Annotated in this window: 113 protein-coding genes and 2 pseudogenes (2 of these 115 running past the window's edge); 64 read left to right on the forward strand and 51 right to left on the reverse strand. The window is 71.0% G+C overall.

What is annotated here, in order from left to right:
* Positions 1-1,068 carry the 5' portion of an ATP-binding SpoIIE family protein phosphatase gene (locus BLV39_RS23075; RefSeq protein WP_090796572.1) on the reverse strand. The gene continues 963 nt to the left of window position 1, outside the view, so the window shows 1,068 of its 2,031 coding nt (coding positions 1-1,068); it begins with the start codon at positions 1,066-1,068; the stop codon falls past the left edge of the window.
* Between the two features lie 82 nt (positions 1,069-1,150).
* Here BLV39_RS23075 and BLV39_RS44310 point away from each other — a divergent pair.
* Positions 1,151-2,005 (forward strand): annotated as a pseudogene (locus tag BLV39_RS44310) (mechanosensitive ion channel family protein); the annotation flags it as partial.
* A 306-nt stretch (positions 2,006-2,311) separates the two neighbouring features.
* Here the strand turns inward: BLV39_RS44310 and BLV39_RS23085 are convergent.
* The gene (locus tag BLV39_RS23085) at positions 2,312-2,524 is read right to left on the reverse strand and encodes a hypothetical protein (RefSeq protein WP_090796576.1); all 213 of its coding nucleotides are present in this window, start codon (positions 2,522-2,524) and stop codon (positions 2,312-2,314) included.
* Between the two features lie 132 nt (positions 2,525-2,656).
* Between BLV39_RS23085 and BLV39_RS23090 the strand changes: the two genes are divergently transcribed.
* On the forward strand, positions 2,657-3,391 hold the full coding sequence (locus tag BLV39_RS23090) for a hypothetical protein (RefSeq protein WP_143049846.1): 735 nt from the start codon (positions 2,657-2,659) through the stop codon (positions 3,389-3,391).
* A gap of 38 nt (positions 3,392-3,429) precedes the next feature.
* On the forward strand, positions 3,430-4,671 hold the full coding sequence (locus tag BLV39_RS23095) for an MFS transporter (RefSeq protein ID WP_090796583.1): 1,242 nt from the start codon (positions 3,430-3,432) through the stop codon (positions 4,669-4,671).
* Positions 4,672-4,678: 7 nt separating this feature from the next.
* Here BLV39_RS23095 and BLV39_RS23100 read toward each other — a convergent pair whose 3' ends face one another.
* The gene (locus BLV39_RS23100) at positions 4,679-6,433 is read right to left on the reverse strand and encodes a serine hydrolase domain-containing protein (RefSeq protein WP_090796587.1); all 1,755 of its coding nucleotides are present in this window, start codon (positions 6,431-6,433) and stop codon (positions 4,679-4,681) included.
* A gap of 141 nt (positions 6,434-6,574) precedes the next feature.
* Here BLV39_RS23100 and BLV39_RS23105 point away from each other — a divergent pair, with 141 nt between their 5' ends.
* A complete protein-coding gene (locus tag BLV39_RS23105; protein WP_090796592.1) occupies positions 6,575-7,006 on the forward strand; it encodes a Rid family hydrolase in 432 nt (143 codons plus the stop codon).
* Here the strand turns inward: BLV39_RS23105 and BLV39_RS23110 are convergent.
* On the reverse strand, positions 6,984-7,694 hold the full coding sequence (locus BLV39_RS23110; protein WP_090796596.1) for a class I SAM-dependent DNA methyltransferase: 711 nt from the start codon (positions 7,692-7,694) through the stop codon (positions 6,984-6,986). The genes BLV39_RS23105 and BLV39_RS23110 overlap by 23 nt on opposite strands.
* A 30-nt stretch (positions 7,695-7,724) precedes the next feature.
* Between BLV39_RS23110 and BLV39_RS23115 the strand changes: the two genes are divergently transcribed.
* From BLV39_RS23115 to BLV39_RS23125, 3 genes are read left to right on the forward strand one after another with little or no spacing between them, the layout of a single operon-like run.
* A complete protein-coding gene (locus BLV39_RS23115) occupies positions 7,725-8,354 on the forward strand; it encodes a SigE family RNA polymerase sigma factor (protein ID WP_239084134.1) in 630 nt (209 codons plus the stop codon).
* The gene (locus BLV39_RS23120; protein ID WP_090796603.1) at positions 8,351-8,959 is read left to right on the forward strand and encodes a hypothetical protein; all 609 of its coding nucleotides are present in this window, start codon (positions 8,351-8,353) and stop codon (positions 8,957-8,959) included. Before BLV39_RS23115 ends, BLV39_RS23120 begins: the two co-directional genes overlap by 4 nt.
* A complete protein-coding gene (locus BLV39_RS23125) occupies positions 8,956-9,849 on the forward strand; it encodes a serine hydrolase (RefSeq protein ID WP_090796606.1) in 894 nt (297 codons plus the stop codon). The genes BLV39_RS23120 and BLV39_RS23125 overlap by 4 nt, the downstream gene beginning before the upstream one ends.
* Here BLV39_RS23125 and BLV39_RS23130 read toward each other — a convergent pair.
* Positions 9,846-10,523 (reverse strand): alpha/beta hydrolase, encoded by a 678-nt coding sequence (locus tag BLV39_RS23130; protein ID WP_176985021.1) that lies wholly within the window; start codon positions 10,521-10,523, stop codon positions 9,846-9,848. The genes BLV39_RS23125 and BLV39_RS23130 overlap by 4 nt on opposite strands.
* Before the next feature lie 99 nt (positions 10,524-10,622).
* Between BLV39_RS23130 and BLV39_RS23135 the strand changes: the two genes are divergently transcribed.
* The 7 genes from BLV39_RS23135 (at position 10,623) to BLV39_RS23165 (ending at position 17,605) form a co-directional block, all read left to right on the forward strand.
* Positions 10,623-11,222 (forward strand): TetR/AcrR family transcriptional regulator, encoded by a 600-nt coding sequence (locus BLV39_RS23135; protein ID WP_176985022.1) that lies wholly within the window; start codon positions 10,623-10,625, stop codon positions 11,220-11,222.
* Positions 11,223-11,437: 215 nt separating this feature from the next.
* Positions 11,438-12,358: an ABC transporter permease gene (locus BLV39_RS23140; protein ID WP_239084133.1), complete on the forward strand. Its 921-nt coding sequence runs from the start codon at positions 11,438-11,440 to the stop codon at positions 12,356-12,358.
* A complete protein-coding gene (locus tag BLV39_RS23145; RefSeq protein WP_090796625.1) occupies positions 12,355-13,230 on the forward strand; it encodes a carbohydrate ABC transporter permease in 876 nt (291 codons plus the stop codon). Before BLV39_RS23140 ends, BLV39_RS23145 begins: the two co-directional genes overlap by 4 nt.
* Before the next feature lie 13 nt (positions 13,231-13,243).
* Positions 13,244-14,917 (forward strand): type 2 periplasmic-binding domain-containing protein, encoded by a 1,674-nt coding sequence (locus BLV39_RS23150; protein WP_090796629.1) that lies wholly within the window; start codon positions 13,244-13,246, stop codon positions 14,915-14,917.
* Complete coding sequence (locus BLV39_RS23155) at positions 14,914-16,017, forward strand: Gfo/Idh/MocA family protein (RefSeq protein ID WP_090796632.1); 1,104 nt, start codon at positions 14,914-14,916, stop codon at positions 16,015-16,017. Before BLV39_RS23150 ends, BLV39_RS23155 begins: the two co-directional genes overlap by 4 nt.
* Positions 16,014-16,913, forward strand: coding sequence for a DUF6807 domain-containing protein (locus BLV39_RS23160; RefSeq protein ID WP_204083054.1), 900 nt, complete (start codon positions 16,014-16,016; stop codon positions 16,911-16,913). The genes BLV39_RS23155 and BLV39_RS23160 overlap by 4 nt, the downstream gene beginning before the upstream one ends.
* Positions 16,910-17,605, forward strand: coding sequence for a cupin domain-containing protein (locus BLV39_RS23165; protein ID WP_090796642.1), 696 nt, complete (start codon positions 16,910-16,912; stop codon positions 17,603-17,605). The genes BLV39_RS23160 and BLV39_RS23165 overlap by 4 nt, the downstream gene beginning before the upstream one ends.
* Positions 17,606-18,215: 610 nt before the next feature.
* Here the strand turns inward: BLV39_RS23165 and BLV39_RS23170 are convergent.
* Entirely contained in the window at positions 18,216-19,208 is a 993-nt protein-coding gene (locus BLV39_RS23170) for an AraC-like ligand-binding domain-containing protein (RefSeq protein ID WP_176985023.1), read from the reverse strand.
* A 427-nt stretch (positions 19,209-19,635) separates the two neighbouring features.
* Here BLV39_RS23170 and BLV39_RS23175 point away from each other — a divergent pair, with 427 nt between their 5' ends.
* Positions 19,636-22,200: a right-handed parallel beta-helix repeat-containing protein gene (locus BLV39_RS23175; protein ID WP_090796649.1), complete on the forward strand. Its 2,565-nt coding sequence runs from the start codon at positions 19,636-19,638 to the stop codon at positions 22,198-22,200.
* Between the two features lie 64 nt (positions 22,201-22,264).
* Here the strand turns inward: BLV39_RS23175 and BLV39_RS23180 are convergent, their stop codons facing one another.
* Positions 22,265-23,146 carry an LLM class flavin-dependent oxidoreductase gene (locus tag BLV39_RS23180; RefSeq protein ID WP_090796653.1) on the reverse strand — a complete coding sequence of 294 codons (882 nt, stop codon included), beginning with the start codon at positions 23,144-23,146 and terminating at the stop codon, positions 22,265-22,267.
* Positions 23,147-23,200: 54 nt separating this feature from the next.
* Here BLV39_RS23180 and BLV39_RS23185 point away from each other — a divergent pair, with 54 nt between their 5' ends.
* Together BLV39_RS23185 and BLV39_RS23190 are read left to right on the forward strand one after the other, a co-directional pair.
* Positions 23,201-23,797 (forward strand): RNA polymerase sigma factor, encoded by a 597-nt coding sequence (locus BLV39_RS23185; RefSeq protein ID WP_090796658.1) that lies wholly within the window; start codon positions 23,201-23,203, stop codon positions 23,795-23,797.
* Positions 23,794-24,693 (forward strand): CU044_5270 family protein, encoded by a 900-nt coding sequence (locus BLV39_RS23190; protein WP_090796661.1) that lies wholly within the window; start codon positions 23,794-23,796, stop codon positions 24,691-24,693. The genes BLV39_RS23185 and BLV39_RS23190 overlap by 4 nt, the downstream gene beginning before the upstream one ends.
* On the opposite strand, the gene BLV39_RS23195 is transcribed toward BLV39_RS23190, so the two are convergent.
* The gene (locus BLV39_RS23195; protein ID WP_090796666.1) at positions 24,690-25,886 is read right to left on the reverse strand and encodes a glycosyltransferase; all 1,197 of its coding nucleotides are present in this window, start codon (positions 25,884-25,886) and stop codon (positions 24,690-24,692) included. The two genes, BLV39_RS23190 and BLV39_RS23195, sit on opposite strands and share 4 nt — an antisense overlap.
* A 211-nt stretch (positions 25,887-26,097) precedes the next feature.
* Here BLV39_RS23195 and BLV39_RS23200 point away from each other — a divergent pair, with 211 nt between their 5' ends.
* The 3 genes from BLV39_RS23200 (at position 26,098) to BLV39_RS23210 (ending at position 28,051) form a co-directional block, all read left to right on the forward strand.
* Positions 26,098-27,066: a YihY/virulence factor BrkB family protein gene (locus tag BLV39_RS23200; protein ID WP_239084132.1), complete on the forward strand. Its 969-nt coding sequence runs from the start codon at positions 26,098-26,100 to the stop codon at positions 27,064-27,066.
* A 64-nt stretch (positions 27,067-27,130) separates the two neighbouring features.
* Positions 27,131-27,541, forward strand: coding sequence for a DUF2795 domain-containing protein (locus BLV39_RS23205; RefSeq protein WP_090796674.1), 411 nt, complete (start codon positions 27,131-27,133; stop codon positions 27,539-27,541).
* A 48-nt stretch (positions 27,542-27,589) separates the two neighbouring features.
* The gene (locus BLV39_RS23210; RefSeq protein WP_090796678.1) at positions 27,590-28,051 is read left to right on the forward strand and encodes an SRPBCC family protein; all 462 of its coding nucleotides are present in this window, start codon (positions 27,590-27,592) and stop codon (positions 28,049-28,051) included.
* A gap of 48 nt (positions 28,052-28,099) precedes the next feature.
* Here the strand turns inward: BLV39_RS23210 and BLV39_RS23215 are convergent, their stop codons facing one another.
* The 5 genes and pseudogenes from BLV39_RS23215 to BLV39_RS23235 form a co-directional block, all read right to left on the reverse strand.
* Positions 28,100-28,879, reverse strand: coding sequence for an energy-coupling factor ABC transporter ATP-binding protein (locus tag BLV39_RS23215; RefSeq protein WP_090796682.1), 780 nt, complete (start codon positions 28,877-28,879; stop codon positions 28,100-28,102).
* Entirely contained in the window at positions 28,876-29,637 is a 762-nt protein-coding gene (gene cbiQ / locus BLV39_RS23220; RefSeq protein WP_090796685.1) for a cobalt ECF transporter T component CbiQ, read from the reverse strand. The genes BLV39_RS23215 and cbiQ overlap by 4 nt, the downstream gene beginning before the upstream one ends.
* Positions 29,637-30,011 carry a PDGLE domain-containing protein gene (locus BLV39_RS23225; RefSeq protein ID WP_090796688.1) on the reverse strand — a complete coding sequence of 125 codons (375 nt, stop codon included), beginning with the start codon at positions 30,009-30,011 and terminating at the stop codon, positions 29,637-29,639. Before BLV39_RS23225 ends, cbiQ begins: the two co-directional genes overlap by 1 nt.
* Positions 30,008-30,727 carry an energy-coupling factor ABC transporter permease gene (locus tag BLV39_RS23230; protein WP_090796692.1) on the reverse strand — a complete coding sequence of 240 codons (720 nt, stop codon included), beginning with the start codon at positions 30,725-30,727 and terminating at the stop codon, positions 30,008-30,010. The genes BLV39_RS23225 and BLV39_RS23230 overlap by 4 nt, the downstream gene beginning before the upstream one ends.
* Positions 30,728-30,968: 241 nt before the next feature.
* Positions 30,969-31,268: pseudogene (locus BLV39_RS23235) on the reverse strand (TspO/MBR family protein); the annotation flags it as partial.
* A 120-nt stretch (positions 31,269-31,388) separates the two neighbouring features.
* Here BLV39_RS23235 and BLV39_RS23240 point away from each other — a divergent pair.
* Positions 31,389-32,618 (forward strand): glycoside hydrolase domain-containing protein, encoded by a 1,230-nt coding sequence (locus BLV39_RS23240; RefSeq protein WP_090797725.1) that lies wholly within the window; start codon positions 31,389-31,391, stop codon positions 32,616-32,618.
* On the opposite strand, the gene pcaD is transcribed toward BLV39_RS23240, so the two are convergent.
* From pcaD to BLV39_RS23255, 3 genes are read right to left on the reverse strand one after another with little or no spacing between them, the layout of a single operon-like run.
* Positions 32,605-33,354, reverse strand: coding sequence for a 3-oxoadipate enol-lactonase (pcaD, locus tag BLV39_RS23245; protein WP_090796699.1), 750 nt, complete (start codon positions 33,352-33,354; stop codon positions 32,605-32,607). The two genes, BLV39_RS23240 and pcaD, sit on opposite strands and share 14 nt — an antisense overlap.
* Before the next feature lies 1 nt (position 33,355).
* Positions 33,356-33,859, reverse strand: a complete 504-nt coding sequence (locus tag BLV39_RS23250) for a hypothetical protein (protein WP_090796703.1) — start codon at positions 33,857-33,859, stop codon at positions 33,356-33,358.
* A 37-nt stretch (positions 33,860-33,896) separates the two neighbouring features.
* Positions 33,897-35,537: a RecQ family ATP-dependent DNA helicase gene (locus tag BLV39_RS23255; RefSeq protein ID WP_090796707.1), complete on the reverse strand. Its 1,641-nt coding sequence runs from the start codon at positions 35,535-35,537 to the stop codon at positions 33,897-33,899.
* Between the two features lie 258 nt (positions 35,538-35,795).
* On the opposite strand from BLV39_RS23255, the gene BLV39_RS23260 reads away from it, so the two are divergent.
* Together BLV39_RS23260 and BLV39_RS23265 are read left to right on the forward strand one after the other, a co-directional pair.
* On the forward strand, positions 35,796-37,295 hold the full coding sequence (locus tag BLV39_RS23260; RefSeq protein ID WP_090796710.1) for a glycoside hydrolase family 3 protein: 1,500 nt from the start codon (positions 35,796-35,798) through the stop codon (positions 37,293-37,295).
* A gap of 124 nt (positions 37,296-37,419) precedes the next feature.
* Positions 37,420-38,019, forward strand: coding sequence for a TetR/AcrR family transcriptional regulator (locus BLV39_RS23265; protein WP_090796714.1), 600 nt, complete (start codon positions 37,420-37,422; stop codon positions 38,017-38,019).
* Here the strand turns inward: BLV39_RS23265 and BLV39_RS23270 are convergent.
* Positions 38,016-39,176 carry an amidohydrolase family protein gene (locus tag BLV39_RS23270; protein WP_090797728.1) on the reverse strand — a complete coding sequence of 387 codons (1,161 nt, stop codon included), beginning with the start codon at positions 39,174-39,176 and terminating at the stop codon, positions 38,016-38,018. The two genes, BLV39_RS23265 and BLV39_RS23270, sit on opposite strands and share 4 nt — an antisense overlap.
* Positions 39,177-39,178: 2 nt before the next feature.
* Positions 39,179-39,463, reverse strand: a complete 285-nt coding sequence (locus tag BLV39_RS23275) for a GNAT family N-acetyltransferase (protein ID WP_090796718.1) — start codon at positions 39,461-39,463, stop codon at positions 39,179-39,181.
* 17 nt (positions 39,464-39,480) lie between these two features.
* Here BLV39_RS23275 and BLV39_RS23280 point away from each other — a divergent pair, with 17 nt between their 5' ends.
* The 9 genes from BLV39_RS23280 (at position 39,481) to BLV39_RS23320 (ending at position 45,525) form a co-directional block, all read left to right on the forward strand.
* Positions 39,481-40,395 carry a phosphotransferase enzyme family protein gene (locus tag BLV39_RS23280; RefSeq protein ID WP_090796723.1) on the forward strand — a complete coding sequence of 305 codons (915 nt, stop codon included), beginning with the start codon at positions 39,481-39,483 and terminating at the stop codon, positions 40,393-40,395.
* 34 nt (positions 40,396-40,429) lie between these two features.
* On the forward strand, positions 40,430-40,765 hold the full coding sequence (locus BLV39_RS23285; RefSeq protein WP_090796727.1) for a hypothetical protein: 336 nt from the start codon (positions 40,430-40,432) through the stop codon (positions 40,763-40,765).
* Between the two features lie 40 nt (positions 40,766-40,805).
* The gene (locus BLV39_RS23290) at positions 40,806-41,627 is read left to right on the forward strand and encodes a DUF1206 domain-containing protein (protein ID WP_090797731.1); all 822 of its coding nucleotides are present in this window, start codon (positions 40,806-40,808) and stop codon (positions 41,625-41,627) included.
* Positions 41,628-41,751: 124 nt separating this feature from the next.
* The gene (locus BLV39_RS23295) at positions 41,752-42,228 is read left to right on the forward strand and encodes a phage holin family protein (protein ID WP_090796731.1); all 477 of its coding nucleotides are present in this window, start codon (positions 41,752-41,754) and stop codon (positions 42,226-42,228) included.
* Positions 42,225-42,563, forward strand: coding sequence for a DUF3618 domain-containing protein (locus tag BLV39_RS23300; RefSeq protein ID WP_090796735.1), 339 nt, complete (start codon positions 42,225-42,227; stop codon positions 42,561-42,563). The genes BLV39_RS23295 and BLV39_RS23300 overlap by 4 nt, the downstream gene beginning before the upstream one ends.
* A gap of 37 nt (positions 42,564-42,600) precedes the next feature.
* Positions 42,601-42,879, forward strand: a complete 279-nt coding sequence (locus tag BLV39_RS23305) for a DUF4235 domain-containing protein (RefSeq protein WP_239084131.1) — start codon at positions 42,601-42,603, stop codon at positions 42,877-42,879.
* A gap of 36 nt (positions 42,880-42,915) precedes the next feature.
* The gene (locus BLV39_RS23310; RefSeq protein WP_090796741.1) at positions 42,916-43,611 is read left to right on the forward strand and encodes an LppX_LprAFG lipoprotein; all 696 of its coding nucleotides are present in this window, start codon (positions 42,916-42,918) and stop codon (positions 43,609-43,611) included.
* Positions 43,589-45,154 carry an MFS transporter gene (locus tag BLV39_RS23315; protein ID WP_090796744.1) on the forward strand — a complete coding sequence of 522 codons (1,566 nt, stop codon included), beginning with the start codon at positions 43,589-43,591 and terminating at the stop codon, positions 45,152-45,154. The genes BLV39_RS23310 and BLV39_RS23315 overlap by 23 nt, the downstream gene beginning before the upstream one ends.
* Positions 45,155-45,321: 167 nt before the next feature.
* The gene (locus BLV39_RS23320) at positions 45,322-45,525 is read left to right on the forward strand and encodes a cold-shock protein (protein ID WP_007075740.1); all 204 of its coding nucleotides are present in this window, start codon (positions 45,322-45,324) and stop codon (positions 45,523-45,525) included.
* A gap of 127 nt (positions 45,526-45,652) precedes the next feature.
* Here the strand turns inward: BLV39_RS23320 and BLV39_RS23325 are convergent, their stop codons facing one another.
* Both BLV39_RS23325 and BLV39_RS23330 read right to left on the reverse strand, forming a co-directional pair.
* A complete protein-coding gene (locus BLV39_RS23325; protein ID WP_090796748.1) occupies positions 45,653-45,859 on the reverse strand; it encodes a hypothetical protein in 207 nt (68 codons plus the stop codon).
* Between the two features lie 4 nt (positions 45,860-45,863).
* On the reverse strand, positions 45,864-46,844 hold the full coding sequence (locus tag BLV39_RS23330) for an aldo/keto reductase (RefSeq protein WP_090796751.1): 981 nt from the start codon (positions 46,842-46,844) through the stop codon (positions 45,864-45,866).
* A 99-nt stretch (positions 46,845-46,943) separates the two neighbouring features.
* Between BLV39_RS23330 and BLV39_RS23335 the strand changes: the two genes are divergently transcribed.
* Together BLV39_RS23335 and BLV39_RS23340 are read left to right on the forward strand one after the other, a co-directional pair.
* On the forward strand, positions 46,944-47,729 hold the full coding sequence (locus BLV39_RS23335; protein WP_090796755.1) for a trans-aconitate 2-methyltransferase: 786 nt from the start codon (positions 46,944-46,946) through the stop codon (positions 47,727-47,729).
* On the forward strand, positions 47,726-48,748 hold the full coding sequence (locus tag BLV39_RS23340) for an adenosine deaminase (protein WP_090796758.1): 1,023 nt from the start codon (positions 47,726-47,728) through the stop codon (positions 48,746-48,748). Before BLV39_RS23335 ends, BLV39_RS23340 begins: the two co-directional genes overlap by 4 nt.
* Positions 48,749-49,894: 1,146 nt before the next feature.
* Here the strand turns inward: BLV39_RS23340 and BLV39_RS23345 are convergent.
* The 5 genes from BLV39_RS23345 to BLV39_RS23365 form a co-directional block, all read right to left on the reverse strand.
* Positions 49,895-50,491 carry a hypothetical protein gene (locus BLV39_RS23345; protein ID WP_090796762.1) on the reverse strand — a complete coding sequence of 199 codons (597 nt, stop codon included), beginning with the start codon at positions 50,489-50,491 and terminating at the stop codon, positions 49,895-49,897.
* A 289-nt stretch (positions 50,492-50,780) separates the two neighbouring features.
* A complete protein-coding gene (locus BLV39_RS23350) occupies positions 50,781-52,154 on the reverse strand; it encodes a HAMP domain-containing sensor histidine kinase (protein WP_090796766.1) in 1,374 nt (457 codons plus the stop codon).
* Between the two features lie 29 nt (positions 52,155-52,183).
* Positions 52,184-52,873 carry a response regulator transcription factor gene (locus BLV39_RS23355; protein WP_089255257.1) on the reverse strand — a complete coding sequence of 230 codons (690 nt, stop codon included), beginning with the start codon at positions 52,871-52,873 and terminating at the stop codon, positions 52,184-52,186.
* A 91-nt stretch (positions 52,874-52,964) separates the two neighbouring features.
* The gene (locus BLV39_RS23360; protein WP_090796775.1) at positions 52,965-53,363 is read right to left on the reverse strand and encodes a YybH family protein; all 399 of its coding nucleotides are present in this window, start codon (positions 53,361-53,363) and stop codon (positions 52,965-52,967) included.
* Between the two features lie 105 nt (positions 53,364-53,468).
* Positions 53,469-54,923 carry an MFS transporter gene (locus BLV39_RS23365; protein WP_204083052.1) on the reverse strand — a complete coding sequence of 485 codons (1,455 nt, stop codon included), beginning with the start codon at positions 54,921-54,923 and terminating at the stop codon, positions 53,469-53,471.
* Positions 54,924-55,098: 175 nt separating this feature from the next.
* Between BLV39_RS23365 and BLV39_RS23370 the strand changes: the two genes are divergently transcribed.
* Positions 55,099-55,659, forward strand: coding sequence for a TetR/AcrR family transcriptional regulator (locus BLV39_RS23370; protein WP_204083051.1), 561 nt, complete (start codon positions 55,099-55,101; stop codon positions 55,657-55,659).
* 25 nt (positions 55,660-55,684) lie between these two features.
* On the opposite strand, the gene BLV39_RS23375 is transcribed toward BLV39_RS23370, so the two are convergent.
* Positions 55,685-56,842, reverse strand: coding sequence for a class I SAM-dependent methyltransferase (locus tag BLV39_RS23375; RefSeq protein ID WP_239084129.1), 1,158 nt, complete (start codon positions 56,840-56,842; stop codon positions 55,685-55,687).
* Positions 56,843-56,937: 95 nt separating this feature from the next.
* Between BLV39_RS23375 and thrS the strand changes: the two genes are divergently transcribed.
* The 4 genes from thrS to BLV39_RS23395 all read left to right on the forward strand — a co-directional run bounded on the left by thrS (position 56,938) and on the right by BLV39_RS23395 (position 61,131).
* A complete protein-coding gene (gene thrS / locus BLV39_RS23380; protein WP_090796783.1) occupies positions 56,938-58,944 on the forward strand; it encodes a threonine--tRNA ligase in 2,007 nt (668 codons plus the stop codon).
* A complete protein-coding gene (locus BLV39_RS23385) occupies positions 58,944-59,465 on the forward strand; it encodes an HIT family protein (RefSeq protein ID WP_090796786.1) in 522 nt (173 codons plus the stop codon). The genes thrS and BLV39_RS23385 overlap by 1 nt, the downstream gene beginning before the upstream one ends.
* A gap of 62 nt (positions 59,466-59,527) precedes the next feature.
* Positions 59,528-60,583: a CapA family protein gene (locus BLV39_RS23390; RefSeq protein ID WP_090796790.1), complete on the forward strand. Its 1,056-nt coding sequence runs from the start codon at positions 59,528-59,530 to the stop codon at positions 60,581-60,583.
* 110 nt (positions 60,584-60,693) lie between these two features.
* Complete coding sequence (locus BLV39_RS23395) at positions 60,694-61,131, forward strand: hypothetical protein (protein ID WP_090796795.1); 438 nt, start codon at positions 60,694-60,696, stop codon at positions 61,129-61,131.
* Here the strand turns inward: BLV39_RS23395 and BLV39_RS23400 are convergent.
* Positions 61,115-61,966 carry an NAD(P)H-binding protein gene (locus BLV39_RS23400; RefSeq protein WP_090796798.1) on the reverse strand — a complete coding sequence of 284 codons (852 nt, stop codon included), beginning with the start codon at positions 61,964-61,966 and terminating at the stop codon, positions 61,115-61,117. The genes BLV39_RS23395 and BLV39_RS23400 overlap by 17 nt on opposite strands.
* Before the next feature lie 51 nt (positions 61,967-62,017).
* Between BLV39_RS23400 and soxR the strand changes: the two genes are divergently transcribed.
* Positions 62,018-62,461 carry a redox-sensitive transcriptional activator SoxR gene (gene soxR / locus BLV39_RS23405; RefSeq protein WP_090796802.1) on the forward strand — a complete coding sequence of 148 codons (444 nt, stop codon included), beginning with the start codon at positions 62,018-62,020 and terminating at the stop codon, positions 62,459-62,461.
* A gap of 1 nt (position 62,462) precedes the next feature.
* Here the strand turns inward: soxR and BLV39_RS23410 are convergent, their stop codons facing one another.
* From BLV39_RS23410 to BLV39_RS23420, 3 genes are all read right to left on the reverse strand, one after another.
* Positions 62,463-63,035 (reverse strand): GIY-YIG nuclease family protein, encoded by a 573-nt coding sequence (locus BLV39_RS23410; protein WP_090796805.1) that lies wholly within the window; start codon positions 63,033-63,035, stop codon positions 62,463-62,465.
* Positions 63,036-63,270: 235 nt separating this feature from the next.
* Complete coding sequence (locus BLV39_RS23415) at positions 63,271-64,356, reverse strand: winged helix DNA-binding domain-containing protein (RefSeq protein ID WP_090796809.1); 1,086 nt, start codon at positions 64,354-64,356, stop codon at positions 63,271-63,273.
* Positions 64,357-64,440: 84 nt separating this feature from the next.
* On the reverse strand, positions 64,441-66,597 hold the full coding sequence (locus tag BLV39_RS23420; RefSeq protein WP_090796813.1) for an elongation factor G-like protein EF-G2: 2,157 nt from the start codon (positions 66,595-66,597) through the stop codon (positions 64,441-64,443).
* 164 nt (positions 66,598-66,761) lie between these two features.
* On the opposite strand from BLV39_RS23420, the gene pgsA reads away from it, so the two are divergent.
* Genes pgsA through BLV39_RS23435 form a run of 3 tightly spaced genes read left to right on the forward strand, consistent with a single transcriptional unit; the run spans position 66,762 to position 69,455 of the window.
* Entirely contained in the window at positions 66,762-67,403 is a 642-nt protein-coding gene (gene pgsA / locus BLV39_RS23425; RefSeq protein ID WP_090796816.1) for a phosphatidylinositol phosphate synthase, read from the forward strand.
* On the forward strand, positions 67,400-68,296 hold the full coding sequence (locus tag BLV39_RS23430) for a phosphatidylinositol mannoside acyltransferase (protein WP_090796819.1): 897 nt from the start codon (positions 67,400-67,402) through the stop codon (positions 68,294-68,296). Before pgsA ends, BLV39_RS23430 begins: the two co-directional genes overlap by 4 nt.
* A gap of 13 nt (positions 68,297-68,309) precedes the next feature.
* On the forward strand, positions 68,310-69,455 hold the full coding sequence (locus tag BLV39_RS23435) for a glycosyltransferase family 4 protein (protein ID WP_090796823.1): 1,146 nt from the start codon (positions 68,310-68,312) through the stop codon (positions 69,453-69,455).
* Between the two features lie 7 nt (positions 69,456-69,462).
* Here BLV39_RS23435 and BLV39_RS23440 read toward each other — a convergent pair whose 3' ends face one another.
* A complete protein-coding gene (locus tag BLV39_RS23440) occupies positions 69,463-70,113 on the reverse strand; it encodes a GOLPH3/VPS74 family protein (RefSeq protein WP_090796828.1) in 651 nt (216 codons plus the stop codon).
* Positions 70,114-70,278: 165 nt separating this feature from the next.
* Between BLV39_RS23440 and BLV39_RS23445 the strand changes: the two genes are divergently transcribed.
* From BLV39_RS23445 to BLV39_RS23475, 7 genes are all read left to right on the forward strand, one after another.
* The gene (locus BLV39_RS23445) at positions 70,279-70,821 is read left to right on the forward strand and encodes a hypothetical protein (protein ID WP_239084128.1); all 543 of its coding nucleotides are present in this window, start codon (positions 70,279-70,281) and stop codon (positions 70,819-70,821) included.
* 462 nt (positions 70,822-71,283) lie between these two features.
* Positions 71,284-72,189: a pyridoxal 5'-phosphate synthase lyase subunit PdxS gene (pdxS, locus tag BLV39_RS23450; RefSeq protein WP_090796832.1), complete on the forward strand. Its 906-nt coding sequence runs from the start codon at positions 71,284-71,286 to the stop codon at positions 72,187-72,189.
* Entirely contained in the window at positions 72,186-72,803 is a 618-nt protein-coding gene (gene pdxT, locus BLV39_RS23455) for a pyridoxal 5'-phosphate synthase glutaminase subunit PdxT (protein WP_090796836.1), read from the forward strand. The genes pdxS and pdxT overlap by 4 nt, the downstream gene beginning before the upstream one ends.
* Before the next feature lie 1,017 nt (positions 72,804-73,820).
* Positions 73,821-74,573 (forward strand): YebC/PmpR family DNA-binding transcriptional regulator, encoded by a 753-nt coding sequence (locus tag BLV39_RS23460; protein ID WP_090796840.1) that lies wholly within the window; start codon positions 73,821-73,823, stop codon positions 74,571-74,573.
* A 53-nt stretch (positions 74,574-74,626) separates the two neighbouring features.
* Positions 74,627-74,857, forward strand: coding sequence for a hypothetical protein (locus tag BLV39_RS23465; RefSeq protein ID WP_143049847.1), 231 nt, complete (start codon positions 74,627-74,629; stop codon positions 74,855-74,857).
* A 193-nt stretch (positions 74,858-75,050) separates the two neighbouring features.
* Positions 75,051-76,637: an alpha-amylase family glycosyl hydrolase gene (locus tag BLV39_RS23470; RefSeq protein ID WP_090796847.1), complete on the forward strand. Its 1,587-nt coding sequence runs from the start codon at positions 75,051-75,053 to the stop codon at positions 76,635-76,637.
* Between the two features lie 96 nt (positions 76,638-76,733).
* On the forward strand, positions 76,734-77,762 hold the full coding sequence (locus tag BLV39_RS23475) for an aminotransferase class V-fold PLP-dependent enzyme (protein WP_090796851.1): 1,029 nt from the start codon (positions 76,734-76,736) through the stop codon (positions 77,760-77,762).
* Positions 77,763-77,800: 38 nt separating this feature from the next.
* Here the strand turns inward: BLV39_RS23475 and BLV39_RS23480 are convergent, their stop codons facing one another.
* Together BLV39_RS23480 and BLV39_RS23485 are read right to left on the reverse strand one after the other, a co-directional pair.
* The gene (locus tag BLV39_RS23480; RefSeq protein WP_090797743.1) at positions 77,801-78,406 is read right to left on the reverse strand and encodes a TetR/AcrR family transcriptional regulator; all 606 of its coding nucleotides are present in this window, start codon (positions 78,404-78,406) and stop codon (positions 77,801-77,803) included.
* Between the two features lie 20 nt (positions 78,407-78,426).
* On the reverse strand, positions 78,427-79,998 hold the full coding sequence (locus BLV39_RS23485; RefSeq protein WP_090796856.1) for an MFS transporter: 1,572 nt from the start codon (positions 79,996-79,998) through the stop codon (positions 78,427-78,429).
* 170 nt (positions 79,999-80,168) lie between these two features.
* On the opposite strand from BLV39_RS23485, the gene BLV39_RS23490 reads away from it, so the two are divergent.
* Positions 80,169-80,975 carry a hypothetical protein gene (locus tag BLV39_RS23490; protein WP_090796860.1) on the forward strand — a complete coding sequence of 269 codons (807 nt, stop codon included), beginning with the start codon at positions 80,169-80,171 and terminating at the stop codon, positions 80,973-80,975.
* Positions 80,976-81,045: 70 nt separating this feature from the next.
* On the opposite strand, the gene BLV39_RS23495 is transcribed toward BLV39_RS23490, so the two are convergent.
* From BLV39_RS23495 to BLV39_RS23510, 4 genes are all read right to left on the reverse strand, one after another.
* On the reverse strand, positions 81,046-82,200 hold the full coding sequence (locus BLV39_RS23495; RefSeq protein WP_204083050.1) for an epoxide hydrolase family protein: 1,155 nt from the start codon (positions 82,198-82,200) through the stop codon (positions 81,046-81,048).
* A 26-nt stretch (positions 82,201-82,226) separates the two neighbouring features.
* A complete protein-coding gene (locus BLV39_RS23500; protein ID WP_239084125.1) occupies positions 82,227-84,119 on the reverse strand; it encodes a helix-turn-helix domain-containing protein in 1,893 nt (630 codons plus the stop codon).
* A gap of 5 nt (positions 84,120-84,124) precedes the next feature.
* Positions 84,125-84,907, reverse strand: a complete 783-nt coding sequence (locus BLV39_RS23505) for a 3-hydroxybutyrate dehydrogenase (protein WP_090796864.1) — start codon at positions 84,905-84,907, stop codon at positions 84,125-84,127.
* Between the two features lie 67 nt (positions 84,908-84,974).
* Positions 84,975-86,513, reverse strand: coding sequence for a methionine--tRNA ligase (locus BLV39_RS23510; protein WP_090796868.1), 1,539 nt, complete (start codon positions 86,511-86,513; stop codon positions 84,975-84,977).
* A 111-nt stretch (positions 86,514-86,624) separates the two neighbouring features.
* Between BLV39_RS23510 and ruvC the strand changes: the two genes are divergently transcribed.
* The 8 genes from ruvC to BLV39_RS23550 all read left to right on the forward strand — a co-directional run bounded on the left by ruvC (position 86,625) and on the right by BLV39_RS23550 (position 96,288).
* Entirely contained in the window at positions 86,625-87,152 is a 528-nt protein-coding gene (gene ruvC, locus BLV39_RS23515; protein ID WP_090796872.1) for a crossover junction endodeoxyribonuclease RuvC, read from the forward strand.
* Positions 87,149-87,748, forward strand: a complete 600-nt coding sequence (gene ruvA, locus BLV39_RS23520) for a Holliday junction branch migration protein RuvA (RefSeq protein ID WP_090796876.1) — start codon at positions 87,149-87,151, stop codon at positions 87,746-87,748. Before ruvC ends, ruvA begins: the two co-directional genes overlap by 4 nt.
* Complete coding sequence (gene ruvB / locus BLV39_RS23525) at positions 87,745-88,797, forward strand: Holliday junction branch migration DNA helicase RuvB (RefSeq protein WP_090796879.1); 1,053 nt, start codon at positions 87,745-87,747, stop codon at positions 88,795-88,797. Before ruvA ends, ruvB begins: the two co-directional genes overlap by 4 nt.
* A gap of 132 nt (positions 88,798-88,929) precedes the next feature.
* Positions 88,930-89,292 (forward strand): preprotein translocase subunit YajC, encoded by a 363-nt coding sequence (gene yajC / locus BLV39_RS23530; RefSeq protein WP_373315456.1) that lies wholly within the window; start codon positions 88,930-88,932, stop codon positions 89,290-89,292.
* A 240-nt stretch (positions 89,293-89,532) separates the two neighbouring features.
* Positions 89,533-91,407 carry a protein translocase subunit SecD gene (gene secD, locus BLV39_RS23535; protein WP_090796886.1) on the forward strand — a complete coding sequence of 625 codons (1,875 nt, stop codon included), beginning with the start codon at positions 89,533-89,535 and terminating at the stop codon, positions 91,405-91,407.
* 1 nt (position 91,408) lies between these two features.
* A complete protein-coding gene (gene secF, locus BLV39_RS23540) occupies positions 91,409-92,614 on the forward strand; it encodes a protein translocase subunit SecF (protein WP_090796889.1) in 1,206 nt (401 codons plus the stop codon).
* Positions 92,615-92,619: 5 nt separating this feature from the next.
* The gene (locus tag BLV39_RS23545) at positions 92,620-93,153 is read left to right on the forward strand and encodes an adenine phosphoribosyltransferase (protein ID WP_090796893.1); all 534 of its coding nucleotides are present in this window, start codon (positions 92,620-92,622) and stop codon (positions 93,151-93,153) included.
* Positions 93,154-93,300: 147 nt separating this feature from the next.
* Positions 93,301-96,288 (forward strand): RelA/SpoT family protein, encoded by a 2,988-nt coding sequence (locus BLV39_RS23550; RefSeq protein ID WP_308442734.1) that lies wholly within the window; start codon positions 93,301-93,303, stop codon positions 96,286-96,288.
* Positions 96,289-96,347: 59 nt separating this feature from the next.
* Here the strand turns inward: BLV39_RS23550 and BLV39_RS23555 are convergent, their stop codons facing one another.
* Both BLV39_RS23555 and BLV39_RS23560 read right to left on the reverse strand, forming a co-directional pair.
* Positions 96,348-97,178 carry a peptidylprolyl isomerase gene (locus tag BLV39_RS23555; protein ID WP_090796896.1) on the reverse strand — a complete coding sequence of 277 codons (831 nt, stop codon included), beginning with the start codon at positions 97,176-97,178 and terminating at the stop codon, positions 96,348-96,350.
* Between the two features lie 46 nt (positions 97,179-97,224).
* A complete protein-coding gene (locus BLV39_RS23560; RefSeq protein WP_090796899.1) occupies positions 97,225-98,169 on the reverse strand; it encodes a peptidylprolyl isomerase in 945 nt (314 codons plus the stop codon).
* A 189-nt stretch (positions 98,170-98,358) separates the two neighbouring features.
* On the opposite strand from BLV39_RS23560, the gene BLV39_RS23565 reads away from it, so the two are divergent.
* Positions 98,359-99,063, forward strand: a complete 705-nt coding sequence (locus tag BLV39_RS23565; RefSeq protein WP_090796903.1) for an MBL fold metallo-hydrolase — start codon at positions 98,359-98,361, stop codon at positions 99,061-99,063.
* A 5-nt stretch (positions 99,064-99,068) separates the two neighbouring features.
* On the forward strand, positions 99,069-100,388 hold the full coding sequence (gene hisS / locus BLV39_RS23570) for a histidine--tRNA ligase (protein WP_090796907.1): 1,320 nt from the start codon (positions 99,069-99,071) through the stop codon (positions 100,386-100,388).
* Positions 100,389-100,609: 221 nt separating this feature from the next.
* On the opposite strand, the gene BLV39_RS23575 is transcribed toward hisS, so the two are convergent.
* A complete protein-coding gene (locus BLV39_RS23575; RefSeq protein WP_090796910.1) occupies positions 100,610-101,119 on the reverse strand; it encodes a PaaI family thioesterase in 510 nt (169 codons plus the stop codon).
* 56 nt (positions 101,120-101,175) lie between these two features.
* On the opposite strand from BLV39_RS23575, the gene BLV39_RS23580 reads away from it, so the two are divergent.
* Together BLV39_RS23580 and BLV39_RS23585 are read left to right on the forward strand one after the other, a co-directional pair.
* Positions 101,176-101,655, forward strand: coding sequence for a winged helix-turn-helix transcriptional regulator (locus BLV39_RS23580; protein WP_090796914.1), 480 nt, complete (start codon positions 101,176-101,178; stop codon positions 101,653-101,655).
* Between the two features lie 376 nt (positions 101,656-102,031).
* A complete protein-coding gene (locus BLV39_RS23585; protein ID WP_090797753.1) occupies positions 102,032-103,606 on the forward strand; it encodes an MFS transporter in 1,575 nt (524 codons plus the stop codon).
* A gap of 126 nt (positions 103,607-103,732) precedes the next feature.
* Here the strand turns inward: BLV39_RS23585 and BLV39_RS23590 are convergent, their stop codons facing one another.
* From BLV39_RS23590 to BLV39_RS23620, 7 genes are all read right to left on the reverse strand, one after another.
* The gene (locus tag BLV39_RS23590) at positions 103,733-104,011 is read right to left on the reverse strand and encodes an antitoxin (protein ID WP_090796918.1); all 279 of its coding nucleotides are present in this window, start codon (positions 104,009-104,011) and stop codon (positions 103,733-103,735) included.
* 68 nt (positions 104,012-104,079) lie between these two features.
* Positions 104,080-104,841 (reverse strand): urease accessory protein UreD, encoded by a 762-nt coding sequence (locus BLV39_RS23595; RefSeq protein WP_090796922.1) that lies wholly within the window; start codon positions 104,839-104,841, stop codon positions 104,080-104,082.
* Between the two features lie 52 nt (positions 104,842-104,893).
* Positions 104,894-105,583: an urease accessory protein UreG gene (ureG, locus tag BLV39_RS23600; RefSeq protein ID WP_090796926.1), complete on the reverse strand. Its 690-nt coding sequence runs from the start codon at positions 105,581-105,583 to the stop codon at positions 104,894-104,896.
* Positions 105,549-106,361, reverse strand: a complete 813-nt coding sequence (locus tag BLV39_RS23605; RefSeq protein WP_090796930.1) for an urease accessory protein UreF — start codon at positions 106,359-106,361, stop codon at positions 105,549-105,551. Before BLV39_RS23605 ends, ureG begins: the two co-directional genes overlap by 35 nt.
* Positions 106,361-108,064 carry an urease subunit alpha gene (locus BLV39_RS23610; RefSeq protein WP_090796934.1) on the reverse strand — a complete coding sequence of 568 codons (1,704 nt, stop codon included), beginning with the start codon at positions 108,062-108,064 and terminating at the stop codon, positions 106,361-106,363. The genes BLV39_RS23605 and BLV39_RS23610 overlap by 1 nt, the downstream gene beginning before the upstream one ends.
* Positions 108,061-108,384, reverse strand: a complete 324-nt coding sequence (locus BLV39_RS23615; protein ID WP_090796938.1) for an urease subunit beta — start codon at positions 108,382-108,384, stop codon at positions 108,061-108,063. The genes BLV39_RS23610 and BLV39_RS23615 overlap by 4 nt, the downstream gene beginning before the upstream one ends.
* A 10-nt stretch (positions 108,385-108,394) precedes the next feature.
* Positions 108,395-108,697 carry an urease subunit gamma gene (locus tag BLV39_RS23620; protein WP_090796942.1) on the reverse strand — a complete coding sequence of 101 codons (303 nt, stop codon included), beginning with the start codon at positions 108,695-108,697 and terminating at the stop codon, positions 108,395-108,397.
* Between the two features lie 142 nt (positions 108,698-108,839).
* Here BLV39_RS23620 and BLV39_RS23625 point away from each other — a divergent pair, with 142 nt between their 5' ends.
* Positions 108,840-109,667, forward strand: a complete 828-nt coding sequence (locus BLV39_RS23625; protein WP_090796946.1) for an MBL fold metallo-hydrolase — start codon at positions 108,840-108,842, stop codon at positions 109,665-109,667.
* On the opposite strand, the gene BLV39_RS23630 is transcribed toward BLV39_RS23625, so the two are convergent.
* The 4 genes in view from BLV39_RS23630 to BLV39_RS23645 are tightly spaced (at most 7 nt apart) and all read right to left on the reverse strand, a layout consistent with a single transcriptional unit that may run on beyond the window.
* A complete protein-coding gene (locus BLV39_RS23630) occupies positions 109,664-109,909 on the reverse strand; it encodes a hypothetical protein (protein ID WP_143049848.1) in 246 nt (81 codons plus the stop codon). The genes BLV39_RS23625 and BLV39_RS23630 overlap by 4 nt on opposite strands.
* Positions 109,893-110,990, reverse strand: a complete 1,098-nt coding sequence (locus tag BLV39_RS23635) for a hypothetical protein (protein WP_090796955.1) — start codon at positions 110,988-110,990, stop codon at positions 109,893-109,895. The genes BLV39_RS23630 and BLV39_RS23635 overlap by 17 nt, the downstream gene beginning before the upstream one ends.
* Before the next feature lie 5 nt (positions 110,991-110,995).
* Positions 110,996-111,310: a hypothetical protein gene (locus tag BLV39_RS23640; protein WP_090796959.1), complete on the reverse strand. Its 315-nt coding sequence runs from the start codon at positions 111,308-111,310 to the stop codon at positions 110,996-110,998.
* 7 nt (positions 111,311-111,317) lie between these two features.
* Positions 111,318-111,911 carry the 3' portion of a YbaB/EbfC family nucleoid-associated protein gene (locus BLV39_RS23645; RefSeq protein ID WP_176985025.1) on the reverse strand. The gene runs 189 nt beyond the window's last position, so 594 of the gene's 783 nt are visible here — the last part of the coding sequence; its start codon lies off the right edge, out of view; its stop codon occupies positions 111,318-111,320.

Genomic DNA, 111,911 nt, shown 5'->3' on the forward strand with positions numbered 1-111,911 from the left:
GGGCAGGGCGAACGCGTCGTAGAAGTCACCGCCGGCCGCGTTGCCGTCGACGCCCGGGTCGTAGCGGGCGGCGAGCCGGAACCGGGGGTCGTCGGGCAGGTTCTCCGGCAGCATGCTGCGCTGGAGCAACTGCGCGGTGCCGTGCTGGTTCTCGAACCGGCGGGCCCGTTCGGCGGCCTGCGCGACGAGCTTGGCGGCCGCGGTCAGCAGCGCCCGCTCGGCGGGCGACCACGGGTACTGGTCGTGCCGGCCGACGGTCAGCGCCCCGCGCAGCGAGGGCGTGCGCAGCGGGAGGGCGCCGAGCGCGCGGACCTTCTGGTCGTGCCGGTCCAGCGCGGACTCGCGCAGCGGGTGGCCATCGGCGGTGAACCGGGCGAGCCCGGCTCCGGCCGCGACGGCCAGCGGTGACACCGAGTCGGCCGCGATCCGGCGCCACACCGGGGGCAGCCGCTCGTCGGCGTCGTCGAGGACCTCGCCGCGGACCCGGCGGACCACCCGCCAGTCGTCGCCGTCGTCGACCCCGAACGCCACCTGGTGCACGTCGGGGAAGGACAGGCCGTAGCCCAGGGCCACCCGGGCGACCTCGTCGAGCGTGAGCGTGCCGGCCAGCGACTCGGCCAGCTCACTGAGCCCCTGGAGCCGGTGCGCGACCGGGACCGGCTCGACGGCGACGACCAGCACGCCGGCGATCCGGCCGGTGCCGTCGCGCACCGCGGACAGCCCGCGGCTCGGCAGGGCCGGGTCGGGCTCACCCTCGTCGGTCGACGGCCACTCCGGGTCACGGGGCGCGAACCCGGTGTGGTGGGCCTCGCGGACCGCCGCGCCGGCCGGGCCGTCCCAGACGGCACCGAACACCTCGGCCGCGGGTGCGCCGTAGGCGTCCGGGTGGCGGTCGCCGAGGAGCTGCCCGTACGCGTCGTTGTAGATCAGGCGCAGCCGGTCACCGTGCAGGAACGCCATCGCCACCGGTGAGCCGAACACCAGGTCGACGACCGCGAGCAGCCCCGGATCCCAGCCGTCGGTCGCCACGCCCGCAGGCGGCGGCGACGACGGTCCGGAGCCTGACATGCCAGCAGCGTAACCGCCGTTCGCCGCGGAGGCTCGCCGACGGTTGACGGCTGTGGGGATTGCCGGAGGCCGCGTACGGGTAATGCCGTGCGCTGACATCCACCCCGACGGAAGGTCTGACATGGACATCGGTGACGCGCTCACCGACATGTGGCGATCTGTGCTCCTCTTCGTGCCGAAGGCGCTGGCGTTCCTGGCGATCCTGCTGGTCGGCTACCTGATCGCCCGTGTGGTGCGCAAGCTGGTCGACGCCCTGCTGACCCGGGTCGGTTTCGACCGGGCGGTGCGGCGTTCCGGGATCGGAGAGCGGCTGGACAGATCCCGCTACGACGCCAGCGACATCCTCGCCCGCCTGGCCTACTACGCGATCCTGCTGTTCGCGCTCCAGTTGGCCTTCGGGATCTGGGGACCCAACCCGATCAGCGACCTGATCTCCGCGGTGGTCGGCTGGCTGCCGAAGGCGTTCATCGCGATCGTCATCCTGGTCGTCGCCACGGCGATCGCCAGTGCCGTCCGCGACCTGATCGGCGGTGCGCTCGGCGGCCTCTCGTACGGCCGGCTGATCGCGACCGTGGTCTGGGTCTTCATCGTCGGCCTCGGCGTGATCGCCGCGCTCAACCAGGTCGGCATCGCCACCACCGTGACCCAGCCGGTGCTGGTCGCCGTGCTCGCCACGGTCGCCGGCATCCTGATCGTCGGGGTCGGCGGCGGGCTGATCCGGCCGATGCAGGGGCGCTGGGAGCGCTGGCTCGACCGGGTGGCAACGGAGTCCGCGGTGATCCGCGAGCGGGCGCAGGCGTACCAGGCCGAGAAGGCGGCCGCCGAGCAGCGGCGGGTCGACGAGGCGGCGGAGGCCGAGCGGTCCCGCACCGAGGCGGCCCGGGTCGAGGCGGCCCGCGCTGAGGCGCAGCGGCGCGAGGCGGCCGCGCGGGCCGACATCGACCGGGCCGAGACCACGGTGATCAGCACCGAGGCCGAGCAGACCCAGGTGATCCCGCGGCCTGAAGAGGCGCACATCGTGCCCGGTATGCGCGAACCGACACCGGCGCAGGGCCTGCCGGTCGCCGGTGCGCAGCCTCCGGCCGCCGACGAGCCGGCGGCGACGGCCACTGCGGAGCGGGGTCGCGGCAAGCCGAGCGTGGCTGACCCGGCCTCGCCGGCCGAGCGGGAAGCGGAGCAGACGCAGGTGATCCGGCCGCAGGACAGCAAGGAGGCCTAGGCGTCCGGAGGCGCCGGCCGGTCGCTATTCCGCGTTGTCGGGGACCGGCTGGCGCCGCTGCGCGTCATCGACCAGGATCAAGGTCCCGATCATCATCCCGACCAGGATGCTGAGCAGCCAGGAGTCGTCGTGCAGCAGGTGGGCGGAGATCGGTGCCTGAACGGCGATCGCCAGGAAGGCGAGCCAGGCGAAAAGGCGCTGGCTGCCCGTGAGAATGCTGGGGGTCGTCTCGCGCATTCCCGCAAGTCTGCCCGGCGGTCCGGCATGTACCAGTCGGCCGTTCGGGCGACTTTGACTGACCTGTCCGGGTTGGACCACAACGCCGATCAAGCGGTGCGTCCGCCGGGCACGCCGAGTATGCAGACAGCTATGACTCGAATGGCGCGGGCCGTCGTACCGCTGCTGGCGCTCTTCCTCGCGGCCTGTGCGGCGCCCGGCCCGGCGCGCCCGCGACCGCACTGGGCCTACGAACCGGTCCGGGCGGGGCAGCCGGCGGGCCACACCGTGACCGACTCGCGCGACGGCCTCGACGCGGCCGTCTTCGCGCTCGACAGCGGCGTCACCACGGTGACCATGCGGGTCGCGGACCTGGGCGACGACCTCTACCGGGTACGCACGGCGGACGACGCCGGGATCGCGCCGTGGGTGCAGCGTGACGGCGCCGACCTGCGCCTGCTCACCCAGGGCACCGGGCTGCCCGGCCCGGCCGCCGTCGACGTCACGCTGCATCGCGGGGTGCGCTGGCACCTGCGGCTCGGCGGTGGCGCCGAGGACGAGCGGATCGACCTGCGCGGCGGCGACGTGTCGGCGGTCGAGTTCGTCGCCGGAGTCGGGCGGGTCGAGCTCGCCCTGCCCGCGCCGCGCGGGACGGTCCCGGTGCGGATGACCGGTGGCGCCGGCGAGTTCCAGATGCGGCTGGTCGACGATGCTCCGGTCCGGGTACGGGTCGGCGGCGGCGCCGGCAGCGTGGTGGTCGACGGCACGACGCGCACCGGGATACCGGGCAATACGGTCATCGAGGGCGCGGGTTGGTCGTCGGCGACCGACCGCTACGACGTCGACCTGGCCGCCGGGGTGTCGCGGTTCGTGCTCGACCACGGCTGACCGCGCACGGAGAGCGCTCTCATCCTTATCATCGCTCGGTGACATCCCCCTCCGTGCGACCGATCCGCCTCTCGCTCCTGATCTTGTCGTACTTCGCGTTCATCAGCCTCGGCCTCCCCGACGGTCTGCTCGGTGTTGCCTGGCCGTCGATCGCGGGCGACTTCGGGGTCGCCACCGAGGCGGTCGGCCTGCTGCTGATCGCGGCCACCACCGGCTACTTCATCTCCAGCGTGGCCGCCGGCTTCACCATCGCCCGGGTCGGCGTCGGCTGGCTGCTGGCGTTCAGCACCGCGGCCGCCAGCGCCGCGCTGGCCGGGTACGCGTTCTCCCCGGCGTACGCGGTGATGGTGCCGTTCGCCCTGCTCGCCGGTTTCGGTGGCGGCGCGATCGACTCGGGACTCAACGCGTACGCGGCGGCGGCGTTCGGTGCCAAGCACATGAACTGGCTGCACGCGTTCTTCGGCCTCGGCGTCGCGATCGGCCCACTGATCATGACCGCGGTGATCAGCGGCGGGCTGGGCTGGCGTTGGGGGTACGGCATCGTCGCGTCCGCGCAGGCCTGCCTGGCGCTGGCGTTCTTCCTGACGGTCCGCCGGTGGGTCCGGCACGGTGAGGTCTCCCGGCCCGCACCCGATCCCGAGGTGGCGGTCCCCGTCGGCGACGCGGTCGCCACCGCGGTGGCGGTCAAGCCCGCGACGAAGGTACGCACCCGCGAGACGCTGGCCCTCCCCGCCGTCTGGCTCGGCGTGCTGGCCTTCGCGGTCTACGTAGCGGTCGAGGCCGGCGCGGGACTCTGGGCGTTCCTGCTGCTCACCGAGTCGCGCGGGGTCAGCGCCACGGTCGCCGGCCTGTGCGTGTCGCTGTACTGGGGCATGCTCTTCGTCGGCCGGGTCGTGCAGGGCGTGGCCTCGGAGCGGTTCGACCCCAAGAAGATCCTGGTCGGCAGCCTGTTCGGAATGGCGGCCGGCTCGTTGTTGGTGGCGCTACCGCTGCACGCCGCCGTGACGGTCTTCGGCCTCGCCGTGATCGGCTTCGCCGCCGCACCGGTCTTCCCGCTGCTCACCCTGACGACGGCCGACCGGGTCGGCCAGGCACACGCGGACCGCGCGATCGGCATGCAGATCGGCGGCGCGGGCCTCGGCGGCTCACTCATCCCGGCCGGCATCGGCATCCTGCTGAGCGAGTTCGGCGCGGGCGCCCTGGGCACCTGCCTGGTCATCCTGTCGATCCTGCTGATCGCCTTCTACGCCGCCGCCACGAAAGCCAAGGTCCCCGCCTAAAAGGGGTTCAGTCGCGGCTCGGTGTCCAGCCGGTGGCGCGGAAGCGGGCCGCGTCGCCGGGGCGGCGGTCGTCGAAGAGGGTGCCGGACGGTGCGACCACGCGCACCGCGTCGACGTAGATCCCGCGGCCGTGCGGCGCCGCCGCCGTGGTCGAACGCCAGCGCAGGTGGGTCGTCCCGGCCGGCAGCGGCGCGGCGGCGGTCAACCACCGGCGTCCCTGGAACCCGGCGAACGTCCCGTCGGTCGACCACCGGTAGCCCGGCGCCCGCAGCAGCGACGGCACGAGACGCCACGTCCGCCCGCCGTCCGCGGAGGCCTCGAGCGCACCCGTGTCGGGCGACGCCGTGTCGTACCAGAGGTCGAACGAGGCCCGGGCACCGTCGCGCGGCACCCGCACCGGGATCGTCAGCGTGGCCGTCGCGTTGTCGGCCGTGCCGGCGAACCAGGCGGTGGGACCCTGGGTCGGCCGCACGGGCAGCGCCATCGCCAGGTCGGTGCCGACCGCGGCGCGGGACGGGTTGTTGTTGCCCCACTCCCGGGTCGGGTGCACCCGGTTGGTCAGCAGGATGGCGAACGAGTGCGCCAGCGGGTCGATCACGATCGAGGTGCCGGTGAACCCGGTGTGCCCGGCGGTCACCGGCGAGCTCAGGGCGCCCATGTAGCGTCGCTGGTCGAGCTCGAAGCCCAGGCCGTGGGCGTGGGTGGGGAACGCGCCGTTGTAGTCGGTGAACAACGAGCGGGTCGAACGCTCCGACAGGATCCGCGCGTCGCCGTAGCGGCCGCCGTTGAGCAGGGCCTGGGCGAGCAGGGCGAGGTCGCGTGCGGTGGCGAAGACGCCGGCGTGGCCGGAGACACCGCCGAGGCAGTACGCGTTCTCGTCGTGCACGCTGCCCCACACGATGCCGCGGCCGGACTGGTACTCCTCGGCGGCGATCCGCGGCTTGAGGCTGGCCGGCGGGTTGAACATGGTCTCCCGCATCCGCAGCGGCCCGGTGATCCGGTCCGCGACGACCCGGTCGAGGCGCTGCCGGGTGACCGTCTCGATCACCTTGCCGAGCACCATCATGTTGGTGTCCGCGTACAGGAAGACGGTGTTCGGCGGGTTGGCCGGTCTGATGCCCAGGACGGCGGCCCAGCGCTCCGCGTCGGTGTCGTACTCGCACAGCGACGGCTCCGGGTCGGCGGGCAGACCCGAGGTGTGCGTCAGCAGGTTGCGGATGGTGATGTCGGACTTGCCGTGGGCGGCGAACGCCGGGAGGTAGCGCACCACCTTCGCGTCGAGCGACAGCCGGCCCGACTCGACGAGCTGCACGGCCGCGATCGCGGTGAACAGCTTGGTCATCGAGGCGACGTCGAAGATGGTGTCCCGGCGCATCGGGATCCACCGGTCGCGGGGGAGCTCGGTGGGTTTCGCGTCGGAGTAGCGCAGCGCGAAGCCGACCGCGTCGTGCGCGACGATCACGCCACCGCGCCCGGCCAGGGCGACCGCGCCGGGATACATCGGATGCGCGGGTGGCGTGGCCGAAAGGAACGAGGTGATGGTGTCCTGGATCCGGTCCACGTAGCGGGGTGTCAGGCCGGCTTCCCGCGCGCTGCCGTAGCGCAGCGCCAGCGGTGGTCGGGAGAACCGGATGTCGGCGCTGGTGACGGTCGGCGGCCCGGCTGCGTCGGGTGGGGCCAGCACCGCGGAGGCCGGAGTCGCGACGAGTGCGGCAAGAGCGGCCAGGGCCACGGTCGCGCGCAGGGTACGTCCGAAGCGCATGCAGGCTCCCCCGAGGCTGGTCGCTGGATCGCCGTCAGCGTAGTCGCTCCGATTCGGACTTATGCCGCATGCCGCGCCGCTGGTTTGGATCCCTCGACGGCGTCAATACGACCCGGTAGACCAGCAGAGCGGGGGAGTGCCATGTCACCGAACGACCGCGTCGAGAATTTTGGAACGCCGTGGGAGGAGTCCTACGGATACGTGCAGGCGATCAAGCGCGGTGACTCGATCTACCTGTCGGGCCAGCTCGCCAACGACGGCGCCGACCTGGTCGCGATGGCGCCGGTCGACGCCGAGGGCGCGATCACCGATGTCGGCAACATGGGTCAGCAGATGCAACAGACGTACCACAACGCCGATGTCCTGCTGAAGCGGTTCGGCGCGTCCCTGGACGACGTGGTGGAGGAAGTCGTCTACACGCTCGACATCGACGCGGCCTTCGCGGCCGCCGGTCCGGTGCGCAAGGCCGCCTACGGGCGCGACGACCCACAGGTGGCGAGCACCCTGGTCGGCGTGACGCGGCTGGCCATCCCGGGCCAACTGGTCGAGATCAAGATGATCGCGCGGGTGTGACCGGCTTGCGGGCCAGCACCAACTGGTAGCTGATGCCGCCGTCCGGCAACGCGACGGTGCTCGCGCTGAACCCGGCCGTGGTCAGGTCGCTGAGGACCGCGGGCCGCTGGTTGGTGCGGTAGTACATGACGAACGGCGGTCGCCACACGGCGTTGCGGACCCGCATGGCCACATCGAACCCGAGCGTGCCCCAGTACGCGACCGAGGTCGGCGGCGGCAGCGTGCCGACCGGGAAGGCGAACAACCCCCCGGGTCGCAGCGCGCGGTAGACGCCCTCGAACAGTGCCGGCCGTTCGGCGGGCAGGAAATGTCCCATCGCGCCGAAGGTCACCGCGAGGTCGAAGCCGCCCGCGAACGGCAGGGCTCGGGCGTCGGCCCGCACCCAGGTGGCCTCCCGATGCGCGTCGCGCGCCCGATCGAGCATGCCGGCGCTGAAGTCGACGCCCGTGGACCTCTGGCACAGCGACCGGAGCACGACCATGCCCGCGCCGGTCCCGCAGCACACGTCCAGCCCCCGCTCGAAGGGCCCTAGCTCGGCCAGTGCGTCGGTGGTCGCCCGCAGGATGCTGTCGGGCGTGCGGAAGGGCGTGTGGTCGAACTTCGGCGCCAGCAGGTCGTAGCCGTGCTCGACCGATGACAGCGCCTGGACACACAGCTCACGCAGAGTGGGGCCTTGCCGCGGGGACACCGGCCGAGGGTACCGGCCGCCGCATTCGCCGTGCGTGATCTGAACAACATCTTCTCGGCGTCCCGCCTGGTCAGCGGCCATCCTGGTCGCTGCGAACGGCCGGCCGCGAAGATTTCTCCGGTCCGCGGTAAATGGAACGGGGCTCGGGTGCGTAAAGCGGGTGTGGATCGGGACCGGGAGGAGTTCGCGGACTTCTACCAGCGTTCCAGGGACAACTGCCTACGCGCTGTGCTGGCCAGCACGGGCAATCGCGCGCTGGCCGAGGACCTGGTAGCTGAGGCGTTCGCACGGGCCTGGGCCTCGTGGCACAAGGTGAACCGGCATCCGGCACCGGCGGCGTGGGTGGTGCGCACCGCCCTCAACGTCCGCGTGTCCTGGTGGCGGCGGCACCGGCGCGAGGTGGCCCTCGACGGTCACGACCAGGCGGAGGTCGCCGACGACTCGGCCGAGCTGCACGACGGGCTGTTGGCCGCGGTGCGCCGGCTGCCGCAGCGGCAGCGGGAGGTGGTCGTGCTGCGCATCTGGCTCGACCTGGACACCAACACCGTGGCCGACGTGTTGGGCATCTCCGCCAAGACCGTGGCGGTCCACCTGTCCCGTGCGACCGCGACCCTGCGGGCGCAGTTCGTTCCCGTCGCCAGTCAGGGGGTTCCGTCATGAACGACGACGAGGTGTTGGACGCGGTCAAGCAGACCCTGTCCGGCGTACGGATGGATCGCCCGATCGACACGATCGAGCGGCGTGGTCGCGTGCGGCGGCGTAGGCGCAAGCTGCTCGGCCTGGCCGCCGGTGGTGGCCTCGCGGTCCTGGCCGCGCTCGCCCTGGCCCTGCCGACGGCCACGAACCGGCCCGGCACCTTTCCGGGCGGTGGCCCGAGCCTCTCACCCGCGGCGTTCTCACTGGTCAGACAGCAGGACCAGACGGTCAAGCTGACCCTGAACTACGAACAGATCCTGGATCCCGTCGCCCTGGAAGACGCGCTGGCGGACGCCGGCATCCCCGCCGTCGTCAAGACGCAGGCCCTCTGCTTCCCGGCGAAGAAGGAGCTGCCCAGTGCCAGAAGGGTCTTTCGGACCGAGCAGGTGAGCTGGCCGGACGGGTCGGCCAAGGAGACCGCGTTGGTGATCGACCCAGCGATGATGCCGAAGCACAGCCTCATCTACTTCAGCATTCTCAAGCTGCCGCCCGACGACAAGTTCGGCAAGGTCGCCCGGGTCCTCGTCGCGGACGACGACCCGATGGTCTGCCGGGAGTTCCGCCGATGAGCGGCCGGGCGTCCCGTCGCGCGGTCCTGGCTCTCGGGGTGCTGGCCGTCACGGGAGGCGGCGCGGCCGGGGCCGGCGCAGTCTGGCGCCTGCAGTCCAACGATGCCGGCCCGACGAACCCCACGAGACAGTCCCCCTCGCCCACGCCCAGCCCGACGCCCGACTACGTGGCGCTGGCCAGGACCAAGGTCGCGGCGTACCTGGCGGAGAACGGGAACGGCCACATCACGGTGGCGGTGCGGGACCGCATGTCCGACGTCGCGCTGACCCTCGGGAAGACCCGCTTCCAGACCGCCAGCATCGTCAAGGTCGACATCCTGGCGGCCCTGCTGCTGCGCGCGAAGCAGCAGGGCAACAAGCTCACCGATGGCGACCGGTACCAGGCCGAGAAGATGATCACCGCGAGCGACAACAACTCCGCGACGTCGTTGTTCGGCAAGATCGGCGGGAAGTCGGGGCTGACCGCGGCCAACCGGACCTTCGGCATGAAGGAGACCACCCCCAGCGTGCACTGGGGGATGGCCATGACCACCGCGGCCGACCAGGTCCGCCTGCTCACCGCGCTGACCGACGAGGCCGGTCCCCTGGGCGCCGCCGACCGCGCGTATCTCTTCAGCCTGATGAGCCAGGTCGAAGAGACCCAGGACTGGGGCGTACCGGCCGCCGCCGGACCCGATGCGACGGCCGTGTACGTCAAGAACGGCTGGGACAACATCTCCGCGGACGGCGGCCTCTGGCAGGTCAACACCATCGGGCGGGTCGTCGAGCCCGGCCGCGACTGGCTCGTGGCCGTGCTCTCCGGTCACCACGAGACCCAGCAGGCCGGCATCAAGCTGGTCGAGGCCGTGGCCAAGTACACCCTCCGCGAACTGCGGAAGATCCCGAGCTAGGCGATCCGGGTCAGCAACGCCGCGAACTCCTTCGGGTTGGAGTAAAAGGGCGCGTGGTGGCCCGGTACGCGGTGCACCGCGCCGGTGCGCGCGGCCATCCGCTCGGCGACCGTAGCGGTGATCGAGATGTCGTTCTCCGGGATCACGTAGCTGCTGGGGATGGTGTGCCAGGCGGCCCGCGTCACGGTCTCGAAGTCGCCGCGAACCGTCTGCGGCACCAGCCGGGCGATGGCCGCGGCGGTGTCGGGGTTGTTCAGGTCGCCGTCGTAGAAGGCGCCAGGCAGGTTGAGGTCGGGGTTCTCGGCCGGGCGCAGTCCGGCCAGCGTCGGCGGGGTCGGGATGCCGTGGGCGCCGAACATGCTCTCGCCGATGTCGGGCACGTAGGCGGCGACGTAGACCAGGTGCGTGACGTTGGCGGCGCCGGCGGTCGCCTCGGTGACGGGGACGCCCGCGTACGAGTGCGCGACCACCACGACCGGGCCGTGGATGGCGTCGATCGCGTCGCGGATCACCAGGGCGTCGTCGTGCACTCCGGGCAGCGGCTCGGGTGCCGAGGTGTCCCGCACCGCGCTGGGCAGGTCGACCGTCGCGCTCGCCCAGCCCTGCTCGGCGAGCTCCTTCTGAAGCTTTTCCCAGACCCAGGCGCCGTGGTGGCCGCCGTGGACGAGAAGCATTGTCGCGCTCATTAGGTTCCTCCCGTTTAACACTTAATGAGGCATTCGGACGCAGCGTCCGATGGCAACCCTACCCACGGCCCGACTTACCATGACCAGATGCAGGATCGCCGCAGGACGGTCGAGGCCGCGGTCGTCGCCGCCGTCGACCGTCTGCTGCGGCAGGGCAACAGCTTCACCGACCTGACGACGCAGCAGATCGCGAACGAGGCCAACGTCGCCCGATCCACGCTCTACCTCTATTTCCGGGAGAAGAACGCGCTGCTGATCGGGATGGCGACCACCCTCGGCCAGGGCGCGTTCGAGATCGTGGACCGCTGGCAGCCGGATGACCCGCGCGGCCTCGACGGGCTCACCGACACGTTCGTCGAGGTGATCGGGTACTACCGGGAACGGGCGCACCTGCTCGGTGCGATCACCGAGGTGTCCGGGTACGACCGGGCGGTGCGCGAGCACTGGACCGCGCAGTTGGACAAGTTCGTCGACCTGGCGCAGGCGTGGCTGCTCACCGAGCAGCGGGCCGGCCGTGCGGCGTCCGATCTGGACCGTCCCACCGCCGGCCAGATCATCGTCCACGGTGGAAACCAGGCCATCGCCAGCCACGTGGCCGCCGGGGATCCGGCGCGCGACCGGGTCGTGGCCCAGGAGATCGCCGCGGCGCAGTGGTTCGGCGGCCTGCGCCGCGCCCACTCCCGCTGACCGAGCCGGTTCCGGAAGTCTTGCGGCCATAACATCGAATAACGCCACTGGATTCCATTGACCTACGACGTTGTAACTCGTTAGCGTGTTGGAAATCTTCCGGAAGAGTTTCGAGATTTATCGGAACTCTTCTCGAACCTCGCCGGCCGTCCGCCGGGGTCGCCAGCAGTGCGGCCCGGGTCGATGCCGCGTGTCCGAAGAGAAGGGGGGCGACGGTGGCGCGACCGCTGGACAGGCCCCGCCGCGACCGTTTCCTGTTGCTCGCGATCCTGCCGGGCCTCGGGCTGCTGCTGACCTTCCACTACCTGCCCCTGCTGGGCAACGTCATCGCGTTCAAGGACTTCCAGCCGTACCTCGGACTGGCCGACAGCCCATGGGTCGGGTTGAGCAACTTCCGGGTCCTGGTCGAGGGCGACCCGCTGTTCCTGACCGCGCTCGGCAACACCATGGTGATCATGCTGTTGCAGATCGGCATCGTGTTCACCCTGCCGATCGGCCTTGCCCTGCTGCTCGACAGCCTGCTCTCCGAGCGGCTCAAGCGGACCGTGCAGACGATCCTCTACCTGCCGCACTTCCTGTCCTGGGTGATCGTCATCTCGATCTTCAACGAGTTGCTCGGCGGCAGCGGGCCGATCAACACTTTCCTCCGCCAGCACGACCTCGGGACCATCGACATCGTCGGCAACGCCGCCGTCTTCAAAGAGCTCGTCACCGGGCAGGTGCTCTGGAAAGAGGCCGGCTGGGCGATGATCCTGTTCCTGGCGGCACTGTCCCGGATCGACCCGGAGCTCTACGAGGCGTCGGCGGTCGACGGTGCCGGCCGCCTGCGGCAGATGTGGCACGTCACGCTGCCCGGCCTGCGCAGCGTCATCGTCCTGCTGCTGATCCTGCGCCTCGGCGACGCGCTCACGGTCGGCTTCGAGCAGATCATCCTGCAACAACAGGCGGTCGGCATCCGGGCCAGCGAGGTGCTCGACACGTACGTCTACAACAACGGCATCGTGCGCAGCGACTGGGGCGTCAGCGCCGCCGTCGGGCTGGTCAAGGGGCTGGTCGGGGTCGCGCTGGTGCTGGGCGCCAACAAGCTCGCGCACGTCTTCGGCGAGGCCGGCCTCTATCGCCGGGAGGCCCGATGAGCGCCCGCGGCTCGGCGACCACCGTCCCCGTGCGGGCGGCCAAGGGCGTGCTGCTGACCGTCTGTTGTGCACTGATCATCGTGCCGTTCGTCGGCATCGTCTCCACGAGCCTGTCCACCCGCGAGCAGATCGTCCGCTCCGGCGGCTTCGTCGTCATCCCCGACGAGGTCACGTTCGCGGCCTACCGTGCGCTGTTCACCGGCGGCGTCGTGCCCCGCGCCGTGGCGGTCAGCGTGTTCATCACCCTGGTCGGCACCGCGCTGAGCCTGGCCAGCACGACCCTGTTGGCGTACGGGCTGAGCCGACCCGGATCCTTCGCGCACCGGCCCGTGCTGATGGTGGTCGTCGGCGCGCTGCTGTTCACCCCGGGCATCATCCCCGGCTACCTGACCATCGACCTGCTCGGCCTGATCGACTCGTACTGGGCGGTCATCCTTCCGGCTGTGGTCAGCGCGTTCAACGTGGTGATCCTGCGGGCGTTCTTCATGGAGATCCCGTCCGAGCTCGTGGAGAGTGCCCGGATCGACGGCGCCTCCGACGGCCAGATCTTCGCCCGCATCGTGCTTCCGCTCTCCAGGGCCGTGCTCAGCGTGATCGGCCTGTTCTACGCGGTCGGCTACTGGAACGCGTTCTTCAGCGCCCTGCTGTATCTCAACGACGCCGCCAAGTGGCCGGTCCAGCTCGTGCTCCGCACGTACGTGGTCAACCAGCAGCAACTCGGTGTCGACCAGGTCGGCACCGCGGACCTGCCACCGCAGGAGGCGCTCCAGATGGCGATCCTCGTCATCTCGATCGTGCCGATCCTGCTCGTCTATCCCTTTATCCAGCGCCATTTCACCAAGGGCGTGCTGGTCGGCGCCGTCAAAGGATGACAAGGAGATCCCGATGAGCTACCTGCACCGACGCGTCAACCGCCGCACCCTGCTCTCCGGTGCCACCGCGCTGGCCGCGGGCTCGCTGCTCGCCGGGTGTGGCGACGGCGGCGCTGGCGGCAACGACAACAGCGCCCAGGCCAACCAGGACGTCAAGCTGCCCGCGTACGTGCCGTCGACGGTTGTCACGCCCGACCTGCCCGGCAACGCCAACGGGCTGCTCAACGCGTTCCGGGCGTACCCGAGCCCACCGGTCGCCCAGTTCAGCGCGCCGCCGATGAAGGGCGGCACGGTGTCGGCGTTCGTGCTGACCGGTTCGCCGGTGCCGCCGCCGAAGGGCAACAACCCCTTCTGGCAGGAGCTCGATCGCCGGCTCGGCGTCGACCTGCGACTGACCATCACGCCCAGCGCGGAGATGGCCACCAAGTTCTCCGCCCTGATCACGGGCGACGACCTGCCCGACCTGATCGTGCCGGCGCTCTTCCTGCCCAACGGCGTGCCGGCCGGGATCGGCAACCTGCCACAGTGGATGGGCGCCAAGTGCACCGACCTCACCCCGCACCTCGGTGGTGACGCGGTGAAGGAATACCCGAACCTGGCGAACATCCCGACCGCGGCCTGGAAGCAGTGCGTCTACAACGGTGGCATCTACGGCGTGCCGGTGCCGCGCGGCGTCGCCGGGACGCTGATGTTCCGCCGCGACGACGTCATCGCGAAGCTCGGCGTCGACCCCGACCCGAAGAGCTTCGCCGAGTTCCGGGACTTCTGCGTCAAGGTGACCGACGCGAAGGCCAACCGGTGGGCGATCGTCAACGCCGGCGGGCTGATGCACCTGATCCAGCAGATGGTCGGTGCGCCCAACGGCTGGCGGTGGGACGGCGGCAAGCTGACCCACGTGGTGGAGACCGAGGAGTTCCGGAAAGCACTGTCCGATGTGGTCGACCTGTACAAGGCCGGCGTGGTGCATCCGGACAGCTTCGCCAACAACGCCCCCGTGAAGCGCTGGTTCAACGCCGGCGAGGCGATGCTGACCGCTGACCGCTACACCGCCTGGCCGCAGTTCTACGCGGAGAACATCGCCGGCCCTTCGTTCAAGATCAGTGGCATGCGGCCACCGAAGTACGACGGCGGTGGCTGGGCGCCGACCTGGCAGTCCAACGCCGGCTCCATCAACAACTTCACCGTCTTCAAGAAGGCCGACGAAGGGCGGGTCAAGGACCTGCTCAAGCTCTGCGACTACCTGGCCGCGCCGTTCGGCACGGCGGAGTGGCTGTTCCGGCGGTACGGGCAGGACGGGCCGCACTACACGATGCAGAACGGCGGCCCCGTCTACACCCAGGCCGGGGTCAGCCAGACCGCGCTCGGCATCCGCTACATCGTCGACGCGCCGGACACCATCTTCATCCCCGGCCGCCCGGAGGCCACCCAGACGTCGTACGACTACCAGAAGACCATCATCGACACGTCCGTGCCCGATCCCGTGGTGGCCAACAACCTGTTCTCCGACGAGTGGTCGCGCAAGCAGCCGGTGCTCGGCCAGATCGTGCTCAACGGCCAGAACGACATCATCGCCGGCCGGCAGCCGCTCAGCCAGCTCGACCAGGTGATCAGCGACTGGCGCTCCCAGGGCGGTGACAAGGTCCGGGCGGAGTTCACCGAGCAGCTCCAGAAGTCCGGCATCCGATGAGCGTGCGGGTCGCGCTGGTCGGCACCGGCACCATCGCCGGCATCCACGCCGAGGCCCTGCGGGGTCTCGGCGACCGGGTCGACCTGGTGGCCGGCGTCGACGTCGACGGGGCGCTGGCCCGCTCGTTCTGTCGGGAGCACGGGATACCGCACGCCGGCACCGACCTGGCCCGGGTGCTCCAGGCGACCCGGCCGGACCTGGTGCACGTCTGCACGCCGCCGGGCGCCCACCTCGACGCGGCCCGCACCGCGCTGGCGTACGGCGCACACGTCCTGGTCGAGAAGCCACCGACGCTGACGCTGCGCCAGTTCGCGGAGCTGTCGGCGGCGGCACAGCACAGTGGACGGCACGTGGCGACGGTGTTCCAGCACCGCTTCGGCTCCGGCGCGCGCCGGCTGCGGTCGCTCTACCAGTCCGGCGTGCTCGGCCGGGCGCTGCTGGCCCTCTGCCAGACCACCTGGTACCGGCCGCAGGAGTACTTCGACGTGCCGTGGCGCGGCCGCTGGGACACCGAGGGCGGCGGGCCGACGATGGGACACGGCATCCACCAGATGGACCTGCTGCTGGCCGTCCTGGGTGACTGGACGCGGGTCAGCGCCCTGGCCCGCCGGCAGGCCCGCGACGTCGACACCGAGGACCTGTCGCTGGCCCACGTGAGCTTCGCCGACGGCGCCGTGGCCAGCGTGGTCAACAGCGTGCTCTCCCCGCGGGAGCAGAGCTACCTGCGGTTCGACTTCACGCACGCCACCGTCGAGCTCACCCACCTCTACGGGTACGGCGAGGACGCCTGGCGGGTGACCGCGGCGCCGGGTTACGAGGAGGCGGTGCTCGGCGCCTGGCACGGCGGTGAGCGCGGCGTGCCGAGCGGGCACCGGGCCCAGTTCGCGGCCGTGCTCGACGCGCTCGAGGCGGGGGAGCGGCCTCCGGTGACGCTGTCCGAGGCCCGGCGCACGATGGAGTTGGTGGCCGCGATCTACGCGTCCTCGTTCACCGGCCACCCGGTCGACCCGGACGACGTCGCGCCGGGATCGCCGTTCTACGAGCAGATGCAGGGAGGCGGACCGCCGTGGCGGATCGTCGCGCGTCAGGAGGTCGCGTGACCCCCACCGAGCCCGGCCGCACCGGGTTGGCGTTGACCCACGAGCACGACCGCGCGCTGCGGGTGAGCTGGTGTGACCGGGAGCTGTTCCGTTACGTCTATCGGCCCTGGGACGACCAGCTCGAGTCGCCCCGGCCGTACGTGCATCCGATGTGGACGCTCGACGGCCGATCGGTCAGCCTCTACCGGCCGCACGACCACGTCTGGCACAAGGGGCTCTCGCTGGCGCTGGCCAACGTGGGCGCCGACAACTTCTGGGGCGGGCCGACCTACCTGCGTGGATATGGCGGCTACGCCCAGCTTCCCAACAACGGCACGCAGCGGCACGACCGGTTCACGCGCCTGTCTTCCCGGGACTCCGCGGTGGGTGTCACCGAGCACCTGACCTGGGTGGCCCAGGACGGCCGGGCGGTGTTCGCCGAGGAGCGCACGCTCGACGTCACCGTGCTGCCCGAGGACGGTGCCTGGCAGCTCGACCTGGTCACCGCCCTGCGCAACATCGGTGTTTCGGACGTCGCGATCGGCAGTCCGTCGACCGAGGGTCGCGAAGGCGCGGCGTACAGCGGGCTGTTCTGGCGCGGGCCGCGCAGCTTCAGCGGTGGCACCGTGCGGATCCCCGACGCGGAGGGCACCGACGAGCTCAACGGCGCCCGGGCGCCGTGGATGGCGTTCACGGGCCGGCACGACGGCGACGGCGAGCACGCGACGCTGCTGATGGCCGACCTGACCGCGCCGACACGGTGGTTCGTGCGCAGCGAGGTCTACGCGGTGCTGTGCCCGGCGGCGTTCGCCGAGGTGCGCTCCGTAGCGCCGGACGTGACGCTGCGCCTGCGCTACCGGGTCGTCGTCGCCGACGGCGACCTCGACCACAAGACCTGCGCGAGGCTGTCGGCATGACGGTGTTCCCCGGTGGCACGGGCGTGACCCACCTGTCCGTCTACGACTGGCCCGGCCCGGACGGCCTGCCCGGCGGGTCGGCGCACGTGCACCTCGTCTGCACCGAGGGCTACGTGGTGCTCGAAGGTCGCGGCCGGTTGCAGACACTCGGTGCCGACGGCTTCGCCGAGACGCCACTGACGCCGTTGACCGTCGCCTGGTTCGCACCGGGCATCGTGCACCGGCTGGTCAACGACGGCGGGCTGCGAATCCTGGTGGTGATGCAGAACGCGGGCCTACCCGAGGCCGGCGACGCGGTGCTGACCTTCCCGCCGTCGCACCTGGCCGACGCGGCCAGCTATCGCGCGGCGGCCACCCTGCCTTCCGACGACCCGGCCGGGGGCGCCCGGCGGCGCAAGGACCTGGCGGTCGAGGGCTTCCTGGGGCTGCGGGCCGGGGGGCCGCAGGCCCTCGCGGAGTTCTACGCCCGGGCGGCGGCCCTGGTGCACGACGACCTGCCGGCCTGGCACGGGCGCTGGCGGGACGGCCCGCTGGCCGCCGCGACCGCCACGGGCAACCAACTCGACCACCTGACCGCCGGCGGCTTCCACCACCTGCACGACGGCCGACTGACCGTGCTGAGCGCCCCACCGACGCGCGGCTACGGCATGTGCGGGCGACTGGCCACGTACCCGCAAAACAATGAGCGCTGACCGACAAGACGATCGCGGCGCCGCCTTTGCACGACAGGGCGCCCCGCCAGCCTCTCGGCGGGCACGGCGCCCGTTCGATGCCCTATCTGCCCAGGACGCCGAGGGTCGTCCTCGCGGCGTCAGTCACCAAGGTAAGTGGAGTAATACATGCAGCTCCAGACGCTGCCTGGCACGATCTGGGAACACACTCGGTATGCTCCATTCTTGCTAACCCGACGTCCCGCGGTAACGGGAGGGCTTGGATAGTTGTAGGCGGCTTGGACCAGGGTCCAAACAGCGATGCCATATTGGCCAGGCTGACACGAACCCACCGTGCATTCCTGAAGCCCTACCGAAGCTTTCGAGGGAAACGCGGCGACCCGCGCTCGTACGTAGCCGTTGGGGTACCCTCCCGTCCACTCCAGACAGAAGAGGTTCCAATCGCCGCCAAATACGTGGCAGCCGTCCGAATACGGATATGGGGTTTCGGCTTGCGCGGGGCTCGGCGTGACCGCGACGACGCCGAATGCCAACAGCGCGGCTATGACACTGGCCAGCCCGTATCGAAGCCGGGTACCGATAGCGCGAGAACTGTCCTTGAATATCACGGCATCCTCTCAAGTCCGGAACGTTACTGGGATGAGCGCAGGTCCTGGGTCGGGTCCTTGCCAGGACGATGATGAACGAGCTTGTGCGGCAACGGGTTGGCGATCCGCGCAGAACCATTGACCGTCCGCGCACACTTACGCTGCCGATACTCGCCCGGCGGGGTGCCGAACGCCTGCTTGAATGCGCGGCTGAACGCCGTCGCGTCCCCGAACCCCCAGCGAGCGCCGATCGCCGCGACCGAACGGCGCCGGAATGTGTCCTCACGCAGCTCGCGTCGACAACGCTCCAGCCGGCGTTGCCTGATCAGGCCGGCGATCGTCGAGCCCTGCTCACGGAAGAGCATCTGCAGGTACCGCAGCGAGACGGACTGCGCCGCTGCGACGCCCTCCGGCGTCAGGCCCGGGTCTGCCAGGTGTTTCTCGATGAAATCCAGAGCTTTCAGGTGGAGCAGGCGATGCTGTGCGTCTGAGGCGGCACCGACTCCGGCGTCGAACTGCGCCAGAACCGAGACCAGCAGATCGACGAGGACCTGCGCCAGGGCCCTGGCGTCGTGGGGCGAGTACTGATCCGCCGATTCCATGATCTGCGCCGCCGTCCCGACCAGCAAGGCCCCCAACCCGCCACCAAGCGGAAAAGCCCGGGCCAGCCCCGGACGCATCTGGGCGTGACGCAGCGGCAAGTCGGAACGCAGGACATGGATGATGAGCTGCTGAACGGGCCTGCGGTTCGCCACGACACCAGGCAACGACGTATCGACCATCGCGAACTGCCCCGGCCCGACAGTGCACTGGCGGTCGGCGTGGTTGATCGCCAATGGTCCCCCTGTGGGGACCGTCAGGTAGAACCAGCCGGGATCTGACCGACGGATATGCCTGGATGACCGCTCGGCCCGCAACGGCGGGTAGCTGATCTTCGACAGCTGCACTCTACCGAGATCGAGCAGCTCGACCACGGCCGCGAAATCGTCGATGTCGTCCGCGACGACCGTTGTGCTGATCAGAGCGGTCGCGGTCATCTCGTGCCACGTGGCGAACCGAACGTCTTTTGGCACATCAGCGGTACTGAACCGGACTAAAGGAAGGGGCCGCACGACTTGAAGGTCATCGCATTCGGGTACCGCGTGGTCGACCATGGTCGTGGGGCCGTCGGCGGGCGCCCAACGCATCCGTCTCACGTGTCCTCCGCGAAACATCTATGTGCGGCGCGTCCACCGGACGGCTCGCACGCAACGGCTCCGCCAGGTCGGCGTTGCCGCTCATCGTCTTGGAGGTCGCTTTGTGGCGGCTTTTCGGACGCCAGAGCAAGCCTGCCAGTTAGGCGCCCCGCGGTGCCGGCGGTGCCGGCCCGGACGCCCGTGGGGAGGTCTCTGGTCGATCGGCTCTGGCCCATGATCGACTGACTCGCTACTCTTCAGATGATCATGCTCTGACGGGGGTTGTGCGATGCGGGTTGGCCGCGGCCTGGCGCTGGTGTGTGTCGGTGTGTTGGTGACGGCCGGTCTGTCGGCCGCCGGCGGGAGCGCTGCCGCAGCAGCCGATCCGCTTCCGCCGATCCGAGTCTCGTTGCCGTGCGACGGAACGCCTGACGGCGTCAACGGAACCTACTGCTCGATCACGAACGCGGTGCGGGCGGCGCAGCCGGGCCAGACCGTCGAGGTGCGGCAGGCCGCCTACGACGAGTCGGTGGTGGTGGACAACTCCGGTCTGCCGGGTAAGCCGATCACGATCAAGGCGCTGCGCGGGCCGGGCCCGCGCACCAGCGTGCGGGGCGCCCAGACCGGCCCGGCGTTCCTCGTCTCCGGCGCGCACGACGTCGTCATCGAGGGATTCAGCATCGGCATGACCGTGCCCAAGTCCGCCGTGCTCGTCGAGAACTCCAGCGATGTCACGGTGACCGACGGCTGGATCCTCGCCTCGGGCAGCTCGGCCGTCGAGATCAACGGTGACTCGCACCGCGTCACCGTGAGCGGGATGCTCGCCCGCAGCAGCAACGTGTCGGTGTTCGCCGTGCATGACGGAGCCACCGACACCATGCTCACCGGCAACAGCCTCTTCGCACAGACGCATCCGAGCGCTTCGCCCGTGGCCATCACCGTCGACGACGCGCCCCGGACCACCATCACCAACAACACGATCGTGACCGACTGCCTGGCCGGCATCGCCGTACGCGGCGCCTCGGCGGGATTCGGCCTCTACAACTCGATCGTGCGGACCAATTGGCCCGGCCTGTCCGGACGCTGCACGGGCTCGTCGGGCCAGACGTCGGCGACCGCGACGCCGGTGTCGGTCGACGGCGCGGCCGCGACCGACAGCCACGTCGACTACAACGTCATCGACCCGGGACACGGTGGGCCGCTCTACGCGTGGGGCGGCACGGCCTATGCGAACCCGGCCGATCTGCGCGCTGCGACCGGGCAGGCCGCACACGACATCGCGGCCGACCCGTTGTTCGTCGCCACCTACCAGGAACCGGCCGGATGGGCCGTGCGGGCCAACTCTCCCGCTATCGACTCCGCCCTGGCGAACGCACCGGGCCTGATGAGCCGGGACCTACGCGGCAACCCGCACGCCGACAACCCGGACGTCCCCAACGTCGGCGGGGGCTACGTCGACCGTGGCGCGACGGAACTGCTTCCCGCGCCTCAGGTCACTTCCGCGATCACTCGAGCGCCCGACGGCGGCAGTCTCGACGCGGTGGCGACCGTGACGGCCACCTACCCTTGGCAGACGGACGGGCCGGCAGGCACCTTCAGCTTCACTCAGGCGGGCCGGGACCCGGTCGTCAACCACACGGGCAGCGCGCGCTTCACCTTCGAGAAGCTCGGGACTGCCTGTGTCGAGGTCCAACTCAGCACCGTGGGGTTCCGTTCTTCCTACCCGTATAAAGAGGCTTACAAGGCGTCGCCGTGCACCGTGCTCGGCGCCTCGTTCATCCCGGTGAAGCCGCAGCGGCTGCTCGACACCCGAGCCCTCAACGGCGCGCCGCTAACGGGGGGTAGTGAGGTGCGCCTCGAACTGCCGGCGCCGATGTCGACGGCGGCCGCCGTCGTCCTCAACGTCACCGTGACCCAGCCCACCGGGAACGGCTACCTGACCGTCTACCCGGGCGACGGAGACCGGCCGCTGGCATCCAACATCAACTTCCTGCCCAACCAGACGATCGCCAACCTGGTGACGGTCCCGGTGGGCGCCGGCCGCGTCCATCTGTTCAACGCCAGCGGGGGCTGGGTTCATGTGGTCGCCGACATCGCCGGCTACTACGCCAGCACCGGCTCCGGACTGACGGCGGCGAGCCCGGTGCGGGTCCTCGACACCCGGGGTGCGATCGGTGTGCCCGGCACGACGCCGATCGGTCCTAACGGGAAGGTGACCGTCGACCTGTCGGCACGGGTGCCGGCGGGCACTACCGCGGCCGTGCTCAACCTGACCGCCACGAAGCCGACCACCAGCGGCCACATCACCGTGTTCCCGCCCGGTGCGACGCTGCCGACCACGTCGAACGTCAACTTCGTCACCGGCCAGACGGTGAACAACATGGTGATCGCACCGGTGGTGAACGGCAAGGTCGCGTTCGGCTTCGGCGGCTCGGGCACCGTACACCTGCTCGCCGATCTGACCGGCTGGTTCGGGCCTGGTGGAACCGACGCCTACCTGCCGACCGCTCCGACCCGGATCCTCGACACCCGCACGACCGCTACCCCGGTCGGCCCGGGACAGGCGGTGCGGGTCACGGTGGACGCCACCGCGTGCGGCGCGACCCCGTGCCCGCGCACGGCGATCGTGGCGAACCTGACCGTGACAAACGTCAAGGCCGCCGGCTATCTGTCCGTCTACCCGTTCGGCCAGCCTCGCCCGGTCGTGTCGGCGCTCAACTTCACCGCCGGGCAGACCGTGGCCAACCTGATCACCGTCGGCCTCGGTCAGGACTCATTCCTCGTCTACAACAGCGCGAGTAGCACCGTCGACGTGGCTGTGGACCAGGCCGGGTTCTACCTGTCGCCGGCCTGACCCCGACAGCCCAGAACGCCAGTCCAGGTGTCGAACCGAGGTCGTCTCTGACGACGGCGGAAGGTCAGCCGGCGCGTTCGCTGGTGACCTGAGCGCGGACGGCCGGGACCACCTCTTCGGCGAAGCGGGGTAGCTGCTCCGGCCCCTCGCCCCAGTAGAGGAACGTGTCGAACCCGTACCCGAGGGCCAGGTCGGTGAGCTCGTCGACCCACTGGTCGACCGGGCCGCGCAGCAGTCCTTCCCGCGCGCCGTCGGTGATCCGGCCGTTGACGTTCAGTACGCGGCGGATGTCGGCGGGGTTCCGGCCGGCTTCGGCCGCCGCCTCGTCGAGTCGGGCCGCCGCGGTCGCGATCGGGGTGATCTCCTCGCGCAGCGAGGGCACCCAGCCGTCGGCGAGCCGGCCGGCCAGGGCCAGCGCGCGCGGTCCGTACACGCCGAGCCAGATCCCGATGTCGTGTGCCGGCAGCGGTCCGGAGTGCGCGCCGGCCAATCGGTAGTGCCGGCCGTCGAAGCGGAGGTTGCGCTGCCCGCTCCAGACCAACCGGATGACTGCGATCGCCTCCTCGAGCGCGTCGAGCGACTCGCCCGGTGCCCGGCGCGGGCCGCCGTACGCCTCGATCGCGTCCCAGAACGCGCCGGCGCCCAGCCCGAGCTCGAACCGGCCGCCGCTGAGCAGGTCGATGCTGGCCGCCGCCTTCGCCATCATGGCCGGCGGGCGCAGCGGCAGGTTGGCGACGTCGGGAAACACGCCGACCCGCGTCGTGGCCGCGGCTATCGCGCTGAGCAGGGTGAACGTGTCGACGTACCGGCGCTGGTAGGGATGGTCCTGCACGCCGATCCAGTCCAGCCCACGCTCTTCGATCTCGCGCGCGGTGGCGAGCAGCGGGTGGCTGGCGTCGGGGACGAGGAACGATCCGAAGCTGAGGTCACGGCCGAAGTCGGGCACCTCTCCACCGTACGGAACCCGGGCGGCCGTTCCGGACAGTCAGAGAATGTGGAGATGAGCACACGGGCCCGGGTCCGTGCCGGTGACCCGGACGCGTTCCGGGAGCTGTTCGACGAGCACGCCCGGTCGGTCTACAACCATGGCTTCCGGCTGACGGGGGACTGGTCGGTGGCCGACGACGTGGTGTCGCTGACCTTCCTGGAGGCCTGGCGGCTGCGTGGCCGGGTCGACGACTCGACGGACGGCCCGTTGCGCCCGTGGCTGCTGGGGATAGCGACCAACGTGGCGCGGAACGTACGCCGTGCGGCCCGCAGGTACGACGTCGCGCTCGCCCGCCTGCCGGCACCGCGCGCCGTGCCGGACTTCGCCGAGGAGGTTGCCGACCGCCAGGCCGACCGGGAGCGGATCGCTGCCGTGCGCGCGGCGATGAGCGCGCTGCGTGGGCCCGAGCGGGAGGTGCTGGCGCTGTGCGTGTTCGCCGGGCTCGACTACGCGGAGGCCGCGCAGGCCCTCGGCGTGCCGGTGGGCACCGTGCGCTCCCGGCTGTCCCGGGCACGCAAGAGGCTGACGCGGGAACCGCTCGCCGGTCCCGGACAGGTAGTTGCTGACCGCACGATCGCGGTCCGGCTCGCTCAGGAGGACGCGCGATGAACGACGTACGCGAGGAGCTGGCTCGCCTGCTTCCCCGGCCGACGGAGCGGGACCTGCCGAGCGACCGCCACCGGCAACTCCAGGAGCTCCTGATGAACCACATGTCCACATCGGATCGACCCCGACGCTTTACCAGGCGCCGACTCGTCTTCCTCGCAACGGGGCTGGCCATGGCGGTCGCGGTCGCGGCGGTCGCGGCCACCCGCCCCGAAGGCGCTTCATCCGGTGAGCGGATCCTGCTGGCGGCGGCCACCACCGCGGAGCGGACGCCCGAGGGCACGGGCGCGTACTGGCACCTCAAGGTCGTGTCGTCCGGCGACGGCACGACGTGGGTGAGCGACCTGTGGACGGCGCGGGACGGCCGCACCTGGAACCGTTACCGGACCTCGGAGACGGCGTCGGCCACCCCGGGCACGGAGCCCGGCCAGGTGATCGAGCTGACGCCCGCGAACCCGTACTCGCTGGGCGGGGCGAAGGTGACCCTCGAGCAGCTCCGGGCGCTGCCGACCGAGCCGGCCGCGCTGCGGACGCGGATCGACGAGCTGATCGCGGCGGCCGACGTCCGCACCAGCGCCGGAATCCTGACCGAGGACCAGCGGAAGCGGGCGGTCTTCGAGAGCCTGGTCTCGCTCGTCTCCCAGCTTCCCGCGCCGCCGGCCGTCCGCGCGGCCGCGTTCCGCGCGTTCGCCACGTACCCGAACGTCGAGAGCACGGGCCAGGGCCTGCTGATCTCCTTCTTCCCCGGTGAACCGCCGGCCCGGCTGGTGATCGACCCGACCACCGCCCGGGTCGTTCGCACCAACGTCATCGTCCTGCCGGACGGCGGACTGATGAGCGCCGCGGAAGGCGCCGCGTTCGACCTGACCGCCGAGTGGACCGACCAGCCGCCGCGTTAGGCGACGGCGCCGCTGGGGCGGGTGTGCAGGCCGGACAGAGTGGTGTAGACCGCCGCGAGCTGCCCTGCCACCCGCTTCCAGGAGTAGACCTGGCGGGCGCGGTCGATGGCGGCGGTCGCGTACGCCAGGTGGCGGACCGGGTCGCCGAGCAGGTGCCGGATGGCCGTGCCCAGGGCGCGTGGGTCACGCACCGGGACCAGGTCGCCGGTCAGGCCCTCCACGACCGTCTCGGCGATGCCGCCGACCGCTGTGCCGATCACCGGGACGCCGCAGGCCATGGCCTCCAGCGGGCTCAGTCCGAACGGCTCGTACCAGGGTGCGGCGACCAGCAGGTCCGCGGAGCGGTACCAGAGCGGCATCTCCAGGCGCGGCACCCGGCCGACCAGCCGGACCCGGTCGCCCACGTCGTAGCGGTCGGCCAGCTCGCGAAGCTCGCGTGCGGCGGGGTCGGTGTCCAGCGACTCCGCGGGCGGTCCGCCGACCACGACACATTCGGCGTCCGGGACCAGACGGAGCGCGGAGATCACGTCCTCGTGGCCCTTGCGGGCGGTCAGCGCGCCCACGGACAGCACCCGTCGGCGGGGACCGCGGTCGCGGGCCGGGCCCTCTGGCTGGAACAGCTCGTCGTCGACGCCGCCCGGGATCAGCACCAGGTGGGACCTCGGCACGCCCATCCGGACCAGCTCGCGCAGCTCGTCCTGGCTCTGTGCGACGACCCGGTCGACCGCGCGGCCGAGCACCCGCTCGTAGCCGATCCGTTGCGGTGGTCCGCTGAACGCGTCGCCGCGTCGGGCCGCGGAGGCCAGCTCGTGATAGGACTCCACGACCGGGACGCCGGTCTGCTTGCCGGCGGTGATCGCGGCCAGGCCGCTGGTCCAGAAGTGCGCGTGCGCCACCGCCGGGGTCCAGCCGTCGCCACGCCAGCGGTCTACGAGGAAACGGGAGAAGTCCTTCGTGTACGGAAGCAGCTCGCCGTCGTCCAGCGGCCGCGCGGGGCCGGCCGGCACGCGGATCACCGAGACACCGCCCACGGTCGCGTCTGCCTCGTTGGCGGCCACCTTGCGGGTGTAGACGCGGACCTCGTGCCCGGCATCCGCGAGCGCGGCGGACAGGTCGCCGACGAAGGCACCGCGTCCGCCGCTCGCCGCCCCGTCTGACGGGTCCGCGTGCTCGGAGATCATCGCGATGCGCATGCGTTCATCCTCCCGCGCCGGACCCGCGTACCCCCGCAAGTCCGGCGTTCCCGACGATTTGCCTCGTGATTCCTACCTCACCAGGCCTCAGAGCTTCCCGATCGGCACAGCGCTAAACATCACCAGTCACGTATGCCCCACGCGTCGAACCGTTTGTGGAACAGTCACGCTGGGTATGGACGCCCGTGCTCCCGGTTTGAAAGGCGGACATATGGCGACGACGGCCGGCCTCGAAGTGGATCCTGCCGCGCTGCCCCGCCGGCTCCGGCAACTCAACTGGCGCACGTGGCGCGGCGTGCTGGCGCGTGCGGGCAAGGGGTTCGTGAACAACAACTGCTCGGACTGGGCCGCGAGCCTGACCTATTACACCGTGCTGGCGCTGTTCCCCTCGGCGATCGTGGTGGTCGCGCTGGTCAACCTGGTCTCACAGGGGGACCGCACCGTCGACACCGTGGTCGGCCTGCTGCGCGACATGGGTGCCGCGTCCGTCGTGGACAACGAGGGCGTGGTGTCCGCGATCCGCGAGGTGGTCGGTGTGAAGAGCTCGGCCGGCGTGCTGCTCAGCTTCGGTCTGCTGACCGCGATCTGGTCGGCGTCCGGCTACGTCGGCGGCTTCACCCGGGCGTCCAACGCGATCTACGGGGTCGAGGAGGGCCGGCCGGTCTGGAAGCTGCGCCCGCTGCAGATCCTGCTCACTGTGGCGGCGCTGGTGTTGCTGGCGTTGGTCGCACTCATGCTGATCGTCAGCGGGCCGGTGACGACCGTGATCGGCGAACGGCTGGGCCTGGGCGAGGCACCCAGGCTGGCCTGGACGGTGGCGAAGTGGCCGGTGCTCGTGCTGATCGCGATGCTGCTGCTCGCGCTGCTGTTCTGGATCGCGCCGAACGTGCGCCAGCCGCGGTTCCGCTGGCTGACGGTGGGCGGCTTCGTCACACTGCTGGCGACCGGCCTGACGTCGTTCGGATTCGGCCTCTACGTGGCCAACTTCGACTCGTACAACAAGACGTACGGCAGCCTGGGCGCGGTGATCGCCTTCCTGGTCTGGATCTACCTGGTCAACTGCGCGGTGCTGTTCGGCGTCGAGGTCAATGCCGAGGTCCAGCGCGGGCGGTCGCTCCAGGCCGGCGCGGAGAAGGTCGACGACCCGGTCCTGCCGCCGCGCACGCCGGCCGAGGACTGAGGTCGCTGAGGCGGTTGGGTCGGCTGCGGCGGTTTAGCCGCCGGACCCCGGGGAACCCCAACGCATGGAACGGGGCAACGCAAAACACAGTCCACGTGTCGACGACGAACTGGCACACGAGGTCGACGGCATCGTCAAAGGCACCACCGGCGGCCGGGCCGAGGAGTTCCGTGAGGCCGAGCCGCCCGGTGACGGCCAGCCGGAAGCGAGCATGGTCCCGGAAGGCGACGACGGCTCCGGTGCGCCGCAGGGCATGACGGCCGAAGAGGTCGAGCTGCGCAGCCGGTTCGGGCGGTACATCAACCGCTCGGCGCTGCCGGGTGACCGCGACGGCCTGCGCCGCGACGCCGAGGGAAACGAGGCGCCCGACGACGTGCTCGCCGAGATCGACCGGCTCCCGACCGGGGTCCGGTTCCAGACGGTGTCCGAGGCTTGGGCCGCGCTCGGCCACCGTAACGAAACGCAACGCTGGTAACCGCCCGCCCGAGCGCGCGAGCCGGCTTACAGAGAGGTAACCAGCCACATGAGTGGCATAACCAAGTCAGTCGATGTCGCGGTACCCGTGCGCACCGCGTACAACCAATGGACCCAGTTCGAGGAGTTCCCCCGCTTCATGGAGGGGGTCCAGGAGATTCGTCAGATCGACGACCGCACCATGCACTGGAAGACCGAGATCGCCGGTGTGAAGCGGGAGTTCGACGCCCAGATCACCGAGCAGCTTCCCGACGAGCGGGTCGCGTGGACCTCGGTCAGTGGCACCAAGCAGGCCGGTGTCGTGACCTTCCACCGGCTGGACGCCGAGCACACGCGCGTCACGGCCCAGATGGACTTCGAGCCGGACGGCATGCTCGAGAAGGCCGGCGAGAAGCTGCACGTGGTCGACCGCCGGGTCGAAGGTGACCTCAAGCGGTTCAAGGAGTACATCGAAGGCCGCGCCACCGAGACCGGTGCCTGGCGCGGCGCGGTGGATCGGCCGATGCCGTAACCGCCCCCAAAATCGGATGGAGAGCCTGCGCGCGCGGGCTCTCCATTCTCATGTGGACGGTAGCTGGGCGGCCGCGAAGGCCGGGTCGAAGCCGAACGGGAGCTCCAGGCGGTGGCCGCGCATCAGGTCGGCGTCGCCGAGCAGGTCGGCGGTCTTGCCGTCGGCCGCGATGCGGCCACCGTCGAGGATCACCGAACGGGGGCAGAGCTCCAGCGCGTACGGCAGGTCGTGGGTGACCATCAGCACGGTGACCGGCAGGTCCCGCAGGATGTCGGCGAGCTCGCGCCGGCTGGCCGGGTCCAGATTGGACGACGGCTCGTCGAGGACCAGGATCTCCGGGCGCATCGCTAGGACGGTGGCGACCGCGACCCGGCGGCGCTGGCCGAACGACAGGTGGTGCGGCACCTGGTCACGGTGTTCTGTCATGCCGACCGCGGCCAGTGCCTCGTCGACCCGTTGCCGCAGTTCCTCGCCCTTGAGCCCGAGGTTGGCCGGGCCGAAGCCGACGTCTTCCGCCACGGTCGGCATGAAGAGCTGGTCGTCCGGGTCCTGGAAGACGATGCCGACCCGGCGCCGGATCTCCGCGATGCCGGCCCGGTCGGCCGGGTTCACGGTCAGGCCGGCCACGTCGACCGTGCCCGCGCCGGAGCCGGACCCGGCGTGCAGGATGCCGTTGAGGTGCAGCACGAGCGTGGTCTTGCCGGCGCCGTTGGGCCCGAGCAGCGCGACCCGCTCACCACCACCGACAGTCAGGTCGACGCCGTGCAGCACCTCCCGCCCGTCGGGGTAGGCGAAATGCAGCCCGTTGATGGTCAACGAGGCAGTCATGCCAACACCGCCACGAGGGCGATTGCGCCGGCGGCGATCGGGAGGGTCGCGGAGCGTACCCAGTCGGCGGTGGTGGCTCCTGCTCCTTCGGGGCGGGGAAGCCGCCCGGAGTAGCCGCGGGCGACCATGGCCAGGTAGACCCGCTCGCCGCGCTCGTAGGACCGGATGAACAACGCGCCGACGCCGACCGCGAAGGCCTTGACCTGCCACAGGAAGCGCGGGTCATAGCCGCGGGAGAGGCGCGCGACGCGCATCCGGCGGGCATCGTCGGCGAGGATGTCGAGGTATCTGAGCATGAAAGTCGCGATCTGGGTGAAGACCTGCGGGCAGCGTAGCCGGTCCAGGCCGAGCAGCAGGTCGCGGGCGGTGGTGGTGGCGGCCAGCAGCAGCGAGGCCAGCACGCCCAGGGTGCCCTTGGCGAAGATGTTCCAGGCGCCGTGCAGGCCGTCGATCGACAACGACATGCCGAGCCAGTCGACCCGCTCGCCGTGCCCGGCGAACGGCAGGGCGATGGCGAGTAGCACGAACGGCAGCTCGATCGTGGCCCGCTTGGCCAGCCAGAGAGGCGGGACCTTGGCAAGGACCACCACCCCCACGAGAAGCAGGGCATAGCCGGCAAAGGCAATGAACTTCTCGCGGGGGGTGATCACCACGACGATCGTGAACAGCAGGGTTGCCACGATCTTCACCTCGGCCGGCAACCGGTGGAGCCGGCTGTCGTGGTCGAGGTGGAGAGGGTGAGCGTGGCCGGCGCCCATCAGGCGCTCGTCGCTCCCTCGGTGTGCTCGTTGCTGCTGCCGCCGCGCCGGCGGACCAGCCAGAAGACGCCGCCACCGATGGCGAAGGTGACCGCGACGCCCAGCACGCCGGACAGGCCGGTCGACAGGAACTCGTTGTCGATGCCCTTGATGCCGTAGTCCGCCAGCGGGCTGTCCTTCATCTGGTGGTCCTGCTCCTGCTGGACCATGCAGGTGCCGCCGGTGATGTTGTCGTCGGCGTCGAACGTGCAGCCCTTGCGGGCGGCCGCGTCCAGGCCGTCCGGGCTCGACGAGGCGAAGCTGGAGACCACGCCGGCCAGCAGGGCGGCGACCAGCAGGCCACCCGCGATGAACCAACCGAGACGCTTCTTCACGCCACACCTCCGACGGCGGGGGCGGGCACGGCCGGAACCGGGCTCGCGGTCTTGCGGAACCGGCGCAGGGCGTACACCAGGTCGGGCCGGACCCGCGCCACGGTGGCGACGGTGACCGCCGCGATCAGGCCCTCACCGATGCCGATCAGGACGTGCGCACCGGCCATCGTGCCGGCGATCGTGGTCAGGTTGAGCTCGGTCGTGCCGCCGAGCGCGTACTCGATCACGAACATCTGCGAAGCGATCACCACGCTGACCACCGACGCGACGAACGCGGTGATCGCGACGCCGCGCGGCGTCTTCGGCAGGATTCGGAGCAGGCCCGCGACGAGCAGGTAGCCGGCCGCCGTGCCGACCAGCGCCATGTTGGTGATGTTGAGACCGAGCGCCGTCAGCCCGCCGTCGGCGAACAACAGGCACTGGATGATCAGCACGGTCGAGACGCAGAGGGCGCCGACCCAGGGGCCGACGAGCACCACGGCGAGCGTGCCGCCGAGCAGATGGCCGGAGACGCCCGGGAGCACCTGGAAGTTGAGCATCTGCACCGCGAAGATGAACGCCGCGACCAGGCCGGCCATCGGCGCCAACCGGTCGTCGAGATCAGCGCGTCCGCGCCACACACAGATCGCCAGCGCCGCCGCCGCGACAGCGGCGAAGATCGCCGACACCTGCGCGTTGACGATGCCGTTGGCGATGTGCATCGCCACACCGTTCATGGGACCCCCCTCCCCGAGGCGATCAAGCCGCCGGACTGCCGTGGTCACGGGTCGTGGCGGCGAGGTCGCCGGTAGCATATTGCGCCGGACCGGTTATTGCATAGTCTTGGCAACAAGGACCGGCCGACGTAGTCCACCACGCACCCGTGATCATGGTCAACACGACCGACAGACGGTTGGATCACACGAAATCCGCTGTTCACACAACAGATGCGAGAACGACGGACTCAAGCCCGGCCGGTCAGGCGTTGAGCCGCCAGATCGCCAGGTTGGGGGCGGCGGCGTAGGTCACCCAGGCCGCGTAGGGCACGAGCAACCAGGCGGCCCAGCGGTGCACGCGGTGGAAGAGCACGACGGTGGCACCGACCGCGAGCCAGAGCAGGCAGATGTCGACGAACGCGAGGCCGTACCGCCCGGCGCCGAAGAACAGCGGGGTCCAGGCGGCGTTGAGCAGCAACTGCGCGGCAAAGACTCGCAGGGCGAGGCCGAAGCCGGTCCGCTGCCAGACCAGCCATCCGGCGACAGCGATGGTGGCGTAGACCCCGCCGGAGACCGCCTAACCGCCGAACCGCGCCGACCATATCGCTGTTCATGAATCTGTGGTAGAAACTTTCAAATCGCGAGGTGAGTGCGCAAGAAATCTTCGAAGAGGAGCGTGCTGATGCGTGGGACTGTCGCACGGGTGCTCGGGTTGGTACTGGTCGCCGCTGCGTGGCTGGTGGTGCCGGCCTCCGGAGTGGCGGTGGCGGCCACGCCGCCGCAGCCTGGGACGTTTGTCGGGCGCGGGTTCGACACCTGCGCCGCGCCGTCTCAGGCGGCGATGAACGCGTGGCGGGCCAGTTCGCCCTATCGGGCCGTGGGGATCTACATCAGTGGCGGCAGCCGGTCGTGTGCGCAGCCGAACCTGACCGCGACCTGGGTCGCCAACCAGGTCGCCAACGGGTGGCGGTTGATTCCGATCGAGCTTGGCTACCAGGCGCCATGCGGCACGCGTACGCCGAAGATGTCCGCCAACCCCGCCACCGCGCGCACTCAGGGTGGCAGCGCCGCCGACAGTGCGGTCAGTGCCGCCCAGGCGTTGGGGATCGGGGCCGGGAGCACGATCTACAACGACATCGAGCACTACCCGTCGACCGCGTCGTGCAAGGCCGCGGTGCTCTCGTTCCTGTCCGGCTGGACCGAGCGGCTGCACATCCGTGGCTACCTGTCCGGCATGTACTCCAGCGGCTCCTCCGGCATCCGCGACGTCTGCGACGCCTACAACGACAGCGCGTACACCCGGCTCGACCAGCTCTGGATCGCCTGGTGGAACGGGGTCGCCGACACCGACGCGGGCGGCTACTGCCCCGACGACCACTACGCGAACCACCAACGGTTGCACCAGTACGCGGGTGAGGTGACCGAGACCTGGGGCGGCGTGACGATCCGGATCGACCGCAACTACCTCGACGTGAGCCCGACGCAGGACCCGCCGCCGGGGGAGGAGTGGACCGCGACCGTCGACAACACCGGGCCGGGCTTCACCGCCGGCGCCAACTGGGGCACGTCGGCGTTCTCGGCGCAGCGGTTCGGTGCGGACTACCGGTTCGCGAGCCCGGTGTCGTCGAGCGACGTCGCCTGGTACGCGGCGACCACCCCGGCCACCGACTCGTACGCGATCGACGTCTGGTATCCGGCCGACGCGGGCTACAACAACCTGGCGCCGTACATCGTCGCGACGACGTCCGGCAACCAGTCCGTGACGGTCAACCAGCGTGCGGGCGGCGGTCAGTGGGTGCCGCTCGGCGTCTTCACCCTCCCGGCCGGCGCCGGCAACAAGGTCGGTGTGAGCCGGTGGACCAGCGGCACGGGTTACGTCATCGCGGACGCGGTGCGGTTCACCCGGCTGTGAAATGCCGCCGGAGCAGGTCGGTCACCCGGTCGGCCTGCTCCACATTGGCCAGATGCGCCGCGTCGGGCAGCACATGCGAGGCGCTGCCGGGAATGCCGTCCACAATGGCCTGAAGGAGAACCGGCGGCGTGGCCGGGTCGGCCTCGCCGGCGACCACCAGCGTCGGTGCGGTGATCCGGGGCAGCACCGGGCGCAGGTCCATGGCCGCGATCGCCTCGCAGCAACCGGCGTAACCCTCCGGGTCGATCGCGACCAGCGCCTTGGTGAAGGCGGCCACGTCGGACGGCCGTGCCCCGGGCGTGAACCAGCGCGCCACGACCGCGTCGGCGACAGCGCTCATCCCGGCCGCCCGTACGGTCGCCGCCCGCTCGTGCCAGCCGGTGGCCGGTGGCAGATGGGCGGCGGTGCACAGCAACGCCAAGCGGTCGACCCGCTCCGGTGCGTGCGCGGCCAGCCACATCCCGACCATCCCGCCGAGCGACAGCCCGGCGTAGTGCACCCGGGCGAGGCCCAGGTGGTCGAGCAGCGCGAGCACGTCCTGGCCCAGGTCGGCCAGCGTGTACGGCCCTGGCGGCACTGGCGAGCCGCCGTGTCCACGATGGTCGAACGTGACGACCCGGAACTGGTCACGAAGCGCGGACATCTGCGGCGCCCACATCGCGCCGGTCGTGCCGAGGGAGCTGCCCAGCAACACGACCGGCGCGTCAAGAGGCCCGTGGGCCTCGTAGGCCAGCACGTCAGTCGTTGAGGACCGTGGCGAGCTTGTCGCGGAACGCGCGCTCCGTGTCGGTGACCACGTCGCCGCCGATGCCGAGGATGCCGCCGCTGGGTGCCGCGGTGACCACCTGCTCGGCGATCGTCACCAGCCAGTGCTTGTAGGCGCCGGTGTCGCCCTCGCTGGCCTTCGCGGTCAGCAGCTCGGCGGCGGCGCGGGCGCGGGCCAACACGTCGGTGGCGTACGCGGCCGGGTCCGGCGGCTCGATGGCCGGCAGCTCCTCGCCGCTCTCCGGGTCGCCGACGCGGATGACGAGCTCCGCCGCGACGGCGGAGACCAGCTTGCTCGGCGACTCGCGGCCCTCGGAGATCGCCTCCAGGCCGGCCGCGTTCTCCGCCAGGGTGCGGCGGGTGCCGTCGTGCTCGGCCGCGCTCGCGGCGGTCAGCACCGACTGCGGCAGGCCGACGAGCAGCCCCCACTCGGAGTCGGTGAAGCCGAACTCGGTGAAAACCGGAAGGTCAGTCACGTCGCGTACCCTTTCGTCAAGAACAGGAACAGCGTAGTCAACTCGGGTCGGCCACCAGCAGCCCCTGTTCGGAGACGACGGGCACCGACAGGGTCTTGTACCCGACTTCGTCGAAGAGCACCGTCATCCGGTCCGCCTCGTAGCCCATCACCATCCCGCCGCCCCACTCGGCGTGCCGGACCGTGCTGTGCACCGGGAACGGGCCGACGGCGCCGTTGTCCGGGAGGCCCCGGCCGGCCACGCAGTTGTCGCAGTGGCCGCAGATGTGGTTCATCTTCTCGCCGAAGTACGCGAGCAGCGTCTGGCTGCGGCAGCCGCGCGCCTGCGCGTACCCGCGCATCATGTCTGTCCGGGATTTTGAGAGGTTCTGCTGCCGTTCGGCCTCGGCGAGAGCGAGCGCGGCGGCCTCGGCGGGCTGCGGCGCGTACCGCGGACTGCCGATCTTGCCGCCCGATCGGGTGACGGCACCGCCGACGTGCTCCAGCAGGGCGACGAGCTGGCCGAGCTTGCGCGCGCCGAACCCGGTGCGCTCCCGTAGGGCCGCCTTGGTGAGCGGCCCGTCGGCGTGCAGCACCGCGGCGAGGTCCCGCAGGTCGTCCAGCGCGGGCAGCGCGCCGGTGAAGAACCGCTGCAACCCCTCGTCCTCGGCCCGCCAGAGCAGCAGGGTGCGGGCGGGCAACCCGTCCCGGCCCGCACGCCCGATTTCCTGCAGGTAGCTGTCCGGCGAGTCCGGCAGGGCGACGTGCGCCACCCAGCGGATGTTCGGCTTGTCGATGCCCATCCCGAACGCCGACGTGGCGACCATGATCGGCACCTTGTCGGCCAGGAACTCCTCGTGCAGCGTCTCGCGCGCCCCGGTCGCCATGCCGCCGTGGTAGTGCGCCGCCTCGTGGCCGGCAGCACGCAGCCGGGTCGCCAGCTCTTCGGCGCCGCGCCGGGTCGGCACGTAGACGATCCCCGGGGTCTCGCCCTCGGCCAGCAGCGCCTTGAGCCAGCGCCAGCGGTAGTCCTCCGTCGGGCAGTGCGTGGCCTCCAGGAAGAGGTTGGGTCGGTCGAGGCCGGTGACCATCACCTTCGGCCGTTGCAGGCCGAGCCGGGCGACGATGTCGTCGCGCACCGGGGGCGAGGCCGTGGCGGTCAGCGCCACCACTGGCGGCCGGCCGAGCTGCCGGATGACGTGGCCGAGCGCCAGGTAGTCGGGGCGGAAGTCGTGCCCCCACGCCGAGATGCAGTGCGCCTCGTCGACCGCGACCAGCGACGGCTTGCAGGCCTTGACCTCGGCGAGCCGGTCGGGGTCGGCGAGCTGTTCCGGAGTGATGAACAGGAACTCGGCGCTGCCGTCGCGCAGTGCGGCCAGTGCGGCCTGTTGCTGTCGGGGTGTCTCGGCCGACGAGACGCGCACCGCCTTTAACGGGGCCGCGCCGCGCCGCTCCAGCCCGCCGATCTGGTCCTGCTGCAAGGCGAGCAGCGGGGAGATGACCACGGTCGGGCCGGGAAGCTGGGTAGCCGGGACCTGGTAGAGCGCCGACTTGCCGGCGCCGGTGGGCATGACGGCGAGCACGTCATGGCCGCGCAGGATCGCGCGCATCGCGTCGAGTTGGCCGGGACGCAGGGTCTTCCAGCCGAAGAGGGTACGGGCGGCCCGGCGCAGACGCAGGGCGGTGAAGGTCGGTTTCATCGCGGAGCGGCGATACCCGGCGCACGGCGGCGCGAAACGCTATTTGAAGATGCGTCGGATCGCATAGATGACAATCAGTATGCCGAAGATCGCACCGAAGATCTGGACACCCGGTATGTCGTACCAACTCACGTTGTCCGCCGCCCACCGCATGCCGGCACTCTAGCGTCGCCAACAACTGGAAGGTTTGTTGACTATTTCCGAGGGCGGTGTGACCATGGCACGGACGGACGTGGCCTAAACGGGGGGTATGTACAGATGACCGAGCCTGGCGGCGAACTGCTGCGGCTGGCCGCGACCGTTCTGCAACCAGGGTTCGTGGGCACCACGCCGCCCGACTGGGTGCGCCGGTGGCTGGGGGAGGGACTCGGCGGCGTGGCGCTGTTCGCCCGCAACGTCCGCGACCCCGAGCAGATCGCGGCGTTGACCGCGGCGTTGCGCGCGGAGCGGGCCGACGTCCTGATCGCCCTCGACGAGGAAGCCGGCGACGTCACCCGGTTCGAGTCGCGGACCGGCAGCTCGCGCCCGGGCAACCTGGCCCTCGGCGCGGTCGACGACCTGGCGCTCACCGAGGAGGTCGCCCGCGACCTCGGCCGGGAGCTGGCCGCGGTGGGCATCAACCTCGACTACGCACCGGACGCCGACGTCAACAACAACCCTGACAACCCGGTGATCGGTGTACGCAGCTTCGGCTCCGACCCGGCCCTCGTCGCCCGGCACACGGGTGCGTGGGTGACCGGCCTGCAGGCCGCCGGCGTGGCCGCGTGCGCCAAGCACTTCCCCGGGCACGGCGACACCGCCGTCGACTCGCACCACGACCTGCCGCGCATCCCGCGCGACCGGGCCGGCCTCGACGCGGTCGAGCTGCTCCCGTTCCGCGCCGCGATCGCCGCCGGCGTCCAGGCGGTGATGACCGGCCACCTGTTGGTGCCGGCCGTGGACCCGCACCTGCCGGCCACGCTGAGCCGCACTGTCCTCACCGGACTCCTGCGCGACGAGCTCGGCTTCCAGGGCGCTGTCATTACCGATGCCATGGAGATGCGCGCGGTGGTCGACGGGTTCGGCTTCGAGGGCGGCGTGATCGCCGCACTGGCGGCCGGCGCCGACGCGATCTGCGTGGGCGGCGAGCTCGCCGACGAGCACACCGCCGAGCGACTGCGCCAGGCGATCGCCGGCGCGGTGGTGGCGGGGCGGTTGGCCGAGGACCGGCTGATCGAGGCCGCGAAGCGCGTCGAGCACCTGGCGGCCTGGGCCGCGACGGCGCGCGCGGGTGCTGCTCCGGGGCCGTGGTACGGCACGGCCGGTTCGCCGGTCGGGCTGGCCGCCGCACGCCGCGCGGTGAAGGTCGGTGGGACCGCGCCGGTGCTGCCGCTGGCGGGGGCGCCGCACGTGGTCGAGCTGTCGCCGCCCGCGAACATGGCGGCCGGCACGGACACCCCGTGGGGCGTCGCGGCGCCGCTGGCGGCGTTGCTGCCCGGCACCACCGGGGTGCGACTGACCGAGGCCGATGGCGCCGAGGCGTCCACCGTGGTCGGCTCGGCTGCTGGTCGGCCGCTCGTGCTGGTGGTGCGCGACCTGCACCGGCACGCCTGGATGGGTGCCCTGGTGGGCTCGGCGCTGGCCCTGCGTTCGGATGCCGTGGTGGTGGAGCTTGGCGTTCCCGCCGCAATGGTCGGCGCCACCCACGTGGCCACGCACGGCGCGACGCGGTCGAGCGGGCTCGCCGTCGCCGAACTGCTCGCGGGTCGGGGCGAGTAAGCGCGCGCTCGTGGCGAGCAAGCGCTCGCTCCCGGCTAGATGAGTGGGCGCTTACTCCTGGGGGGGTGAGCAAGCGCCCACTTCTCGCTGGCGGAGTGAGTGCTCACTCCGTTAAGGTTCGGTCATGACCGAAACCGAAGGCCGCCGCCGTGCGCCGGGGATGAGTCCGGAGCAGCGTCGCGAGACCGTTGTCCGGGCCGCGCTGCCGTTGGTCTCCGAGCACGGTGCCGCGGTGACCACCGCCCAGATCGCCCGCGCGGCCGGCATCGGCGAGGCGACCATCTTCCGGGTCTTCGACGACAAGCAGGCGGTGCTCGAGGCGGTCGTCGCGGCCGCGCTCGATCCGACCGTCGTGCTCCAGGAGCTCCGGTCGATCGCGCTCGACCAGCCGCTCGCCGTGCGCCTGGTCGACGCGGCCGACGCGCTCGACGCGCACTTCGCCCGGGTCGGCTCGGTGCTCGGCGCGCTGCACGCCACCGGGCGCACCGGGCCACGCCGCGAGCCGGTCCCCGGCGGCCGGGAGCGCTCCGTCAGCACCACGTTCGCCGCGATCGCGGAGATCATCGAGCCCGACCGGGAGCGGCTTCGGCTCCCGGTCGAGACCCTGGTCCACGCGTTCCTCGGCCTGCTCTTCCCGGCCCGGGTCGGCGCACCTGCCGGCCCGCGGACGGTCGCGGTCGAAGACCTCGTCGACGTCTTCCTCTACGGCGCGGTCAAGCCCTAACGGACCCGCACGCCGGCCCGGAACACGGCGCGCACCTCGCGCAGGGCGGTGATGTCGCTGGCGGGGTTGCCCGCCACGGCGAGTAGGTCCGCGTCGTAGCCCGCCGCCACCCGCCCCTTGGTCGCACCCAGCCCGCACGCCGCGGCCGCGTCCGAGGTCACCGCGCGCAGGGCCGCCGGAGCGGGGTCGCCGAAGAGCAGGAACATCTCGGCGGCGTACGGGAGCACGTCGTGCGGTTTCGACGGCCCGATGCCGGCATCGCTGGTGACGATCATCCGGACCCCGGCGTCGCGCTGTGCGGTGAAGATCGAGGTCAGGGCCGCGGAGATCGCCGCCGTCGACGCGGGCACCGGCTCACCGGGCAGGTAGCCCAGCGTGGCCGAGACGATCGTCTCGCTCGCCGCCAGCTTCCCGATCACGTCGTAGTCCGGCGAAGCGCCGTCGGCGGTGAGGAACGAGCCGTGCTCGACCGTGTCGAAACCCGCGTCGATAGCGGCCGCGATGGCCTCCGCGCTATGCGCGTGCGCGGCCGCCGGCAACCCGTGCCGGTGCGCCTCGTCCGCCGCCGCGGCCAGCTCTGGCGGCGAGAACTGGAGCAGGTACGGCTTCGTGCCCCGGGTGATCTCGCCGCCCGTGGCCAGCACCTTGATCACGTCGACGCCGTGCTCGGCGCGGGAGGCGACCGCCGCCCGGATGCCGTCGACGCCGGAGGTCTCGCCGCCCAGCCACCAGCAGTGGCCGCGCGGGCTGGTGATCGGTGGGCCGGCCGACAGCACGTGCGGGCCGGTGTGCGGCGCGCGGTCGAGCTCGGCCCGCAGCCGCCGGGTCACGTAGCCGCGGTCGCCCAGGTCGCGGACCGTGGTGATGCCGGCGTGCAGGGCCCGGGTGGCGGCCACCCGGGCGCCGCGCAACAGCTCGTCGTCGTCCACGGAGAGCAGTCGCCCGACCGGGTCCGGTCCGGCGTCGAACACCAGGTGGGTGTGCGCGTCGACCAGGCCGGGCAGCAACGTCACCGGGCCGAGGTCGAGCACCTCGGCATCGGAGGGTGGCGTTCCGCCGGCGCTGACGCCGACCACGATGCCGTCCTTGACGTACACGATGGGGTCCGCGGTGGTGCCGGTCCCGTCGAACAGCCGGGCGGCGCGGATGGCCAGCATCGTCATTCGGTGGCCAGCAGGTCCTGGTACTCCGGGTGCTTGTCGATGTAGCCGGCGATGAACGGGCACTGCGCGTAGACCCGCAGCCCCCGCTCGCGGGACTCGTCCAGCACCGCGCGGGCCAGCTTGCTGCCCAGGCCCTTGCCCTCGAAGCGCGGGTCGATCTCGGTGTGCGTGAAGGTGATCGCGCCCTCGCGCAGCCGGTAGGCGGAGAAGCCGGCCAGCTCGCCGTCCGCGTTGAGCTCGAAGCGGTGTTTGTCGGGGTTGTCGTTGACCTCGGTTTCCACGTCTACAGTTCTACCCCGTGACCCGCCCGTTGCGATCTCTGCTCGCTCCAGACGCCGTCGCGGCGCTGGTGACCGACGCCTACGACCTGCCGGTCAGCAGGGTGTTGCTGCTGCGCACGCTGGTCAACGACGTCTACCGGGTGGACACCGCGCGGGGGCCGTTGGTGCTCAAGCTCTATCGGCACGGCCGGGACGCCGCCGGGGTCGCCTGGGAGGCGCTGCTCGCCGACCACGTCGCCGGGCGCGGTGTGCCGATCGTCAGGGCAGTGCCACTACCTGACGGAAACCGCGCGGGTACGCACGACGCGCCCGAGGGCGAACGGTCCTACGTGCTCTGGGAGTGGGCGCCCGGCGCACTGCCCGGCCTGTCGATCAGCGAAGCGACGGCCGGCGACTTCGGGCGGACCGTCGCCGCGTTCCACGCCGCCGCCGAGATGGACACGTGCCCACGCCACCGCGACCTTGAAGCGCTCGGCCCGATCGTGGACCAGCTCCGGGACGCGCTCGAGCCGGCCGACCGCGCGCTGATCGACCTGCTCGCCGCCGCGCTGCCGGACCGGCTCGGCCGGGCAGACCTCGATCGGGGGATCTGCCACGGTGACGTGTCGCTCGACAACGTCCACGTCGACGGCGGCCGGCTGGTCCTCTACGACCTCGACCTGGCCGCCATGGACTGGCGGGCGGCCGACCTGGCCGGTGTCGCCACGACGCCGTGGTGGCCGGCGTTCCTCGCGGGCTACCGCACGGTGCGCCCGTTCGGCGAGGCCGACCTCGCCGCGCTGCCCTGGCTCACGGTGCGCGGGCTCCTCACCAACCTGCACTTCCACCTGGTCGACAAGCCCACCTTCCGCGGCACCGACTCGATCGGGGAGGGCTGGGCCGAACGCGAGCTCGTCGCTCTCCGCGCGGCGGCCGGCCGGCTCCTGGGTTGATCCCGGGTGGACACCGGTCCGTACCCTTGGGCGGGTGAATACGCGACGAACGACCGTGAGCCTTCTCGCGGCGCTCGCCCTTGGCGGCGCCCTTCTCGCCGGCTGCAGCTCCGAAGGAGCATCCACCAACTGCGGCCTCGACCAGTGCACCGTCACCTTCGACCGGGGTGTCCAGGGCAACGCCAGCATCCTCGGTGTGAACGCCAAGTTCGTGCAGGCCGACGCCAACACCGTCACCCTCGAGGTGGCCGGCGAGCAGATCTCGCTGAGCACCGGTGGCCAGGCGGTCGACGTGGGCGGTCTGCTGGTCTCGCTGTCGTCCATCACCGACAACGAGGTCTCTGTCCAGATCGCGCGCAACCCCGGCTGACGAGTTTGAGAGGCTGGCATGGCGGGGCACATTGACCGCCATGTCAGCAGTCAGCCGTGCCGAGTCGTCCGCGTCCCGAGCCGCTAACAGTTCCGCCCTGGAGGCCCTCACTCGAGCGGGCTTCATCGGGTACGGGATCGTCCACCTGCTGTTCGCCTGGTTGGCGCTGCAGATCGCGTTCGGGAAGCCGGCCGCCGAGGGTGACCAGTCCGGCGCGATGATGAAGCTCGCGGAGCAGCCGCTGGGCAAGTTCGTCGTCGCCGCGATCGGAGTCGGCCTGGTCGCGATGGCGATCTGGCAGCTCTTCGAGGCGGTCATCGGGCACACCGACGAGCAGGGCAAGCGGCGGGTGTTCGAACGGATCGCCTCGGCGTTCCGCACGATCGTGTACGGGTACTTCGCGTACACCGCCTGGAAGGTCTTCCAGGGCAAGCCCGCCTCGTCGGCCGACAGCCAGCAGAAGACGACGGAAGGCCTGCTGTCCAGCGGCGGCGGCCGGGCCGTGGTGGTCATCGCCGGTCTGGCCCTGGCCGGGCTCGGCATCGGGCTCGTGGTCTACGGGGTGAAGAAGGCGTTCGCCCGGCACCTCAAGACCGGGGAGATGTCGCCGCACACCCGCAAGCTCGCGATGCGTCTCGGCATGGCCGGCTACACCGCCAAGGGTGTGGCGTACGGGATCGCCGGCGTGCTCTTCGTGGTCGCCGCGGCCAACTACGACCCGGAGAAGGCGCGCGGGCTGGACGCCGCGCTGGAAGCCCTCCGTGGCCAGGCGTACGGCGCTATCCTGCTGACGCTGATGGCCATCGGAATTGCCGCTTTTGCGCTGTTCTGCTTCTTGCAGTCGAAGTACCGCAAGGTCTGAGACACTGATCATGGCGATATGTCCGTTCCGGGAGGTATCCGCCATGCACTCGTGACACGCTCCGGACACGAGGATTGACCGGAGCGTGCACAGGGCATACGTAAGAAGCGTGAGAGGAGGCCCGATGGTCGACGCCCGCAACGCCGCCGCACCGCCCCGTGCCGACGCCGATCCGTCGACGTCCGAGCTGGTGCAGCGTGCCACCGAACAGGTTTCCCGGTTGGTCCGCGACGAGCTCGCCCTGGCCAAAGCCGAGCTGACCCAGAAGGGCAAGCATGCCGGCATCGGCATCGGGCTCTTCGGCGGCGCCGGCGGTCTGGCCTTCTTCGGCATCTCGGTGCTGATCGCCACCGCGGTGATCGCCATCGACATCGCGCTGCCGCTCTGGCTGTCCGCGTTGATCGTCGGGGCCTTCCTGCTGATCCTCGCGGGCCTCTTCGCGCTGGTCGGCAAGGGCCAGGTGAAGCGGGCGGTGCCACCGGTGCCGACCGACGTCACCGAGGGACTCAAGGCCGACGTGCAGACCGTCAAGGACGGCTTCCGCGGCAACGGGCACCACAAGAACGGCCAGAGCCGCATCTCAGGGGGTTCGGGGCGATGACAGCATCAGGCAACGGCAGCAACGGGAGCACGTCGTCCGACCCTGCCGTGCTGCGCGCGGAGATCCGCCGCACCCGGGCCGAGCTCGGCGAGACGGTCCAGTTGCTGGCGGCCAAGGCCGACGTCAAGGCGCGGATGAAGAGCTCGGCGAGCCAGGCCCGTGACCGCTTCCGGGCCAAGGCGAGCACGGCGGCGACCCGGATGAGCAGCAACGGCGGCCGGCCGGGGGGCCAGGCCGCGCTGCGACCGAATCCGGTGCCGGTAGCCACGCTGATCGGCGTCGCGGCCAGTGCTGTCGCTGTCATCCTGTTGGTGATGCGTCGGCGCCGCCGCTGAGAGTGCGGCGCCAAGGTGGGGCTACGGGGGGACCACTGTGGGCAGCAAGCGAATCAGCAAGGCCAACTACAAGCCGGTCGGCATCGTGCTCGGGCTCGCGGCCGGCACGCTGTCCGGGATGGTGTTCCAGCGGGTCTGGTCGATGACGATGCACGGACGCACCGCGCCGCATCCGATCGACGAGGATCGCGGCTGGGGCGAGATCCTGCTCGCGGCCGCGTTGCAGGGCGCGATCGTGGCGATGATCCGAGCCTCGATCGACCGGGCGGGTGCCACCGGCGTCCGGAAGTTCACCGGCTACTGGCCGCACGACTAGCGGGGATGGTCGCACCGGGATGAGTAGCATCCCGGTATGCGCCCTCCCCGTACATTCATCATCGCCGTCCTCTTGACGGCGCTGGCCTCGTTGGCCGCGTGCGGCGGCGACGGTGACGCCGCCTCCGGCGACCCGAGCCTGCCGCTGGCCTCGACGCTGCTCGCGAACGCGGCCACGCAGATGCGCACGGTCACCTCGGCCGCGTTCGACATCACGACCGAGGGGGACACCGGCGCGCTGCCGATCCGGTCCGCCAAGGGCGCGATCGACGACACCGGCACCGCACAGGGCACCGCGACGATCGAGCAGGTCGGCATGCCGATCGAGCTGAACTTCATTGCCAAGGACGATTTCCTGTACGTCAAGGGGCTGACCGCGGGCTGGCAGAAGCTGCCGCTGGCGCAGGCGGCGATGGTCTACGACCCGACCGCCATCCTCAACCCGGAGAAGGGGATCGGCGCGGTGCTCGCCACCGCCGAGGGCAACACGAAGGGCCGCGAGACGATCGACGGCGCCCCGCACTACAAGGTCGAGGCGACCTTCAAGGGCTCCGCGATGGCCGGCCTCGTGCCGGGCGTCAGCGGCGACGTGACCGGCACGGTCTGGATCGGCGTCGACAAGCCGCTGGTCAACCAGCTTCAGTTCGCCGTGCCCGGTGAGGGCAAGGGCACCGTGCTGATCAAGTTCGCTGACTTCGGCAAACCGGTCAATGTCGACGTTCCCGCGGTCTAGGAGTCGCCTCGCCCTGTCCGCGGGCGGGGTGGCGGTGCTGCTCGCGGCGCTCGACGCGTACGTCGTCGTGACGATCCTGATCGAGATCATGAAGGATCTCGACGTGCCGGTGAACCGGCTGGAGCGGATCACCCCGGTGGTCACGTGCTACCTGCTGGGCTACGTCGCCGGCATGCCGCTGCTCGGCCGCCTGTCCGACCGCTACGGCCGGCGCCTGGTGATCCAGGTCTGCCTGGCCGGCTTCGCGGTCGGGTCGTTGGTCGCCGCGCTCGCGCCGGGTCTGACCGTGCTGGCGATCGGGCGCGCGGTGCAGGGGCTGGCCGGCGGTGCGCTGCTGCCGGTGACCATGGCGCTGGCCGCCGACCTGGTGGTCCGTCAGCGACCGCTGGCCCTCGGCCTGGTCGGCGCCGCACAGGAACTGGGCAGCGTCCTGGGCCCGCTGTACGGCGCCGTCATCGCGGCTGTCGCCGGTTGGCGTGGGGTGTTCTGGATCAACCTGCCGTTGGCCGCCCTGGTCGCGCTGGCGGTGCACTATGGCCTGCCGGCGCGGTCCGCCGAGCGGCGGGAGCGCCAACCGGTCGACGTGGTCGGTGGTCTGCTGCTCGCGGTCGCGCTCGGGCTGCTGGTGGTGGCGCTCTACAACCCCGAACCGGATCGCGGCGTACTGCCGACCTGGGGGTGGCCGACGCTCGGCGCGTCGGCCGCGGTGGTCCTCGCGTTCATCGCGTGGGAGTCCCGGGCGCGCACCCGGCTGCTCGACCCGGACGGTGCCAAGCTGCGCCCGTTCACCGCCGCGCTCGTGGCCAACCTGCTGGCCGGTGCCGCGCTGATGGTCACGCTGGTCGACGTCCAACTGCTGGCGCAGACGGCGCTCGGCCGCGACGGTCTCGACGGCGCGTTGGTGCTCACCCGGTTCCTGATCGCGCTGCCGGTCGGTGCGGTGCTGGGCGGGCTGCTCACGCGGCGGCTCGGCGAACGGCTCGTGACCTTCAGCGGGCTCGCGCTCGCGGCGGTGGCGTACCTGTTGATCGCGAACTGGCCCGCGGACCTCGCGGCCGCCAGGTTCGGCCCGCTGCCCCGGATGGACACCGACCTCGTACTCGCCGGCTTGGGTCTGGGATTGGTCATCGCGCCGTTGTCCGCGTCGGTTCTTCGCGCAGTGCCCAGTGCGCAACATGGAATCGCCTCGGCCGCCGCGGTTGTCGCCCGTACCGTCGGCATGCTCGTCGGGATCGCCGCCTTGACCGGGTGGGGCCTGCACCGTTTCCAGGAGTTGACCAGCGATCTCGTACCGCCGCTCGGGTTCGGTGTGGACCCCGCGACCCAGGCCGAGCGGATGGCGGCCTACCAAAAAGCGGTCGGAGAGGCGCTACGTCAGGAGTATCGGGAGATTTTCCTGGCCACAGCCGTGTTGTGTGGAATCGGGGCACTCGTCGCCCTAGCGCTCACAGGGCGAGACGTCGATGCCCGTAGCCCGGATGTGGCCATTCCGGTATCGAACTCCGACGCCGCAGATCACATGTCGGAGAAATTCGTCGGGTAGGCTATGCGGAGTTTTTCGGTACGTGGTTTGCTGTTCCCCGCTGTTGATGAGACATCGGGGTTGAGAGACCTCCTTCGTTGAGATGGAGGCCGACTCAGGCGCCGCTGCTCGAAAACGGCCAACCGGCCGCACGGCGTTCGGCCGCCAGTTTCGACAAGGAGATTCACATGGCGCAGGGAACCGTGAAGTGGTTCAACGCAGACAAGGGCTTCGGCTTCATCACCGTTGACGGCGGGGGTGCTGACGTGTTCGTCCACTTCTCGGCCATCCAGACCAGCGGCTACCGCACGCTGGAAGAGAACCAGCGGGTGGAGTTCGAGATCGCCCAGGGCCAGAAGGGTCCGCAGGCCGAGCAGGTCCGCCCCATCTGACGTTTCCCAATACAGACGTAGCGCCGGCCACGCGCCGGCCGAGTGAGCGGCCCGTTCTCACGGGTCGGTGGCGAGCCCCGCATCCTGCCCTGTATGCGGGGCTCAACGCTGTCTACCGGACGCCGGTCTACCGGCGCTTCGCCCGGGTGCGGGCCCGCAGGCCGACCACCAGGACCGCGAGGCCGATGGCGGTGACGATCGGGCCGATGATCGCCCAGATGTCGTCGCCCGACATCACGCTGCCCCGCAGGGTGCCGAGGCCCTGGAGCGTCCACACCAAACCGACGACGATGGCCAACAGACCCAGCGTCAGCCGCAGCCATCCAGCGGTCATGCCCTCACCACCGGTCGTGGACAGCCGGCCGGATGAGCTCGTCATAGGTTTCTCGTACGCCGGCCAGCGCCTCTGCCGTCAGCGGCGGGAGGGCGGCGGTGGCCAGGTTGCCGCGGGCCTGATCAGGGCCGCGGGCACCGGGGATCACGACGGTCATGCCCGGCTGGTCGATCACCCAGCGGAGCGCGAACTGGGCCATCGTCATGCCGGCCGGGACAAGCTGCTTGAGCCGCTCGACGGCGCGCAGGCCGGTCTCGTAGTCGACGCCTGAGAAGGTCTCGCCCACGTCGAACGACTCGCCGTGGCGGTTGTAGTTGCGGTGGTCGTCGGCGGCGAACGTGGTTGCCGCGGTGTAGCGACCTGACAGCAGGCCGCTGGCCAGCGGGACCCGGGCGATGATGCCGACGCCGGCCGCCTTCGCAGCCGGGAGCACCTGGTCGAGCGGCTTGAGGCGGAACGCGTTCAGGATGATCTGCACGCTGGCCACGTGGGGCCGGGCGATCGCGGTGAGGGCCTGGTCGACCGTCTCCACGCTGACGCCGTACGCGGCGATCGCGCCGTTCTCGACCAGCGCGTCGAGCGCGTCGAAGATCTCGTCGTCCTCGAAGACCGGTGTGGGCGGGCAGTGGAGCTGCACCAGGTCGAGCCGGTCGACGCCGAGGTTGGCCCGCGACCGGTCGGTCCAGGCCTTGAAGTTGGCGGCGGTGTAGTTGGCCCGCTCCTGGGGCACGCGCCGGCCCATCTTGGTGGCCACCATGATCGGTTCCGGTCGCCGGCGCAGGAACTGCCCGATGAGCTGCTCACTGCGGCCGTCGCCGTACACGTCGGCGGTGTCGATGAAGGTGGTGCCCGCGTCGACGGCGGCGTCGAGGGTCGCGTACGCGTCGTCGGCGCTCACCTCGCCCCAGTCGGCGCCGAGCTGCCAGGCGCCAAGACCCACAACGGACACGTCGCGGCCGATCCGGCCGAACTCGCGGTACTCCACGCAGGCACCTTATCTGGAACGTTTAAAGGGCCTTGCCGGCGGTCCCGCTGGTGTGCTTGGCTTAACAAGACGTACGTACGGTTTGGAAGGTGGCAGCACATGTGGGACCCCGCCGTTTACGGCCGCTTCGGAGACGAACGTTCGCGTCCGTTCCACGAGCTGGTCGCCAGAATCCCCGCCGAGGCACCGCGTCAGGTCGTCGACCTGGGCTGCGGTCCCGGCACCCTGACCGCCACGCTGGCCGCCCGCTGGCCGTCCGCGCTGGTGCGGGGGATCGACTCGTCGGCCGAGATGATCGCGTCGGCCCGGGCCCTCGACGCGCCGGTCGACTTCACCGTGGGTGACCTGCGGGAATTCACGCCCTCGCCGGGCGTCGACGTGCTCGTCTCCAACGCCGCGCTGCAGTGGGTGCCCGACCACGAGGCGCTGCTGCACCGCTGGGTCGCCGCGTTGCCCGCCGGCGCGTGGCTGGCGTTCCAGGTGCCCGGCAACTTCTCGTCGCCGGCCCACGACGCGGTCTACGCGCTGGCCGAGTCGCCGCGCTGGAAGTCGGTGCTGGGCGGGGTCGCCCGGCGGATGGCTGTGCCGACCGCCACTGACTACGCGGCCTCCCTGGCCTCGGCTTGCGCGGTCGACGCCTGGGAAACTACCTACGTGCACCTGCTCCCCGGCAACTCCGCCGACCACCCGGTGCTCGCCTGGCTGGAGGGCACCGCGCTGCGCCCGATCCGGGCGGCGTTCGGCGCCGACGAGGCCGGCTGGGCTGCCTACCGGGCGGAGCTGGGTGAGCGGCTGGCGGCGGCGTACCCGATCCGCCACGACCGCGCCTTCTTCCCCTTCCGCCGCGTTTTCGTGGTGGCGCACGTTCAAGGAGCACTCTCTTGACCGACCTAGCCGAGTTCATCGCCGGTCTGCCCAAGGTCGAGCTGCACGTTCACCACGTGGGCTCGGCCTCGCCGCGGATCGTGTCCGAGCTGGCCACACGGCACGCCGGCAGCACCCCGGTGCCGACCGACATCGACGCGCTGGCCGCGTACTTCGAGTTCCGGGACTTCCGGCACTTCATCGAGGTCTACCTCTCTGTGGTCGACCTGATCCGTGAGCCGGAGGACGTCCGGATCCTGACCTACGAGGTGGCCCGCGAGCTGGCCCGCCAGCAGGTCCGCTACGCCGAGCTCACGGTCACGCCGTACTCGTCGGTTCGCCGAGGCATGCCGGCACCCGAGTTCTGCGGTGCCATCGAGGACGCCCGCCTGGCCGCCGAGAAGGAGCTCGGGATCGTGCTGCGCTGGTGCTTCGACATCCCCGGCGAGGCCGGGCTGGAGGCCGCGGAGGAGACCCTGCGGATCGCCCTCGACGAGCGCCCGGACGGCCTGGTCTCGTTCGGCCTGGGCGGCCCCGAGGTGGGCGTGCCGCGCCCCCAGTTCAAGCCGTACTTCGAGAAGGCCCGAGCGGCGGGCCTGCACCTGGTGCCGCACGCGGGCGAGACCACGGGCCCGGAGACGATCTGGGACGCGATCCGCGACCTGGGCGCCGAGCGCATCGGCCACGGCATCTCGGCCGCTCAGGACCCCTCGCTGATGGCCTACCTGGCCGCGGAGGGCATCCCGCTGGAGATCAGCCCGACGTCGAACGTCCGCACGCGCGCGGTGGCCAACCTCGACGAGCACCCGCTGCCGACCCTGGTCGCGGCCGGCGTGCCGGTCAACATCAACTCTGACGACCCGCCGATGTTCGGCACGACCCTCAATGACGAGTACGCGGTCGCGGCCCGCCTTCTCGACCTGGACGCGGCGGGCGTGGCTCGGCTCGCTGTCGCCGCGGTGGAGGCGTCTTTCCTGCCCGCCGGGGAGAAGACCCGAATTACCGACGAAATCACCGCGTACGCCCGTTCAGCGGTTTAGGGGCGGTCAGCGGGCAGGTCAATGTCCCGACCTGCCCGCACCGGATGCGGAAGAGGAATTCCCGTTCCGCGACAACCCGACATGAAAATTGTTTTCGCGTCTTAGCCTTTGGCATTCAACATCAACTCGCTGGACGCGAATTGCGACACCGAAGATCAACTCGTGCGGACGCTTTGCTCTGCACCCATATACGCACCACTCCGCGACGGGCGTGGTGCGTATATGGGTGCAGAGCAAAGCCCCACGAAATGGGGAGTCAGCGGCGCCTGCGGGGCGGGCTGCTCCCGTTCGCTTGCTTGCTTGCTTGCGTTGCGGCAAGGGGATGACCGCCGGCGGCTGCGCCCCGCGCGGTGGGCTACTTCCGCGAGGTCGCTTTCTGCTTGCGCTGCGGCGCGGGGTGGCGGCGTGGTCGGACCGGCGGCGGCGGCTGCGCCGCGCGCGTCGGGCTTCTTCCGTGCGGTTGCCTTCTGCTTGCGCTGCGGCGCGGGGGTGACGGGGCGGTCGGACCGGCGGCTGCGCCGCGCGTGGTGGGCTTCTTCCGCGAGGTCGTTTTCTGCTTGCGCTGCGGCGTGGGGGTGGCGGGGCGGTCGGACCGGCGGCGGCTGCGCCGCGCGTGGTGGGCTTCTTCCGTGCGTTTGCTGCTTGCGCTGCGGCGTGGGGGTGGCGGGGCGGTCGGACCGGCGGCGGCTGCGCCGCGCGTGGTGGGCTTCTTCCGTGCGTTTGCTGCTTGCGCTGCGGCGTGGGGGTGGCGGGGCGGTCGGACCGGCGGCGGCTGCGTCGCGCGCGGTGGCTACTTCCGCGAGGTTGGTTTCTGCTTGCGCTGCGGCGTGGGGGTGGCGGGGTGGTCGGAGCGGCGGCGGCTGCGCCATGCCCGGCGGCCTACTTCCGCGAGGTCGCTTTCTGCTTGCGCTGCGGCGTGGGGGTGGCGGGGTGGTCGGAGCGGCGGCGGCTGCGCCATGCCCGGCGGCCTACTTCCGCGAGGTCGCTTTCTGCTTGCGCTGCGGCGTGGGGGTGGCGGGGTGGTCGGAGCGGCGGCGGCTGCGCCATGCCCGGCGGCCTACTTCCGCGAGGTCGCTTTCTGCTTGCGCTGAGGCGCCGGGGTGACGGGGTGGTCGGAGCGGCGGCGGCTGCGCCATGCCCGGCGGCCTACTTCCGCGAGGTCGCTTTCTGCTTGCGCTGAGGCGCCGGGGTGACGGGGCGGTCGGACCGGCGGCGGCTGCGGATCTGGAGGGCGAGCACAGCGCAGATCAGCCCACCGACGGCCGCGATCGCGATCAGCAGCCAGGCGGTGCCGTTGCCGCCCTCGCCGCCGGTGGCGGCTGGTGCCGAGGCCGCGAGCGGGGTCGGCGCGTCGCAGTTGGTCTGCTGGGTGTTGTTGGCCGTGCCGACCTGGAACGCCGCGTTGCAGGTGCGGGCGATCGGTGCGCCGAACTCGACCGTGACGGCCCACTCGCCGGCCGGGAGCGTGCTCATGTAGACCAACGTCCCGGGCGCCGAGGACTGGACCATCTTGGCCGGGGCCACGGTCGTGCCGTCGGCTTCCTTCGCGGTCAGCGTCGCGTCGACGAGGCCCTCGGCCGGGTGGCCGTCCTGGTAGGTCACGTTGACCCAGACCGACCCTCGGCCGTCGTGGTTGACCGTGATCTTCGCGCCGCCGTGTGCCGCGGCCGGGAACGGCCAGACCAGCAGGGCGATGACGGCGGCGATCAGAAGGCCGGCGGCGCGGCGGAAGGTCGGCTTCACCGCGCCAGTATCGCCGTCGGTCGATCGTTTCCGGAAGAGCCGGAGGCGGACCGTCCGATGAATCATGGCCGCACGCCCTGCGTCCTGCCGCATAACTGAGGCCAGGCCGGGCCGGGCCGGGTCGCGCGGCCGACAGGCGCCGACCTCGCGCCGTCCCCGGTCGTCTTCCGGGCGCCGGCCCCGCGCCGGGCTGGTCGTCTTCCGGGCGCCGGCCCCGCGCCGGGCTGGTCGTCATGCGGGCGGCGGGCTCCCGCCGCGCTGGTCGTCCGGGCGTTGGCCTGGCGCCGCGCTAGTCGTCTTCCGGGCGGCGGCGCTGGCGGCGGCGGGCGACAGGTTCGCGGGCCAGGCGGCCGACCAGGCCGAACCGGCTGACCTGCTTCACCGGGGCGTCCGGGTCGCGCAGCAGCATGACGACGCTGGCGCCGCCTAGCTGTGCCTGGTCGATGCTGACCGAGCCGTGTGCGGTCAGCGTGACCCGCTTGGCGATGTCTAGGCCCAGGCCGGTGGAGCCGCGGTCGCTGGCGCCCCGGCGCAGTGCGCGCTCCGGGTTGGCGATGCCGGGGCCGGCGTCGTCGACCCGGACCGCCACGTAGCCGTCCCGGCGGGAGATCGCCACCTCGAACGCGGTGGCCTGTGGCGTGTAGCGGAACACGTTGCCGATCACGGCGTCGAGGGCCGCGGCGAGCTCTGCTCGCGGCACCGGGACCTGGATGCGGGTGTGCGCGCCGACTACCCGGTGCGGGCGGTTCTGGTCGTCGGCGAGTTGGGACCAGAAGACCATCCGTTCGCGTACGACCTCGCTCGCGTCACAACTGCCGGGGCCGGCGTCCTGCGAGATGGTCTTGCGGGTGGTCTTGATCAGGACGTCGATCTCGCCCTCGAGCGTGACGATCGCCTGGCGGATCCGGCGGATCGTGCGCCGCCGGTCCAGCTCGGCCTCGCTGAACGAGCCGATGCTGGTGTCGTCGGAGTCCAGGGCGTCGGCGTCGAGGCGCAACACCGTCAGCGGCGTACGCAGGCGGTGCGAAAGATCAGCGACCAGCTCGAACTCGTCGGTGCGGGTGACGCTGAGCCGTTCGGCCATCCGGTTGAACGCGAAGCCGGCCTCGACCAGCTCCCGCGGGCCGCTCGGCTTGACCCTGGTGGTCAGCTCGCCGTCGCCGAGCCCGACCGCGGCCGCGGCGAGCTCGCGTGCGGCGCTGACGGCCCGGCCGGCCAGCCGGTCGACCACGATCACGGTGGTCACGACGAGGGCCAGCGCGATGCCGAACAGCAGCAGCCAGGTCTGGCCGGAACCGCCCGAAAGCACCGGGTCGGCCACGAAGACCTCGATCACCGCGATCCGGTTGCCGACCCGGACCGGTTCGAGTCGCAGCGCGCCGCCGTCGACGTCGACCACGACCGGCGCGATGCCGGCCGAGGCGCGCTCGATGTCGACGCCCGCGGCGCGTGACTTCACGCCGGCCTCGATGCCGTGCACGTGGATGTCGCCGCCGGCGACCTCGATCGCGACGCCGAGCTGTGCCGGGTCGGTGGTTACCGCGAGCGCGCCCGCCACGATGCCGCTGCGGCGGGCAGCGTCGGACAGCGCGTCCTCCCGGTTGTCCTTCTGGACGGCGATGCCCAGGGGGATGAGGAACGCGAGCGCGACGATCGTCGTCATGCCGGCCGCCAGCGCGGCCAGCGTCGGCCTCAGTCTGGGGCTACCAGGCGGAAGCCGACCCCCCGCACGGTGCGCAGGTAGCGGGGCTTCGCCGCGGACTCGCCCAGCTTGCGGCGTAACCAGTACAGGTGAACGTCGATCGTCTGATCCTCGCCGACGGACGGCTGGCGCCATACCTCCTCCAACAACTCCCGGCGGGAGACTACCCGGCCCGGGCGTGCCGCGAGGTAGGCCAACAGGTCGAACTCTTTGCGGGTCAGCGCGAGCGCCTCGCCGTCGAGCATGGCGCTGCGCTCGCCGACGTCGACGCGCAGGCCGCCGACCTCGTGGACCGCGGGGGCCACTGTGCGGCTGGCCCGGCCGACCCGGCGCAGCACCGTGGTGATCCGCGCGTCGAGATGGGCGCCGGTGAACGGTTTGACCATGTAGTCGTCTGCACCGGCGCGCAACAGCCGGACGATGCCCTGCTCGTCGTCGCGCGCGGTGGCAATGATGATCGGGACGTCGGTGATGCCGCGAAGCATGCGCAGCGCGTCAGCGCCGTCGAGGTCGGGCAGACCGAGGTCGAGCACGACCAGGTCGGGCGTCTCTGCCGCGACCCGGCGCAGGGCATCGAGGGCGGTGCCAACGGCGTGGACCGCATGCCCGCGATCGGCAAGGGACCGCAGCATGGCGCCGCGTACGACGTGGTCGTCTTCGACCAGGAGGACCGTGGCCACGTGAAGAACCTACTGCCCTTGGCAAGTCGGTGAGCGGGCACACTGTCCGTCATCCGGCGCACTCCGCCCGAAACGCCCGACTTAGACCGTCTTAATCGGACATAGTCGTCTGGTCCTTTGGGGAGAACGGCCATTCCTCGTAATCCCGACATTTGCCATCGGGTTCGAAGCGCATGACCCACAGGTCGCGGTACTCGTGCGGGTGTGGCTCGGCGTAGCGCACCTCGACGCGGACCACCGCGGTGCTGCCGTCGACCGCGACGATCTCGCTCGTCATCCGGAACGGCTCGTCCGCGCCCTCGCGAGCCTGCTCCCACATCCGCCCGATCGCCGTCAGACCGACGACCGGCTCCTCGTACGGGCCCTGCGAGTAACGGGCGTCCTCGGTGAATACCTCGGCCAGCGCGTCGGTGCCGGGCGTGCGCCAGACCCGCTCGTACGCCTCGAGCCAGTCCAACACCCGGTCCCGGTCGGTCCCTGCTGCGTCCATGGCCACCTATTGCCCAAGGAAGGGTCCCTTGTTAACGCTTTCCGCATAGGAAGGGTCCCTTGCTAACGCGTAACCGTTAACAAGGGACCCTTCCTTCGTCGGTGCCTAGACCGGTTCGACCACGACCTCCGGCTGCGGCGCGGCTGCCGGGCGGCGGACCGAGCGGAAGCTCAGCGCCACCACGACCAGCCCGGCCGCGATCACCACGGAGACCACGTTCGCGGCGTTCATGCCGTGCACGAAGCTCTCCGCGTCCGTCGTACCCGCGGCGCCCTGTGGCCCCACCGCGGCGCCGAACACCGCGATCAGCACCGCGAGCCCCAGCGTCGCGCCGACCTGCTGCATGGTCTGGAGCACTCCGCCCGCGGCGCCCGCGTCGCGGGGCTGGACCGAACCCATGATCACCGGGGTCAGCGGTACGAAGGTCAGGCCGCCGCCGAGGCCGAGCAGGATCATGGGGCCGAGCAGCGAACCGGCGTACCCGCTGGTGGTGGTGAGTTGGGTCAGCCAGGCCAGGCCCGCGATCATGAGCGGCGCACCGGTCAGGGCGAGCGGCCGGGGCCCGATGCGGTGCAGCAGCCGCGGCACGATCCGGGTCATGGCGAACATCGAGCCCGCCATCGGCAGGAAGGCGAGGCCGGTCTGCAACGGGCCGAAGCCGAGCACGATCTGGATGAACTGGGTCAGGAAGTAGAACGCCGACATCATCGCCGCCGGGCCGAGCAGGAACCCGACGAAGCCGACGGCCCGGTTGCGGTCCTTGAACAGCGACATCGGCACCAGCGGTTGCGCGGACCGCACCTGGACGGCCAGGAACGTGATCAGCAGGACGATGCCCAGTGCGAGCGAGAGCAGCGTCTCGCCGGCGGTCCAGCCGTGGGTGGAGGCGTGGATGAAGCCGTAGACCAGGGCGCCGATGCCGAGCGTGGCGGTGGCCGCGGCGGGCCATTCGAGGCGGCCGGGGTGCCGCTGCGGCTCCCGGACGTGCCGGGGTGCGAGGAACACGGCGGCGATGCCGAACGGCACGTTGATGAAGAGCACCCAGCGCCAGGACAGGACGTCGGTGAGGACGCCGCCGAGGATCAGCCCGATCGCGAAGCCGGCACTGGCCATGGCGGAGAGCAGGGCGAGCGCCCGGATCCGCCGCTGGGGCTCGGTGAAGGTGGTGGAGATCAGCGCGATCGTGTTGGGTCCGGCCATGGCGGCGCCGACGCCCTGCGCGACGCGGGCGGCCAGCAGCCAGGCGGCCGAGGTGGCGAACCCGCCGACCAGCGACGCGACGGTGAACAGGGCGATGCCGATGACGAACATCCGGCGGCGACCGAGGATGTCACCGGCCCGGCCGCCGAGGAGCAACAGACCGCCGAAGGTCAGGGTGTACGCGTTGATCACCCACGACAGGCCGGCGGTGGAGAATCCCAGGCCCTCCTGGATGTGCGGCAGCGCGACGTTCATGACGGTGCCGTCGACGATCAGCATCAGTTGGGCGCTCACGATGATGAGCAGCGCCAGTCGGCCCGGGGCGCGGGCCTCGGTGCCCGCGCTCGTGACAGCGGGCACAGCAGTTTGCGTGGACAAGGTGTGGTTCCCCCGAGAGTGGGTTGCGACAACCGGAGATACTCTCCGCTTAGCTCTGAGCTAGCATATGGAGGACGTCTCCGATTTCGCAACACTATCCGGAGGGTGTCTCCGGAAATAGTGTGTTGTCCCACAGTGAGCAGGGGGTGCGGTGGCCGTGAACGATGCTCGACCGCTGCGTGCCGACGCGCGACGCAACCGCGAGAAGGTCATGGTCGCCGCCCGTGCGGCGTTCACCGAGCACGGTGAGAAGGCCACGCTCGACGACATCGCCCGCCGGGCCGGCGTCGGCCCGGGCACGCTCTACCGCCACTTCGCCGACCGGGAGACGCTGCTCGCGGAGGTCTACCGCCACGACATCGAGGGACTGGCCGAGCGCGGCCGGGCCCTCTCCGAGCAGTACCCGCCCGGCGAGGCGTTCGCCGAGTTCCTGCGGATGGAGTTCGACTACATCAAGGCCAAGCGGGGCCTCGGCACCGCGGTCAAGCAGATGCTCGGCACGGGCTCTTCGACTCTGATCGAGTGCAAGGGCGTGATGCGGGACGCGATCGGCGACCTGCTCGGGCGCGCCCAGGAGGCCGGCGCGATCCGCAAGGAGGTCGAGCCCGACGACGTGCTGCGCCTGGTGCACGGCGTCGTGATGGCCACCGAGTCGGCGCCGGACATGGCGGACCGCCTGCTCGGCTTCGTGCTCGACGGCCTCCGCCCGCCGGCCTGAGCACGGCGGGCGGTCGGCGGCAGGCTCAGGCCGGCGCGCCCGGCATCTTGAGCACCCAGCGGTACGCCTGGACCAGCCCGGTGTCGAAGCCGGCGGCCGAGCCCCACAGGAACAGCCGGAACCGCCGGTAGAGCGGCTCGCCCCAGCGGGCCACGATCTCGTCGCGGCGCTCGTCCAGGCGCTTGGCCCACTCCCGGCAGGTCAGGTAGTAGTTGTGCCGGTCGTCGTCGAGGCTGACCAGCTCGAACGGCGAGCGGGCCACGTGCCGCAGGTATTGGTGGAGCAGCAGCGGCGCCGAGTTGCCCGGGTAGACGTACCGCTTCATGAAGGTCGAGATGCCGTGCTTGCGGCGCATCGCCAGCGCGTCGAGGTAGACCCGGCCGCCCGGCTTGAGCAGCTCGGCGTACTTCGCCAGCGTGGTCTTGTAGTCGGGCAGGTGCTCGGTGACGCCCATGTTGACGATCGCGTCGTACTTCTGGTCGCTCCGGTAGCCGAAGATGTGCTGCCGCACCACGTTCACCGGCAGTTGCTCACGCGCGAACAGGTCCTTGAGGTAGCGCTCGGACTCGGCCGCCAGCGTGGTGGTCGTGACGTCGATGCCGCGCCGGGCGGCGTGCTCCGAGAACGCGCCCCAGCCGCCGCCGACCTCCAGCACCCGGTCGCCGGGCTTGACCTCGATCGCCTCCAGCGCGAGGTCCATCTTGCGGGTCATCGCGTCTTCGAGCGGCTCGTCGTCGCTGGCGAACACGCCCTCGGTGTAGCAGCGGTGCCGCTCGTCGAGGAAGGTCAGGAAGAACTCGCTGTCCTCGTCGTAGTGCTGCGAGATGGCTCGGCGGTCGTCCTCCTTCCGCCCGTGCAGCATGGCGCCCGGGGTGAACCGGGACAGGAAGGCGATCGGATGGAAGTCGTTGAAGAACTTGCGCATCCGCAGCGCGGCGGCCAGGTCACCGTCGACGTCGAGCCAACCCTGGAGGTAGGCGACGGCGACGCCGAACTGGTCGAGGCCGGCGAGGGCCTTGGCGCCTCGGTTGTCCTTGACGGTGATGGTGAACACCGGGTCTCCGGTGCCGAACACATGCGCCTGCGCCCCGGCTGGGGCGACCGCGAACGGTACGGCGGGCTCGGTCGCGAAAAACGTCTGGTAGCGGCGCTGCAGCGCGGCGATCATGTCCGACGGGCTCACGAGCTGAATGTAACTCCCAGGTCCGGCTGGGCGCAGCGTTGCCAGGCGTGATGACTAGCATTTACCCAAACGTCCTACCGACCGAGGAGATCCGCGTGTCCGCATCCCGTACCCAGGCAGTGGCCGACCCCGTCGTCGTCGCCGCGGGGACGACGGCGGCGGACGCGGTGGCCGCGGCCGGCCTGCCGATGAACGGCCCGAAGGCGATCGTGGTCGTGCGCGACGCCGAGGGGCGGCTGCGCGATCTTGACTGGGCGCCGGACGCCGACGCCACGGTGACCCCGGTGGCCATGGACACCCCTGACGGCCTCAACGTGCTGCGGCACTCCACCGCCCACGTCCTGGCGCAGGCCGTGCAGGACGTGTTTCCCGAGGCCAAGCTCGGCATCGGCCCGCCGATCGACAACGGCTTCTACTACGACTTCGACGTGGCCAAGCCGTTCCAGCCGGACGACCTGGCCAAGCTCGAGAAGCGCATGCAGGAGATCATCAAGGCCGGGCAGCGGTTCAAGCGCCGCCGGTTCGCCTCGGTCGAGGAGGCCCGGGCGGAGCTCGCCGACGAGCCCTACAAGCTGGAGCTCGTCGATATCAAGGGCACCGGCGAGCTCGACTCCGAGGAGACCGTCGAGGTCGGCGGCGGCGAGCTGACGATCTACGACAACGTCGACGCCGAGAGCGGCAAGACCTGCTGGTCCGACCTGTGCCGTGGCCCACACCTGCCGACCACCCGGCTGATCGGCGCGTTCAAGCTGATGCGCTCGGCCGCCGCCTACTGGCGCGGTTCGGAGAAGAACCCCCAGCTCCAGCGGGTGTACGGGACGGCGTGGCCGACCCGGGACGCGCTGAAGGCGTACCTGAAGCTGCTCGAAGAGGCCGCCCGTCGCGACCACCGCAAGCTCGGCGCCGACCTGGACCTCTTCTCGTTCCCTGACGAGATCGGCTCGGGGCTCGCGCTGTTCCACCCCAAGGGCGGGATCATCCGGCGCGAGCTGGAGAACTACTCGCGGCAGCAGCACGAGATCGCCGGCTACGAGTTCGTCAACTCGCCGCACATCACCAAGGGTCACCTGTTCGAGACCTCGGGGCACCTGCCGTACTACAAGGACACGATGTTCCCGCCCATGCAGCTCGAGGGCGCGGAATACTTCCTCAAGCCGATGAACTGTCCGATGCACAACCTGGTCTTCAAGGCCCGTGGGCGGTCCTACCGGGAGCTGCCGCTGCGGCTGTTCGAGTTCGGCACGGTCTACCGCTACGAGAAGTCGGGCGTCGTGCACGGGCTGACCCGGGTGCGCGGTCTGACCATGGACGACTCGCACATCTACTGCACCAAGGAGCAGGCGCCGGGCGAGCTGCGCTCCCTGCTCAAGTTCGTGCTCGACCTGCTGCGCGACTACGGCATCGAGGACTTCTACCTGGAGCTGTCGACCAAGGACGACTCGCCGAAGTTCATCGGTGACGACGCCGACTGGGCCGAGGCGACCGCCGAGCTCGAGTCCGCGGCCCGCGAGTCCGGGCTGGAGCTCGTGTCCGACCCGGGCGGTGCGGCCTTCTACGGCCCGAAGATCTCGGTGCAGGCGCGCGACGCGATCGGCCGCACCTGGCAGATGTCGACGATCCAGGTCGACTTCAACCAGCCCAAGCGGTTCGGCCTGGAGTACCAGGCGGCCGACGGCACCCGGCAGCAGCCGGTGATGATCCACCGGGCGCTGTTCGGCTCGATCGAGCGGTTCTTCGGCATCCTGACCGAGCACTACGCGGGCGCGTTCCCGGCCTGGCTGGCGCCGGTGCAGGTGGTCGGCATCCCGATCCGCGACGACCACGCTGAATATCTGGACTCGTTCGTCGCCGCGCTGCGGGCCGAGGGGATCCGGGCCGAGGTCGACTCCTCCGACGACCGGATGCAGAAGAAGATCCGCACCGCGCAGCAGCAGAAGATCCCGTTCATGGCGATCGCCGGTGACGACGACGTGTCCGGTTCGACGGTCTCGTTCCGCTACCGGGACGGCTCGCAGCGCAACGGCGTGCCGCTCGCCGAGGCCGTCGCGCACGTGGTCGAGGTGGTCCGCTCCCGCACCAACGTGTCGCCGTCGGCGGCCTGATGCTGGGCAATCCTGGCGAGCCCAACGGGCTCGAGCGGCTGTGGACCCCGCACCGGATGGCCTACATCAAGGGCGGCGGGGACTCGTCTCCGGACCAGGGGTGCCCGTTCGACCGGGCACCCCACCTGCCGGCTGACGAGAGCCTGGTCGTGGCCCGCGGCGAAGTCGTCTACGCGGTGCTCAACCTGTACCCGTACAACCCGGGGCACCTGCTGGTCTGCCCCTACCGGCACGTCGCCGACTACACCGACCTCACCGACGCGGAGGTCGCCGAGGTCGCGTCGTTCACCCAGGAGGCCATGCGCACGATCCGGCGGGTCAGCGGCGCGCACGGCTTCAACATCGGCCTCAACCAGGGCTCGGTCGCCGGGGCCGGCATCGCCGCGCACCTGCACCAGCACGTGGTGCCCCGGTTCGGCGGCGACGCGAACTTCATGCCGATCGTCGGACAGACCAAGGTGCTGCCGGAGCTCCTCACCGACACCCGTGACCTCCTCTCGGAGGCCTGGTCGACCTCGTAGGCCGGCCGTGGGTGGGCCGTTCGGGGGCGGGAAAGTGAGCGCCGTTCTCGTACCCTCCCTGCATGAGACGGACTCGCGCGGCGTTGGTGCTGGTCGCGGCCGGTGCGCTGGTCGCCGGGTGTGCAACTGAGGCGGCGGAGGCGCGCTGGCGGGGTGGGTCGCCGGTCCCTTCCGCAGCGCCTACGTCCGCCGCACCTGTCGACCTGACCCTCGCGTTCGCCGGGGACGTGCACTTCACCGGCCGGACGCTGGGGCTGCTCGACAAGCCCGCGACCGCGTTCGGGAAGATCAGCGGGACGTTGGCCGACGCCGACCTGACGATCGTCAACCTGGAGACCGCGGTGACCGGGCGGGGCACGCCCGAGCCGAAGCGGTTCCACTTCCGGGCACCCGAGAGCGCGTTCGCGGCGCTGCGGGCTGCCGGGATCGACGCGGCGTCGGTGGCCAACAACCACACCCTCGACTACGGCCAGGTCGGGCTGCTGGACACGCTCTCCTCGGCTTCCGACGCGGACTATCCGATCTTCGGGGCCGGTCGCAACGTCGACGAGGCGTACGCGCCGTGGGTCACCGAGGTCAAGGGTGTGCGGATCGCGGTGCTCGGCATGTCGCAGGTCGCCGAGCTGTCCGGGTCGTGGAAGCCGACGGCGAGCCGGCCGGGCGTCGCGATGGCGTTCGACGCGGCACGGGCGTCGGCGGCCGTGAAGGCGGCACGTGCCCAGGCCGACCTGGTCATCGTCTTCATGCACTGGGGCGTGGAGGGCAGCTCGTGCCCGAGCGGCCAGATGAAGACGTTCGCGAAGCGCATGGCCCGCGACGGCGCCGACATCGTGCTCGGCACCCACGCGCACACGCTGCTCACCGACGGCTGGCTCGGCTCGACCTACGTCCATTACGGACTGGGCAACTTCCTGTGGTACGGCAACTCGCACAGCACGGACTCGGGCGTGCTGAAGCTGAAGGTGCGCGACGGCGCCGTGGTCGACAACACGTTCCTCCCGGCGACGGTCTCCGGCACGGGCCAGCCGGTGCTGGTCTCCGGCGCCGCGAAGAAGCGGATCGAGGACAAGCTCCGGGTGGCGTCGCGCTGCACGGGGCTGGCCGCCGCGCCGTCCTGACCCCCTGTTCGGGGGCGTGGCGTAACCCGGGGGCCGGGTCGTCGTTGCGCCGAACAGGGCGGCCGGATGGTGGGGACCGGGCTCGGTCGTCACCATCCGAGGAGGCCGTCATGTATCTGCAGACCGAAGCACCCGAGTCGTCGCCGCGCCGGGCGAGGCGCGCCGCCCTGATCATCGGCGGTGCCGCGATCGTCGCGCTCGCCCTGATCGGCCTCGTCGCGGTCGTCGTCTCGTCCGGCGAGGAACCCGCGAACGTGAACACCCTCGAGTCGGCGCAGACGGTGTGCGACGCCGGCCGCAACGGCACCAAGCTGGACGGCTCGACCCTGCTCGTCGACATGCGCGGCAGCAAGGACAAGGCCGGGGTCGACCTGGTCACGCTCGAGTGCATCCTGGAGCAGTTGAACGTGCCGGAGGCGGTCAAGCAGGACATGTTCTCGACCCGGCCGAGCGACGGGCGCCAGGAGGGCACCTGGTTCGGCACGAGCGCGTCCTGGACGTACGACCCGGCCAAGGGCCTCGACCTGACCGTCACACGGGCGCCGTGAAGTCGTCGGCGTGGTCGACCGCCCACTGCCGGAAGGAGTGGGCGGGCCGGCCGAGGAGCTCGTCGACCGTGCGGGTGACGGGCTCGGGCCGGTCGACCAGCGACGCCCAGTAGGCCACCGCCTGCTCGGCCCACGCCGGGTCCGCCCATTCCGCCATCGCGGCGCGGGCCTCGGCGGGGTCCTGTTCGACGCAGCGGACGGGCCTTCCGATCGCGGCCCCGATGGCGGCGACCTGGTCGGCCTGGCTGATCGCGGCTGGCCCCGTGAGGACGTGCGACCTTTGTTGCCCGTCGCCGGTCAACGCGACCGCCGCGACGGCGGCGATGTCCGCCTCGTGGATCAAGGACCTTTGGGCCAGCGGGTACGGGATCCGGACCGGCTCGCCCGCCCTGATCGCCGCCGCCCAGCCGAGCGTGTTGGTGGCGAACCCGGAGGCGCGCAGGAAGGTGTGGTCGAGGTCGGCGTCGACCACGGCCTGCTCGACCGCGCCCCAGACGCCGATGGTGCGCCGGTTGTCGTCGGTGACCTGCATGGCGGAGACGTAGACGACGTGCCGCACGCCCGCGTGTGTCAGTGCCTCGACGACGCCCTTGATCCCGTCCGGGCTCAGCGAGGGCCAGAGCAGGAAGACCCGGTCGACGCCGCCGCTCAGCGCCTTCTCGAGGCTGGCGGGGTCGTTGAGGTCGCCCGGCTGGATGGCGGTCCCCGGCGGCAGGAGCGCGGCGGCCGCCGCGGGTCGGCGGGCGAGCACCCGGAACGGCGCTCGGCCGGCGTGCAGGTGGTCGACGAGGTGGCGGCCGATGTTGCCCGTACCGCCGGTCACGAGGATGGTCATGCCCCCAGCCTCGAACCTCAACATTTGTTCAGGTCAAGCTAGGCTCGTCGGGTGCCACCGGCGAAAGAGCTGACTATCGGCGACCTGTCGGCGCGCAGCGGCGTGCCGCAGTCAGCGCTGCGCTTCTACGAGCGCCAGGGCCTGATCGCGAGCCGGCGGACGAGCGGCAACCAACGCCGGTACGACCGCACCGCGCTGCGCCGGATCGCCTTCATCCGGGCCTCGCAGCGGGTCGGCATCCCGCTGGCTCAGGTCGGGGAGGTGCTCGCCTTCCTGCCGGAGGGCCAACCCCCGACCCGCGAGTTCTGGGTGCGGGCCTCGGAATGCTGGCGCGAGGCCCTCGACGACCGCATCGCGCGACTGGAGCGGATGCGCGACCGCTTCACGAGCTGCATCGGCTGCGGCTGCCTGTCCTTCGACGAATGCGCCCTGGTCAACCCGAACGACACCCTGGGCGAACGGGGCCCGGGCGCCCACCTCCTCGAAGCCCGCTGAGCTACAGCGCGCCCGGCTGGCTGCTGGTGTCGTACGCGTACTTGGCCGCGACCACGGCTGGCTGGACGTGCTCGGGGTCGACGCCGTGCACGTTCAGCGGCGGGTGGAAGCGGCGGACGAGCGCCGCCTCGACGGTCTCGGGCTCCGGGTCCTCGGCCCAGGTGAAGCGCAGGTGCGCGTGCATCCACGCGGTCAGCCGTGCCTCGTCCTCCGGAACCAGAACCACCCGGTCGGTCCAGGTCGTCTGGTAGCCCTCGGACACGAGCAGCCCGGCGAGCGTGCGGCGCAGCGTCGAGCTGCCGGAGCGCCGGAGGTGGTTGCGGAGGATCCGGCCCCGCAGGTTGGTCGCCCGACCGAGATACAGCAGCCGCAGGGCCGGGACGTTCGTGTTCTGCGGCCCGGGGAGGTCGGGAAAGATCGAAGGAGCGGCCCACCAGGCATAGACACCGCTGCCCCGCCCGAGCGCCTTGGCCGCGACGTCAAGTGCGACCGGCGGGCCGGAGAGCAGCCGCAGTGCCTCCTCGACGCGGTCCTCGTCGGTGCGGACGTCGCGAGGTCGCTCAGGAGTAGTCATCAACACGATGCTAGGCGCCACGCTCGAACGTAGCCGCGCCGCGGGGCTCACCCACGGCCGCCGGGGGTCGCGTCCGGGCACGGCCGCGGTGGCGTGGGGTTCGCCCCCGGGCGACCGGCGTGGCGTCCAGGCATGGCCGCGGTGCCGCCTGGCCCTCCCCCCGGGTGGCAGGCGTCGGGTTCGGGCATGGCCGCGGTGGCGCGGGGCCCCCACGGCGACCGGCGTCGCGGTCGCTTCAGACGTAAGTGACTGTCACCGGCGCCTCCGCGAAGGCTTCGTAGCGGGCGATCTCTTCCGTGAGCGCCTTGCGTTGGCGGGCGGTCGGGTCGATCAGCAGGTCGAGGTCGAGGGCGATCCCCTTGGGTTTGGCCTTGCGGCGCCAGAAGGCGCCTATCTGGCCGTCGAAGGCGACCGGGTGGAACAGCATGTTCTCCGTGTATTGCCCCGGCGCCGGTGCGTTGCCCGCCAGGTTGTAGGCGTATTTCGTGTCGCCGTAGGCGACCACGTATTCGTCGTAGCCCTGGAGCAGGGCGGCGGCCGGCGGGGGAGCGGGCGGTGGGGCGTCGGTGGCGAAGTAGAGCGTGCGGCCGTCGACGACCTCGCTGGACAGCTCAGCCCCGCAGGCGGCGATGCCCTTCTTGATCTCGGCCACCGTCAGGCTCGACCACCAGGCGAAGTCTTTGATCGTCGCCGGCCCGTGGCTGGTGAAGTAGCGCCGGGTCAGCTCGGCAAGGGCCTCTTCCGGAGACAGGGAGACCGGCGCCGCGACGCGCTCCGACACCAGGGCGTAGGTGTGTTGCTTGCCGCGCATCGCACCGTTGGCGATCAGGCCCTCCAGCTCCGCGAACATCACCACGTAGGCGAGCTTGTTGCCGGTCGCCTCGAAGCCGGCGCGGGACAGGGCTTCGCCAAGCTCCTTGCGGGTCAGGTGGTTGCCGTCGGTCAGGGCGTCTCTGATGATCTCGGTGGTGGTGGCCGCGGTTGTCGGGTCGAAGCCGTGGAGGCGGTTGTAGTAGCGGTTGAAGGCGTGCACCCGGTGGGCGGTCGCCGCCTGGATCCAGCCGAGCTCCGAGCCCAGCACGAAGTGCCACGTCGGGCGCAGGATGTGGGTGCGCAGGATGGTGCCGTCGTCGAGTAGTCGTTGGATGTCGGCATCGACGAGACCGGGCGCGCAGCGTTGGGCGACCGACCACTTGGCCACCGCGTATTCCTGTGACTGCACGCAACCCAGCCGGCGCACCGCGGCGACCGGGTCGGCGCCGGGCGGGCCGGCCAGGTGCTGCTGGTGCAACCGCCGAGGGCCGATCTCCGTCGCTTCCATGCCTGGAGTCTAAGAAGGACCACCGACAAGAAATGACGGCGCGGCGGCCAGGACGAAGCCGCCGCGCCGTAGAGCAGGAACAGGTCAGGAGGCGTGCTCCTTGCGGACCGCCTCCGTGAGATGGCTGGGCACCGGCTCGTAGCGGGCGAACGTGCGCCCGAACGTGCCCGCGCCCGAGGTCATTGACCGGAGCTCGACCGCGTACCGGACCAGTTCCGTGGCCGGCACCTCGGCCCGCACCAGGGTGCGCTCGCCGCCGGCCTCGTCGGGCTCGGTGCCGAGCACCCGGCCGCGCCGCGAGGACATGTCCGACATGACCGCGCCCACGTACGTGTCGGGGATCCGGATGATGATCTCGTCCACCGGCTCCAGCAGCGAGACGAGCCCCTTCTCGGCGGCGTCCTTCAACGCCATCTGCCCGGCTGTCTGGAACGCCGCGTCGGACGAGTCGACGCTGTGCGCCTTGCCGTCGAAGAGCGTGACCCGCACGTCGACCAGCGGGTAGCCGGCCATTATGCCGCGCTCCATCTGCGCCCGGACGCCCTTCTCCACCGACGGGATGTAGTTGTGCGGCACCGCGCCGCCCACCACCTTGTCGGCGAACTCGAAGCCCGCACCGCGCTCCAGCGGCTCCACCTCGATGTCGCACACGGCATATTGCCCGTGGCCGCCGGACTGCTTGACGTGCCGGCCGTGGCCCTTGGCTCCGGTGACGAACGTCTCGCGCAGCGCGACGCGTACCGGCTCGGTGTCGATCTCGGCCCCACCGCTCCGCAACCGGTCCAGGACGACGTCGGCGTGCGCCTCGCCCATGCACCACAGCACCATCTGGTGCGTGTCCGGGTTGCGCTCGAGGCGCATGGTCGGGTCGCCCGCCACCAGCCGGCCGAGGTTCTTGGCCAGCGTGTCCTCGTCGGAGCGGGTCTTCGCCACGACCGCGACCGGCAGCAACGGCTCCGGCATCTCCCACGGCGCGACGAGCAGCGGGTTCTCCTTCGACGAGATCGTGTCGCCGGTCTCCGCGCTGCCCGACTTGGTGATCGCGCAGATGTCGCCGGCGATGCACGAGGACACCTCGCGCAGGGACGAGCCCAGCGGAGAGTAGATGTGCGCGATCCGCTCGTCCGAGTCGTGGTCAGGGTGACCGCGTTGTTCGAGACCGTGGCCGGAGATGTGCACGGCCGACTCCGGGCGCAGCGTGCCCGAGAAGACGCGGACCAGCGAGACCCGGCCGACGTGCCGGTCGATCGTGGTCTTGACCACCTCGGCCACCAGCGGGCCGTCGGGGTCGCAGGTCAGCGGCGGGCGCGGCGAACCGTCTATTCCGGTGACCACCGGCAGGTCGTGCTCGAGCGGCGACGGGAACGCCGACGTCAGCATCTCGAGCAGCGAGTCGATGCCCACGCCGCTCTCGGCGCAGGTCGGGATCACCGGATAGAAGTGGCCGCGGGCCACCGCCGTCTCCAGGTCGTTGATCAGCACCTCGGTGTCGATCTCTTCGCCCTCGAGGTAACGCTCCATCAGGGTCTCGTCTTCGCTCTCGGCGATGATCCCCTCGATGAGCTCGTTGCGTGCCTCGGCGATCGCGGGCAGGTGCTCGGGATCGGGGTCGCGCACCTCGGGCGGGTGACCCTTGCTGTAGTCGAAGACCCGCTGCGTGATCAGGCCCATCAGACCGACGGTCGAGACGCCGTCGTCGCCGAGCATGGGCAGATATAACGGGAGTACGTTGTCGCCGAACACCCGCTGGCAGAGCGCGACCGTCTCGTCGAAGTCGGCGCGCTGGTGGTCGAGCCGGGTGACCGCGACCGCGCGCGGCATGCCGACGCTGGCGCATTCCTCCCACAGCGTCGCGGTCGCCGCGTCCATCCCGTCGGCGGCCGGCACCACGAACAGCGCCGCGTCGGCGGCGCGCAGCCCGGCGCGGAGCTCACCGACGAAGTCGGCGTACCCGGGGCTGTCCAGCAAGTTGACTTTGACGCCGTTGTGCATGAACGGTGCTGCGGCGAGGCTGACCGACCGCTGCTGTTTGACCGCGGCCGGGTCGTGATCACAGGTCGTGGTGCCCTCGGTCACCGAGCCGGCACGGCTGATCGTGCCGGTCGCGGCCAGCAGCGCTTCGACCAGGGTCGTCTTTCCCGACCCTGAATGGCCGACGAGCACCACGTTGCGAACCCTGCCGGGCTCGTCCACCACCGGCGCGGGGCCGGTGACTCCCTTCTCTGGACCCTTTTGAGCCATGGGGACCTCCCTGGGTGAGCTAGCTCACGTCATCTCTCGATCCCACACCCGCAACCGGCTGTACACAAGCCCGACGCCAAAGGTGAGCGAGTGACTGGTGACCCGCTCGGGAACAGCGGGTCACCGTATCGTCCGGGCCGTCACACCGTTATCGTGGGACCGCCATGGCGAAGATCTTCCAGGTGTCAGCGCGGGCCACTATGGCCCATGTCATCGAACCCATCGCCCGACGACTGATCGCTTGGGGTGTCACACCCAATCAGGTGACGGTCGCCGGGACCCTCGGCGTGGTCGGCGCCTCCGTCGGTTTGGGCGCGACGGGGCATTTCATCGCGGGTGCGCTGGTCGTCACCGTCTTCGCCCTCGTCGACCTGGTCGACGGCACGATGGCGCGGCTGTCCGGTGGCTCGACCCGGTTCGGCGCGCTGCTCGACTCGACCATGGACCGCATCGCCGACGGCGCGATCGTCGGCACGGTGATCTACATCCTGGCCGAGCGCGGTGACCGCTGGGGCGTGGTCGGCGGCATCATCTGCCTGGTCCTCGGTGCGGCCGTGTCGTACGTGAAGGCCCGGGCCGAGGGTCTCGGCATGACGGCCAACGTAGGCATCGCCGAGCGCGCCGAACGCCTGATCATCATCGGTGTCGGCGGGCTGCTGGCCGGCGCCGGCCTCGCGTGGGGCTTCGCGGCGGCCGTCTGGTTCCTGGCCGCGCTCTCGACGATCACGGTCGGGCAGCGCCTGGCGTACGTCTACAAGCAGGCCAAGGTCCTCGACGCCGCCGACCGTGCCGAGCGGGCGTCGTGAACCCTGCCGACCTCGGCTACGCGGCCGGCTGGAAGCTCGTCCGCGGCATGCCCGAACCCGTCGCGCGCGGGCTGTTCAAGGCAGCCGCCGACTACGCACACCGCAAGAACGGCCGGGGTACGCAGCGGTTGCGCGCGAACCTGCGCCGGGTGGTCGGCCCGGACATGCCGGACAACGAGCTCGACGCGTTGGTACGGGCCAACCTGCGCTCGTACGCCCGCTATTGGCGTGAGGCCTTCCGGCTGCCGTCCCGCACGCACCAGCAGCACCTCGACGACTTCCAGGTGGATAACTGGCAGTTGCTGGCCAAGCTGCTCGAAGACGGCGGCGTGATCATGGCGCTGAACCACTCCGGCAACTGGGACGTCGCCGGTGCCTGGGTCACCGCGAACGGCTGGAAGCTCACGACGGTCGCCGAGCGGCTCAAGCCGGAGTCGGTCTACGAGCGCTTCGTCGAATACCGCCGCAGCATGGGCTTCGAGATCATCCCGCTCACGGGTGGCGAGCAGCCGCCGTTCGACCTGCTGGTCCAACGGCTGCGCGAGGGCGCCACCGTGCCGTTGCTGGCCGATCGCGACCTGTCCAAGCGCGGCGTCGAGGTCGAGTTCTTCGGCGGGCGCACGCGGATGCCGTCGGGTCCCGCGTTGCTGGCGATCCGCACGGGTGCGCCGTTGCTGGTGATCGACGTCTGGTACGACGAGAAGTCGACCCGCGGCTACATCAACCCGCCGATCGAGATACCCGGCCCGGAAACGGGAACGTTGCGGGAGCGGGTGGCCGTCATCACCCAGCGGATGGCCTCCGCGTTCGAGGCGACGATTGCCCGGCACCCCCAGGACTGGCACATGCTCCAGCGGGTCTGGTTGGACGAGCCACCGACCCCGGAGGTCTGAGGAGGTGGGCAGGATGCGGATCGGCATCGTGAGCCCCTACTCCCTCGACGTGCCGGGCGGCGTACAGAACCACATCCTCGACCTCGCGCAGGCCCTGATCGGGCTGGGCCACGAAGTCAGCGTGCTCGCGCCCGCTGACGAGGACGCGGAGCTCCCGCCGTTCGTGGTGCCCGCCGGTCGTGCGGTTCCGTTCCCGTACAACGGATCGGTGGCGCGCATCGCCTTTGGCCCGGTGTCCGGCGCGCGGGTCCGCCGTTGGCTGGCCCGCGGCGACTTCGACGTCCTGCACGTGCACGAGCCGCTGGCGCTGAGCCTGTCGATGCTCGCGGTGCTCAACAGCCGTGGCCCGGTGGTCGCCACGTTCCACACGGCGATGACCCGCTCGCGCGCGCTGTCGGCGGCGCAGGGCGCGCTGCGGCTGGTGCTGGAGCGGATCACCGCGCGGATCGCGGTCAGCGAGCTAGCCCGCAAGGTGCAGGTCGAGCACCTCGACGGTGGCGCGGTCGAGATCCCGAACGGCGTGGACGTCGCGCGCTTCGCCGCCGCCTCGCCGTTGCCAGGTTGGCCCGGCACCGGTGGTTCGCTCGGGTTCCTGGGCCGGTTCACCGAGCAGCGTAAGGGCTTCCCGGTGTTGCGGGACGCGTTCGTCTCTTTGGCGGCAGTCCGGCCCGGCCTTCGGCTGCTGGTCGCGGGGCCGGGGGACCTCGACGAGCTGCTGTCCGGGATCCCATCCGGGTTGCACGACCGGGTCACCTATCTGGGCCTGGTGTCCGAGCCCGACAAGACCCGGATGCTGCGCAGCGTCGACGTCTACGTCGCGCCGAACACCGGCGGCGAGTCGTTCGGGATGATCCTGACCGAGGCGATGGCCGCGGGTACGCCGGTCGTGGCCAGCGACCTCGACGCGTTCCGCCGGGTGCTCGACGGCGGCCGGGCCGGTCGGCTGTTCCCCACCGGCGACGCGGTGGCCCTGGGGGATGCGGTGGGTGCGCTGCTGGACGCCCCGGATTCGCGGGCAGAGCTGGTCGAGTCGGCACGGTCCGTGGTGGCCGGTTACGACTGGCCGGTGGTCGCGCTGCGGGTGCTCGAGGTGTACGCGGCCGCGATCGAGGCCACCAACGGCCGGGTGATCGACGTGGAGTGGTCCGAGCCGCGCTGAGCCTCTTTTAGCTCCCGGTCATGAACATCGTGGTGGTCGCGATGATCGAAACCTGGACCTCGTCGAGGAGCTCTCGCACGGCGGTCGACTGCCACGGCTCGGGCAGTGCGGCGAGGCAGCGCTCGACGTCGGCGCGTGGCACACCCGGGAAGGCGGACGAGGTGAGCCCGGCCGCGAGAGCGAGGGTGGCCAGCGTGTGGGTGCGTTCGTCGGTGGTTCCGCCGTCGATCAACGCGGTCAGCCTGGCCCGGGTCTCGGTCTCGGCGGGTGGCTCGCCGCCGGTCGCGGAGGGGAAGCGGGGGAGCGGCACCAGCAGGACCCGGCGCTGTTCGCGGAGCAGCACGCCACGGTCGACGAGCCGGTCGAGCACGAGGTCGCGCAGGCCGCCCCGGATGGCGTCGAGGAGTTCGCCGGGCTTGGCTTCCCGCCCGTACCCGGTGATGCGCTGCAGCCCGTGGTCGAGGATCGGGTCGCCGGCCCCAGTCTCGGTCTTGTCGACTCGCACCCGGCCTCCGGCGAGTTTGATCCGTCGGGCCGTGGCCAGCTCGACCAGCACCGCGCCGGCCAGACCGTAGTCGAGGGTGCCGGAGTCGGGGGTCGGCGTGCCGTCGTCCTCGTACCCGAGCAGCAGCAGATCCTCTGCCAGACTGACGGTCATCTGTCCATCGTAGACGTTGTTCCATTGTGTACTTCGTGGCCCGGTGCCCGGTTCCTGGCCCGCCGCCCCATCAATGCCCCTGTGCAGGCGTTCGTCACGCTCCGTGATCGGCGGTCCTGGCGGTGAGATGATCCCCGTCGAGCTGGGCGCACTACGATGCGCAACATGTGGTGGGTCGTAGTGGTGGTCGCCGTGGTCGCGGTGCTGGCCACGTACCTGACGTGGACGGCGCAGCGGGTGGACCGCCTGCACGCCCGTTCCGCCGCGGCCGCCCGCTCGCTCGACGCCCACCTCCTGCGCCGCTCGGCGGCTGCCGCGGTGCTGGCGGAGGAACGCCAGGCACCTGAGCTGTACGCGGCGGCGCGGATCGCCCTGGACGCCGTGCCGGAGGAGCGCGAGGCCGCGGAGAACGACCTGACACGGCAGTTGCGCACGGTGCCCCTGTCGCCGGAAGACCCGAAGGACGACGCGGTGATCTCAGCGAGCCGGCGGCTCGGACTGGCCCGCCAGGTGCACAACGACCTGGCCCGGGAGGCCCACGCGGCCCGCCGCCGGCGCCTGGTCCGGGTCCTGCTGCTGACCCGCCGCCACGACCGGCCGAGGTTCTTCGACATCGACGACCCGACGGTGACTGCGTCCCGTCCGGTCGCTCCGGTATCACCGGCCCCGGTGGTCGCCCCACCTCCCGCGGCGGGCGTGGCGGGCTGACCGCGTTGTCCCTCGCCGCGGGGCGGTGGCGCTGGGCGTCCGGGGGCGTTCGGGGGCCGGGCTAACCATCCATCTCCTTTGGCGGCCGGCAGTTCGGGCAAGGACTGGGGTGGCCGCCGTCCGCGGTTAGTGAGCGCTCACCACCCGGGCGGTTAGTGAGCGCTCACCACCCAGGTGGTTGGTAAGCGCTCGCTAACCCCCTGGGTGGTGAGCGCTCACTAACCGCCCGGCGGCCTGGTGTGGTGTGGCTCTTTCGACCGCGGACCTGGCAGGGGTGGGCCCCCTTGGGCCCGGCCCGGTCTCCGGCGGGAGCGACGGTCGTGCCCACTGCGGGCCCGGGAGCGGAATCGATCTGTCGATGGGTGTTAGGCAGGCCACTGGGGGGTCGATTGGATATCGGTTAGGGGCCAATTCCCCATTACCCTGGCGTGCGAAGCTTTCGGCGAGAAGGAGTGTGGCCACGTGACCGAGTCCACCGAGCAGGGCGGCGTTACCGGTACGTCGCGGGTCAAGCGCGGGATGGCCGAGATGCTCAAGGGTGGTGTGATCATGGATGTGGTCACCCCCGAGCAGGCCAAGATCGCTGAGGACGCGGGGGCCGTCGCGGTTATGGCGCTCGAGCGGGTGCCGGCCGACATTCGGGCTCAGGGTGGGGTGTCGCGGATGAGCGACCCCGACATGATCGACGGCATCATCAACGGCGTTTCGATTCCGGTGATGGCCAAGGCGCGGATCGGGCACTTCGTCGAGGCGCGGATCTTGCAGGCGTTGGGTGTCGACTACGTCGACGAGTCCGAGGTGCTGACGCCGGCCGACTACAGCAACCACATCGACAAGTGGGCGTTCAGCGTGCCGTTCGTGTGTGGGGCCACCAACCTGGGTGAGGCGCTGCGGCGGATCACCGAGGGCGCCGCGATGATCCGGTCGAAGGGCGAGGCCGGCACCGGCGACGTCTCCAACGCGACGACCCACATGCGCAAGATCGGTGGGGAGATCCGGCGGCTGACGTCGCTGTCTTCCGACGAGCTCTACGTGGCCGCCAAGGAGCTGCAGGCGCCCTACGACCTGGTCGTCGAGATCGCGCGGACCGGCAAGCTGCCGGTCGTGCTGTTCACGGCGGGCGGCATCGCCACCCCGGCCGACGCGGCGATGATGATGCAGCTCGGCGCCGAGGGCGTGTTCGTCGGTTCCGGCATCTTCAAGGCCGGCAACCCGGCTGAGCGCGCGGCCGCGATCGTCAAGGCGACCACCTTCCACGACGACCCGGACGTGCTCGCCAAGATCTCTCGCGGCCTGGGCGAGGCCATGGTCGGCATCAACGTCGAAGAGATCCCGCAGCCGCACCGGCTCGCCGAGCGTGGCTGGTGAGCGGTCGCCCCGTTGTCGGCGTGTTCGCCCTGCAGGGCGACGTGCGTGAGCATGTACGCGCGCTGACGGCCGTCGGGGCCACGGCGGTGCCGGTGCGCCGGCCCGCCGAGCTCGACGACGTGGACGGCCTGGTCATCCCGGGCGGCGAGTCGACGACGATGAGCAAGCTGTCCGTCGACTTCGGACTGTACGACCCGATCGCGAAACGCATCGCCGACGGGATGCCCGTCTACGGCTCGTGCGCCGGCATGATCATGCTGGCTTCGACGGTCCTGGACGGGCGTCCCGACCAGCAGAGCTTCGGCGCGATCTCGATGACGGTGCGGCGCAACGCCTTCGGGCGACAGGTCGACTCGTTCGAGGCGCCGGTGTCGGTCTCGGGCCTCGACGCTCCGTTCCACGCCGTCTTCATCCGGGCGCCGTGGGTGGAGTCGGTGGGTGCCGACGTCGCGGTGCTGGGCTCGATCTCGCGCGCGGGGGTCGACGGCACGGTCGCGCCGCACGTGGTGGCGGTGCGGCAGGGTGCGGCGTTGGCTACGTCGTTCCATCCTGAGCTGACCGGGGATCTTCGTCTGCACGAGTTGTTCGTGGAGATGGTGCGCGAAGCGGCCTGAGTAGGGCCGGGTCGCGCGCCGTCGTTGTTGGTGCGCGGCGAGGCGTCCGAGTTGCCGGTCTGTTTGGGTGGGTGCGGCGCGGAACTCGTCGCCTCCGCCGGGTTGCTGACCAGTTCGCGGACCGCGCGGCGGTGTCGTCGCCGTCGAGCGGCTCTACGCCGACCACCCCGATGCCGGGCTAGAGAGCCGGATGCCGGTCTACGTCGGCGCGGCGCCCCCGGGCTGACGGGACAGCTCGCACGCACGTGGGAGGTCGCCGCCTTGGGTGTGGCCCTTGCGTCTCGTCGGCGGTGATCGGGCGGCGGTGGTTTGGTCGCCTCGGTGGCGTGCGGCGAGGCGACTTCGGTGTCCCGCGCGGCTCGGTCCTCATGTTCGCCGGCGGCCGGCCGCTTGTTGTGTCTACGCCGCTGTGGCCTTTGCCCGTTTTCCGTGGCGGGTCAGTTGGTGTGCTGGTGGTTTTCCCACGGCGGACCTGGCAGGGTCGGGCCCCCTTGGGCCCGGCCCGGTCTCCGGCGGGAGCAACGGTCGTGCCCACGGCGAACCCGGGACATGACCTTGATGTTTCGCTCCCCTTGGGCCCGGCCCGGTCTCCGGCGGGAGCAACGGTCGTGCCCACGGCGAACCCGGGACATGACCTTGATGTTTCGCTCCCCTTGGGCCCGGCCCGGTCTCCGGCGGGAGCAACGGTCGTGCCCACGGCGAACCCGGGACATGACCTTGATGTTTCGCTCCCCTTGGGCCCGGCCCGGTCTCCGGCGGGAGCAACGGTCGTTCCCACGGCGAACCCGGGACATGACCTTGATGTTTCGCTCCCCTTGGGCCCGGCCCGGTCTCCGGCGGGAGCAACGGTCGTTCCCACGGCAAACCCGGGACATGATCTGGATCTTGATCTCGCTCTTGGCTCATCCGGGCTGAGGCGGCTGGGGCATAACCCTCTCTCGTCGGTAGACTTGGTGGCTTGGGCAGCCCAGCCCGCCCGTTTCCGCTGCCCAACTGGGGTTATTTCGGAGGTCATCCATGTCTGGCCACTCAAAGTGGGCGACGACCAAGCACAAGAAAGCCGTCATCGACGCCAAGCGCGGCAAGATGTTCGCCAAGCTGATCAAAAATGTCGAGGTGGCGGCGCGCACCGGTGGTGGCGATCCGGCCGGTAACCCCACGCTGTACGACGCCATTCAGAAGGCGAAGAAGACCTCGGTTCCCAACGACAACATCGAACGCGCCGTCAAGCGTGGTTCGGGGCTCGAGGCGGGCGGCGCCGACTACCAGACGATCATGTACGAGGGCTACGGCCCCAGCGGTGTCGCTCTGTTGATCGAGTGCCTGACCGACAACCGCAACCGGGCGGCGACCGAGGTGCGCACCGCGCTGACCCGCAACGGCGGCTCGTTCGCCGACGCCGGCTCCGTGTCGTACATGTTCACGCGCAAGGGCGTCGTGATCGTCCCGAAGACCGGGCTCTCGGAAGACGACGTGCTGCTGGCCGTCCTCGACGCGGGCGCCGAAGAGGTCAACGACCTTGGCGAGGCGTACGAGGTCGTCTCCGAGCCGACCGACCTGGTCCCGGTGCGCACGGCCCTCCAGGACGCCGGCATCGACTACGAGTCGGCCGAGTCGTCGCTGGTGCCGAGCGTCAACGTACCCCTCGACGAAGAAGGCGCCCGCAAGATCTTCAAGCTGATCGACGTGCTCGAAGACTGCGACGACGTCCAGAACGTGTACGCGAACTTCGACGTATCAGATGAGGTTATGCAGCTCATCGATGCCTAGGGGTCGCTGCCGTCGGACCTCGGCACGCCGGTCCATTGCCTAGACTGGCGTCTATGGATGAGCGGCGACCTGGGCGGGTGACCGGCGTTCTGGGTGCGTTGGTCGCAGCGGCGGGAATGATCCTTGTCCTGAGCAGCTTCCGCGATTCGCCCGATGGCCGGGAGATTCTGGTGGGTGGCATCCTCGTCGTGGCCGGACTGCTGCTGCGGATAGAGGGAGCCATTTGGGCGAGCCGCGACGAGGTGGAGGTCGAGCCGGATCCAGACGGCGACCGTCAGTTGTGATCCCGCCTCGTCGGAGGCATCAGATGAGGTTATGCAGCTCATCGATGCCTGACGTCGGCTGACTGACCAGCGTGTTGGGGACGGTGGTGGCTGGCTCGGGAGCGATCAGCGTCCCCATCCACTACGGCAGGTTATCCACAGTCCACAATGGTCGCAGGCGAAACATTCCCTGACCACCGGTAACGTGAACGCCGTGAACGAGCCGCGCACCGCACCTGCCTGGTTGGCCGACGCCATCCTCTACCAGATCTATCCGCAGAGCTTCGCCGACTCCAACGGCGACGGGATCGGTGATCTCGCCGGTGTTCTCGAGCGGCTCGACTACCTGCAGTGGCTGGGCGTCGACACCGTGTGGTTCAGCCCGTTGTTCCGTTCGCCGTTCGCCGACGCGGGCTACGACGTGAGCGACTACCTATCGGTCGCACCGCGCTACGGCAGCAACGACGACCTGGCCGCCGTCGCCGAGGCCGCGCGGTCCCGTGGCATCCGGGTGATGCTCGACCTGGTCGCCGGGCACACCTCCGACCAGCACCCGTGGTTCCGGGCGTGGGCCGACGATCCCGACGACGACCGCTACATCTGGTCGCCGAAGGTGGGTTCGCCGGCCGGTGCGTGGGCGCCGACGCCGGGGAGCCGCGGCGGCTACTTCATGCTCAACTTCTATCCGTGCCAGCCGGCGCTCAACTTCGGCTACGCCCGGGACGACGCGCGCGAGCCGTGGCGGCAGCCGGTCGACGCGCCTGGTCCGCGGGCCAACCGGGAGGCGTTGCGCGAGATCATGGCCTACTGGTTCGACCGGGGCATCAGCGGCTTCCGGGTCGACATGGCGTCGTCGCTGGTCAAGGACGATCCCGGGTACGTGGAGACGGGCCGGCTCTGGGGCGAGATGCGCACCTGGATCGACCGCGCCTATCCCGACAACGTGTTGATCCCGGAGTGGGGCGACCCCGCCGTGGCGGTGCCGGCCGGCTTCCACGCCGACTTCTTCCTGCACTTCCGGGGCAACGCGCTGCTATCCCTGTGGCACCTCGGCGTCGGGACCGCCGACCCGTCGTGGCCGGCGGAGCCCGCCTTCTTCGACGCCGAGGGACTTGGGGCGATCACCGAGTTCGTCACCCAGTGGCAGAACGCGGCCGAGCTGATCGGCGGCACCGGTCACATCGCGCTGCCGACGGCCAACCACGACTACGCGCGCCTGGTCACCGGCAGCCGCTCCCGCGAGCACGTCGGCGCCGCGTACGCGTTCCTGATGACCTGGCCGACCCTGCCGACGATCTACTACGGCGACGAGATCGGCATGCGCTACATCCCCGATATGCCCGACAAAGAGGGCAGCATGCTGGCGCCGCTGAACAACCGCACCGGCTCGCGCACGCCGATGCAGTGGGACGCGTCCCCCAACGCCGGCTTCTCGACGGCGCCGGCCGACCAGCTCTACCTACCGATCGACCCCGACCCGGCCCGTCCGACCGTCGCCGCGCAACGCGATGACGAGGGCTCGCTGCTCAACCTGGTCCGCCGGTTGATCGCGCTGCGCCGGGCTACGCCCGCGTTGGGCAGTTCGGCGCCGGTCGAGGTGCTGCACCCGGGCTACCCGTTCGTCTACACCCGCGGCGGCACCCACCTGGTGGCGATCAACCCCCGCCGGGAACCGGCCACCGCGTCGCTGCCGGCGGGGCTGGTCGGCGACGGCGTGCGCGCGCTCGAGGTCCACGGCGCCCGCCTCGCCGAGACGGAGGTGAAGATCGACGGCTTCGGCTACGGCATCTACGCCCTCTGAGGGCCACGCGCGGCGTCATACGGCGCGGCTGCGAAAACACCAGGGATTCGGAATTGGACCGTGTGGGTCGGTCCTGGTGAGGGATAGCGTCGGAGCATGGATCTTGCTGCTGCGCAGAAGCTCTGGGAGCCGATCCCGGGCTGGCTCAACACCGCCAGCTATGGCCTGCCGCCGAAGCCCGCCTGGGATGCGCTTCAGGTGGCGCTCGACGACTGGCGGGTCGGTCGCACGTCGTGGGAGCCGTGGGACGAGGCGACCCAGCGCTGCCGGGCGGCCTACGCGCGGATGATCGGTGTGCCGGTTGCCGACGTTGCCGTCGGCAGTGCGGTCTCGCAGCTTGTCGCGCCGGTCGCCGCCGCGATTCCGGCCGGTGGCAAGGTCGTGGTGGCCGATGTCGACTTCACCTCGATCGTGTTCCCCTGGGCGGCGCACGGGCTCGACGTCGTCGCGGTGCCGGTCGAGAAGTTGGCCGACGCGCTCGATCCGAGCGTCGACGTCGTCGCGTTCAGCGTGGTGCAGTCGGCCGACGGCGTTATCGCGGCCTACGACGAGATCGTCGCCGCGGCGCGGGCCGCCGGTGCGTTGGTCGTCGTCGACGGCACGCAGGCCTGCGGGTGGCTGCCGTTCGACGGCTCGCTCGCCGATGCCGTTCTGACCGGCGGTTACAAGTGGTTGATGGGGCCGCGCGGCACGGCCTACGGCTACTACTCGCCGGAGCTGCGGGAGCGGATGACTCCGTCGGCGGCCGGCTGGTACGCGGGTGCTGACGTGCACAGCTCTTACTACGGCCTGCCGCTGCGGCTCGCCGAGAACGCGCGGCGCTTCGACATCTCGCCGGCGTGGCACAGCTTTGTCGGCTCGGCGCCGGCACTGGAGCTGATCGAGGAGATCGGCGTGGGCACGATCCGCGACCACAACGTGCGCCTCGCCGACCGGTTCCTGGCTGGGCTCGGCAAGCCGCCGGCGGGCAGCGCGATCGTCACCGTCGACGTGCCCGACGCCAAGGAAAAGCTGGAGCGGGCGGGCATCCGCGCCGCCGTGCGGGCCGGCCGGGTGCGCGCGAGCTTCCACGTCTACTCCACCGACCACGACGTCGACCTGACCCTCGAAGCGTTGTCGCGGTAGCTGGCGCGTTGAGTCCGAAGTGGTCGGGCCGCGCCTTGCTACTGCTTCGGTCCCATCCCGGCCAACAGGACGTCGACCACCTGTTCCGGCATTTTGTCGGCGTCCAGGTCGGGGTGCCAGCGCAGCACTCGTTGCACGAGGATCGGGCCGATGAGCATGGCCAGGATGAGCTCGATGTCTAGGTCCGGCCGGAGCTCGCCGTTCTCCACGCCCCGGTTCAGGACCTGGCGTACGCGGTTGCGGCGCGGCTCGATGATGTCCTGGTAGGCCTGGTAGTGCTCTTCGCTGCGCATCAGGTGCGGCAGGATGCACGGCATGATCTTCGCGAAGCGCGGGTCGTGGTTGGTCGGGCCGACCTGCGAGAGCAGCGCGATCAGGTCGTCGCGGACCGACGTGCCGGTGACTTCCGGGCCGGGGTGCTTGAGGGTGGCCAGGGCGTCGTGGAGGAGAGCCTCCTTGCCCGGCCAGCGGCGGTAGATCGTCGCCTTGCCTACTCCGGCGCGGGTGGCGATCGCCTCGATCGACAGGACCTCGACCGAGGTGCCCTCGGCGAGCAGGTCGAGCGTGGCCGAGATGATGGCCTCGTCGACGCGGAGGCTCCGCGGGCGACCAGGCGCCCGCGGAGCTTCCTCGGCAGCTTGCATGTGGTCCATTGTTGCTGACCTCAGCCGGCCGTCGCCAGTTCTCCGGCTTCCACCTCGACCGGCTGGACGTGGTCGGCGCCCGCCTGACGGCCCGGCATCCAGACCACCGCGGCGACGATCCCGACGGCGAGGACGATGGCGCCTCCGCCGGCCGCCCAGTGCATCGCGGTCATGAACGCGTCGTTGGCCGCCGCGACCAGGTTGTTGCCGGCCGCGCCCACCTGGGACGCGACGCCGTACGCGCCGGAGATCGATTCGTTGGCCACCTCGCGGGCCGGGCCGGGCAGTGCGGTCGTGGTCGGTTCGATCTGGCCACGGTAGACGGCCGCGAGGATCGAACCGAGGATCGCGATGCCCAGGGCGCTGGCGACCTGGCGGATCGTGTTGCTGACCGCCGAGCCGACGCCCGCCTTCTCGCGGGGGAGTGCCGACATGATCGATTCCGTGGCCGGCGCCATGATGTTGGCCATGCCGACGCCCTGGATGAAGAAGTCGAGCAGCAGGAACCAGACCGCCGTCTGCGCGTCGACGAAGACGAAGCCGATCAGCGACAGCGTCACCAGCGAAAGGCCGGTGGCGGTGACCGCCTTTGCCCCGAACCGCTGCACCATGGCGTGGCTGCGCGGCGCGAAGATCAGTTGGGCGATGGCGAACGGCAGGAACAGCAGGCCGGTCTGCAGCGGCGAGTAGTCCCGGACGAGCTGCAGGTAGAACGAGCTGAAGAAGAACACGCCCATCGACGCGAAGAACGTCAGGCCGATCGCGGCGATCGGTGCCGAGAACCGGGGGTTCTTGAACAGTCGCACGTCGAGCGAGGGGAACTTGACCCGCGACTCGTACCAGACGAACGCCGCCAGGACCGCGAGCCCGCCCAGGCCGGTGATCAGCACCTCGGCATTGCCGAAGCCGTTCTCGCCGCCCTTGATGATGCCGTAGGTCAGGCCGACGAGGCCGACCACCGACATCAGTACGCCGGCGATGTCGATCCGGCCGGGGCGCGGGTTGCGCGACTCGGGCACCAGCAGGGCGACCGCGACCAGGCCGATGATGACGACCGGCACGTTGATCAGGAAGACCGAGCCCCACCAGAAGTGCTCGAGCAGCGTGCCGCCGAGGATCGGGCCGATCGCGATGGCCAGGCCGACCGCGCCGGACCAGACACCGATGGCCTTGCCGCGCTCGCGCGGGTCGAACACGTTGGAAATGATCGACAGTGTCACCGGCATGATCGCCGCGCCGCCGATGCCCATCAGCGCGCGGGCGCCGATCAGTTGGGCCGGGTTCTGCGCGTACGCCGAGAGCAGCGACGCCAGGCCGAAGAGCGCGAGGCCGACCAGCAGGAACCGCTTGCGTCCGAAGCGGTCACCGAGCACGCCGAATGAGAACAGCAGACCCGCGAACACCAGCGTGTACGAGTTGATCGCCCATTCGAGCTCGCTCTGCGTCGTGCCGAGCCCGTGCACCGGGTCGGCGAGCGTACGCAGGGCGACGTTCAGGACCGTGTTGTCCAGCACGACGACGAGCAGGCTCACCACCAGCACACCGAGGATCGCCCAGCGCCTCGGATGTCCGGTGTTAGCTGATTGCTCCACGTCCGTCTCCCCCCGATAGTTCTACGTCTTGATTACGAAACGGCACAGGTTCGTATCGCATGGGAAAGCTACGCCTAGGGGATGCGATACGGAACGGTCTCGTATTAAATTGTGAGCCCCGTCACGACTGGGGCTTGCGTGGCCGGCCAGGCCGGCGATGATGGTGGTGGATGCGCACGGAGGAGGGCGCCGTGGTCGACCTGTTGCCGAAGATGGCCCCCGAGGCACCGGACGGATACGTGTCGTTCGTCGGCCGCCATCTGACCTCGCTGCGCCTCGAGTCGGCCCAGTTGGCCGGCGACGCCTGGCACGCGGAGGAGATCTATCCCGAGGCGCTGACCGATGTCGCTGCCCGGTGGCAGTGGCTGGAGCTACGCGCGCACTGGTTCGGCCGGCCGGGCGCGGCGGACGACTACCTGCGGCAGGTGCTCACGGACCGCGCCAAACGGTGGCGGGCCGAGCAGATCTACGAGGTGGAGATGGTGGTCCTGCGCGCCGACCCCGCCGAGGCGGTCGACGGTCCGGGCACGGCCGCCGAGGGCGCGTCCGGTCCGGGCGGTCCGGGCAGGGCGTCGGCAGCGGGCGACGCGGCAACGACGAGCAGCGGCGGTCCGGTGTTCGCGCTGGTCTCGGAGACGGCGCGGCAGCCGAGCCAGCACCGGCTCCCGGCGGCGCCGTTCACGACTGCGGACCAGCAGCGGCTGCCGCCGGCGCCGTTCACGACCGGGCCGTCGACCGCGTCGAGCGCGGGCCTCGCGAGATACCGCCGGACCGGGCCGGGGCGCAGCAGCATCGGCCTGCGCCAGGCCAGGTTCCTCAGCCCCAAACGGCTGCCGCCGGCACCGATCGCGGAGGCGGCGATCGCCTGGTGGCACGCCTACGTGGCGCAGCGCCGACGCAAGCGGGTCGCCAGTGTGGTCGCGGTGATCCTGCTCCTGGCCGCCCTGACCAACTTAAGAGCCACCGGCCGGATGTAAGAGACCAGGCGACCCATCCTAGGACGCCTTAGGGGATGTGCCGCACCGCGCCAGGTAAAAGAGGCGAGGATCAGGCCGCCGAGCGGAAGAACGCGCGGATGTCCGAGACCAGGAGCGCAGGCTCCTCCATGGCGGCGAAGTGCCCGCCACGCTCGTACTCCGTCCACCGCACGATGTTGTTGCTCCGCGCCGCGATGTGCCGCATCGGGATGAAGTTGTCGCGCGGAAAGACCGCGAGGGCGGTAGGCGTGCGCGACGGCTCCGGCGGCCCGCCCCAATAGGCGGCGTGCGCGCGCTCGTAGTAGATGCGGGCCGAGGAACCCGCGGTGCCGGTGAGCCAGTACAGCATCACGTTGGTCAACAGGTGGTCGCGATCGACCGGCCCCGACCGCGGGTCGGTCCACTCCTTGAACTTCTCCGCGATCCAGGCGAGCTGCCCGACGGGGGAGTCGGTCAGCCCGTAGGCGAGGGTCTGCGGCCGGGTGGACTGGATGTCGGCATAGCCCTGGCGATCCCGGAGCCACTCCTGGGTACGCGCCCACGACGCCAGCAGCCGTCCGCGTTCGCCCGGGTCCAGCGCGACCAGCTCAGCCGCGGTCGGCTCGCTGGTGGCGTGCGCGCCGGACAGCAGGTTCAAGTGGACGCCGATCACCTCACTAGGGCGGAGACGCCCAAGCTCCCGGGAGATCACGCTGCCCCAGTCGCCGCCCTGCGTGCCGTAGCGCGCGTAGCCGAGGCGCCGCATCAGCTCACCGAACGCCTCGGCGACCCTGCGGTGCTCCCAGCCGGTCTCCTGGGTCGGCCCGGACAGGCCGAACCCGGGAATGTGCGGCAGGACCAGGTCGAACGCGTCAGCGGGGTCGCCGCCGTGCGCCCGCGGATCGGTCAGTGGCCCGACGACCTGGCTGAACTCGACGATCGACCCGGGCCAGCCATGGGTCATGATCAGCGGGGTCGCGTCCGGCTCCGGCGACCGGACATGCGCGAAGTGGATCAGCGCCCCGTCGACCGTGGTCGTGAACTGCGGCCAGTCGTTGAGCCGGGCCTCGGCGGCCCGCCAGTCGTACTCGTGCCGCCAGTACCGGACCAGTTCCTCGAGATAGTCGCGAGGTACGCCGTAGGCCCAGCCGACCCCCGGCAGCGAGGACGGCCACCGGGTGCGGTCGAGGCGCGCGTTCAGGTCGTCGAGCTCGGTCTGGTCGACGTCGAGGCGGAACGGGCGAATGGACTGGTCAGGCACAGGCAGGAAGGCTACGCCGACGTTCCGGTGCGGAGTCGGTGCAGGCGCAGGGCGAGCTGGACCTCCAGGGACCGTTCCGGCTGTTGCCAGTCCGGGCCGATCAGTTGGCCCACCCGCTCCAGCCGCTGGGTCACCGTGTTGACGTGGACGTGCAGCAGCTCCGCCGCCTTGGCCAGACCGCCACCCACCCCGAAGTACGCCTCCAGGGTGCGGACCAGCGCCGTGCCCCTGCGCACGTCGTAGTCGACCACCGGCCCGATCGCCGACGCGATGAAGCGGGCCACCTCCGCGTCGCCCGCCGCCCCGGTCGTGCCCAGCAGAAGGCCGACGAAGCCCAGCTCCGACGCCCCCGCGCCCTCGCCGACGCGGCCCAGCGCGGTCAGCGCCGACAGGCACCGATCCGCCTCCGCGAACGCCGCACCCAGGGAAGAAGGCCCGGTGGACGGGCCGCCCGCACCCGCGGTCATCGGTCGCCCGGACACCCGGGCGGCGTCCTTCGCCACCAGCCGGGCCGCCGACCCCGGATCACTGCCGGGCAGCATCAACAGGATGCGGCCGTCGCGGGCGGCGGCCAGCCCACCCCGGGACAGCGCGTACGACGTGGCCCACGACAGCACCCGCTGCCGCCCGGCGGTGTCGTCCCCGACCGCCACGAGGACCTGCGGCGCGTCGAGGTCCACACCGAGGCGACGGGCACGGGAGCGCAGCGACTCGGCGTCGCGGACCGGCCGGGAGACCAGCTCGTCGAGCAGCTCGCCGCGGACCCGGCCCTCGGCCTCGGCGACCGTGCGGCGGAACAACAGCAGCAGTGCGGTGACCAGCGCGGCCCGTTCCAGGATCCGCTGGTCCGCGTCGACGAGCTCCGCGGTCGGCCGGAGCACCAGCGCGCCGAGGTCCTCGGTGCCGGCGACCACCGCCGCGTACCAGGCGTCGCCGCGCCGGACCGACCGCCGTTCGGCGCGGGACGCCGCGACGGCCTCGGCCAGGGTGGCCCGGTCGGGCTCAGCGATGGAGCCGACCCGGGCCAGCTCGCGGCCGTCGGCGTCCAATGCCAGCAGCGCGCCGCCCAGGACCTCGGTCACCGCCGCGGTCACGTCCTCGACCCCGCCGCCGCGCAGGACCAGCGCGGTCATGCGGTCGTGCGCGGACGCGGCCCGTTCCACCGAACTGCTGTGGGCCTGGATCGTCGTGTTGGCGGCCGACAGCTCCGCCAGCGCCACCCGCGTCTCGGTGAGCAGCCGCGCGGTGTCCAGCGCCACCGCCGCGTGGGCGGCCAGCGAGCCGAGCAGGGCCACCTCCTCGCGGGCGAACGGGCGCGCGGAGCGGTTGGCGGCATAGAGCACACCCAAGGACGACGAACCCAGCCGCAGGGGTACGCCGAGAATCGCGACCAACCCCTCCTCGCCGACGCCGGCGTCGATCTCGCCGGTGTGCCGGAACCGTTCGTCGACGTGGTAGTCGGCGGTGACGTACGGGGTGCCGGTCTGCGCGACGAGCCCGCCGAGGCCGGCGCCGAGAGGGAGCCGCAGCCGCTGGAAGCGGGCCGACACCGAGCCGTCGGTGACCCGCATGTAGATGTCGCCGCGGTCGTCGTCGTTGAGCGTCAGGTAGGCCACGTCGGCGCCGAGCAGGGTCCGCGCCCGGTGCACGATGGCCCGCAGCACGTCGTCGACGTCGCGCAGGCCGGCGAGGTCGGCGGCGGTGTCGACCAGCCCGGAGAGCTCCACCTCGCGTTGCCGGCGGCGTTCCAGCAGGGAGCGCACCCGCAGCGCGGCCAGTTTGGCGCGCTCGAGGTCGGCCACCTGGTCGGGTGGCAGCCCGGCCGCGCGGGCGGCCAGCAGCGGACCCTCGAACTCGACGGCCGCGGCCTCCCGCGCCAGCAGTTCGAGAAACTCTCCAGTCATGGCGTTCAGCTTGCCGTCCATCCCCCGTCCATGGCGATCGAGGCCCCGGTGATGAAGGATGCCGCCGGGGTGCACAGGTAGGCCAGCAGCTCCGCGACCTCGGCCGGCTCGACCAGGCGCTTGACCGCGGACCGGGCCAGCAGGATCGACGAGAGCACCTCCGACTCGGGGATGCCGTGGCTTCGCGCCTGGTCGACGATCTGGCCCTCGACGAGCGGCGTACGCACGTATCCGGGGTTGACGCAGTTGGCGGTGACCCCGTGGGCGGCGCCCTCCAGCGCGATCACCTTGGAGAGGCCCTCGACGCCGTGCTTGGCGGTGACATAGGCCGACTTGTACGCGGACGCGCGCAGCCCGTGCACCGACGAGATCGTGACGACGCGGCCCCAGCCCCGCTCGTACATGTGCGGCAGCACCCGCCGGACCAGCCGGAACGGCGCCTCGACCATGACCCGCTGCAACGCCGCGAAGGTGTCCGGCGGGAACTCCGGCAGGGGAGCGACGTGCTGGAAGCCGGCGTTGTTGACCAGCACGTCGACATCGGCGTCGAGGCGCTCGATGGCGTCGCCGTCGGTCAGGTCGAGCTCGACGGCGACACCGCCGATCGCGGCTGCCACCTCCTGGGCGGTCGCCGCGTTGCGATCGACGACGACCACCTTCGCACCGGCGGCGGCGAGCCGGGTCGCGCAGGCGCGCCCGATCCCGCTGCCGCCTCCCGTCACCAGCGCGGTGCGCCCGGTGAGGTCCAGACGTACGACGTGGTGGTCAGCCACCCGATCTGCTGCCATGGCGCATGAATGTACGAGCGTTCGGGGCTGCGGCCCATGGCGTGCCGCCACACACTGCCCCCTGGCGTTATGTGGCAGGGGTGTCGATGCGCGGGAAGATCGCAGCGGGCTTCTCGACCGCGGTGCCGGCCATCCCGGACAGCCAGGTGCCTGGATCGAGCCGGTAGGAGGCCGGCTGGCCGAGGGTGACCAGGATCTCCTCGGCCGCGTCGGGCAGGAACGGGCGCAGCAGCGCGGCCAGGGCGCGGACCACCGCCGCGGTGTGCAGCAGACAGGTGTCGAGCCGGTCGGCTTCTTCGGCCTGCTTGGCCAGGTGCCAGGGCGCGTGCTCGTCGACGTACGCGTTGGCCTGTCCGACCAGGGTGTTCAAATGCTGGATCGCGGCGCGGTGGTCGTAGCCGGTCATCGCGCTGTCGATGGCCCGGGCGGCCGTGACGACGGCCGGGCCGAGGCCACCGTCGAGAGAACCGGCCGGCACGACGCCGCCCCGGTAGCGGCCGATCATGCTGGTCACCCGGCTGACCAGGTTGCCGAGGCCGTTGGCGAGGTCCGTGTTGTATGCGGCGACGATCCGCTCCTCGGTGACGTCGCCGTCACCGAACGGGGCGAAGGTGGCGAGCAGTGCATATCGGACGGCCCGCGCGCCGTAGCGGGCGATGAGGTCGTCCGGGTCGACCGCGTTGCCGAGGCTCTTGCCGAGCTTGCGGCCGCCGGCCGTGATGTAGCCGTGCACGACCAGGTCGGTGGGCAGCGGCAGGCCGGCGGAGAGCAGCATCGCCGGCCAGTAGACGGCGTGGAACCGGATCACACCCTTGCCCATGACGTGTACGCGCTGCGTCGCGTCGGCCCAGAACCGCTGGTAGCGCGGGTCGTCGGCGGTCCAGCCGAGGGCGTTGGTGTAGTTGGTCAGCGCGTCGATCCAGACGTACATCACCTGGCTGTCGTCGCCGGGTACCGGGATGCCCCAGCCGCGCGCCCGCGTCGCGGACCGGGACACGCTGATGTCCGCCAGGCCCGCGCGGACGAACGAGATGACCTCGTTGCGGCGCGTCTCGGGGTGGATGACCAGTGCGCCGGATTCGAGGGATTTGAGTAAGTCATCCTGATAACGGGAGAGTCGGAAGAACCAGTTCTGCTCGCGTACGCGTTCAGGCTCCGTCAGGTGCTCCGGGCAACGACCGTCGACGAGCTCGACGGGCTCGTAGAACTGCTCGCAACCCACGCAGTAGAGCCCTTCATAGTCGCGCGGGTAGAGGTCGCCGGCCGCCTCCATCCGTCGCCACATCGCGGTCGCGCCGGCGAGGTGCAGCGGGTCGACGCTGGTGCGGACGAAATGGTCGGGCACGCAACGCAGCGCCGACTGGAGGTCCTGGAAGGCGCGCGCGTTGCGGGCGACGAGATCGGCGGTGGACATTTTCGCGGCTTCCGCGGCGAGCACATTCTTGAGCGCGTTCTCGTCGGATCCGGTGAGGAAGAAGACGTCGTCGAGCTTCGTGCGCATGAATCGCGCGTACGCGTCGGTCTCCACGAACTCCAGCGCGTGACCGAGATGCGGTCGCGCATTGACGTAGGGAATCGTCGTCGAAATAAAGGCGGTCCTCTCCACACCGCCAACGCTAGTGAGCCGCGCCACCGGATATCGGGGCCCGGTGTGTCCGCCCCGCGCCCGCTGGGGCGACCCGTAAGGTGTCGAACACACGTACAGGGGAGGGATCACGTGCGGGTGCTCGGCGTCGACCCGGGGCTGACGCGTTGCGGCGTCGGCGTGGTCGAGGGTGTGCCCGGTCGACCGTGCACTTTGGTCGCCTATTACGTGATCTACACCGACCCGGCCGACGACCTGTCGCTGCGGCTGCTGCACCTCGACCGCACCCTCGGTGACCTGGTCGCCGAGCACCAGCCGGTCAGCGTCGCGGTCGAGCGGGTGTTCAGCCAGCACAACGTCCGCACGGTGATGGGCACCGCGCAGGCCAGCGCCGTCGCGGTGCTGGCGGGGGCGCGGGCCGGGCTGCCCGTGTCGACGTACACGCCGAGCGAGGTCAAGGCCGCCGTCACCGGTTCCGGCCAGGCCGACAAGGCCCAGGTGACCGCGATGGTGACCCGGCTGCTCCGGCTCGACGCGCCACCGAAGCCGGCCGACGCGGCCGACGCGCTGGCGTTGGCCATCTGCCACATCTGGCGTGGTGGCACCAAGGCGAAGATCCAGGCGGCGGCCGTCGCCGTCAGAAAGGCAGGTCGAAGGTGATCGCCAGCGTGAGCGGGGTCGTCGCCGCGGTGTCGCCGGACGGCGCGGTCATCGAGGTCGGCGGCGTGGGCCTGGCCGTGCAGTGCGCTCCGGGCACCCTCGCCGGCCTGCGGCTGGGTCAACCGGCGCGGCTGGCGACCAGCCTGATCGTGCGGGAGGACTCGCTGACCCTCTACGGCTTCGCCGACGACGACGAGAAGCACCTCTTCGAACTGCTCCAGACCGCCAGCGGCGTCGGGCCGCGGCTGGCCCAGGCGGTGCTCGCCGTGCACCACCCCGACGTGGTGCGCAAGGCGATCGCCAACGCCGACACCGCGACGCTGACCCGGGTGCCGGGCATCGGCAAGAAGGGCGCGGAGCGGCTGGTGCTGGAGCTGCGCGACCGGATCGGCCCGATCGCGGTCGGCGCCGACGGAGCGTCCGGTGTGGTCGGCGCGGTCTGGCCCGAGCAGGTCCGCCAGGGTCTGGTCGGGCTGGGCTGGTCAGTGGCGCAGGCCGACCAGGCGGTGGTCGCGGTGGCGGAGAAGGCGACCGGCTCCGAGCCCGTGCCGACCCTGCTGAAGATGGCGATCCAGCTACTCGGCCGGACCCGATGAACGAGGTCTCCGCCTACGTCGCCGAGGGCGAGCAGGACGCCGAGGCGACCGTCCGCCCGAAACGGCTGGCCGAGTTCATCGCCCAGCACCGCGTCCGCGACCAGCTCGACCTGCTGCTGCGTGGCGCCATGGGCCGCGGCACGCCACCGGACCACATCCTGCTGTCCGGGCCTCCCGGCCTCGGGAAGACGACCCTGGCCAACATCGTCGCGGCGGAGCTCGGCAGCGGGATCAGGGTGACCAGTGGGCCGGCGATCGAGCGGTCCGGCGACCTGGCGGCGATCCTGACCAGCCTGGCGACCGGCGACGTGCTGTTCATCGACGAGATCCACCGGATCGCCAAGCCCGCCGAGGAGCTGCTCTACTCGGCGATGGAGGACTTCCGGGTCGACGTGGTGGTCGGCAAGGGGCCGGGCGCCACCGCGATCCCGCTCGACGTCGAGCCGTTCACCCTGGTCGGCGCCACCACCCGGTCGGGCCTGCTGACCGGGCCGATGCGCGACCGGTTCGGGTTCGTCGCCCACCTCGACTTCTACGCCGCGGCCGACCTGGAACAGCTCCTGCACCGGTCCGCCCGGATCCTGGGCGTGCCGATCACCGACGAGGGCGCGGTCGAGATCGCCGGTCGGTCCCGGGGCACCCCGCGGATCGCCAACCGGCTGCTGCGCCGGGTCCGGGACTACGCCGAGGTCCGGGCCGACGGCATGGTCACGCTGGCCACGGCCCGTGAGGCCCTCAAGGTCTACGACGTCGACGCGCTCGGCCTGGACCGGCTCGACCGGGCCGTGCTGCGTGCCCTGGTCGACTCGTTCAAGGGCGGCCCGGTCGGCCTGTCGACGCTGGCCGTGGCCGTGGGGGAGCAGCCGGACACCGTCGAGGAGGTGTGCGAGCCGTTCCTGGTCCGGGCGGGCCTGCTGGCCCGCACTCCGCGGGGCCGGGTGGCCACCGACGCGGCCTGGCAGCACCTCGGTCGGGCACTGCCGGCCGGGCGGATCAGCGCGCCGAATGCCCCCGCCGATCTCTTCGCCTCCGACCAGCGTTTTCCGTGATCCGAAAGTGACCCGCGCGGCATTCGGCGTTCTCAGCCAGACCGACTAGACTCGCCGCGGTCCGTAGGGGACGACTTTTTCGCCTGCGCCCGGCGACCCCCAGCCCGGCAAAGGCCAATGGGAAGGTTTTAAATCGTGCTCGCAGCATCCGCCTCCGGAGGCGGCAGCTTCCTGCCTCTCCTCATGATCGTTCTGCTGTTCGGCGTCATGTATTTCATGATGATCCGCCCCCAGCAGAAGCGTCGTCGCGAAGCCGCGCAGATGCAGTCCACCCTTGGCGCGGGCTCCGAGGTCGTCACGATCGGTGGCCTCCACGGCACCGTCGTCGAGACCGACAACGACACCGTCACCCTCGAGGCCGCCCCCGGCGTGCACCTGCGCTACGCGCGCCCGGCCGTCGCCCGTGTCATCAGCAGCAAGAACGAGGTGCCCGAGCCCGCGGCGGCCCCCGCCGTGGAGACGATCACCTCGCCGGTCGAGCCCGTCAAGGACTGACCCGTGAGGCTGTGGACCGGGGTCGGCAGCTTTCTCCCAGCGACCCCGGCATAGCCTTGCGCCTGAGAACGGGCTTACCCCCGGCTCGATCGACTGTGATGGATAATCACGCTGGCTCCGTCCCCGCAGAGCCGGCGTACCACGCCTGCCCGGCGTGACCGCTGAATCGACCCGCGCCGCCGCGCCCGCGACGGCCTCAGCACAGGGAGACCCGCTGCCGTGGCACCACCTCAGCGACAGATGCACCCCGGACGGCAGCTAGCCATCCTCGCGGGCATCTTCGTGATCCTCTACTCCCTGGTGTTCTTCGCCGGTGCTCACGGGAGTGTGCAGGATCGGCTGCATCCGAAGCTGGGTCTCGACCTGGTCGGCGGCACCCGGATGACGCTTCAGGCGACGACCAACGACGGCAAGCCGCCGTCGCCGGAGTCGCTGAACCAGGCCCGCGAGATCATCGAGCAGCGGGTCAACGCGCGCGGTGTGTCCGAGGCCGAGGTGGTCACCGAGGGCAACCGCAACATCGTCGTCTCCCTCCCGGGCAAGAACGCCGACCTGAGCGGCATCGCCCAGACCGCTGAGCTGCGGTTCCGCAAGGTCCTGGACATGACCAACGGCACCGGCCCGGCACCCGTCGCGCCCACGCCGAGCGGCTCGGCCGCCCCGTCCCCGGGCGCCACGCCGTCGGCACCGCCGGCCGCGACCGGCTCGCCCACGGCGACGCCGGGCACCGGCGGCACGGGCGGCGGCGCCGAGGCGACCGCCACGCCGACTCCGACGCCCACCGCGACCGCCACGCCGAACCCGGCGCCGACCGCGTCGGCACCGGCGGCACCGGTGCCGGCCGACGTCGAGGCGGCCCGCAAGGCGGTCGAGACCAAGGTCGGTGCGGCGGCGTGGGCCGCGGCCAACGCCCTGCAGGCGCCGGACCCGGGCACCGACCCGGCCGTCGCCGCGTCACTCAAGCCGTTCTCGACGCTGAGCGCGACCGAGGTGGCGGTGCTCACGCCGAAGATGCAGTTCAACGTGCCGACGATCACGTGCGAGCAGCTCGACAAGCGGCCGGCGGGTTCGATCAGCAAGGAAGACCAGCAGGCGGTCTCCTGTGACGCCGGCGGCAAATACCTGCTCGACGTGGCCAAGGTCTCCGGCACCGACGTCGGCAACGCCACCGCCCAGCTCGACCAGCAGGGGTCGTGGGTGGTCAGCCTCGACTTCAAGGGCGAGGGCCAGGACAAGTGGACGGCGCTGACCCGCGAGGCGTACCAGAACAGCGGTCAGACCTGCTCGGCGGCGAGCCTCTCGCAGGAGGGCAACTGCCTGGTCGCCGTGGTGCTCGACAACGGCATCATCTCGGCGCCCCAGATCCAGGGCGTGCTGACCGGTGACTCGCAGATCTCCGGCAGCTTCGACGCGAAGAGCTCCGACGAGCTCGCCGGCCAGCTCCGCTACGGTGCCCTGCCGCTGACCTTCACGGCCGCCAACCAGGAGAACCTGTCGCCGACGCTCGGCGCGGAATACCTGCGGGCGGGCCTGATCGCCGCCGGCCTCGGTCTGCTGCTGGTCGCGATCTACGCGTTCTTCTACTACCGCCTGCTGGGCACCGTGATCGTGCTGAGCCTCGTGCTCTCCGCGGGCCTGGTCTTCGGCGCGCTGGTGTTCCTCGGCCGACAGATCGGCTTCACGCTGACCCTGGCCGGCATCGCGGGCTTCATCGTCTCGCTAGGTGTGGCGGCGGACTCGTTCGTCATCTACTTCGAACGTCTGAAAGACGAGATACGTGAAGGCAGGTCGCCGCGCAGTGCGGTGCCCCGGGCCTGGGCCCGTGCCCGCCGCACGATCATCTCGGCCAACGCCATCTCGATCATGGCGGCGGTGGTGCTCTACGTCGTCTCCGTCGGCACGGTGAAGGGCTTCGCGTTCGCGCTGGGCCTCGCCACCATCCTCGACCTGGTCGTGGTGTTCCTCTTCCGACACCCGATCATGACGATGTTCGCCAACACCAAGGCGTTCCTCTCACCGCGGGTCAGCGGCCTCGGCCGGATCCTCGAACAGCACAACGATGACGACGGCGACAACCCGCGTACGCGCTCGCCGCGGCGTGCCAAGGAGGCCTGAGATGTCAAAGTCGGGTTTGGCCAACCGGCTCTACCGCGGTGAGGCCGGTCTCAATCTGATCGGCAAGCGGAAGGTCTGGTTCGGCGTCGCCGGCGCGCTGATCCTGGTCGCGCTGCTGAGCTTCGGCATCAACCGGTTCTCGCTCGGCATCGAGTTCGCCGGCGGCAACCAGTTCATCATCCCGGCCAGCCAGAGCGTCGACCTCAACAAGGCGCAGGACGCGGTCAACAGCGCTCTGGCCGACAAGGACGCCGGCGCCACGGCGCTGCCGGCCACCCAGGTCGGCCGCGGTGGCGACACCTTCTACGAGATCCGCACCTCGGTCCTGGACCCGGACGCGATCACCGGGGTCAAGGCGGACATCGCTCAGCAGCTCGGCATCGCGCCGAACGACATCAACGACAGCGCGGTCAGCGCGGCCTGGGGCAAGCAGGTCACCGAGCGCGCGGTGCTCGGTCTGCTGATCTTCGTGGCGCTGGTGATGGTCTACCTGATCCTGCGCTTCGAGTGGCGGATGGCGGTCGCGGCCGTCTCCTCGCTGTTGCTCAACCTCGTGCTGACGGCCGGGCTCTACTCTTTAGCCGGCTTCGAGGTGACGCCGGCGACGATCATCGGCTTCCTCACGATCCTCGGCTTCGCGTTGTATGACGTCGTCGTGGTGTTCGACAAGGTTCAGGAGAACACCAGAGGCATCACGGCGAGCAGCACCACGACGTACGGCGAATCGGCGAACCTCGCGATCAACCAGACCCTGATGCGGTCGATCAACACTGGTCTGGTCGCGCTGCTGCCGGTCGGCGGTCTGCTGATCGCCGGCCTGTCCGGCGCGAGCACCCTGGCCGACCTCGGCCTCGTGCTGTTCGTCGGTATGGCGGTCGCGGTCTACTCGTCGATCTTCTTCGCCACGCCGGTGCTGGTCACGCTCAAGGACTTCGAGCCGAAGATCCAGGCGCACACCAAGCGCGTGCTGGCCCGGCGGGCGGCCCTCGCCCGCGGCGAGGTCGCGCCGAAGAAGGGCGAGGCGGTGCCGGCCGGCGCGGCCACGCTCCAGCCTCGGCAGGCGGCTCCCGAGGGCTCCGAGGTCGGCGCGCTCGCCGGCTCGACCCCGAAGGTGGGCGCCCGGCCGAACGCGGCGAAGCGCTCCGGCGGCGGCAGCCGCGGCGGGCGTCCCGGCGGCAACCGCCCCGGTGGGGCGAAGCGCCGCTGACCCGGATGGACGAGAAAGAAGTAGCGGAACTGGTGGCCGGGCACGTCGTCGACGTGCCCGACTTCCCGCACGCCGGCATCCTGTTCAAGGACGTCACGCCGCTGTTCGCCGACGGCCAGGCGTTCCGCCAGGTGGTCGACGCGGTGATCGAGCACCACGGGCGGTCGTCGTTCGACGTGGTCGCCGGGGTCGAGGCCCGCGGCTTCCTGCTGGCCGGTGCCATCGCGTACGCGACGGGCGCCGGCGTGCTGGCGGTGCGCAAGGCCGGCAAGCTTCCGCGCGAGGTGCTCGCCGCGTCGTACGCGCTGGAGTACGGCGAGGCCACTCTCGAGGTGCACCGGGACGCCCTCGAGCCCGGGCAGCGGGTGCTGGTCGTCGACGACCTGCTGGCCACCGGCGGCACCGCCGAGGCGGCGCTGTCCCTGGTCGAGCAGGCCGGGGGAATGGTCACGGGCTTCAGCGTGTTGATCGAGTTGGCGTTCTTGAACGGACGGGACCGTCTCGCCCCCCGCGACGTACATGCCCTTTTGACCGTTTAGGTCCGGCTCTGCCCCTCCGGGCGGGATCGGCCGTACGGGTAGAGTTGGGGGTGCCCGGTCCCGACCGGCACGGATCGCCGCCACCTGGCTAGCGCAGGTGTTGCCGGCCCGATACGGTCGGTGGATCGCGAGGTGTTGAGGAGGCCGGTGTCCCACGACGTCGCCCCATCGGTGGCGGGCTCACGCCCGACCGGCGAGGCAGCAGAGAACCCGACCGGGCAAACGACGCAGTCGTCGCCGGCCGGTGCTGACGCACGCCCGGAGACCACGCACCCGGAGGCGCCGGCAGCCGCCGGCAACGGCGCGTCCGCTGCCCCGATCGTCACCGCGGCCCGTCCTGGCGGCAACGTCGGCACGGCCGTCAAGGTCAACCACGAAGGCGAGGCCCCAGCGGCCACCACCGGCGCGAAGGGTCCGGCCACCGCGGCCGCAACCGGCGCCAAGGGCCCGGCGCCCGAGAGCGGAGCCAACGGCGCGGCCGCGACCGGCGCGAACGGTGCGGCCCCCGCGAAGTCCGTCGCACCGGACCGCCTGGTCCCGGGGAGCGGGTCCATCGCCCACCGCGGCTCAGACGCGGCCACCACGGCCGACAGTGCGCCCGAGGATGCCGGTCGCGCCGCCCAGCGCGTATCCCATCCGGCTGATGGTCGCGAGACGGCGCCGCCGGCTGCGGCGACCAGCGCGCCCACCACGGACCAGGCCGCCGAAGACCGTCCCACCACGGACCCGGTCGCCGAGGACACCGTCGAGTGGCCGGCGAACGGCCGTTCTCCCTACGAGGTCGACGACGAGAACGACGGCGTCGTCGTCCCGCTCCGCGAGCGCGCGAACACCACCCGCGACCCGGCGGGCGAGACCGGCTCCGGCTTCGGCCTGGCCGGCACGCCGACCGGTCGGCGGGTGCGGGCCCGGCTGGCCCGGTTCAACGCACCCTGGCAGGCGCCGCAGGTCAGCGAGGTGCTCGAGCCGCTGATCGCGACCCACCGGGCGAGCCACCCCAAGGCCGACGCCCGGCTGCTCCAGCGCGCCTTCGACATGGCCGCGCGCTGGCACTCGGGGCAGTACCGCAAGTCCGGCGACCCCTACATCACGCACCCGCTGGCGGTCGCGACCATCCTGGCCAACCTCGGGATGGACACCACCACGCTGGTCGCCGCGCTGCTGCACGACACGATCGAAGACACCGACTACACGCTCGAGTCGATGCGCACCGACTTCGGCGGCGAGGTCGCGCTGCTCGTCGACGGTGTCACCAAGCTCGACAAGGTCAAGCTCGGCGACGCGGCCAAGGCCGAGACGATCCGCAAGATGGTCGTCGCGATGGCCAAGGACCCGCGGGTGCTGGTCATCAAGCTGGCCGACCGGCTGCACAACATGCGCACCCTGACCTTCCTCCCGCGGCCCAAGCAGGAGCAGAAGGCCAAGGAGACGCTGGAGATCCTGGCGCCGCTGGCCCACCGCCTCGGTATGAACACGATCAAGTGGGAGCTCGAGGACCTGGCGTTCGGGACGCTGTTCCCGAAGCGGTTCGAGGAGATCAACCGGCTGATCGGTGAGCACCAGCCGCAGCGTGAGGCGCTGCTGCGCCAGGTGACGCAGAAGGTGCACACCGACCTGCGGTCCGCGAAGATCAAGGCGGAGACCACCGGCCGGCCGAAGCACCTCTACTCGATCTACCAGAAGATGATCGTTCGGGGTCGCGACTTCAACGACATCTACGACCTGGTCGGCGTCCGCATCCTGGTCGAGACCGTTCGCGACTGCTATGCGGCACTCGGTGTGATCCACGCGAACTGGCAGCCCGTGCCGGGCCGGTTCAAGGACTACATCGCGATGCCGAAGTTCAACATGTACCAGTCGCTGCACACGACGGTGATCGGCCCGACCGGCAAGCCGGTCGAGATGCAGATCCGGACCTACGCGATGCACCGCACGGCGGAGTTCGGCATCGCGGCGCACTGGAAATACAAGGAGCAGAAGGGCGCGACGATCGTCGGCCCGCCGGCCCACATCGACGAGATGACCTGGCTGCGGCAGTTGCTCGACTGGCAGCGGGAGGCGAGCGACCCGAGCGAGTTCCTCGACGCGCTCCGGTTCGACCTCTCCAGCCAAGAGGTCTACGTCTTCACGCCCAAGGGCGACGTGATACCGCTGCCGACGGGCTCGACCCCGGTCGACTTCGCGTACGCGGTGCACACCGAGGTCGGCCACAAGTGCATCGGCGCCCGGGTCAACGGGAAGCTGGTGCCGCTGGAGTCGACGCTGTCCAACGGCGACGTGATCGAGATCTTCACGTCGAAGTCCGACACGGCCGGCCCCACGCAGGACTGGTTGGGCTTCGTGAAGTCGCCCCGGGCGCGCACGAAGATCCGGCAGTACTTCAACAAGGAGCGCCGCGAAGAGGCGATCGAGGCCGGCAAGGACGCGATCGTCAAGGCGATGCGCAAGCAGGGCGTGCCCCTGCAGCGCATGCTGACGACCGACAACCTGATGACCATCGCGCGTGACCTGCACCTGGCCGACGTCGCCTCGCTCTACGCGGCGGTCGGCGACAACCAGGTGTCCGCGCAGTCGGTGGTCCAGCGGTTGATGGCGGGCTACGGGGGCGAGGAGGGCGCGGCCGAGGACCTGGCCGAGACCGCCGTCGCGACCCGGCCGCCGCGCAGCCGCACCGCCGGCCACGACCCCGGCGTCGTGGTCAAGGGCGTCAGCGACGTCTGGATCAAGCTGGCCCGTTGCTGCACCCCGGTGCCGCCGGACTCGGTCTTCGGCTTCGTCACCCGCTCAGGCGGGGTGTCGGTGCACCGCGACGACTGTGCCAACGCCGAGGACCTCAAGGCCCAGCCCGAGCGCGTGCTCGAGGTGAGCTGGAAGCTGACGTCGGCGTCGACGTTCCTGGTGGCCATCCAGGTGGAGGCCCTCGACCGGCACAAGCTGCTGGCCGACGTGACGCGGGTGCTCTCCGAGGAGCGGGTCAACATCCTGTCCGCGACCGTCACGACCACCCGCGACCGGGTGGCGGTGAGCCGCTTCAGCTTCGAGATGGCCGACCCGAAGCACCTCGGCCACCTGCTGGCCGCGGTCCGCAAGGTCGACGGCGTCTTCGACGCGTACCGGGTGACCTCGGGCGCCTAGCCTTCACATACGAAAAGCGCCGGCCCCGCTCGGGGCCGGCGCTTTCTGTATGGCAGGGGTCAGGCGGCCGGTGCGGCCACCGTCAGCGTCTTGATCTCGATGTCGTTCTTGGGGTGGCCGCCGCCGGGCGACGGGTCGAACGCGCCGTCGTGGCCGGGCTCGGTGGCCTTCTTGATGTTCTCCAGGCCCTTGGTGACCTTGCCGAGCACCGTGTAGTCCGGCGAGAGCTCGACGTCCTGGTAGATGAAGAAGAACTGCGAGCCGTTGGTGTCGGGGCCGCTGTTGGCCAGCGCCACCACGCCCTCGGGGTACGCCGGGCGCTGGTCGACCGGCAGGTTCTCGTTGGCGTAGCGGTAGCTCGGGCCACCCGTGCCGTCGGAGTCGCGGTAGCCCTTGCCCTTGGCCGACGGGTCACCGCACTGGAGCATGCCCGGGAACATCCGGTGGCACTTGGTGCCGTCCCAGAACTGCTTGCTGGCCAGGTAGCTGAAGCTCTCGGCGCTGCACGGCGACTTCGCCAGGTCCATCGTGACCTCGACCGGGCCGAAGCTCGTGTCGACGGTCATCACCTGGGTGCCGCTGGTCGGCGGGGTGGTGGTCGGCGGGACGCCGACGTCCTTGGTGGTCGGCTGCCGCTGGTCGGCCGGGACCTCGCTCCAGACGCACGCGATCGGCGCCGCCGACGGGTCACCACTGGCGGTCGACTTGTCGTCGCCGCCCATGCTGCTGACCAGCCAGATCACGCCGCCCGCGACGATCAGCAGCGCCACGCCGGCGCCGATGATGGCCTGCCGCTGGCGACGCTTGTGTGCCACGGCCTGACGATCGGCCATGTCTTGCGCGAGTCGGGCCCGCGCCGCCGCGCGCTGCCGCTCTCTCGTGGACGTCACGGGGACTCTCCTCCTGCTTCCGCGCTCAGGCGTTTCCGGGGTGACCTTAGCTCGCGTTTGACGGCGTGCCCGACGCCGCGCCGGTCGGGGGCGCGGTAGCGGACGGGGTCGCCGAGGGGTTGGCCGGTGACGGCGTCGGAGCGTTGTCGCTCGGGTCGCTCTTCACCGCGCCGACGGTCAGCGTCTGGATCGTGATGTCCGTCGAGGGCTTCACCTTGGCGCCGTTGCCGTTGTCGACAGTGCTGATCTTGCTGATCTTGTCGAGCACGTCACTGCCGCCGGAGACCTTGCCGACGACCGCGTACGCCGGCTCGGTGGTGGGTGTGAAGTCCTTGAAGAAGATCAGGAACTGGCTGCCGTTGGAGCCCGGCGGGTTCGGGTAGAGCGCGACGGTGCCGGCCGGGTAGGTGGCCGGCGTGCCCGGGGCGGCTGAGGCCGACGGCGAGGGCGCGGGCGACGGGGTCGGCGCGTTCGACGGCACGTTCTCGTTGGCGAACGTGTAGGTCGGGCCACCCAGGTTCGTGCCCTTCGGGTCGCCGCAGTGCAGCGCGCCCTCAGTGGTGATCTCGTGGCACTTGGTGTTGTCGTAGAAGTTCTTGCCGGCCAGGTAGGCCAGGCTGGCACTGCCGCAGGGCGCCGTGGCCAGGTCGAGCTCGACCGTGATGTTGCCCTGGTTGGTGGTCAGCGCCATGTCGCGGGTGCCGAACGTCGGCACGTCGGTTGCCGAGGGCAGACCCACGTCCTGGGCGTCGACGTTGACTCCGGGCTCCTGCGGGGTCCACACGCAGACGTCCGTGGCCGTGTTGACCGGCTCCTTGTCGAAGCCGCCGAGCGCCCAGAAGGCGCCGAGGCCGATCAGCACCAGGGCGAGCGCGCCACCGAGGCCGGCCTGGACGCGACGCTTACGGCGGACGCCGGCGGCCCGGCGGGCCAACTGCCGGTCGAGTTTGGCACGCGCGAGCTTGCGCTGCCTATCTCTGCTGGATGCCACCGGTGCTCCTCTTTCGGGTGTGCCTCGCGCCACAAACGTCCGGGAGAGCATACGGGCAAACGCTGGGAGCATGGTGAGAGGTCCTGCGGTTTGAGCGATCGGAGATCGTGATTACGGCGGGTGCATGCCTGCGGGTAATCGGCGTGCACCGCCCGCTAGGCTGGTCACAGCGACCGGAAGGGGACGACTGTGCTGATCACGGGTTTCCCGTCCGACGTCTTCGGCACCAACTGTTACGTGGTGGCGACGGCGCCGGGCGAGCAGTGCGTGATCGTCGACCCGGGCATCGGGATCGAGAAGCGACTCGACGAGGTCCTCGCCGAACACCGGCTGACGCCGGCCGCGGTGCTGTTGACCCACGGCCACCTCGATCACACCTTCTCCGTCGCGCCGGTCTGTGGTGCCAAGGGCATCCCCGCGTACGTGCACCCGGCCGACCGCGAGTTGCTCGCCGACCCGGCCAAGGCGCTGTCGATGGACCCGGCGCGGCTGTTCGGCGGCAGGTTCACCTACACCGAGCCCGACGACGTCGCGCCGCTCACCGACGGTGAGGCCCTGACGATCGCCGGGCTGGAGATCACCGTCGACCACGCCCCCGGCCATACCGGCGGGTCGGTGCTCTTCCGGCTGCCGGCCGGCGCCGCACGGGGCTGGGACGCGGACGAAGTCTGCCTCTCCGGTGACGTGCTCTTCGCCGGCTCGATCGGGCGCACCGACCTGGCGGGAGGAAGCATGACGGCGATGACGGCCAGCCTTCGTGACCGGATCCTCCCGCTAGCCGACGACACCATCGTCCTGCCGGGTCACGGCGAGGCGACCACGATCGGCCGGGAACGCGCGACCAACCCGTTTCTCCTGGAAGTCATGCGACCGGCCCCGACCAGAGGGCTATAACGAAGATGAGCAAGCCACGGCCGATCTCCGGCTTCCCGGAGTGGCTGCCGCCGCAACGCATGATCGAGCAGCGCTTCCTTGACAAGATCAAGAGCGTCTTCGAGGTGTACGGGTACGCGCCGCTGGAGACCCGCGCCGTCGAGCCGCTGGACCAGCTCCTGCGCAAGGGCGAGACCTCCAAGGAGGTCTACGTGCTGCGCCGGCTCCAGGAGGATTCTTCTGCGTCCTCCCCTGACGACTCTTTGGGCCTGCACTTCGACCTGACGGTGCCGTTCGCCCGCTATGTGCTGGAGAACTCGGGGAAGCTGAACTTCCCGTTCCGTCGCTACCAGATCCAGAAGGTGTGGCGGGGCGAGCGGCCGCAGGAGGGCCGCTACCGCGAGTTCGTCCAGTGCGACATCGACGTGGTCGACCGGGACACGCTGCCGGCGCACTACGAGGCCGAGATGCCGCTGGTGATCGGCGACGCGCTCGGCGCGCTGCCGATCCCGCCGGTGACCATCCAGGTCAACAACCGCAAGGTCTGCGAGGGCTACTACCGGGGCCTGGGCCTGGGCGACCCGGAGGCCGCGCTGCGGGCGGTCGACAAGCTGGACAAGATCGGGCCGGGCCGGGTAGCCACGTTGTTGACGGAGACCGCCGGCGCCACCGACGCCCAGGCCAAGGCCGTGCTGGCGCTGGCGGAGATCTCGTCGACGGACGCCTCGTTCGCCGACTCGGTCCGCGCGCTCGGGGTCAGTGACCCACTGCTCGACGAGGGCCTGGCCGAGCTGGTCCAGGTGGTCGAGACCGCTGCGGCGTACGCGCCGGGTCTGTGTGTCGCCGATCTGAAGATCGCCCGTGGCCTGGACTACTACACAGGGACGGTCTACGAGACGCAGCTCGCGGGTTTCGAGCGGTTCGGCTCGATCTGCTCAGGCGGCCGCTACGACAACCTGGCCACGTCGGGCAACGAACGCTTCCCGGGCGTGGGCATCTCGATCGGGCTGACCCGGGTGCTGGGCCTGCTGTTCGGCGCCGACAAGCTGGCGATCTCCCGCGAGGTCCCGACCTGCGTCCTGGTCGCGCTCTCCGACGAGGAGCACCGCCGCGCGGCCGACGACATCGCGGCGGCCCTGCGCCGGCGCGGCATCCCGACCGAGGTATCCCCGACGGCGGCGAAGTACGGCAAGCAGATCCGCTACGCCGAGCGGCGCGGCATCCCGTTCGTCTGGTTCCCGGGCGACCCGGACTCGATCAAGGACATCCGCTCGGGCGACCAGGCAGAGGCCGACCCGGCAACCTGGTCACCGCCCGCAGCGGACCTGCACCCAACGATCAACTAACGCCAACCCCGAAGCGCCGCCGGTCGATCGTGGGCTGGCGGCGGTTCGGGGTGCTGCTGGTCGGTTGTTGGCTGGCGGCCGTCTCGAAGTGGGGCTTTCTGGCGACCGGCCAGGGGCGACCGGGAAGCGCTGCTAATCGACGTTCGGCCTGGTGGCGATCTTGGAGCGCCGCTGAACGGCGATCGGCCAGCAGCGGTCTTCGAGGCGTCTCTGGTCGGCGCTCAGCTGGTGGGGATGTCGAAGAGCAGGCAGGTTGACGTCGCGTGGGCGACCAGTCGTTCTGAGGCGTCGATCAGCCTGGCTTCGCCCAACGCGGTGCGGCGGCCGCGTTGAATCACGGTGCCGACGCAGGTCAGTAGTTCGGAGCCGACGGTGACCGGGCGCAGGTACTTCACCGACAGGTCGACCGACGTGTAGCCGACGCCGGCCGGCAGGGTCGTGTGCACGGCGCAGCCGGCCGCGGTGTCGAGCAGGGTGGCGAGCACACCACCGTGGACGGTGCCGAGCGGGTTGTAGTGGTATTCCCGCGGCGGCATCTCGACCGTGACCCGGCCTTCTTCGGCGGTCAGGCGGGTCATCCCGAGCAGCTCCATGACCGGTGGCGGCGGCAGCTCGCCGGCGATCATCGACCGCAGCAGGCTCAGGCCGCTGGTCTTGCCGATGAGGGCGGCGTTGGTGGCGGGGTCGGACCAGGAGAAGGTACGGCTGCGGTCCACCTGCGTCTGAGTCATGGACCCAGGGTCCCAGCCAGTTGCTGGGTCTGTCAACGAGACTTAGGGTTGACGGCATGAGCGCGCGCCCGGAGGCCCTGGAGTGGTCCGTCGACAACTGCACGGTGGGCCGGGCGATGGAGATCCTCGGGGAGCGCTGGACGTTCGTAGTGCTGCGCGAGATCGCCAACGGCATCCGCCGCTTCGACGACATGCGGGTGCGCACCAACATCCCGCGCCAGGTGCTGACCAACCGGCTGACGCTGTTGGTCGACAGTGGCGTGTTGCGCAAGGAGCCCTACCAGGACCCGGGCGCCCGGGTCCGCCACGAGTACCGGCTGACCGAGATGGGCTTCGACCTCTGGCCGGTGATCGTGGCCGTTCTGCAGTGGGGAGACCGCTACCTCGCGGATCCGGTCGGCTCGCCGCTGACCACGGTGCACCGCGACTGCGGTGAACAGGTGGGCTCGGTCCTGCGCTGCGCGGCCGGCCACGACGTCGACAACCCCCGCGACGTGATAGCCCGCCCCGGCCCCGGCGCCCGCCGCCGCGCGTAACCGTCCACCGCGTCCCGCTCCACCGCGCGCCGCGCCAACCGCGCGCCCGCGCCCACAGCGCGCCCACGCCCACCGCGCGCCGCGCCCAACGCCGACCGCGCCACCCCACCGCGCCACCCACCACCGCGCCACCCACCACCGGGCCGCCCCACTGGGCCACCCCACCGCGCTGGGCAGGTCTACGTAGAAGGTCGCTGTTCGGGCAGCATCCTTCTTCTTAGTCTCGGGAGCGCGGCCCGGCGCGGACCTGGCAGCGGAGCGAAGCGGAGCGGTCTCCGGCGGGAGCGACGGTCCGGACCACCGTGGACCCGGGACCTGGTCGTCGGCTTCATGATCGTCGGGTTAGGAGGGTTTCACTGCGGGTAGCGTGACCGACGTGGCGTCGCGTAGCGGGTCCGCTTGGGCGCCGTTGTCGGTCACGACGTTTCGGTGGTTGTGGTTGGCGTTGCTCGCGTCCAACATCGGCACCTGGATGCAGACCGTCGGGGCGCAGTGGCTGCTCATCGACGTGCCCGGCGCCGACGCGTTGGTCTCGTTGGTGCAGACCGCCAGCATGTTGCCGATCGTGCTGCTCGCGTTGCCGTCCGGGGCGTTGGCCGACACCTTCGACCGGCGGCGGATGCTGATCACCGTGCAGGCCGCCCAGTGCGCCGTGGCGGTGCTGTTGGCCGCGCTGACGGCCGCCGACCGGATGCCGCCCGCGTTGCTGTTGACGTTGACCTTCGCGCTCGGTGCCGGCCAGGCGTTGACCGTGCCCGCCTGGCAGGCCGTGATCCCCGAGTTGGTGCCCCGTTCGCAACTGCCGGCGGCCTCGGCGCTCGGTGCGATCAGCCAGAACCTCGCCCGCGCGATCGGCCCGGCCATCGCCGGTCTGGTCATCGCCACGCTCGGGGTGGCGGCCGTGTTCGCGCTCAACGCCGTGTCGTTCGTGGTGTTCGCGGCCGTACTGCTGTGGTGGCGGACGCCCGACGGGAACGCCGGGCCGCCGGAGCGGTTCGCCGCGGCGGTCCGGGCCGGCGGGCGCTACGTGCGGCACTCCGTGGTGGTGCGCCGGATCCTGCTGCGCGCGGCGCTGTTCCTGCTGCCCGGCAGTGCCGTCTGGGCCCTGCTGCCGCTGGTGGCCAGCCGCCGGCTCGGGCTCGGTCCTGGCGGGTACGGGCTGCTGCTCGCCGCGCTCGGCGTCGGCGCGGTGGCCGGCGCCGCCGTGCTGCCCTGGCTGCGCCAGCGCCTCTCGCCGAACCGGATGATGTTCACCGCCGCGGTGCTGTTCGGGGTGGCGACCGTCGTGGTCGGCCTGGTCCGGGTCGAGCTCGTCGTGGCGCTCGTGCTGGTGCCGGCCGGCGTCGCCTGGGTCACCGTGCTCTCCAGCGTCAATGCGAGCCTGCAACTCTTCCTGCCCAATTGGGTACGCGCACGCGGGCTGGGCGTCTATCAGATCGTGTTCGCGGGCGGGCAGGGCGTGGGTGCGCTGCTCTGGGGCCTGCTGGCCCAGGCGACGAACCTGCCGGTCGCCCACGTGGCCGCGGGCGCGCTGATGCTGGCCGGTGCGGCCACGGTGGTCCGTTGGCCGCTGCGCGACGTGGCGGGGCTTGATCGGGAACCCACCTCGTACTGGGCCGAGCCGCACCTCGATGTCGAACCCGAGAGGTACGGCGGGCCGGTGCTGGTGATCCTCCGCTATCAGGTGGCGGCGGCCGACGAGGTGGCGTTCCGGTCGGCGATGGACCGGGTCCGGTTGTCCCGCCGGCGCAGCGGGGCTGTCCGGTGGGGGTTGTTCCGCGAGGGGGAGCACGGTGATCGGTTCGTCGAGGTCTATCAGGTGGCGTCCTGGGACGAGCATCGCCGGCAGCACGACGACCGGCTGACCGGCGCCGACCGGGAGATCGAGGCGGCGGCTCGGGCGTTGGCCGTTGGGCCGCCCGAGGTCACGCACCTGCTGCCGGCGGATTGACGGTCCGAGGTCACGCGCCCGCTGCCGGCGGAATGACGAGGACGCGGCGGGCCGGGCGCCCCCCAGCGCACGACCCGCCTTGCCCTGCCGTCTCCCGGTGTGGTCCGCCAGGAACGGGTACCGCGGTCAGCGGTTGCGGTTGTTGTTGCGGCTGCCGCCGCGGTTCTGGCTGTTGTTGTTGCGGTTCTGGCCGTTCCGGTTCTGGCCGCTGCGCTCCTGGGTGATCTGGTCGCCACCCTTGTGCGCGGCGTCCTGGGCCCGGTCGACCTTGTCCGCGAACTTGCCGTCGGTCTTGGCGTCGATGGCGTCCCCGGCCTGGTCGATGCGCTGGTCGCGCTCGTCCTTGTCGGCGATCTTCTCTTTGGCCTTGTCGACGGCGTCGCCGAACTTGTCGCTGATAGCCATTGCGAGCTCCCTCCGAGGCACGGCCGCCCCACGCGACCGCCCACACCCACAGAAGGTAGACGGGAGCCTCAGCCTTTGCGCCAATTGCCGGGTTTAGCATCTGGATCATGGGCCCGGGTGTTAGCGGCGCCCTCATCCAGGGCCGTGCGTACCGTCCGGGCGTCCGGCCCGGTGGCACTGATCAGGGCTGCGGGGCCGTTGGCCAGGGGCATCCTGTTGATGATCTTCGGTTCGGCGGTGGCGGCCTCCGGTCCCACGAGGAGCAGGGTGCCGGCGGCGCGGCCGAGCATGGCGTGCCAGCCCTTCGCCCGGGGGCCGATAGCGAGGTCGTGGCGCAGGATCGTGCGGCCGGCATACCTGACGGTTGTCTCGAGCCGTAGGTCGCCCGGGGGCTCGGCATGCCGGCCGGCGACGAGTTCCTCCCGCCAGCGGAGTGTCGCGCCGTCCGCCAGGTCCACGATGGACCGGCTCAGGTGGTCGCAGCCGGCTACGGCGACGGTCGGCTCGGGCAGCCAGTCCAGGGTCGCGCCGGTGCCGACTTTCGCGGTGATCGTCAGTGTGCTCGGCGCCGGTGGGTGGCTGGGCTGGGCCAGGGAAGCGGCGATGGTACGGACGACGAGGTGAGCGCCGGGGGCGACGGTGATGTCGATGCGCAGGTCGTCGCCGCCGAGCGGGCCGGCGGCACCGCCTACCAGGTGGACCTCGGCGGCGGTCGGGTTCTGGTGGTGGCCGGTGCGGCGGGGGAGGAGGGGAGGCTCTCCGTACACGGTGGACAGCCGGGTGCCGCCGCGGCCGTCGGCCTCGGCTACCAGCCGCGCCTCAGCGCGCACCGGCGGGTTTCGTGCGCTCGTCGCAGCTGGTGTCGCCTCCCGTCGCCATGGCTTACGGACCGTGGGTGTGTGCGGGGGTCGGCTCGTGGTGGCGCGGTGTGCTGGCGGGCTCGGCCACGCGGTCGCGGACCCAGTCAGCCACGGGTGCCGCGCCCGGTTCGCCGACCAGCGACAGGAACACGGTCGGCAGGTCGCCGCGGCGGGCTTGCGCGTCCCGGGCCATCACGCCGAGGTCGGCGCCGACCAGCGGCGCGAGGTCGGTCTTGTTGATCACGAGTAGGTCGGCGGTCGTCACCCCCGGCCCACCCTTGCGCGGGACCTTGTCACCACCGGCGACGTCGACCACGAAGATCTGATGGTCGACGAGGCCCTTGCTGAACGTCGCGGTGAGGTTGTCGCCGCCGCTCTCGACGAGGATCAGGTCGAGCGCACCGAGGCGTTCTTCCAACTCCTCGACGGCGTCCAGGTTGGCGCTGATGTCGTCGCGGATCGCGGTGTGCGGGCAACAGCCGGTCTCCACGGCCCGGATGCGGTCGTCGGGCAGCACCCCCGCCCGGCGGAGGAAGTCGGCGTCCTCCGTCGTGTAGATGTCGTTGGTCACCACCGCCAGCCGCAGCTCGGTGGCGAGGGCCCGGCACAGCGCCGCGACGAGCGCGGTCTTGCCCGACCCGACCGGGCCGCCGATCCCGATCCGCACCGCACGTTTGTCAGGACGCAAAGAGACGCACCTCCCAGGTGGCATGCCGCTCGGCGTCGAGGTCGAGCAGGATGGCTGAGCCGGCGGGCAGGTCGTCCACCGGATCGTCGGCCCGCGCGGCGGCGTCGGCCGCCACGCGGTCGCATTCGGGCGCGAGACGGGCTATGAGCGCATGCACCGTGTACGGGTCGAGACCCAGCAACCGCACCGCGGCCGAGGCCGCACCCGTCAGCCCGCCGTAGACCGCTGTCAACGCCGCCTCCCGTGGGCCGAGCCCGGCCGCGGCGGCGGCGATCCCGGTCGCGATCGGATGGTGCGGGTTGGGGCCGGCCGGGTTGACGGCGGCGGGCCAGATGCGCGCCACGGCCCGCAGCAACGCACGGCCCTGCGCGCGTGACGCGGCCCGCAACGCCGGCGACGCGGTGCGCGCGTCGATGCCGTCATCCAGCGCGGTTATCCGCTCCGCGGGCCGGACAGAGTCGTCTCGCAATGCGCCCCGGTGATCGGTCAGCGACTCCACTCGCGCCGCGGACCGGGCGCCGTTGTCCAACGCCGTGAGCCGCGCGCGGTCGAGCGGCGCGGCCTCGATGTCGCCGCTCCTGGCGTGGGGGACCGGGCGCGTGGTCAGCGCTCGGCAAGAGGCGGCCGCGAACGCCGCTGCCGCCGTGCCGCTCGTGGACGTGCGACCGACCAGGAAGGACTCCAGCGTCGGCAGGTCGTGGATCCGGCCCGCGGCCACCGCCGCCTCCACGCCTCCGGAGTGCGCGTGCGCGCCGGCCGGCAGCCGGCCGTCGGCCAGCACGAGCAGCGTCGACAGCGACATCAGAACAGGAAGTAGCGTTGGGCCATCGGCAGTTCCAGCGCCGGCTGCGGCGGCACGACCTCGCCGTCGATCCGCACCGTGAAGGTGTCCGGGTCGACCTCGATGCGCGGCAGCGCGTCGTTGAGCGGCAGGTCCGCCTTGGACAGCGAGCGGGTGTCCGCGACCGGCAGCATCCGCCGGCCCACCGCCAGGCGGTCGCTCAGCAGCGCGTCGATCGCGGCCGGTGCGACGAAGGCGACGCTGGTCTGTGCCGGCACCACGCCGTACGCGCCGAACATGGGTCTGGGCAGCACCGGCTGCGGCGTCGGGATCGACGCGTTGGCGTCGCCCATCTGCGCCCACGCGATCATGCCGCCCTTGACCACGAGATGCGGGCGTACGCCGAAGAAGGCCGGATCCCACAGCACCAGGTCGGCGAGCTTGCCGGGCTCGACCGAGCCGACCTCGCCGGCGATGCCGTGCGCCACCGCCGGGCAGATCGTGTACTTCGCGACGTAGCGGCGGGCCCGCAGGTTGTCGGCCGGGCCGCCGGTAGCGCCCCGGCGTTCCTTCATCACGTGCGCGGTCTGCCAGGTGCGCAGCACCACCTCGCCGGCCCGGCCCATCGCCTGGGAGTCCGAGCCGATGATCGAGATGGCGCCGAGGTCGTGCAGCACGTCCTCGGCCGCCATCGTGCTCGGGCGGATCCGGCTCTCCGCGAACGCCAGGTCCTCGGGCACCGTGGGGTTGAGGTGGTGGCAGACCATCAGCATGTCGAGGTGCTCGTCGAGGGTGTTCCGGGTGTACGGCCGCGTCGGGTTGGTCGAGCTCGGCAGGATGTTGGGCTGGCCGGCCACGGTGATGATGTCGGGCGCGTGGCCGCCGCCGGCACCCTCGGTGTGGTATGCGTGGATCGAGCGGCCGCCGATCGCGCGCAGCGTGTCCTCGACGAACCCGGCCTCATTGAGCGTGTCGGTGTGGATCGCGACCTGCACACCGCTGGCGTCGGCGACCCGCAGGCACGCGTCGATCGCGGCGGGCGTCGTACCCCAGTCCTCGTGCAGCTTGAACCCGCCCGCACCACCGCGAAGCTGCTCCCACATCGCCTCCTGGCTCGTGGTGTTGCCCTTGCCGAGCAGCAGCACGTTGACCGGCCAGGTGTCGAGCGACTCCAGCATCCGCGCGAGGTGCCACGCGTTCGGCGTCACGGTGGTCGCGCGGGTGCCCTCGGCCGGGCCGGTGCCGCCGCCGATCACGGTGGTCACGCCGCTGGCCAGCGCGGTCGAGAGGATCTGCGGACAGATCAGGTGCACGTGGCTGTCGACGGCGCCCGCGGTCAGGATCTTCCCGTTGCCCGCGATCACCTCCGTGCACGGACCGATCACCAGGTCCGGGTGCACACCGTCCATCGTGTCCGGGTTGCCGGCCTTGCCGAGGGCGACGATCCGCCCGTCGCGGATGCCGACGTCGGCCTTGACCACGCCCCAGTGGTCGAGCACCACCGCGCCGGTGATCACCGTGTCGACGGTGCCCTTGCCGCGGCTGACCGCCGACTGGCCCATCGACTCCCGGATGACCTTGCCGCCGCCGAAGACCGCCTCGTCGCCGTGCGAGCAGCGGTCCTCCTCGACCTCGACGAACAGGTTGGTGTCGGCGAGCCGGATCCGGTCGCCGGTGGTCGGGCCGTAGAGCGCGGCGTACTTTTCCCGGCTGATCGTGCTCACGCTGAACGCTCCTGGTCCAGCGGGCCGCCGCACTCGCCGCGCAGGCCCGGCACGATCCGTCGCCCGGCGAGCGGCACGAGGTCGACGTCGCGGTCGATGCCCGGCTCGAAGCGCACCGCGGTGCCGGCGGGCACCGCCAGCCGATGGCCCCAGGCGGCGCGCCGGTCGAAGTCGAGCGCCGGGTTGGCTTCCGCGAAGTGGTAGTGCGAGCCGACCTGGACAGGTCGGTCGCCGGTGTTGACCACGGTCACCGTCAGCACGGGGCGGCCGGCGTTGAGCTCGATCGGCCCGTCGCCGAAGACAATCTCACCGGGGATCACCGCACGGTCCTCATGGGATCGGCTCGTGGACGGTGACGAGCTTCGTGCCGTCCGGGAACGTCGCCTCGACCTGGACCTCGGCCAGCATCTCCGGGACGCCCGCCATGACGTCGCCGCGCCCGAGCACCGTGCGCCCCTCCGACATGAGCTCGGCCACCGTCCGGCCGTCGCGCGCGCCCTCGAGCAGGAAGGCGGTGATGACGGCTGTCGCCTCTGGATAGTTGAGCCGCAGCCCGCGCTCGCGACGTTTGCGCGCCACGTCGGCGGCGACGTGGACGAGTAGGCGCTCCTGCTCGTGCTGGCTCAGAAACATGGGCTCACCTCCACGGATACGCGAGCATGACATCAGCACGTTACGCACCGGTTACGCCTTGGCGCGGTACGGCGCGCCCGGTGCCTCGTGATCCACCGGCCCGGGGACAGGTGCGATCGACCAAGGTCGTACGCTTCGAGAAATGGACCGTCACCACCCGATCTGCCGCACCTGTGGGGTTCAGCGCGCGAGCGACGCGGACCGCACCGTCTGTCCGGTCTGTGCCGATGAGCGGCAGTACGTGGGGTGGGGCGGCCAGCGGTGGGTGTCGATCACCGAGCTGCACGCCGAGGGCTTCCGCGGGGTGGTCAGGCAGGAGTCACCGGGCCTCTGGGGCGTCGGTGTCGAGCCGAGCGTCTGCATCGGACAACGGGCGTTGGTGGTCCCCGGGCCCGGCGGCAACGTGCTGTTCGACTGTGTGCCCTATGTAGACGACGAGACGGTCGCGGCGGTGGAGCGGGTCGGCGGGCTGGCCGCGATCGCCCTTTCACATCCTCATTTCTACGGGTCCATGGTGGAGTGGAGCAAGGCGTTCGGAGACATCCCGGTGTACGTGCACGCGTCCGACGCGAGTTGGGTGCCGCGCTCCGGGAACATCGTTCTGTGGGAGGGCGAGCGGCAGGAGATCCTCCCCGAGCGGACGCTGGTCAACTGCGGCATCCACTTCCCCGGGGGATCGGTCCTGCACTGGCCGGGACTCGACGGCAAGGGCGCGCTGTGCACCGGCGACATCTTCACCGTGGTGATGGACCGGCGCTGGGTGAGCTTCATGTACAGCTATCCCAACCTGATCCCCGAGCACCCGGACACCATCCTCCGCGCCGTGTCCCTTGTGGATTCACTGCCTTACGACACCGTGTACGGCGGGTGGTGGGGGCGCGTGGTCGCGGGCGGCGCCAAGGCGCGGGTGCGTGCGTCGGCGGATCGGTACCTGGCCCGGGTCGGCGCGTCAGGCGGCCGTCGCTCCTAGCGGGTGCGGCGGCGGCGTTTCGGAGCGCGGCGCCACCAGATCACGAAGAAGGTGGCGCCGGCGGCCAGGCCGACCCCCGCGCCGATGACGAGGGCCAGGATCCCGTCGGCGCCGAAGGACACCAGCGGCACGAAGACGACGAGCAGCCCGGCCATCGCGATGGCGAGGGCGCCGAGGACGGCGGCCGGGGTGGGCATGCGGGTGGCGACCCGCTTGGGCCTGGGGTTATCTGTCGGGGTCAAGGCGGCGATCCAGCTCCTCGTCGGACATGGACTCACCGGACGCCTCGACGCCTCGTTTCACCTCGTTGGCGCCGGTGTTGATCAGCTTGTCGGCGGGGCCGAGCCAGGTGCGGTAGTCGGTCGCCGACTCGCGCAGCGCCCGGCCGGTGCCGACCCAGCCGCGGACGAAGCGGCCGTTGGCGCCGCGCAACTGGAACGACGTCTGGACCCGCCGCATGATCCGGGGATGCATCCGGTAGATCACCTGACGGAGCCGGAGCAGGATCTGGGCCACCTTCTGGATGAAGGTCACCCCGCGGGTCGTGACGATCGCACCCTGCGCCGTGGTCACCCCGGCGGCCGCCGCGGTCGACGCACCCGCGGTCGGCACCGCCGCGGCCATCGCCGGGACCCACGTGATCAACAGCCACTCGACGAACGTGGCGATCAGGCCGATCACGAACGCCTGCGCGACGTCCATCAGGAGCTTGGCGGTGTTGAGGATGAAGACAAGCTGCTGGACGTCACCCTGGATGCCGGCGACACCCCCGGCGAACTCCTCCATCCGGGCGCGGGCCGCGTCGGCGGCGGCACCGTGCCAGCCGACCAGGCCCTGCTGGGTGGCTTCCAGGATCTCCTTGGCGAGCGGCTCGAGCGCGTTGCCGACCCGCTCCCACTTGCCGATCTCGCCTTCCATCCGCTCCGGGTTGCCGGTGACCAGGCCGAGCAGGTCCTCCAGTGGCTGGACCACGTCGATCAGGAAGCCGAGACCGGCGGAGAGCAGGGCGTTGAGCGGGTCGACCGCGTACATCGCGATGTTGATGCCGAGGTCGCCCACGCTGCCGGCGATGTTGAAGAGCTCGCCCCAGTCGCTGTCGCCCTGGGCCAGCTTCGCCGCGCCGGAGACGGCCTGCGGCAGACCCGCGACGCCGGCGAAGTCCTTGACCGGGTCGAGGCGCAGCACGTCGTAGCCGCCGACACTGACCGACCCGGCACCGCCGTAGCCGTCCCAGTCGGCGGTCGCGTCGACGCCGCCGTCCTTGGTGCCGTAGTCGGTGGCGTCGTTGGTGACGTCACTGTCCTCGAGTCGTCCGTCGGTCATCGCGCTCAGCCCAGCAGGTCGCGGATCGACTGCAGGGCCTGGGCGATCTCCTGGTCGGCCTGCTGGTAGCTCTGCGCCGTGCAGTCCAGCGCCTCGACCCGGTCCTGCAACGCCTCGCCCATCATCGTCAGGTGCTCGTAGGTGTCGTCGGCGTACTTCCAGTACCAGGCGGCGAACGGCGCGCCGACGAGGCCCCAGACGTACCACTCCGGGTTGGCGTCCTCGGCGAGCGTGAGGATGTCGGCCGCGCGCTCGCGGATCTCGGCCAGCCTCGTCCGGCAGGCCATGATCTCGTCGACGTCGGTGCGGAACCCTTCCATCTGCTGCTCAGCTCCGGTGGGGGTCGTCGTCGGGGTTGGGGGTCTGGTAGCTCTCGACCAGCGACCGGATGTCGAGCCGTGGCCCGGTGAGCTGTTGCACCCGGTCGGCCATCAGCATCGCGGCCCGCGCGGTCGCGGTCATCACCGTGGTGTGGACGATGCTCGCCAGCGTCGCCGGGTCGTGCTGGAGCTGGCCGCTGCCGATGTGGACGGCCAACAGCTCGCCACCGGCGCGGACCTGCGCCGACACGCCACCGTCGGCGGAGCGTGCGGTCGCGGTCAGGTCGGCCAGTTCGGCGCGCAGTTGTGCGTACCCGGCGAGCTGTCGCTGCGACTCCTCGCTGACCCGCCGCAGCACCTGGTCGGCGCGCTGGGCGTCGTCGTCGGCGGGGCCGTCGCTCGGACCGTCGTCGAACTTGATCGGGTCTGGCCGGGGGACCTCGGGCAGCGTTCCGCCGAGCAGGTCGGGCAGGTCGGGCAGGTCGGTCAGCTCGCGGCGGCGATGGCGGGCCGTGCGGACGGCCTCGGTCATCGAGCCGGTGGCCTGCGTGGTCGCCTCGCGTGCCGTGTCGACGACGAGAGTGCCGAGCCGCTCCGGGCG

The organism is Asanoa ishikariensis (assembly GCF_900107455.1).
Classification (GTDB): Bacteria; Actinomycetota; Actinomycetes; order Mycobacteriales; family Micromonosporaceae; genus Asanoa; species Asanoa ishikariensis.

Coding starts and splice junctions, on each gene's coding strand:
- BLV39_RS23085 (WP_090796576.1), bottom strand. CDS start 2,524: ATGCGCGAGACGACCCCCAGCATTCTCACGGGCAGCCAGCGCCTTTTC.
- BLV39_RS23090 (WP_143049846.1), top strand. CDS start 2,657: ATGACTCGAATGGCGCGGGCCGTCGTACCGCTGCTGGCGCTCTTCCTC.
- BLV39_RS23100 (WP_090796587.1), bottom strand. CDS start 6,433: ATGCGCTTCGGACGTACCCTGCGCGCGACCGTGGCCCTGGCCGCTCTT.
- BLV39_RS23105 (WP_090796592.1), top strand. CDS start 6,575: ATGTCACCGAACGACCGCGTCGAGAATTTTGGAACGCCGTGGGAGGAG.
- BLV39_RS23120 (WP_090796603.1), top strand. CDS start 8,351: ATGAACGACGACGAGGTGTTGGACGCGGTCAAGCAGACCCTGTCCGGC.
- BLV39_RS23125 (WP_090796606.1), top strand. CDS start 8,956: ATGAGCGGCCGGGCGTCCCGTCGCGCGGTCCTGGCTCTCGGGGTGCTG.
- BLV39_RS23130 (WP_176985021.1), bottom strand. CDS start 10,523: ATGCTTCTCGTCCACGGCGGCCACCACGGCGCCTGGGTCTGGGAAAAG.
- BLV39_RS23135 (WP_176985022.1), top strand. CDS start 10,623: ATGCAGGATCGCCGCAGGACGGTCGAGGCCGCGGTCGTCGCCGCCGTC.
- BLV39_RS23145 (WP_090796625.1), top strand. CDS start 12,355: ATGAGCGCCCGCGGCTCGGCGACCACCGTCCCCGTGCGGGCGGCCAAG.
- BLV39_RS23150 (WP_090796629.1), top strand. CDS start 13,244: ATGAGCTACCTGCACCGACGCGTCAACCGCCGCACCCTGCTCTCCGGT.
- BLV39_RS23155 (WP_090796632.1), top strand. CDS start 14,914: ATGAGCGTGCGGGTCGCGCTGGTCGGCACCGGCACCATCGCCGGCATC.
- BLV39_RS23165 (WP_090796642.1), top strand. CDS start 16,910: ATGACGGTGTTCCCCGGTGGCACGGGCGTGACCCACCTGTCCGTCTAC.
- BLV39_RS23170 (WP_176985023.1), bottom strand. CDS start 19,208: ATGACCGCGACCGCTCTGATCAGCACAACGGTCGTCGCGGACGACATC.
- BLV39_RS23175 (WP_090796649.1), top strand. CDS start 19,636: ATGCGGGTTGGCCGCGGCCTGGCGCTGGTGTGTGTCGGTGTGTTGGTG.
- BLV39_RS23185 (WP_090796658.1), top strand. CDS start 23,201: ATGAGCACACGGGCCCGGGTCCGTGCCGGTGACCCGGACGCGTTCCGG.
- BLV39_RS23190 (WP_090796661.1), top strand. CDS start 23,794: ATGAACGACGTACGCGAGGAGCTGGCTCGCCTGCTTCCCCGGCCGACG.
- BLV39_RS23195 (WP_090796666.1), bottom strand. CDS start 25,886: ATGCGCATCGCGATGATCTCCGAGCACGCGGACCCGTCAGACGGGGCG.
- BLV39_RS23200 (WP_239084132.1), top strand. CDS start 26,098: ATGGCGACGACGGCCGGCCTCGAAGTGGATCCTGCCGCGCTGCCCCGC.
- BLV39_RS23205 (WP_090796674.1), top strand. CDS start 27,131: ATGGAACGGGGCAACGCAAAACACAGTCCACGTGTCGACGACGAACTG.
- BLV39_RS23210 (WP_090796678.1), top strand. CDS start 27,590: ATGAGTGGCATAACCAAGTCAGTCGATGTCGCGGTACCCGTGCGCACC.
- BLV39_RS23215 (WP_090796682.1), bottom strand. CDS start 28,879: ATGACTGCCTCGTTGACCATCAACGGGCTGCATTTCGCCTACCCCGAC.
- cbiQ (WP_090796685.1), bottom strand. CDS start 29,637: ATGGGCGCCGGCCACGCTCACCCTCTCCACCTCGACCACGACAGCCGG.
- BLV39_RS23230 (WP_090796692.1), bottom strand. CDS start 30,727: ATGAACGGTGTGGCGATGCACATCGCCAACGGCATCGTCAACGCGCAG.
- BLV39_RS23240 (WP_090797725.1), top strand. CDS start 31,389: ATGCGTGGGACTGTCGCACGGGTGCTCGGGTTGGTACTGGTCGCCGCT.
- BLV39_RS23255 (WP_090796707.1), bottom strand. CDS start 35,537: ATGAAACCGACCTTCACCGCCCTGCGTCTGCGCCGGGCCGCCCGTACC.
- BLV39_RS23260 (WP_090796710.1), top strand. CDS start 35,796: ATGACCGAGCCTGGCGGCGAACTGCTGCGGCTGGCCGCGACCGTTCTG.
- BLV39_RS23265 (WP_090796714.1), top strand. CDS start 37,420: ATGACCGAAACCGAAGGCCGCCGCCGTGCGCCGGGGATGAGTCCGGAG.
- BLV39_RS23270 (WP_090797728.1), bottom strand. CDS start 39,176: ATGCTGGCCATCCGCGCCGCCCGGCTGTTCGACGGGACCGGCACCACC.
- BLV39_RS23290 (WP_090797731.1), top strand. CDS start 40,806: ATGTCAGCAGTCAGCCGTGCCGAGTCGTCCGCGTCCCGAGCCGCTAAC.
- BLV39_RS23295 (WP_090796731.1), top strand. CDS start 41,752: ATGGTCGACGCCCGCAACGCCGCCGCACCGCCCCGTGCCGACGCCGAT.
- BLV39_RS23300 (WP_090796735.1), top strand. CDS start 42,225: ATGACAGCATCAGGCAACGGCAGCAACGGGAGCACGTCGTCCGACCCT.
- BLV39_RS23310 (WP_090796741.1), top strand. CDS start 42,916: ATGCGCCCTCCCCGTACATTCATCATCGCCGTCCTCTTGACGGCGCTG.
- BLV39_RS23315 (WP_090796744.1), top strand. CDS start 43,589: ATGTCGACGTTCCCGCGGTCTAGGAGTCGCCTCGCCCTGTCCGCGGGC.
- BLV39_RS23320 (WP_007075740.1), top strand. CDS start 45,322: ATGGCGCAGGGAACCGTGAAGTGGTTCAACGCAGACAAGGGCTTCGGC.
- BLV39_RS23325 (WP_090796748.1), bottom strand. CDS start 45,859: ATGACCGCTGGATGGCTGCGGCTGACGCTGGGTCTGTTGGCCATCGTC.
- BLV39_RS23335 (WP_090796755.1), top strand. CDS start 46,944: ATGTGGGACCCCGCCGTTTACGGCCGCTTCGGAGACGAACGTTCGCGT.
- BLV39_RS23350 (WP_090796766.1), bottom strand. CDS start 52,154: ATGACGACGATCGTCGCGCTCGCGTTCCTCATCCCCCTGGGCATCGCC.
- BLV39_RS23360 (WP_090796775.1), bottom strand. CDS start 53,363: ATGGACGCAGCAGGGACCGACCGGGACCGGGTGTTGGACTGGCTCGAG.
- BLV39_RS23385 (WP_090796786.1), top strand. CDS start 58,944: ATGCTGGGCAATCCTGGCGAGCCCAACGGGCTCGAGCGGCTGTGGACC.
- BLV39_RS23390 (WP_090796790.1), top strand. CDS start 59,528: ATGAGACGGACTCGCGCGGCGTTGGTGCTGGTCGCGGCCGGTGCGCTG.
- BLV39_RS23395 (WP_090796795.1), top strand. CDS start 60,694: ATGTATCTGCAGACCGAAGCACCCGAGTCGTCGCCGCGCCGGGCGAGG.
- BLV39_RS23400 (WP_090796798.1), bottom strand. CDS start 61,966: ATGACCATCCTCGTGACCGGCGGTACGGGCAACATCGGCCGCCACCTC.
- BLV39_RS23410 (WP_090796805.1), bottom strand. CDS start 63,035: ATGACTACTCCTGAGCGACCTCGCGACGTCCGCACCGACGAGGACCGC.
- BLV39_RS23415 (WP_090796809.1), bottom strand. CDS start 64,356: ATGGAAGCGACGGAGATCGGCCCTCGGCGGTTGCACCAGCAGCACCTG.
- BLV39_RS23420 (WP_090796813.1), bottom strand. CDS start 66,597: ATGGCTCAAAAGGGTCCAGAGAAGGGAGTCACCGGCCCCGCGCCGGTG.
- pgsA (WP_090796816.1), top strand. CDS start 66,762: ATGGCGAAGATCTTCCAGGTGTCAGCGCGGGCCACTATGGCCCATGTC.
- BLV39_RS23435 (WP_090796823.1), top strand. CDS start 68,310: ATGCGGATCGGCATCGTGAGCCCCTACTCCCTCGACGTGCCGGGCGGC.
- BLV39_RS23440 (WP_090796828.1), bottom strand. CDS start 70,113: ATGACCGTCAGTCTGGCAGAGGATCTGCTGCTGCTCGGGTACGAGGAC.
- BLV39_RS23445 (WP_239084128.1), top strand. CDS start 70,279: ATGTGGTGGGTCGTAGTGGTGGTCGCCGTGGTCGCGGTGCTGGCCACG.
- BLV39_RS23460 (WP_090796840.1), top strand. CDS start 73,821: ATGTCTGGCCACTCAAAGTGGGCGACGACCAAGCACAAGAAAGCCGTC.
- BLV39_RS23465 (WP_143049847.1), top strand. CDS start 74,627: ATGGATGAGCGGCGACCTGGGCGGGTGACCGGCGTTCTGGGTGCGTTG.
- BLV39_RS23475 (WP_090796851.1), top strand. CDS start 76,734: ATGGATCTTGCTGCTGCGCAGAAGCTCTGGGAGCCGATCCCGGGCTGG.
- BLV39_RS23480 (WP_090797743.1), bottom strand. CDS start 78,406: ATGCAAGCTGCCGAGGAAGCTCCGCGGGCGCCTGGTCGCCCGCGGAGC.
- BLV39_RS23490 (WP_090796860.1), top strand. CDS start 80,169: ATGCGCACGGAGGAGGGCGCCGTGGTCGACCTGTTGCCGAAGATGGCC.
- BLV39_RS23500 (WP_239084125.1), bottom strand. CDS start 84,119: ATGACTGGAGAGTTTCTCGAACTGCTGGCGCGGGAGGCCGCGGCCGTC.
- BLV39_RS23505 (WP_090796864.1), bottom strand. CDS start 84,907: ATGGCAGCAGATCGGGTGGCTGACCACCACGTCGTACGTCTGGACCTC.
- ruvB (WP_090796879.1), top strand. CDS start 87,745: ATGAACGAGGTCTCCGCCTACGTCGCCGAGGGCGAGCAGGACGCCGAG.
- secD (WP_090796886.1), top strand. CDS start 89,533: ATGCACCCCGGACGGCAGCTAGCCATCCTCGCGGGCATCTTCGTGATC.
- secF (WP_090796889.1), top strand. CDS start 91,409: ATGTCAAAGTCGGGTTTGGCCAACCGGCTCTACCGCGGTGAGGCCGGT.
- BLV39_RS23545 (WP_090796893.1), top strand. CDS start 92,620: ATGGACGAGAAAGAAGTAGCGGAACTGGTGGCCGGGCACGTCGTCGAC.
- hisS (WP_090796907.1), top strand. CDS start 99,069: ATGAGCAAGCCACGGCCGATCTCCGGCTTCCCGGAGTGGCTGCCGCCG.
- BLV39_RS23575 (WP_090796910.1), bottom strand. CDS start 101,119: ATGACTCAGACGCAGGTGGACCGCAGCCGTACCTTCTCCTGGTCCGAC.
- BLV39_RS23580 (WP_090796914.1), top strand. CDS start 101,176: ATGAGCGCGCGCCCGGAGGCCCTGGAGTGGTCCGTCGACAACTGCACG.
- BLV39_RS23590 (WP_090796918.1), bottom strand. CDS start 104,011: ATGGCTATCAGCGACAAGTTCGGCGACGCCGTCGACAAGGCCAAAGAG.
- ureG (WP_090796926.1), bottom strand. CDS start 105,583: ATGCCACCTGGGAGGTGCGTCTCTTTGCGTCCTGACAAACGTGCGGTG.
- BLV39_RS23605 (WP_090796930.1), bottom strand. CDS start 106,361: ATGTCGCTGTCGACGCTGCTCGTGCTGGCCGACGGCCGGCTGCCGGCC.
- BLV39_RS23620 (WP_090796942.1), bottom strand. CDS start 108,697: ATGTTTCTGAGCCAGCACGAGCAGGAGCGCCTACTCGTCCACGTCGCC.
- BLV39_RS23625 (WP_090796946.1), top strand. CDS start 108,840: ATGGACCGTCACCACCCGATCTGCCGCACCTGTGGGGTTCAGCGCGCG.
- BLV39_RS23635 (WP_090796955.1), bottom strand. CDS start 110,990: ATGACCGACGGACGACTCGAGGACAGTGACGTCACCAACGACGCCACC.
- BLV39_RS23640 (WP_090796959.1), bottom strand. CDS start 111,310: ATGGAAGGGTTCCGCACCGACGTCGACGAGATCATGGCCTGCCGGACG.